This window comes from Streptomyces sp. NPDC002276, from assembly GCF_053891435.1.
Map to the genome: position 1 here is coordinate 359765 of NZ_JBSFCQ010000002.1, position 112343 is coordinate 472107.

General features: G+C 68.9%; 109 protein-coding genes (1 of these 109 cut by a window edge). 64 read left to right on the plus strand and 45 right to left on the minus strand.

Going from position 1 to position 112343, the window contains the following annotated elements:
* Positions 1–236 precede the first annotated feature (236 nt).
* The 4 genes from ACWIHT_RS06740 to ACWIHT_RS06755 form a co-directional block, all read right to left on the minus strand.
* Positions 237–1283, minus strand: a complete 1047-nt coding sequence (locus tag ACWIHT_RS06740) for a FecCD family ABC transporter permease (RefSeq protein WP_456165124.1) — start codon at positions 1281–1283, stop codon at positions 237–239.
* Complete coding sequence (locus ACWIHT_RS06745) at positions 1280–2269, minus strand: FecCD family ABC transporter permease (protein WP_456165126.1); 990 nt, start codon at positions 2267–2269, stop codon at positions 1280–1282. The genes ACWIHT_RS06740 and ACWIHT_RS06745 overlap by 4 nt, the downstream gene beginning before the upstream one ends.
* Before the next feature lie 19 nt (positions 2270–2288).
* Positions 2289–3356 carry an ABC transporter substrate-binding protein gene (locus ACWIHT_RS06750; protein WP_456165128.1) on the minus strand — a complete coding sequence of 356 codons (1068 nt, stop codon included), beginning with the start codon at positions 3354–3356 and terminating at the stop codon, positions 2289–2291.
* 92 nt (positions 3357–3448) lie between these two features.
* Positions 3449–4222 (minus strand): hypothetical protein, encoded by a 774-nt coding sequence (locus tag ACWIHT_RS06755; protein WP_456165130.1) that lies wholly within the window; start codon positions 4220–4222, stop codon positions 3449–3451.
* A 68-nt stretch (positions 4223–4290) separates the two neighbouring features.
* Between ACWIHT_RS06755 and ACWIHT_RS06760 the strand changes: the two genes are divergently transcribed.
* A complete protein-coding gene (locus ACWIHT_RS06760; RefSeq protein WP_456165132.1) occupies positions 4291–5067 on the plus strand; it encodes a hypothetical protein in 777 nt (258 codons plus the stop codon).
* 60 nt (positions 5068–5127) lie between these two features.
* The gene (gene msrA, locus ACWIHT_RS06765; RefSeq protein WP_456165134.1) at positions 5128–5640 is read left to right on the plus strand and encodes a peptide-methionine (S)-S-oxide reductase MsrA; all 513 of its coding nucleotides are present in this window, start codon (positions 5128–5130) and stop codon (positions 5638–5640) included.
* A 66-nt stretch (positions 5641–5706) separates the two neighbouring features.
* Here the strand turns inward: msrA (ACWIHT_RS06765) and ACWIHT_RS06770 are convergent, their stop codons facing one another.
* The 4 genes from ACWIHT_RS06770 to ACWIHT_RS06785 all read right to left on the minus strand — a co-directional run bounded on the left by ACWIHT_RS06770 (position 5707) and on the right by ACWIHT_RS06785 (position 7995).
* A complete protein-coding gene (locus tag ACWIHT_RS06770) occupies positions 5707–6231 on the minus strand; it encodes a cupin domain-containing protein (RefSeq protein ID WP_456165136.1) in 525 nt (174 codons plus the stop codon).
* The gene (locus tag ACWIHT_RS06775) at positions 6224–6967 is read right to left on the minus strand and encodes an NAD(P)-dependent oxidoreductase (RefSeq protein ID WP_456165138.1); all 744 of its coding nucleotides are present in this window, start codon (positions 6965–6967) and stop codon (positions 6224–6226) included. The genes ACWIHT_RS06770 and ACWIHT_RS06775 overlap by 8 nt, the downstream gene beginning before the upstream one ends.
* 177 nt (positions 6968–7144) lie before the next feature.
* Positions 7145–7483 (minus strand): hypothetical protein, encoded by a 339-nt coding sequence (locus tag ACWIHT_RS06780; RefSeq protein WP_456165140.1) that lies wholly within the window; start codon positions 7481–7483, stop codon positions 7145–7147.
* Entirely contained in the window at positions 7480–7995 is a 516-nt protein-coding gene (locus ACWIHT_RS06785) for a DUF6232 family protein (RefSeq protein ID WP_456165142.1), read from the minus strand. The genes ACWIHT_RS06780 and ACWIHT_RS06785 overlap by 4 nt, the downstream gene beginning before the upstream one ends.
* 275 nt (positions 7996–8270) lie before the next feature.
* Here ACWIHT_RS06785 and ACWIHT_RS06790 point away from each other — a divergent pair, with 275 nt between their 5' ends.
* Positions 8271–10733, plus strand: a complete 2463-nt coding sequence (locus ACWIHT_RS06790) for a PA14 domain-containing protein (RefSeq protein ID WP_456165144.1) — start codon at positions 8271–8273, stop codon at positions 10731–10733.
* 16 nt (positions 10734–10749) lie between these two features.
* Here the strand turns inward: ACWIHT_RS06790 and ACWIHT_RS06795 are convergent, their stop codons facing one another.
* A complete protein-coding gene (locus tag ACWIHT_RS06795) occupies positions 10750–11343 on the minus strand; it encodes a DUF4291 domain-containing protein (protein ID WP_456165146.1) in 594 nt (197 codons plus the stop codon).
* A 138-nt stretch (positions 11344–11481) separates the two neighbouring features.
* Here ACWIHT_RS06795 and ACWIHT_RS06800 point away from each other — a divergent pair, with 138 nt between their 5' ends.
* Entirely contained in the window at positions 11482–11877 is a 396-nt protein-coding gene (locus tag ACWIHT_RS06800) for a DUF6234 family protein (RefSeq protein ID WP_456165148.1), read from the plus strand.
* 25 nt (positions 11878–11902) lie between these two features.
* Here the strand turns inward: ACWIHT_RS06800 and ACWIHT_RS06805 are convergent, their stop codons facing one another.
* The 3 genes from ACWIHT_RS06805 to ACWIHT_RS06815 all read right to left on the minus strand — a co-directional run bounded on the left by ACWIHT_RS06805 (position 11903) and on the right by ACWIHT_RS06815 (position 15304).
* On the minus strand, positions 11903–13048 hold the full coding sequence (locus tag ACWIHT_RS06805; RefSeq protein ID WP_456165150.1) for a hypothetical protein: 1146 nt from the start codon (positions 13046–13048) through the stop codon (positions 11903–11905).
* Between the two features lie 351 nt (positions 13049–13399).
* Entirely contained in the window at positions 13400–14104 is a 705-nt protein-coding gene (msrA, locus tag ACWIHT_RS06810) for a peptide-methionine (S)-S-oxide reductase MsrA (RefSeq protein WP_456165151.1), read from the minus strand.
* A gap of 81 nt (positions 14105–14185) precedes the next feature.
* Complete coding sequence (locus ACWIHT_RS06815; protein ID WP_456165153.1) at positions 14186–15304, minus strand: hypothetical protein; 1119 nt, start codon at positions 15302–15304, stop codon at positions 14186–14188.
* A 140-nt stretch (positions 15305–15444) separates the two neighbouring features.
* Here ACWIHT_RS06815 and ACWIHT_RS06820 point away from each other — a divergent pair, with 140 nt between their 5' ends.
* Positions 15445–16599 (plus strand): cystathionine gamma-synthase, encoded by a 1155-nt coding sequence (locus tag ACWIHT_RS06820; protein WP_456165155.1) that lies wholly within the window; start codon positions 15445–15447, stop codon positions 16597–16599.
* A 9-nt stretch (positions 16600–16608) separates the two neighbouring features.
* On the opposite strand, the gene ACWIHT_RS06825 is transcribed toward ACWIHT_RS06820, so the two are convergent.
* From ACWIHT_RS06825 to ACWIHT_RS06835, 3 genes are all read right to left on the minus strand, one after another.
* A complete protein-coding gene (locus ACWIHT_RS06825) occupies positions 16609–16857 on the minus strand; it encodes a hypothetical protein (protein WP_456165157.1) in 249 nt (82 codons plus the stop codon).
* 25 nt (positions 16858–16882) lie between these two features.
* Positions 16883–17386 carry a sigma factor-like helix-turn-helix DNA-binding protein gene (locus ACWIHT_RS06830; protein WP_456166001.1) on the minus strand — a complete coding sequence of 168 codons (504 nt, stop codon included), beginning with the start codon at positions 17384–17386 and terminating at the stop codon, positions 16883–16885.
* A 120-nt stretch (positions 17387–17506) separates the two neighbouring features.
* Positions 17507–18004 carry a MarR family winged helix-turn-helix transcriptional regulator gene (locus ACWIHT_RS06835; RefSeq protein WP_201049884.1) on the minus strand — a complete coding sequence of 166 codons (498 nt, stop codon included), beginning with the start codon at positions 18002–18004 and terminating at the stop codon, positions 17507–17509.
* Positions 18005–18167: 163 nt separating this feature from the next.
* On the opposite strand from ACWIHT_RS06835, the gene ilvA reads away from it, so the two are divergent.
* From ilvA to ACWIHT_RS06855, 4 genes are all read left to right on the plus strand, one after another.
* Positions 18168–19397 carry a threonine ammonia-lyase gene (gene ilvA, locus ACWIHT_RS06840; RefSeq protein WP_456165159.1) on the plus strand — a complete coding sequence of 410 codons (1230 nt, stop codon included), beginning with the start codon at positions 18168–18170 and terminating at the stop codon, positions 19395–19397.
* Between the two features lie 201 nt (positions 19398–19598).
* Positions 19599–20630, plus strand: a complete 1032-nt coding sequence (locus ACWIHT_RS06845; protein WP_456165161.1) for an ATP-binding cassette domain-containing protein — start codon at positions 19599–19601, stop codon at positions 20628–20630.
* A complete protein-coding gene (locus ACWIHT_RS06850; RefSeq protein WP_456165163.1) occupies positions 20627–20830 on the plus strand; it encodes an integral membrane transport protein in 204 nt (67 codons plus the stop codon). Before ACWIHT_RS06845 ends, ACWIHT_RS06850 begins: the two co-directional genes overlap by 4 nt.
* Positions 20831–20853: 23 nt before the next feature.
* Complete coding sequence (locus ACWIHT_RS06855; RefSeq protein ID WP_456166003.1) at positions 20854–21633, plus strand: ABC transporter permease; 780 nt, start codon at positions 20854–20856, stop codon at positions 21631–21633.
* Between the two features lie 188 nt (positions 21634–21821).
* Here the strand turns inward: ACWIHT_RS06855 and ACWIHT_RS06860 are convergent, their stop codons facing one another.
* A complete protein-coding gene (locus ACWIHT_RS06860; RefSeq protein WP_456165165.1) occupies positions 21822–25715 on the minus strand; it encodes an NACHT domain-containing protein in 3894 nt (1297 codons plus the stop codon).
* A gap of 346 nt (positions 25716–26061) precedes the next feature.
* Here ACWIHT_RS06860 and ACWIHT_RS06865 point away from each other — a divergent pair, with 346 nt between their 5' ends.
* Positions 26062–26976, plus strand: a complete 915-nt coding sequence (locus tag ACWIHT_RS06865) for an aminoglycoside phosphotransferase family protein (protein ID WP_456165167.1) — start codon at positions 26062–26064, stop codon at positions 26974–26976.
* A gap of 3 nt (positions 26977–26979) precedes the next feature.
* Here ACWIHT_RS06865 and ACWIHT_RS06870 read toward each other — a convergent pair whose 3' ends face one another.
* Positions 26980–28356 carry a sporulation protein gene (locus ACWIHT_RS06870; protein ID WP_456165169.1) on the minus strand — a complete coding sequence of 459 codons (1377 nt, stop codon included), beginning with the start codon at positions 28354–28356 and terminating at the stop codon, positions 26980–26982.
* 267 nt (positions 28357–28623) lie between these two features.
* Between ACWIHT_RS06870 and ACWIHT_RS06875 the strand changes: the two genes are divergently transcribed.
* Together ACWIHT_RS06875 and ACWIHT_RS06880 are read left to right on the plus strand one after the other, a co-directional pair.
* Positions 28624–29115, plus strand: a complete 492-nt coding sequence (locus ACWIHT_RS06875; RefSeq protein ID WP_431251562.1) for an ATP-binding protein — start codon at positions 28624–28626, stop codon at positions 29113–29115.
* 327 nt (positions 29116–29442) lie between these two features.
* The gene (locus ACWIHT_RS06880; RefSeq protein ID WP_456165171.1) at positions 29443–29742 is read left to right on the plus strand and encodes a hypothetical protein; all 300 of its coding nucleotides are present in this window, start codon (positions 29443–29445) and stop codon (positions 29740–29742) included.
* Between the two features lie 410 nt (positions 29743–30152).
* Here the strand turns inward: ACWIHT_RS06880 and ACWIHT_RS06885 are convergent, their stop codons facing one another.
* On the minus strand, positions 30153–30932 hold the full coding sequence (locus ACWIHT_RS06885; protein WP_456165173.1) for a GntR family transcriptional regulator: 780 nt from the start codon (positions 30930–30932) through the stop codon (positions 30153–30155).
* 163 nt (positions 30933–31095) lie between these two features.
* Here ACWIHT_RS06885 and ACWIHT_RS06890 point away from each other — a divergent pair, with 163 nt between their 5' ends.
* The 6 genes from ACWIHT_RS06890 (at position 31096) to ACWIHT_RS06915 (ending at position 37635) form a co-directional block, all read left to right on the plus strand.
* On the plus strand, positions 31096–31446 hold the full coding sequence (locus tag ACWIHT_RS06890) for an SCO3933 family regulatory protein (protein ID WP_456165175.1): 351 nt from the start codon (positions 31096–31098) through the stop codon (positions 31444–31446).
* Positions 31446–32747 (plus strand): FtsK/SpoIIIE domain-containing protein, encoded by a 1302-nt coding sequence (locus tag ACWIHT_RS06895; protein WP_456165177.1) that lies wholly within the window; start codon positions 31446–31448, stop codon positions 32745–32747. Before ACWIHT_RS06890 ends, ACWIHT_RS06895 begins: the two co-directional genes overlap by 1 nt.
* 11 nt (positions 32748–32758) lie before the next feature.
* Positions 32759–32956: a hypothetical protein gene (locus ACWIHT_RS06900; protein ID WP_456166005.1), complete on the plus strand. Its 198-nt coding sequence runs from the start codon at positions 32759–32761 to the stop codon at positions 32954–32956.
* Between the two features lie 299 nt (positions 32957–33255).
* On the plus strand, positions 33256–34656 hold the full coding sequence (locus ACWIHT_RS06905) for a replication initiator (RefSeq protein ID WP_456166007.1): 1401 nt from the start codon (positions 33256–33258) through the stop codon (positions 34654–34656).
* A 238-nt stretch (positions 34657–34894) separates the two neighbouring features.
* Entirely contained in the window at positions 34895–36904 is a 2010-nt protein-coding gene (locus tag ACWIHT_RS06910; protein WP_456165179.1) for a recombinase family protein, read from the plus strand.
* On the plus strand, positions 36841–37635 hold the full coding sequence (locus tag ACWIHT_RS06915; RefSeq protein WP_456165181.1) for an ABC transporter permease: 795 nt from the start codon (positions 36841–36843) through the stop codon (positions 37633–37635). Before ACWIHT_RS06910 ends, ACWIHT_RS06915 begins: the two co-directional genes overlap by 64 nt.
* Before the next feature lie 128 nt (positions 37636–37763).
* Here ACWIHT_RS06915 and greA read toward each other — a convergent pair whose 3' ends face one another.
* Together greA and ACWIHT_RS06925 are read right to left on the minus strand one after the other, a co-directional pair.
* Entirely contained in the window at positions 37764–38264 is a 501-nt protein-coding gene (greA, locus tag ACWIHT_RS06920; RefSeq protein WP_200712181.1) for a transcription elongation factor GreA, read from the minus strand.
* 168 nt (positions 38265–38432) lie between these two features.
* Positions 38433–38831 (minus strand): DUF4307 domain-containing protein, encoded by a 399-nt coding sequence (locus ACWIHT_RS06925; RefSeq protein WP_456165183.1) that lies wholly within the window; start codon positions 38829–38831, stop codon positions 38433–38435.
* 228 nt (positions 38832–39059) lie between these two features.
* On the opposite strand from ACWIHT_RS06925, the gene mca reads away from it, so the two are divergent.
* Both mca and ACWIHT_RS06935 read left to right on the plus strand, forming a co-directional pair.
* Entirely contained in the window at positions 39060–39923 is an 864-nt protein-coding gene (mca, locus tag ACWIHT_RS06930) for a mycothiol conjugate amidase Mca (protein ID WP_456166009.1), read from the plus strand.
* Complete coding sequence (locus tag ACWIHT_RS06935; protein ID WP_456165185.1) at positions 39916–40161, plus strand: hypothetical protein; 246 nt, start codon at positions 39916–39918, stop codon at positions 40159–40161. Before mca ends, ACWIHT_RS06935 begins: the two co-directional genes overlap by 8 nt.
* Positions 40162–40185: 24 nt before the next feature.
* On the opposite strand, the gene ACWIHT_RS06940 is transcribed toward ACWIHT_RS06935, so the two are convergent.
* Complete coding sequence (locus ACWIHT_RS06940) at positions 40186–43389, minus strand: tetratricopeptide repeat protein (RefSeq protein ID WP_456165187.1); 3204 nt, start codon at positions 43387–43389, stop codon at positions 40186–40188.
* 463 nt (positions 43390–43852) lie between these two features.
* Here ACWIHT_RS06940 and ACWIHT_RS06945 point away from each other — a divergent pair, with 463 nt between their 5' ends.
* The 16 genes from ACWIHT_RS06945 (at position 43853) to ACWIHT_RS07020 (ending at position 63556) form a co-directional block, all read left to right on the plus strand.
* Positions 43853–45169: a TrpB-like pyridoxal phosphate-dependent enzyme gene (locus ACWIHT_RS06945; protein WP_456165189.1), complete on the plus strand. Its 1317-nt coding sequence runs from the start codon at positions 43853–43855 to the stop codon at positions 45167–45169.
* Positions 45150–46211, plus strand: a complete 1062-nt coding sequence (locus ACWIHT_RS06950; RefSeq protein WP_456165191.1) for a beta-ribofuranosylaminobenzene 5'-phosphate synthase family protein — start codon at positions 45150–45152, stop codon at positions 46209–46211. Before ACWIHT_RS06945 ends, ACWIHT_RS06950 begins: the two co-directional genes overlap by 20 nt.
* Positions 46208–47515 (plus strand): radical SAM family heme chaperone HemW, encoded by a 1308-nt coding sequence (gene hemW / locus ACWIHT_RS06955; protein ID WP_456165193.1) that lies wholly within the window; start codon positions 46208–46210, stop codon positions 47513–47515. Before ACWIHT_RS06950 ends, hemW begins: the two co-directional genes overlap by 4 nt.
* Entirely contained in the window at positions 47512–48441 is a 930-nt protein-coding gene (locus tag ACWIHT_RS06960) for a carbohydrate kinase family protein (RefSeq protein WP_456165195.1), read from the plus strand. The genes hemW and ACWIHT_RS06960 overlap by 4 nt, the downstream gene beginning before the upstream one ends.
* Positions 48438–49280: a TauD/TfdA dioxygenase family protein gene (locus ACWIHT_RS06965; protein ID WP_456165197.1), complete on the plus strand. Its 843-nt coding sequence runs from the start codon at positions 48438–48440 to the stop codon at positions 49278–49280. Before ACWIHT_RS06960 ends, ACWIHT_RS06965 begins: the two co-directional genes overlap by 4 nt.
* Complete coding sequence (locus ACWIHT_RS06970) at positions 49277–49942, plus strand: dTMP kinase (RefSeq protein ID WP_456165199.1); 666 nt, start codon at positions 49277–49279, stop codon at positions 49940–49942. The genes ACWIHT_RS06965 and ACWIHT_RS06970 overlap by 4 nt, the downstream gene beginning before the upstream one ends.
* A 230-nt stretch (positions 49943–50172) precedes the next feature.
* Entirely contained in the window at positions 50173–51258 is a 1086-nt protein-coding gene (locus ACWIHT_RS06975) for a hypothetical protein (protein ID WP_456165201.1), read from the plus strand.
* A 72-nt stretch (positions 51259–51330) separates the two neighbouring features.
* Positions 51331–52278: an ABC transporter ATP-binding protein gene (locus tag ACWIHT_RS06980; RefSeq protein ID WP_456165203.1), complete on the plus strand. Its 948-nt coding sequence runs from the start codon at positions 51331–51333 to the stop codon at positions 52276–52278.
* Positions 52275–53051 carry an ABC transporter permease gene (locus tag ACWIHT_RS06985; protein ID WP_456165205.1) on the plus strand — a complete coding sequence of 259 codons (777 nt, stop codon included), beginning with the start codon at positions 52275–52277 and terminating at the stop codon, positions 53049–53051. Before ACWIHT_RS06980 ends, ACWIHT_RS06985 begins: the two co-directional genes overlap by 4 nt.
* The gene (locus ACWIHT_RS06990) at positions 53017–53817 is read left to right on the plus strand and encodes an ABC transporter permease (protein ID WP_456165207.1); all 801 of its coding nucleotides are present in this window, start codon (positions 53017–53019) and stop codon (positions 53815–53817) included. Before ACWIHT_RS06985 ends, ACWIHT_RS06990 begins: the two co-directional genes overlap by 35 nt.
* 84 nt (positions 53818–53901) lie before the next feature.
* Positions 53902–54768: a carboxylating nicotinate-nucleotide diphosphorylase gene (nadC, locus tag ACWIHT_RS06995; RefSeq protein WP_456165209.1), complete on the plus strand. Its 867-nt coding sequence runs from the start codon at positions 53902–53904 to the stop codon at positions 54766–54768.
* Between the two features lie 46 nt (positions 54769–54814).
* Positions 54815–56848, plus strand: coding sequence for a thioredoxin domain-containing protein (locus ACWIHT_RS07000; RefSeq protein WP_456165211.1), 2034 nt, complete (start codon positions 54815–54817; stop codon positions 56846–56848).
* A 192-nt stretch (positions 56849–57040) separates the two neighbouring features.
* Positions 57041–58309 carry a glycosyltransferase gene (locus ACWIHT_RS07005; protein WP_456165213.1) on the plus strand — a complete coding sequence of 423 codons (1269 nt, stop codon included), beginning with the start codon at positions 57041–57043 and terminating at the stop codon, positions 58307–58309.
* Positions 58306–59955: an ArnT family glycosyltransferase gene (locus tag ACWIHT_RS07010; RefSeq protein WP_456165215.1), complete on the plus strand. Its 1650-nt coding sequence runs from the start codon at positions 58306–58308 to the stop codon at positions 59953–59955. The genes ACWIHT_RS07005 and ACWIHT_RS07010 overlap by 4 nt, the downstream gene beginning before the upstream one ends.
* The gene (locus tag ACWIHT_RS07015; RefSeq protein ID WP_456165217.1) at positions 59952–61142 is read left to right on the plus strand and encodes a glycosyltransferase; all 1191 of its coding nucleotides are present in this window, start codon (positions 59952–59954) and stop codon (positions 61140–61142) included. Before ACWIHT_RS07010 ends, ACWIHT_RS07015 begins: the two co-directional genes overlap by 4 nt.
* Positions 61139–63556: a galactose oxidase-like domain-containing protein gene (locus tag ACWIHT_RS07020; protein ID WP_456165219.1), complete on the plus strand. Its 2418-nt coding sequence runs from the start codon at positions 61139–61141 to the stop codon at positions 63554–63556. Before ACWIHT_RS07015 ends, ACWIHT_RS07020 begins: the two co-directional genes overlap by 4 nt.
* Positions 63557–63613: 57 nt before the next feature.
* Here ACWIHT_RS07020 and ACWIHT_RS07025 read toward each other — a convergent pair whose 3' ends face one another.
* The 4 genes from ACWIHT_RS07025 to trhA form a co-directional block, all read right to left on the minus strand.
* Positions 63614–63814, minus strand: a complete 201-nt coding sequence (locus ACWIHT_RS07025) for a type II toxin-antitoxin system RelE family toxin (protein WP_456165221.1) — start codon at positions 63812–63814, stop codon at positions 63614–63616.
* A 6-nt stretch (positions 63815–63820) separates the two neighbouring features.
* Positions 63821–64453 carry a TetR/AcrR family transcriptional regulator gene (locus ACWIHT_RS07030; RefSeq protein WP_456165223.1) on the minus strand — a complete coding sequence of 211 codons (633 nt, stop codon included), beginning with the start codon at positions 64451–64453 and terminating at the stop codon, positions 63821–63823.
* Positions 64450–66030, minus strand: a complete 1581-nt coding sequence (locus tag ACWIHT_RS07035; protein ID WP_456165225.1) for a DHA2 family efflux MFS transporter permease subunit — start codon at positions 66028–66030, stop codon at positions 64450–64452. Before ACWIHT_RS07035 ends, ACWIHT_RS07030 begins: the two co-directional genes overlap by 4 nt.
* A 113-nt stretch (positions 66031–66143) precedes the next feature.
* Positions 66144–66857: a PAQR family membrane homeostasis protein TrhA gene (gene trhA, locus ACWIHT_RS07040; RefSeq protein WP_456165227.1), complete on the minus strand. Its 714-nt coding sequence runs from the start codon at positions 66855–66857 to the stop codon at positions 66144–66146.
* Positions 66858–67174: 317 nt separating this feature from the next.
* Here trhA and ACWIHT_RS07045 point away from each other — a divergent pair, with 317 nt between their 5' ends.
* From ACWIHT_RS07045 to ACWIHT_RS07075, 7 genes are all read left to right on the plus strand, one after another.
* Positions 67175–68998: a phosphoenolpyruvate carboxykinase (GTP) gene (locus tag ACWIHT_RS07045; protein ID WP_456165229.1), complete on the plus strand. Its 1824-nt coding sequence runs from the start codon at positions 67175–67177 to the stop codon at positions 68996–68998.
* A 154-nt stretch (positions 68999–69152) separates the two neighbouring features.
* Positions 69153–70136: a serine/threonine-protein kinase gene (locus tag ACWIHT_RS07050; protein ID WP_456165231.1), complete on the plus strand. Its 984-nt coding sequence runs from the start codon at positions 69153–69155 to the stop codon at positions 70134–70136.
* The gene (locus ACWIHT_RS07055) at positions 70123–70584 is read left to right on the plus strand and encodes a hypothetical protein (RefSeq protein WP_456165233.1); all 462 of its coding nucleotides are present in this window, start codon (positions 70123–70125) and stop codon (positions 70582–70584) included. The genes ACWIHT_RS07050 and ACWIHT_RS07055 overlap by 14 nt, the downstream gene beginning before the upstream one ends.
* An 80-nt stretch (positions 70585–70664) precedes the next feature.
* Complete coding sequence (locus tag ACWIHT_RS07060) at positions 70665–71588, plus strand: hypothetical protein (protein ID WP_456165235.1); 924 nt, start codon at positions 70665–70667, stop codon at positions 71586–71588.
* Positions 71589–71614: 26 nt separating this feature from the next.
* Entirely contained in the window at positions 71615–72376 is a 762-nt protein-coding gene (locus ACWIHT_RS07065) for a vWA domain-containing protein (RefSeq protein ID WP_456165237.1), read from the plus strand.
* A gap of 3 nt (positions 72377–72379) precedes the next feature.
* The gene (locus ACWIHT_RS07070) at positions 72380–73171 is read left to right on the plus strand and encodes a PP2C family serine/threonine-protein phosphatase (protein WP_456165239.1); all 792 of its coding nucleotides are present in this window, start codon (positions 72380–72382) and stop codon (positions 73169–73171) included.
* The gene (locus ACWIHT_RS07075; protein WP_456165241.1) at positions 73168–74322 is read left to right on the plus strand and encodes a hypothetical protein; all 1155 of its coding nucleotides are present in this window, start codon (positions 73168–73170) and stop codon (positions 74320–74322) included. The genes ACWIHT_RS07070 and ACWIHT_RS07075 overlap by 4 nt, the downstream gene beginning before the upstream one ends.
* On the opposite strand, the gene ACWIHT_RS07080 is transcribed toward ACWIHT_RS07075, so the two are convergent.
* The 6 genes from ACWIHT_RS07080 to ACWIHT_RS07105 all read right to left on the minus strand — a co-directional run bounded on the left by ACWIHT_RS07080 (position 74310) and on the right by ACWIHT_RS07105 (position 80578).
* Positions 74310–74921: a hypothetical protein gene (locus ACWIHT_RS07080; protein WP_456165243.1), complete on the minus strand. Its 612-nt coding sequence runs from the start codon at positions 74919–74921 to the stop codon at positions 74310–74312. The two genes, ACWIHT_RS07075 and ACWIHT_RS07080, sit on opposite strands and share 13 nt — an antisense overlap.
* Entirely contained in the window at positions 74908–76443 is a 1536-nt protein-coding gene (locus ACWIHT_RS07085) for a substrate-binding domain-containing protein (protein WP_456165245.1), read from the minus strand. Before ACWIHT_RS07085 ends, ACWIHT_RS07080 begins: the two co-directional genes overlap by 14 nt.
* Positions 76440–77657 (minus strand): toxic anion resistance protein, encoded by a 1218-nt coding sequence (locus ACWIHT_RS07090; protein WP_456165247.1) that lies wholly within the window; start codon positions 77655–77657, stop codon positions 76440–76442. The genes ACWIHT_RS07085 and ACWIHT_RS07090 overlap by 4 nt, the downstream gene beginning before the upstream one ends.
* Positions 77658–77671: 14 nt before the next feature.
* Positions 77672–78751 (minus strand): substrate-binding domain-containing protein, encoded by a 1080-nt coding sequence (locus ACWIHT_RS07095; protein ID WP_456165249.1) that lies wholly within the window; start codon positions 78749–78751, stop codon positions 77672–77674.
* A 105-nt stretch (positions 78752–78856) separates the two neighbouring features.
* Entirely contained in the window at positions 78857–79255 is a 399-nt protein-coding gene (locus ACWIHT_RS07100; RefSeq protein ID WP_456165251.1) for an SCO4983 family protein, read from the minus strand.
* Between the two features lie 111 nt (positions 79256–79366).
* Entirely contained in the window at positions 79367–80578 is a 1212-nt protein-coding gene (locus ACWIHT_RS07105; RefSeq protein ID WP_456165253.1) for a pyridoxal phosphate-dependent aminotransferase, read from the minus strand.
* A gap of 159 nt (positions 80579–80737) precedes the next feature.
* Between ACWIHT_RS07105 and ACWIHT_RS07110 the strand changes: the two genes are divergently transcribed.
* Positions 80738–81574 (plus strand): S1 family peptidase, encoded by an 837-nt coding sequence (locus ACWIHT_RS07110; RefSeq protein WP_456165255.1) that lies wholly within the window; start codon positions 80738–80740, stop codon positions 81572–81574.
* 1 nt (position 81575) lies between these two features.
* Here the strand turns inward: ACWIHT_RS07110 and ACWIHT_RS07115 are convergent, their stop codons facing one another.
* Positions 81576–83183, minus strand: a complete 1608-nt coding sequence (locus tag ACWIHT_RS07115) for an N-acyl-D-amino-acid deacylase family protein (RefSeq protein ID WP_456165257.1) — start codon at positions 83181–83183, stop codon at positions 81576–81578.
* A gap of 10 nt (positions 83184–83193) precedes the next feature.
* Positions 83194–84471 carry an amino acid deaminase gene (locus tag ACWIHT_RS07120; protein ID WP_456165259.1) on the minus strand — a complete coding sequence of 426 codons (1278 nt, stop codon included), beginning with the start codon at positions 84469–84471 and terminating at the stop codon, positions 83194–83196.
* A gap of 138 nt (positions 84472–84609) precedes the next feature.
* Between ACWIHT_RS07120 and ACWIHT_RS07125 the strand changes: the two genes are divergently transcribed.
* The 5 genes from ACWIHT_RS07125 to ACWIHT_RS07145 all read left to right on the plus strand — a co-directional run bounded on the left by ACWIHT_RS07125 (position 84610) and on the right by ACWIHT_RS07145 (position 89145).
* Positions 84610–85656: a sugar kinase gene (locus ACWIHT_RS07125; RefSeq protein ID WP_456165261.1), complete on the plus strand. Its 1047-nt coding sequence runs from the start codon at positions 84610–84612 to the stop codon at positions 85654–85656.
* Positions 85653–86426, plus strand: coding sequence for an IclR family transcriptional regulator (locus ACWIHT_RS07130; RefSeq protein ID WP_456165263.1), 774 nt, complete (start codon positions 85653–85655; stop codon positions 86424–86426). Before ACWIHT_RS07125 ends, ACWIHT_RS07130 begins: the two co-directional genes overlap by 4 nt.
* Complete coding sequence (locus ACWIHT_RS07135) at positions 86419–86823, plus strand: RidA family protein (RefSeq protein WP_456165265.1); 405 nt, start codon at positions 86419–86421, stop codon at positions 86821–86823. Before ACWIHT_RS07130 ends, ACWIHT_RS07135 begins: the two co-directional genes overlap by 8 nt.
* 122 nt (positions 86824–86945) lie before the next feature.
* Entirely contained in the window at positions 86946–88424 is a 1479-nt protein-coding gene (locus ACWIHT_RS07140; protein WP_456165267.1) for a GntP family permease, read from the plus strand.
* A gap of 76 nt (positions 88425–88500) precedes the next feature.
* Positions 88501–89145 carry a hypothetical protein gene (locus tag ACWIHT_RS07145; RefSeq protein ID WP_456165269.1) on the plus strand — a complete coding sequence of 215 codons (645 nt, stop codon included), beginning with the start codon at positions 88501–88503 and terminating at the stop codon, positions 89143–89145.
* Positions 89146–89161: 16 nt separating this feature from the next.
* On the opposite strand, the gene ACWIHT_RS07150 is transcribed toward ACWIHT_RS07145, so the two are convergent.
* The 4 genes from ACWIHT_RS07150 to ACWIHT_RS07165 all read right to left on the minus strand — a co-directional run bounded on the left by ACWIHT_RS07150 (position 89162) and on the right by ACWIHT_RS07165 (position 92923).
* Positions 89162–90514 carry a M14 family metallopeptidase gene (locus tag ACWIHT_RS07150; protein ID WP_456165271.1) on the minus strand — a complete coding sequence of 451 codons (1353 nt, stop codon included), beginning with the start codon at positions 90512–90514 and terminating at the stop codon, positions 89162–89164.
* A 124-nt stretch (positions 90515–90638) separates the two neighbouring features.
* Complete coding sequence (locus tag ACWIHT_RS07155) at positions 90639–91883, minus strand: hypothetical protein (protein WP_456165273.1); 1245 nt, start codon at positions 91881–91883, stop codon at positions 90639–90641.
* Between the two features lie 52 nt (positions 91884–91935).
* Positions 91936–92454, minus strand: a complete 519-nt coding sequence (locus ACWIHT_RS07160; RefSeq protein ID WP_456165275.1) for a SigE family RNA polymerase sigma factor — start codon at positions 92452–92454, stop codon at positions 91936–91938.
* 91 nt (positions 92455–92545) lie between these two features.
* Positions 92546–92923: a hypothetical protein gene (locus ACWIHT_RS07165; RefSeq protein WP_456165277.1), complete on the minus strand. Its 378-nt coding sequence runs from the start codon at positions 92921–92923 to the stop codon at positions 92546–92548.
* Positions 92924–93129: 206 nt separating this feature from the next.
* Between ACWIHT_RS07165 and ACWIHT_RS07170 the strand changes: the two genes are divergently transcribed.
* Positions 93130–93366 carry an antitoxin gene (locus ACWIHT_RS07170; protein WP_456165279.1) on the plus strand — a complete coding sequence of 79 codons (237 nt, stop codon included), beginning with the start codon at positions 93130–93132 and terminating at the stop codon, positions 93364–93366.
* 59 nt (positions 93367–93425) lie between these two features.
* Here the strand turns inward: ACWIHT_RS07170 and ACWIHT_RS07175 are convergent, their stop codons facing one another.
* Complete coding sequence (locus ACWIHT_RS07175) at positions 93426–95114, minus strand: chitinase (RefSeq protein WP_456165281.1); 1689 nt, start codon at positions 95112–95114, stop codon at positions 93426–93428.
* A gap of 379 nt (positions 95115–95493) precedes the next feature.
* Here ACWIHT_RS07175 and ACWIHT_RS07180 point away from each other — a divergent pair, with 379 nt between their 5' ends.
* The 14 genes from ACWIHT_RS07180 (at position 95494) to ACWIHT_RS07245 (ending at position 107243) form a co-directional block, all read left to right on the plus strand.
* Positions 95494–96303, plus strand: coding sequence for a hypothetical protein (locus ACWIHT_RS07180; protein WP_456166011.1), 810 nt, complete (start codon positions 95494–95496; stop codon positions 96301–96303).
* A gap of 145 nt (positions 96304–96448) precedes the next feature.
* Positions 96449–97162 (plus strand): Flp pilus assembly protein CpaB, encoded by a 714-nt coding sequence (cpaB, locus tag ACWIHT_RS07185; RefSeq protein ID WP_456165283.1) that lies wholly within the window; start codon positions 96449–96451, stop codon positions 97160–97162.
* A gap of 9 nt (positions 97163–97171) precedes the next feature.
* Complete coding sequence (locus ACWIHT_RS07190; RefSeq protein WP_456165285.1) at positions 97172–98422, plus strand: AAA family ATPase; 1251 nt, start codon at positions 97172–97174, stop codon at positions 98420–98422.
* Positions 98423–98427: 5 nt separating this feature from the next.
* On the plus strand, positions 98428–98814 hold the full coding sequence (locus tag ACWIHT_RS07195) for a TadE family protein (RefSeq protein WP_456165287.1): 387 nt from the start codon (positions 98428–98430) through the stop codon (positions 98812–98814).
* Position 98815: 1 nt separating this feature from the next.
* Positions 98816–99193 carry a TadE/TadG family type IV pilus assembly protein gene (locus ACWIHT_RS07200; protein ID WP_456165289.1) on the plus strand — a complete coding sequence of 126 codons (378 nt, stop codon included), beginning with the start codon at positions 98816–98818 and terminating at the stop codon, positions 99191–99193.
* A 49-nt stretch (positions 99194–99242) separates the two neighbouring features.
* Positions 99243–100583 (plus strand): CpaF family protein, encoded by a 1341-nt coding sequence (locus tag ACWIHT_RS07205; protein ID WP_317884153.1) that lies wholly within the window; start codon positions 99243–99245, stop codon positions 100581–100583.
* A gap of 11 nt (positions 100584–100594) precedes the next feature.
* Positions 100595–101536, plus strand: a complete 942-nt coding sequence (locus ACWIHT_RS07210) for a type II secretion system F family protein (protein ID WP_456165292.1) — start codon at positions 100595–100597, stop codon at positions 101534–101536.
* A gap of 13 nt (positions 101537–101549) precedes the next feature.
* Positions 101550–102440, plus strand: a complete 891-nt coding sequence (locus tag ACWIHT_RS07215; protein ID WP_456165294.1) for a DUF5936 domain-containing protein — start codon at positions 101550–101552, stop codon at positions 102438–102440.
* A gap of 20 nt (positions 102441–102460) precedes the next feature.
* Positions 102461–104104: a histidine kinase gene (locus ACWIHT_RS07220; protein WP_456165296.1), complete on the plus strand. Its 1644-nt coding sequence runs from the start codon at positions 102461–102463 to the stop codon at positions 104102–104104.
* A 68-nt stretch (positions 104105–104172) separates the two neighbouring features.
* Positions 104173–105042: a response regulator gene (locus ACWIHT_RS07225; protein ID WP_456165298.1), complete on the plus strand. Its 870-nt coding sequence runs from the start codon at positions 104173–104175 to the stop codon at positions 105040–105042.
* Between the two features lie 148 nt (positions 105043–105190).
* Positions 105191–105391, plus strand: coding sequence for a Flp family type IVb pilin (locus ACWIHT_RS07230; protein WP_456165300.1), 201 nt, complete (start codon positions 105191–105193; stop codon positions 105389–105391).
* A complete protein-coding gene (locus ACWIHT_RS07235; RefSeq protein ID WP_456165302.1) occupies positions 105388–105990 on the plus strand; it encodes a pilus assembly protein TadG-related protein in 603 nt (200 codons plus the stop codon). Before ACWIHT_RS07230 ends, ACWIHT_RS07235 begins: the two co-directional genes overlap by 4 nt.
* 34 nt (positions 105991–106024) lie before the next feature.
* Positions 106025–106600, plus strand: a complete 576-nt coding sequence (locus ACWIHT_RS07240; protein WP_456165304.1) for a hypothetical protein — start codon at positions 106025–106027, stop codon at positions 106598–106600.
* 55 nt (positions 106601–106655) lie between these two features.
* Positions 106656–107243, plus strand: coding sequence for an OmpA family protein (locus ACWIHT_RS07245; RefSeq protein ID WP_456166013.1), 588 nt, complete (start codon positions 106656–106658; stop codon positions 107241–107243).
* Positions 107244–107527: 284 nt separating this feature from the next.
* Here ACWIHT_RS07245 and ACWIHT_RS07250 read toward each other — a convergent pair whose 3' ends face one another.
* The 7 genes from ACWIHT_RS07250 to ACWIHT_RS07280 all read right to left on the minus strand — a co-directional run.
* Complete coding sequence (locus tag ACWIHT_RS07250) at positions 107528–108115, minus strand: hypothetical protein (protein WP_456165306.1); 588 nt, start codon at positions 108113–108115, stop codon at positions 107528–107530.
* Positions 108112–108738, minus strand: a complete 627-nt coding sequence (locus ACWIHT_RS07255) for an alpha/beta hydrolase (protein WP_456166015.1) — start codon at positions 108736–108738, stop codon at positions 108112–108114. The genes ACWIHT_RS07250 and ACWIHT_RS07255 overlap by 4 nt, the downstream gene beginning before the upstream one ends.
* Positions 108636–109784, minus strand: coding sequence for a hypothetical protein (locus ACWIHT_RS07260; RefSeq protein WP_456165308.1), 1149 nt, complete (start codon positions 109782–109784; stop codon positions 108636–108638). The genes ACWIHT_RS07255 and ACWIHT_RS07260 overlap by 103 nt, the downstream gene beginning before the upstream one ends.
* Positions 109781–110140 (minus strand): hypothetical protein, encoded by a 360-nt coding sequence (locus ACWIHT_RS07265; RefSeq protein WP_456165310.1) that lies wholly within the window; start codon positions 110138–110140, stop codon positions 109781–109783. The genes ACWIHT_RS07260 and ACWIHT_RS07265 overlap by 4 nt, the downstream gene beginning before the upstream one ends.
* A 368-nt stretch (positions 110141–110508) precedes the next feature.
* Positions 110509–111021, minus strand: a complete 513-nt coding sequence (locus ACWIHT_RS07270) for a hypothetical protein (protein WP_456165312.1) — start codon at positions 111019–111021, stop codon at positions 110509–110511.
* A 74-nt stretch (positions 111022–111095) separates the two neighbouring features.
* Positions 111096–111593: a hypothetical protein gene (locus tag ACWIHT_RS07275; RefSeq protein WP_456165314.1), complete on the minus strand. Its 498-nt coding sequence runs from the start codon at positions 111591–111593 to the stop codon at positions 111096–111098.
* Positions 111594–111673: 80 nt separating this feature from the next.
* A protein-coding gene (locus ACWIHT_RS07280; protein WP_456165316.1) for a hypothetical protein crosses the window boundary here: on the minus strand, positions 111674–112343 show its 3' portion. It continues 656 nt past the right edge of the window; 670 of the gene's 1326 nt are visible here — the last part of the coding sequence; its start codon lies off the right edge, out of view; its stop codon occupies positions 111674–111676.

Below are 112343 nucleotides of genomic sequence, written 5' to 3' on the forward strand. Positions count from 1 at the left end.
GCAGTTCCCCGCGCCCCTAAAGGTCGGATCAGCACAGGCGCTTTGAGGGGTGTGGTGCGTTGTGGTTGGCCGCGCAGTTCCCCGCGCCCCTGAAGGTCGGACTAGCGGAGGCGTTTTTAGGGGTGTGGTGCGTTGTGGTTCCCCGCGCCCCTGAAAGACGCAGGGCGACCGGTGTTTTTTAGGGGCGCGGGGAACTGCGCGACCAGCCCCCACCGGCCCGCACTCGCCGACGAACCTCAGCTTCCCACCCTGTTTCGCCCCAACAGCCACAACAGGTACGGTCCCCCGACCAGCGACGTCAGTGCCCCTACCGGAACCTCCAGTGGGGGCAACACCGTCCGCGCAGCGAGATCCGCCGTCACAAGAATCACCGCCCCCGTCAACGCCGAGCACAGCAACGGCAGTTGAGGCGTACGGGTGAGCCGCCGGGCCAACTGCGGCGCGGTCAGCGCGACGAACCCGATCGGCCCGGCCGCCCCCGTCGCCGTCGCGGCCAGCACCACCCCGAGGACCGTCAGCGCGAGCCGCGTCCGGTCCACCCGCACCCCGAGCGACGCCGCCGTATCCGCGTCGAGCCCGAGCGGCCGTACCGCCCGGCTCGCCCACACCAGCGCGGGCAGACACACCAGCAGTACGACGGCCAGCGGCCCCGCCTGCTCCCAGCCGCGCCCGTTGAGCGAACCGGTCAGCCACAGCTTCACCTGCTCGGCCGCCTCCAGCTCGCTGTCCGCGAGATACAGCTGCACTACGGCCGACAGCGCGACCCCGATACCGACTCCGGTCAGAACGAACCGACTTGGCTGCATGCCGTGCCGCCACGCCAGCACGTACACGAGCGCGGCGGCGGCGAGGCCGCCCACCACCGAGACGACGGGCATCGCACCCGGCGAGGCGACAAGACCGGTGGACAGCGCGAGCACGGTCGCGGCGGCGGCACCGTGCCCGACCCCGATCACGTCCGGGCTGGCCAGCGGATTCCGCGTGACGGTCTGCACCAGCGCCCCCGCGAGCCCCAACGCCACCCCGACCAGCGCCCCGAGTGCGATCCGGGGAACCCTCAACTCGTTGACGACAAGGTCGTATTGCCCCGAACCCGTACGCAGCGTGTGCCACACCTCGGTGGGCGGGATGTAGGTCTGCCCGAGACAGGCCGCCGCGCCCATCGCAACGGCCAGCAGCAGTACGAGAGTTACGGCCACCCATGCCGAACGGCGGTGCAGGAGCAGGGAGATGGTGGGGCGGGGGCGCAGGACCGTGACTCCGGTGACTCCGGTGGTGCTCATAGCGCGGTTCCCCGGCGCCGTACCAGCACCACCAGCACCGGTACCCCCACCAGCGCCGTCATCACTCCGGCCGGTACCTCCGCCGGTGCCCGTACCACCCGGCCCGCCGCGTCCGCCGCGACCAGCAGCGCCGCGCCGAGCAGCGCCGACAGGGGCAGCAGGGAGCGGTGTCCGCCCGAGGTGAGGCGCCGGGCCAGGTGCGGGACGGCCAGGCCGACGAACGCGATCGGACCGGCCGCGGCCACCGCCGACGCCACCAGCAGAGTCGCCCCGAGCGCCGCACACACCCGCACCACCCCCACCCGATGCCCCAGCGCCCGCGCCGTCTCGTCCCCGAGCGCCAGCGCGTCCAGCCCACGCGCACAGGCCAGCACCAGCACCGCGCCCGCCACCAGGAACGGCAGCATCTCCACGACGGTGTCGGCGTCCCGCCCGCTCAGCGAGCCGACCTGCCAGAACCGGAACTGGTCGAGCGTGGCCGAGCTGGAGGTCAGGAGGACGGTCGTACCACCGGCCGTCATCGCGGACAACGCCGTTCCGGCCAGGGCGAGTTTGACCGGGGACGCGCCGCCCCGGCCGCGCGCGGCGATGCCGTAGACCAGGCAGGCGGCGAGGACGGCACCGGCGAAGGCGTACCAGACATAGCCCTCGAAGCCGCTCGCGAGGCCGGTCGCGATGGCGAGGACGACACCGGCCGCCGCGCCCTGGCTGAGGCCGAGGATGCCGGGGTCGGCGAGCGGGTTGCGGGTGACGGCCTGGAGTGCGGCGCCCGCCACGCCGAGCGCAGCGCCCGCCGTCAGCCCGATCTCGGTGCGGGGCAGCCGCAGCGACCGTACGACGAGCGCGTCCGGTGAACTCCCGCCGTGCAGAAGGGCGTTGAGCACGGCGGACGGGGGGATCTGGCGAGTGCCGACGGCGAGGCTGAGCAGCACGGCGGCGGCCACCGCGAGGGTGGCCGCCGGCCAGGCGAGGCGTTTGAGGGTCATGACCTTGTGTAAGAACTCGCTACTTGCTGATGTCCTCGGCGAGTTGGAGGACGACGAGGCGGGCGGCGGTGGGGCCCGCGTTGAGGTACCAGGGGTCGTCGTCGACCTTCACCGCGTGCCCGGCCTCGACCGCCCTCATCGACTTCCACAGCGGTCCGGCAAGGACGCTCGCCGCGTCGGTCTTGCCCGCGTCGCCCTGCACCGAGTAGAAGATCCAGTCACCGTCGGCCGAGTCGATGCTCTCCGCGCCGATGTCCTGCGAAATCGCCTTGAACTGCTGCGACTTGGGCCGGTCGAGCCCCATGTCGACGGCGATGGAACCGGTGAAGGAGGAGACGCCGAACATCCGGGTCCGGCCGGGCGTGAACCGCAGCATCGACACCGAGGTCTTCGACAGCGCCTCGCCCTTCTCGTGCGCGTCCTCGACGATCCCGTCGAGCAGCTCCTGCGCCTGCTCGCCCTTGCCGATCGCGTCGCCGACGAGCAGCAGGTCGCGCTTCCAGTTGATGCCGTTGCCGGCCGTGATGACGGTCGGCGCGATCTTCGAGAGCTTGGGGTAGAGGTCGCCGAGCGAGTCGTTGGCGAGGATCAGGTCGGGCTTCGCGGCGGCCAGCGTCTCCAGGTTGGGCGCGGTGCGCGTGCCCGCGTCCGTCATCGCGGCGAGCTTCGACTTGTCGGAGGGGAAGGCCTTCGCGAGGTAGTCCGGGACGAGCCCGGCGTTCTCGGCGCGGGTGGTGACCGCCGGGACGGTGCCCAGGGAGAGCAGGTCGTCGAGCTGCCCGGTGCTCAGCACGGCGATCTTCGTGGGCTTCGCCTTGATCGTCGTCTTGCCCTCGAAGTGGGTGACGGTCCGGGGGAAGGTCCCGTCCGTGTCGGTGTCCGCGCCCATGCCGGTCGCGAGGGTGCTCGGTGCGGCGGACGGGCCCTCGGAGGCGCCGATCACCTTGTTCTGCGAGCCCTCGCTCGTCTTCTCGGCATCGTTGTCGGCGGAGGAGGACGAGCACCCGGCCAGCAACCCTCCGACGACGGTCACGGCGGCCACCGCCGTGACAGCCTTCCTGTTGAACGCGCGCACTGTCACTGTCACTCCGACTCTCCGCTGAAAACTGGCCAGGTAAGGCTTACCTTAGCTTGCCGTCGGGGGTGGGTCGGACAGGGGGTTCGGCGGGGTCGATGGGTTCAGCGGGCGGGAAACGACTCGCCGGCTCCGAACGACCGTACGAGCACACCGCCGCCGTCCGGGGCGGGCCGCACCGAGTGCGCGCGCCCCAGCCCGGAGACCTGCGCACGGCCGTCCGCCGCCACCTCGACCAGCGTGTTCTCGTCGACGGCGACGCCGTGCGGGAGCCGATGACGGGCGACGGCGGCGATCAGCCGGGGCAGCGTCCCCCACTGCGCCGCGTGCACGTCCACGGCGAAGGGCACGAGCCCCAACCCCGGTCGTACGGCGATCTCTTCGAGGTCCTCCGCCGTGTCCTCCGGGCACACCGCGACACCGTCGAGCCACCAGCCCCCGACGACGGCCGACCGCGCGGCGAGGGCCGCCCCGGCGGAGAACCCGGCGTACGGGACGCGCCGTTCGGCGAGGAGGCCGGGCAGCGCGTCGAGACAGTCGGCGAAGGCGTCCTGATAGGCGGGGGTCAGCCCGCCGCACACCAGCAGCCCGTCGGCGTCCGGGACCGCGCCGAGGTCGAAGCGCCCGCCGATCGGCACCAGCGACGGTACGGGTGCGCAGTCGGCGGCGGCCCTCAACGTGGCGTCGTAGCGCGCGAATTGACGGTCCCCGTCGCCCTCGCCCTCGTCGACGATCACGCACGCGATGCGGGGCGCGGAGCGCGCGGAGCCGCCCGCTGCGCGCAGGAAGGGTTCGTAGACGACGGGGGTGCCCCATCCTCCGCCGATCAGGAACGTACTGGGGACAGGGGGCCTGCTCGGCTTGCTCGGCTCGCTCACGCACGCATCAAAGCCCGTCGCCGAGGCCCTGTCACACTCTTTTGCGGCCGACTGGAATCATGGCGCGCATGGACATGGACTGGTCACGTCTGACCCACGCCTACGGTTCCGCGGCCGATCTTCCGGAACTCTTCGAGTCGGTGGGCGATCCGGAGGCGGCCGACTGGGCATGGGAGGAGCTGTGGTCCAGCCTCTACCACCAGGGCACGGTGTACCCGGCCAGCTTCGCCGCCCTGCCCGCTCTGACGGACATCGCCGTGGGGCGCGGGCCAGGTGATCACCGGCACGCGATCGCGCTGGCCGGCGCCATCGTCGCCAAGGAGGAGCAGCTGCACGAGCCGGGGTACGTCCGGGCGCACTACTCCGCCGAACTGGACGAGCTGCACCGGGCGACCCTCCACCGGCTGACGGCCGACGCCTTCGAGGCCGACGACCACACCTGCCTCTATCCGCTGGAGTGCCTGCTCGCCTTCGAGGGGGAGCGGGTGTGGAGCGACCGCCTGCTGCCCGCCTCCCACGACGTGGAGTGTCCGTCCTGCTCGCGGAGCCTGGAGATCGACGTGTACGGCGACGACTCGGGCACGCGCCGCCGCGACCCCGAGCGGCGGATCATCCGCGTCAACCGCAGGGGCCCGACCCTGACCGGGCTCACTCCGGCGGCACCGGCCGAGCTGCCCCCGCTCGCGTCCCGCCTCCACGGCATGGCCGTCGCGGCGGGCCAGCCCGAGGCCGCCGACCATCTGACCCGCCTCTTCGGCCGTACGACCTGTCCGGACTGTGCGGAGGACTTCTCGGTCGCCGAGCAGATCGAGAGGTACTTCCTGCGGTCGGGTACGGAATCGTAGGGCGTCCCCGAACGTTGTGGACTGTGGGTGACCGAGCCGACAGAAAGTGGAGGGATCGCGATGGCTGCGCAGACGCAGAGGGCCGTACTGGCGGGCGGATGTTTCTGGGGTATGGAGGAGCTGGTCCGCCGGCTCCCGGGCGTGACGGCGACCCGCGTCGGATACACCGGCGGTGACGTGCCGAACGCGACCTACCGCAACCACGGCACGCACGCGGAGGCCATAGAGATCCGCTACGACCCCGAGCAGACCGACTACCGGGCGCTCCTGGAGTTCTTCTTCCAGATCCACGACCCGAGCACCAAGAACCGCCAGGGCAACGACATCGGCCTCAGCTACCGCTCGGCGATCTACTACGTGGACGACGAGCAGAAGCGGATCGCCGAGGACACGATCGCCGACGTGGACGCCTCCGGCCTGTGGCCCGGCAAGGTCGTCACCGAGGTGGAGCCGGTCGGCCCCTTCTGGGAGGCCGAGCCCGAGCACCAGGACTACCTCCAGCGTTACCCGGACGGCTACACCTGCCACTTCCCCCGCCCGGGCTGGCGCCTCCCGGCCCGCACGGAGGGCTGACGCCGAGCAGGCCCGGCGGGAGCCACGGCCGACCGGCCGGGGCTTCGCGGCCGGGCCGTGCCCGCGTTATCCGTGGTCCTGTGGTGTCTCCTCGTAGGCGATTTCGTGCGAGATGTCGTACGAGGTGTCGTTCGAGATGTCGTAGGCGATGTTGTAGGGGGCCGCGATCGGGTTGATCTTCGCGGGATCCAGCCGTCCGTCGGTGAGCACGGTGGGCCCGGCCTCGAACAGGTCCTCCAGATACAGCTCCCAGCCACCGGGTGAGGAGATCTGTAGGACCCTCGGCGGTGGGTCGGAGGCGCGGCGGAGCGCGTGCGGGACGCCGTGGGGGAGCAGCACGAACGATCCCCTCGGTGCCAGGTGGACGGTGTCGTCGAACTCGATCTCCAGGACCCCGTCGAGGACGTAGACACCCTCGTCCGCACGGTGATGGGTGTGGCGCGGGATGTCCCTGTCCAGGACCACCTCCAGCAGCGAGAACCGTCCGCCGGTGTCGTCGGTCGTCGCCTTGACGCGGAACGCGGGCGGCAGCGGGATCCGCCCCGGCCGGGCGGCACCGGGCGCCAGCAGGACGAACCGTTCGTCAGCCATGGACGCGCTCCTTCGTGTCCCCGCTCTTCTCGCCCTTGCCGCCGAACGCCTCGTTGCGGATGAGGTCCAGGAAGCTCGGGGTGTTCTGCGTGGTGCGTACGTCGATGAAGGCGCGCAAGGCAGCCACATGCCGGTCGTCCACGGCCTGCCGCAACAACTCGTGCGCGAGGTCGGCCCGTGCGGTGTACCGGCCGGGCAGGCGCTCCCTGCCCACCTGGTAGTCGCTCACCGCGTCGTTGTCGAACAGGCCGCCGGGGCGGATGACCGTCCAGTCGAGATCGGTCTCGCGGAGGATCTCCTCCATGCGCCGCATGTCGTCGTACACCGTGCGCCCCATGAAACGTACGACGGACGGTTCCAGCACCTTGCGGAACAGCACGCCCTCGCCGGGCGCCGCCGTCCCGAAGAGCACGGTCGAGGTCACGCCGACGACGCGTCGGACGCCGTGCCTGGCCATGGCTCGGGTGATGTGACGGATGCCGACGGAGTACACGGTGACCGGCTTTCGGCCGTAGGGCACGCCGAGCGTCGAGATCACGGCGTCCTGCCCGGCCACGGCGCGTTCGACCGCGGCGGGGTCGAGCACGTCCGCCTCCAGCACCCGCAGCCGTGGACCGCTTACCGGAAAGTTCTCGGGACGGCGCGTGACGGCGGTGACGGTGTGCCCCGCGGCCCCGGCCTGCTCGGCGGCCAGCCGCCCTGTTGTTCCGTTCGCCCCGAAGATGACGATGTTCACGGGGTCTCCCCTCTTCAAGTCGGTTCTGCCGACAAGAGGGCCGGGACGGAGCCGAGTGTGACGTCCGGTCCGCTTCATGGGCGGGCCGGCCGTAGCGGTGAACTGGCCGTAGCACCATGCGAGTTGCCGGTGCCACGGCCGTCCTCCTCCTCACTCACCGGGGATCGCCCCTCCGCGCTACGACGAGCCGAGCAGCGCCTTGATGGTGGCGATCACCGGGACTCCCGCCTCCCCGATGACGGCGGCGATGCCGGCGATCCTCCGCAGCAGCCTGCCGAATCGTTCCTCGGAAGGATTCGAACGGATCTCCTCGACCGTCGCGTCGACCTCCGCCCGATCGCTCGCATCCAGGTGCCGCCTCAACTCCTCGATCTCCTTGAGCAGTTCGGCGAGTGCCGACGGCCCCGCCTCCGGTCCCGGCCCGTGCTTTCCGCCGGTCACGATGTCGCCGGAGCCGCTGTGGGTGGCTTTGCCGATGCTTCCGGCGCCGTACTGGTGGAAGCTGTCGCCGCTCATGAGGCCGCGATGTTGCCGGAGCCGCTGTGGGTGGCTTTGCCGATACTCCCGGCGCCGTACTGGTTGATGAGGTCGCCCTGGACGGCGTGCTGCACGTTGTAGATCACCTGGGCGATGTCCGGGTGGCCGATCGCCTTGGTGATCTCGCCCACGAGATAGTGGATCTCGCCGTTGTCCGTGGACCACACGGCGTCGCGCTGAGTGCCGGAGGTGTTGAGGACCAGGCCGAACAGGTCCGGTTTGCCGAGCGCGGTGACGAGCCGCCAGATCAGCAGGGCCTCCAGGGCGAACAGGATCAGCACGCCGATGCTTCCTGCGCCGGCCGCCAGGAAACTGCCGAAGAACAGGCAGATGAGCGTGCGTACGATGAACTGCTTCCAGGCCGCCCTTCTGTCGACGGTCAGCTTGCGTTGTCCCACGTGGGAGATGTTGCGCAAGGGGTAGGCCTCGCCCGCCACCCATAAAACGCCTTCGTTCACCCGGACCTGAACCGCTGAGTGAGTGGGTGCCACCGCTGCCTCCTCTATCGCTTATCGGCAGAAACATGCCGAGATATCGGGACCGTAAGGTGATCGGCATCTCGGTGGTGGGCTTTGGCGTCTTTTCATCCTGATCGGTCAAATTACGTTCTCTTGAATGACGGTTGGCGCTGGCCGCGGTCATGCGATGCCCCGCCGTCGAAAGCGACAGAAAACCGTTCGGCCGTACAACCACCGGCCGCTCTCATGAATCCCCTATCCGGTAGGACTGCCTGCGGGGGCGGTCACGTGTCCAAAAGGGGACGTCAGTGAGCAGTGTCGGAAGATCCCGTCTGGCCGCCGCGACCGCGGTGGTGACCGTGCTGACGGGCGGTCTTGCCGCGGTGGTCACCTCGCCGGCGTCGGCGGCGGCCTGCGCGACGAACACGTACACCCGGCAGTTCTTCGCGAACACCGGTTTCTCGGGTGCGCCGAAGCGCACGGACTGCGACACGGCGATCAGTGAGAACTGGGGCGGCAACTCGCCGGGGGTCGCGGGCGTCGGCAAGGACAACTTCGGCGTCCGCTGGACCGTGACCCGTGACTTCGGTTCCGGGGGGCCTTTCGCGTTCGTCGCGTCAGGCCAGGACGGCATCCGCGTGTACCTCGACGGCACCCGCGAGATCGACCTGTGGAAGAACGGGACCAACACGGTCTCCAAGACCGTCAACCTGACCATCCCTCAGGGCGCACACACGCTCCGCGTCGACTACGTCAACTGGAACGGTGCCGCCGCCGTCAAGTTCGCCTACACCCCGCGCACCGGAACCGCCGTGGACCGCGTCGCCCCGCTCGCGCCCACCGGGCTGTCGATCGCGCGCGACGCCGCGACCGGACGGAACTTCCTGCGCTGGGCGGCGAACAAGGAGATGGACGTGGCCGGTTACCGCGTCTACCGCCGAACCCCCGACCAGACCACCTTCGGCAGCCCCGTCGCCACCGTCACCGGCACGACCTTCACCGACACCACCGCCGGCACGAGCACCCACCTCTACGAGGTCCGCGCGGTCGACACATCGGGCAACACCTCCGCGGGAACGGCCGACGTCTCGGTCACCGGCAACCCGACCTTCCTGCGCCAGTACTTCGCCGACACCGCCTTCACCGGCACCCCGAAGCGCACCGACACCGACGCCGCGATCAGTGAGAACTGGGGCGCGAACTCGCCGGGGGTCGCGGGCGTCGGCAAGGACAACTTCGGCGTCCGCTGGCAGATCACCCGCGACTTCGGCTCCGGCGGCCCCTTCACGTTCACCGCGTCAGGCCAGGACGGCATCCGTGTCTACCTCGACGGCACCCGCGAGATCGACCTCTGGAAGAACGGCACCACCACCGTCTCCAAGACGGTCACCCTGACCATCCCTCAGGGCACACACACGCTCCGCGTCGACTACGTCAACTGGAACGGTGCCGCCGCCGTCAAGTTCGCCTACGCGCCCGGCGCACCGGGCCCGGACAACGTCGCCCCGCTCGCGCCCACCGGGGCGAAGGTGACGTACGACCAGGCCGCCGGATCCGCCACCGTCACCTGGGCGCCCAACAAGGAGATGGACCTCGCCGCCTATCCCTACCAGGTGTACCGGCAGATCGGGGACGGCGGCTGGATCTCCATGGGGCCGACCGCCAAGACCACCTGGACCGACCCGGACGTGGCATCCGACGGCAGGCCCCGCCAGTACGCCGTCCAGGCCGCCGACCGCGGCGGGAACGCGTCCGCGCGGACCCCCGTCCTGACGGTCACCCCGCCCGACACCATCATTCCGGCGGCACCCGTCCTCGCCGTGTCCCACAAGTCCGGGACGGCCGCCTCCCTCGACATCAGCTGGTACCAGCCCAGCGAAAGCACCCTGGACGAACTGCGCACCGGCGGCACCCTCACCCTCTACCGCGCCACCGGCGCCACCCTCGGCGACGACCCCGGACTCCTCGCCACGGTCACGGCGGCCTCACCGTCGATCGACAGCTACACGGACGCACTGCCGGCGTTCGACGGCACCACCTACACCTACGCCGCCGTGGTCACCGACGCCGCCGGCAACGTGTCCCCGATGTCGGAGCCGGTCACGGTGACCCCCGACAGCGTCCCCCCGCCCGCACTCACCGGCCTGACCGCGACCTCGCGTGCCGACGGCACCGTGCTGAGCTGGGACGCCCCCGCCGAGAGCGGCCTGCGCTACGTCGCCGCCCGCGTCGTCCGGCGGCCCGACGGCAGCATCCACTACGACTCCACCGGGTGCGTCGACGCCGGAACGACGTTCCCGGAACGGGACGTACCGAACGCGCTGCTGTGCGAAGGACCCCCGGACGGCGAAACGGTGACCTACTTCGTCGCGGCGCTCGACCGGTGGGACAACCACATCGCCTGGGCCGACGCCCCGACGGTCACCGTCACCGAACCCGACAACAGGCCCGACGACGCCCGCGGCGAGAACACCGGCCCGCTCACCGTCGTCAACCCCGCCAAGGTGGGCGACCTCGGATACGTCCAGTGGACCTGCGACGACGCGACCCTCTGCGCCGGCATCACCGAATACCACCTCGACAAGTGGAACCCGTCCACCCGCGCCTACGAACGAGTCAAGACGGTCGCTAGCTCCCAAGGCCCCCTCTACAAGGCCTACGTCCCGTTGGTCCGCGGCGATACGACGTACTTCCGGATCACCGGAGTCCTCGCCGACGGCACCACCGCCGCGGTGACCTACGCCGCCGGGGCCTACGGCATCAGTCTGTGAGGCGCAGGGGTCGCCGTCATTCCAGGAGGTGGGCGAGCGACTCCTCGCCGACGGGATAAGGGAGTTCCTGGGGCAACAGCCGCGCGGCGGAGTCCAACTCGCCACGGCTGACGAGCGCGTGGACCTCGTGGGCGAGCGGGGTCACGTCACGGATGGCGACCGTCCACTCGTCCGCGTAGCGCCGTATGGCCTCACCGGAGAGACCCAACTGAAGGGATCGGTACGGCAGGGGCTGGAGGCGCGCGTCCCGCTCGGGGTCCCACTGAACGCGGGTGGGCGCGCGCCTCAACTGACGCTGCCAGGCGGCTCGGTCGGGGTGCACCCCGCGGACGTAGCTCGACAGACAGGCGTGACGCAGCGCCCACTCGAAGCCGTCCCGGCCGATCTCGACGGCGAGGACGGTCTCCTGCCCCGCCTTCGTGCCCCAGCCGCAGCGGTACATCATCCACAGGAACGATGGCTTGATCCATGTCATCCTGTCCCGCTTCCACCCGGCGGGGAAACGGCCGTCGCGGACGGCGGGCAGGCCGATCTCGGGGGAGTACGCCTGGTAGACGGTGATTGTGGTTTCCGAGTAGGCGGCGCGGATCGTGTGTCGCGGTTGTTCCATGGCGTACAGGGTGGGGTCGGCCGGTTTCGGGCGGCCACCGATTTTCTCCCGCCGTTCGCCGCGACGGGGAGCGCCGGCCTGTCATCGGGCAGGCGGATGCCTTGAGTACGGGTACTCATGACTCCGTGTGCCTGCCGGATGGAGTCTGGCCGGGTGAGTACAGATCCTGAACGTACTGGTCGGGCCGTGGCCGTGTCCGTGGGCCTGGCTGTTTTCGAGCTGTTGGCTCTGGGCCTGATCTGGTTGTCCTGGATGTCGTCCTACTGGTCGGCCTTCGACGCGCAGGACTACGGCGCCCGGCCGGGTCCCTACCTACAGAAGGCCGTGTTCGTGGCGGCAGCCGCCCTGATCGCAGCTGTTGTGGCCGGAGTCCGCCGGGTACCTGTGGTCGCCGTCACCCAACTTGCCGTGGTCCTCGCCATATGCGCGGCCCTGACCGGGGCGAAGGCCGCAGGTGAACGCGTTTACGAGTCCTCCTACCGGGATGCCTGTCTCTCAGGTCTGGCCTGTGACACACCTTCGCCCCCGCGATGAGCTGTTCCTCCGGTCACCTGACTCGTCAGCCCAGCAGGTCGACGACCTCAAGGTAGTCGGCATGGGCCTCGCCGTACTGTTCGGCGGCGACCAGGAACATGGAACGGTCGGTCAAGGCCCGTCCCAGTGCCTCCCGGCTTTGATCCGCGCCCACCACGTCGGCCAACTGGCGTGCGAGCAGCACCCCTTCGTCGAAGATCGGGCGGAGCGGCTTCAGGACGGGGTTGCCGCGCTTCGTCCAGTTCAGGGCTGAACGGATCGTCAGCCTTCGGTGCTGAGCCACCAGCGCCGGAAGGTGTTCGCGGGGGTCGCTCCCGGCCGCCTCTCTCAGAGCGGCGACCTGTTCTTCGAGGATGGGCAGGCTGTCGAGGTACGTCTGCTTGATGTCGGGTGACCAGTCGAGGAACGGCGTGCCGAACGGGGGCGCCGGGGCACTCGGACGGCCCACGGGTTCCGCCGACCGACCCGACAGGGCGTACAGAGTGGTCCACCACGACTGGAGGTTGCCCCCGTTCCCGCGTTCCCCGGTCTTGTCCAGCTCGGAGAGGAAGGCCAGGGCGTCCTGTCGGGCCTCGTGGGCCTCGCCGTGGCGCCCGGCGGTGTCCAGCATCCCGGCCTGGTGGACCAGTTGCCATGACAGGATGGCCAGCGGGGAGCTTCGCTCGTAATCGACTTCGGTACGGCTGACGTCAACGATCTCCGCGAACGCCTCCAGGGCCGCGTCGTGACGTCCGGCGGCATCCAGTTCGGCCGCCCATGCGACCGAGGTCCAGAAAGAGACCTTCGCCGGGCCCTCCGAGCGAGCGGCGTGGACCAACTTCCCGCACAGCTCCGCGGCCTCCTGATGACGCCCGTCCTCGGCCAGTACGACGGCCAGCGGCCCGTGCCCGTACACGGAACTGGGCACCTGCCCATGGGCGAAACCCCACCGCCCGGCCTCGGCCATCTCCTCGCATACGGCCAAGCCTTCTGCCCGTCGTCCGACGGCGTACAGCTCGTACCGGTACGAGGACAGAGCACGTACCAGCAGTGTGGTCCTCTTCGGATCGCCGGCGTCGACGCGCCGTGCCGCGGCAACAGCCTCGGCACGGCGAGCCAACCAGACCTCTGGCAGGTTCCGGGCCTCCGGCTCGTATCCGTACGAGAGCAGTGCCTCTGCCAGCTTCGGCATATAGGTCAGGGGACTGACCACCGCAAGCACTCGGTACGCCTCGACCTGTTGGCCGACGCTCAGTCGTCCCGATCCGAGCAAGATCGTCCGCGCCCGCATTACTTCGTCATGATCGACCTTTTCCGCGTGATCCATGACAGCGATTCTGAGAGCCGGGGCAGGGGCCGGACAAGGCTGCTGACCTGTGCGATCGGTCCTACGAAAACGGCCTCCGAGCTGTCATGATGGAGACGACATCAACACTCGGCCGCCCAACGGACGCAGACGAACGACGACACCTCCCCGTGACGGGGAGCGCCGACTGCGGCGCCGTGCGGCCGGCCGGTCCCACGGCTCATCAGCACCTCGGGCCTACATCTCCGTGTTCGTGTTCGTGGCCGTGTCCGTGGCCTTCGGCGTCGGAGCGACACCCGTCGGGCAGGACACCCCGGTCCCGCCGATCCCGCAGTACCCCGCCGGATTCTTCGCCAGGTACTGCTGGTGATGTCCCTCGGCCGGATAGAACGCCCGCCCCTCCGCCGGCAGTATCTCCGTGGTGATCGTCCCGAAGCCTGAGCGGGTGAGGACCTGTTGGTAGGCCTTGCGGGAGGCTTCCGCCGCGGCTGACTGCGCGGGGGTGTGAGGGTGGATCGCGGAGCGGTACTGGGTGCCCACGTCGTTGGCCTGGCGGAAACCCTGGGTCGGGTTGTGGGACTCCCAGAACGTCTTCAGCAGCTTCTCGTAGGAGATCAGCGCCGGGTCGTAGACCACCCGGACCGCCTCCGTGTGGCCGGTCAGGCCAGAGCAGACCTCCTCGTAGTGCGGGTTCTCCGTGTAGCCGCCCTGATAGCCGACCAACGTCGTCCACACACCCACCGGGAGCTGCCAGAACTTGCGCTCGGCACCCCAGAAGCAGCCCAGCCCGAAGTCCGCGATCTCCAGATGCTCGGGGTAGGGGCCGAGCAGCGGGGTGCCGAGGACGACATGGCGGTCGGGGACCGCGAACACCCGCTCCGGCCGGCCCCGCAGAGCCTGCTCGGGGGTCGGCAGCTGAGGTGTACGGCTGTGCAGGAACATGCGCTCTCCCAACGGGCCTCGGGGTGGGTCCGGGGCCGAAGTGTCAACGGGCGGGGCGCATCGAGAATTCCGGCACCGCCGTCAGTGCGGCAGGCTCGCCGGACTCCCGCCGTTCGCCTCGTAGCCCGCCACCGCCAGCGCCCGGTAGACCGCGAACTCCGCCGCCGGATCGGGCGACAGCGTCCAGGGAAGGGCCCCGACATGGCCGTCGATGTGTATGAGCTGGTTCATCGCCTCGAACCAGCGCTCCGCGCGGACCAGGAAGAACACCAGCAGATGGCGGACGTGCGCCAGCATCGGGTCGTCGGGGCGGGCCGCGTGCACGGCGAACAGCGCGCCGTGGATCGCCTTCTCCACGACCTCGCTCTGGTAGAAGCTGCTGACCAGATTCACCTCGGGGAGGTGCTCGAAGACCGCGAAGAGCGGCATCGCGGCGAGCAGCGACCCCTGCGGGGCCCGCGCGGCGGCCGCCTCCGCGAACGAGTTCGCCAGCGCGCGCGAACCGTGCCACTTCTCGCACCAGTACTGCAGGGCCGCCAGATGCGCCCCCATGTGGGCCGGCGCACGGTCCAGGACCTTCAGCCACAGCTGCTCGAACTCCGGCTGCGGATACGCCAGTCCACGAGCCACCGACAACTCGACGATGTACGGGACCGGGTCACCGGGGGAGAGCAGCGCCGCCTGCCCGCAGGCGTCCCTCGCCTCCTCCATGATGATCCGGAACTCGTCCGTCCCCCGCGTCGACGTACGCCACGCCTGCTGCACCAGGAACTCCGCGTGCACGGCCGCGCCGCCCGCGTCCTTCAGATGCTCGGCCCGCCACACCCGCAGCCACTGCCCGCCCGGCGTCTCGCTGACCCCGCCGGGCCGCTGCCGCAGCTCCAGCGAGGCGGCGCCCGCGAAGGCCTGCACCCGCTGCCAGCGCAGCTCGCCCGTGATCTCGGTGCCGGCTAGCAACTGCATCGCCGCGCGGTAGTCCTGCGTGCGCTGCACCAGGTCGAGGACGTCCAGCAGGTCCTGGTCGGGGCCGGGCATACGGACGTCCAGCTCCTCCTCGCGCACGAAGCCGTAGGTCGCCGGGTCCGCGGCGTCCGGATGGCCCGGCGAGACCTGCTCGATCGCCCCGCGCCTGCGCCGCAGGAACGGGATCAGCACGAAGCCCATCATGAGCAGCGCCATCAGGACCCAGAGAATCTCCATGCCTCAAGCGAACCAGACGCGTCCGACAATTGGCCAACCCGGCCCACCGCCCTGTGGAAAACCACCACCGCTCCGCCCCACCGCCCTGTGGAAAACCTCCGGATCGTCGTACACCCCGCGAGCGCATTACGCTCGGCCCCATGAGCGACAGGCACATCAGTCAGCACTTCGAGACCCTCGCGATCCACGCGGGCAACACCGCCGATCCCCTCACCGGCGCGGTCGTCCCCCCGATCTACCAGGTCTCGACCTACAAGCAGGACGGCGTCGGTGGTCTGCGCGGCGGCTACGAGTACAGCCGCAGCGCCAACCCCACCAGGACCGCCCTGGAAGAGAACCTCGCCGCCCTGGAGGGCGGTCGCCGAGGTCTCGCGTTCGCGTCCGGACTGGCGGCCGAGGACTGCCTGTTGCGTACGCTGCTCAGCCCCGGCGACCACGTCGTCATCCCGAACGACGCGTACGGCGGCACGTTCCGGCTGTTCGCGAAGGTCGTCTCCCGGTGGGGCGTCGAATGGTCGGTCGCCGACACCAGCGACCCGGCCTCCGTACGGGCCGCCATCACCCCGAAGACCAAGGTCGTCTGGGTGGAGACCCCCTCCAACCCGCTGCTCGGCATCACCGACATCGCGGTCGTCGCGCAGATCGCCCGGGACGCGGGCGCGCGGCTCGTCGTCGACAACACCTTCGCCACGCCCTACCTCCAGCAGCCGCTGGCCCTCGGCGCGGACGTCGTCGTGCACTCCCTGACCAAGTACATGGGCGGCCACTCGGACGTGGTCGGCGGTGCGCTGATCGCGGCCGACGAGGCGCTCGGCGAGGAACTGGCGTACCACCAGAACGCGATGGGCGCGGTCGCCGGGCCCTTCGACTCCTGGCTGGTGCTGCGCGGCGCCAAGACGCTGTCGGTCCGCATGGACCGGCACAGCGAGAACGCCACCAAGGTCGCCGACATGCTCACCCGGCACGCGCGCGTGACGCGCGTTCTCTACCCGGGCCTCCCGGAGCACCCCGGTCACGAGGTCGCGGCCAAGCAGATGCGGTCCTTCGGCGGCATGATCTCCTTCCAGGTCGAGGGCGGCGAGGAGGCGGCCGTCGAGGTCTGCAACCGCGCCAAGGTGTTCACGCTCGGCGAGTCCCTGGGCGGCGTCGAGTCGCTGATCGAGCACCCGGGACGCATGACGCACGCGTCCGTCGCCGGTTCGGCCCTGGAGGTCCCCGGCGACCTCGTACGCCTCTCCGTGGGCATCGAGAACGTGCAGGACCTCCTGGAGGACCTGCGGCAGGCGCTCGGCTAGAACCCGCTCTCACCAGCCCGTCAGCGGTGGAGTCGTCTCCGACGGCGGCTCCACCCAGGGATGCGCCATCAGCGCCCACACGGTGAACGCCACCACCGCCGCGCACATCAGCATCCACATCAGCCGCCGGGCGGCCATCCGCCGACGCAGCATCCGGCCGCCGCGGCGCACCACGTCCGCGTACAGCTCAGGCGGCACCTGCGGCGGAGTCCGATCCATGATCCGCCGTACGGCCGCCTCCCGCTCGGGCCTGTTCACGCGCGCGTACCCCCGTCCAGCGACCTCATGACGGAGCCACCTCGGCCTTCGCCACCTTCGGCACCGGAGGGCGCGGCGGATGCAGCAGCCGCGCCGTCGCCCGCTCGCAGATCGTCCGGACCCGTTCCGTGGGCAGCCCGAGCAGTGCGGCGGCCTGTTCCTCCGCGACCCCCTCGTACAACCTGAGGACCACGATCAGCCGCTCCTGGGGCGCCAGAGCGCCCAACGGGCTGTCGGGGTGCGCGCGGCCCCGGCCGAGACCGCCGTACTGGTGCCAGGCCGCACGCGCGAAGCGGCTGGCCAGATACTGCCGGGCACGGTCGTACGGGTCCTCGCCGCGCAGCCGGTCCCAGCACGCGTACGTGTGGGCCAGCGACAGCGCCAGCAGGCGTTGCGCGCGCGGGTTGTCGTCCGCGGCCTCCGCGGTGAGCAGGGTGGCGGCGTGCAGGAGCCGCCCTGCCGCGCCCGCGACGAACGCCTCGAACTCACGGGCCCGGCGGGCGCCTTGGGACACCTGCCGTTCACGCACCATGCCCTCCCACCTGATGGACCCGGTTTCATATGAGGCCAGGGCCGTCGTGAGGTCAAGAGTTCGGTACGAAGGGGCGGGAGGCGGGCACCACGCGCGTGTGCCCGACGCGCCGAGGGATCAGGAAGCGGACGACGGCTCGTTGCCCGGCATCGCCATCCGCGCGGAGAGGGCGCTGTTGAAGCGTGTGAGGAGCGTGCAGAACGCCTCGCGCTCCTCCGGCGCCCAGTCGTGTGTCAACTCGTCCATCAACTGACGCCTGGACGACCGGACTTCCTCCAGCCGCGACTGCCCGCGCGGGGACAGCTGCAACACCACCGCGCGGCCGTCCTCGGGGTGCGAGGTGCGCTTGACGAGCCCGGTGTCGACGAGCGGAGCCACCTGCCGGGTGACCGTCGAGGAGTCGATCCCCATACTCGCGGCGAGCGCCTTGACGCCCATCGGACCTTCCTTGTCCAGGCGGTTGAGCAGCAGATACGCGGCGCGGTCCATGGAGTTGCGCACCTGTCCGACTCCGCCGAGCCGGGTCTGTTCGGCACGGCGCGCGAAGACCGCCACCTCGTGCTGCAGCGTGTCGAGGAGACCGGGTTCACCGACGGTCGTCATGTCCATCGACATTTCAGGTGTTGTGGGCATGGCCGGGGGCTCGCTTCATGAAGGGGGTGCTGGGTTGGGGGACAGGGTACGCGGATGGAACGCGGCCCGTACCGGCGCTGCGCAAACCAGTCTCGGAGCTTGGTCACAACAGTGGCGGGCGCCTGTGAACTGCGATGCTTGAGTCATGAGCTACAGCACGGCTGACTCCTTGCGACCCGTCACCCTCGACGATGTACGCGGCGCCCAGAAGATGCTCACGGGCGTGGCGCGGGTGACCGCGATGGAAGGCAGCAGGCACCTCACCCAGCTCGTCGGCTCACCGGTGCACTTCAAGTGCGAGAACCTCCAGCGCACGGGCTCCTTCAAACTGCGCGGCGCCTATGTCCGTATCGCCGGACTGCTCCCCGAGGAGCGCGCCGCCGGAGTCGTCGCCGCGAGCGCCGGCAACCACGCCCAGGGCGTCGCCCTCGCCTCCGCACTCCTCGGCGTGCGCTCCACGGTGTTCATGCCCAAGGGCGCGCCCCTCCCGAAGATCAGCGCCACCAAGGAGTACGGCGCCGAGGTGCGCCTGCACGGCCACGTGGTCGACGAGACGCTGGCCGCCGCGCAGGAGTACGCCCACGAGACGGGCGCGGTGTTCATCCACCCCTTCGACCACCCGGACGTCATCGCGGGCCAGGGCACGGTCGGCCTGGAGATCCTCGACCAGTGCCCCGAGGTGCGCACGATCGTCGTCGGGATCGGCGGCGGGGGACTCGCGGCCGGTGTCGCGGTCGCCGTGAAGGCGCTGCGGCCCGACGTGCGGATCGTGGGCGTGCAGGCGGCGGGCGCCGCCGCGTTTCCGCCCTCGCTGGCGGCCGGACGCCCGGTGTCGATCCAGCACCCGGCGACGATGGCCGACGGCATCAAGGTCGGCAGGCCCGGCGACGTGCCGTTCGCGATCGTCGCCGATCTGGTGGACGAGGTCCGCACCGTCACCGAGAACGAACTGTCCACCGCGCTGCTGCTGTGCCTTGAGCGGGCCAAGCTGGTCGTCGAACCGGCCGGTGCCAGCCCGGTCGCGGCGCTACTGAGCGATCCGCGGAGCTTCGAGGGACCGGTCGTCGCGCTGCTGTCCGGCGGGAACGTCGACCCGCTGCTGCTCCAGCGCATCCTGCGCCACGGCATGTCCGCGCAGGGCCGCTACCTGGCCGTGACGCTGCGTCTGACGGACCGGCCGGGGGCCCTCGCGACGCTTCTGGGGGTGTTGTCAGTGGCGGACGCTAACGTCCTCGATGTGAGCCACGTCCGGACCGACCCACGGCTCGGGCTCACCGAGGTGGAGGTCGAGCTGCACCTGGAGACGAAGGGGCCGGTGCACTGCGCCGAGGTCGGTCAGGCCCTGCGCGACGCGGGGTACACGGTCATCGACTGAGGTCTGTCGCCTGAGGCCCATTGACCGAGGTCAGGGCCTGTTCGTCACCTGTTCCGTCACTCGTTCGAGAAAATCCATTGAGAGACGCGATACATCGCGTTATGGTGTGTCTCGCTGTGCCGTTCCTGTGAAAAACGGGAGGCGGAGCATCCTGCGCAAACCTAGGCTTTTCGAAGAATCCCCGACGACGTGGAGACTGATATGCCAGGCGCCATCTATGCCGAAGGCCTGGTGAAAACCTTCGGCGATGTGAAAGCTCTGGACGGCGTCGACCTCGATGTCCCCGAGGGCACCGTGCTGGGCCTGCTCGGGCCCAACGGCGCGGGCAAGACGACCGCCGTCCGCTGTCTGACCACCCTGCTGCGCCCCGACAGCGGCAAGCTGACCGTGGCCGGCCTCGACGTGCTCAAGCAGCCCAACGAGGTACGGCGTTCCATCGGCCTCTCCGGCCAGTTCGCCGCGGTCGACGAGTACCTGACCGGCAGGGAGAACCTGCAAATGGTCGGCCAGCTCTACCAGATGAAGGCCAAGGCCGCGAAGGCCCGGGCCGACGAACTGCTCGACCAGTTCAACCTCGCGGACGCCGCCGACCGTACGGCCAAGACCTACTCCGGAGGCATGCGCCGTCGGCTCGACCTCGCGGCGGCCCTGGTCGTCTCCCCGCCCGTGATGTTCATGGACGAGCCGACCACCGGCCTCGACCCGCGCAACCGCCAGATGCTGTGGGAGGTCATCAAGCAGCTGGTCTCCGGCGGCACGACCCTTCTCCTGACCACGCAGTACCTGGAAGAGGCCGACCATCTCGCGCACGACATCGCGGTCGTCGACCACGGCAAGGTCATCGCCCGCGGTACCTCCGACCAGCTCAAGGCCCGCACCGGCGGCGAGCGCGTCGAGGTCGTCGTGCACGAGCGCGACCACATCGAGATCGCCTCCGCCCTCCTGGACAAATACAGTCTGCGCGGCTTCGGCAAGGGCGACACCGCCGTCGAGGAGCACACCCGCAAGATCACCACGCCCGTTTCCGGCGGAGCCAAGCTACTCGCCGAAATCATCCGCGAGCTGGACACCGAGGGCATCGAGATCGACGACATCGGCCTGCGCCGCCCCACCCTCGACGACGTGTTCCTCTCCCTGACCGGCCACCTGGCCGAGGAGAAGACCGAGGACAACGGCGCGGACACCGCCCCGGACACCAAGGACCGCAAGCACAAGAAGGAGGCCGCGAAGTGAGTGCCGTCACCGACGCCGTGCCGATCGCGGCACCGAGCAGCGCGCTGGGCCAGTCCGTCCACGACTCCCTGGTCGTCGCCAAGCGCAACCTGATCAGAATGTCCCGGATTCCGAATCCTGTTCGCGCGCATCGATCAGATTGCACCTCGCCGAGCATCCGAGACCGGCGGCCCAACTCCTTGAAGGAGCAGGTCAAGTGAGCGCTGTGAACGACTCCCTGGTCATGGCTCGCCGGAACTTGATTCGGATGAGCAGGATTCCCGAGATGATCCTGTTTGGCCTGATCCAGCCAATCATGTTCGTGGTGCTGTTCACCTACGTGTTCGGCGGCTCGATGCAGATCGGCAACAGCACGAACCTGGACGTCTACAAGAACTTCCTGATGGCCGGCATCTTCGCCCAGACCGTCACGTTCGCCACCGCCAGTTCCGGGGCCGGCATAGCCGACGACATGCACAAGGGCCTCATCGACCGCTTCCGTTCCCTGCCCATGGCGCGTGGTGCGGTACTGACTGGACGGACCGTCGCGGATCTCGCGCAGACGGCCTTGACGCTACTCGTCCTCGCGATCGTCGCGTTGATCGTAGGTTGGCGCCCCGGCTCCGTGGACCCGACCAACTTCGGGAAGATCCTGGGCGGCTTCGGCCTGCTGCTCCTTCTGGGATACGCGTTCACGTGGATCGGCGCGCTGATCGGTCTGTCGGTGCGCACGCCGGAAGCGGCCACGTCCGGTGGGCTGATCTGGCTCTTCCCGGTGACGTTCATCTCGAACGCCTTCGTGGACTCCAGCAAGATGACGCCTTGGCTGCGGCACATCGCGGAGTGGAACCCGTTCAGTGCGACTGTGCAGGCGTGCCGGAAGCTCTTCGGCGACCCTGGGCTGTCCCCGTCCGACGCGTGGCCGATGCAGCATCCGGTGTGGGCGTCGCTGATCTACTCGGTCCTGATCATCGTTCTTTTCCGTACGCTCGCGGTTCGCAAGTACCGAAGGACGGCTAGTTGATGGCTTTGCCTACCGAGAATTGCCATCACACGCCACGAGCGCATACGACAGGTTGAGTACGCTGGGATAGATGAGCTAAAGGGACCCTGGGCAGTGCGGTGAGACGTCGACCACCTCGATCAACAGCCCGGGGCCTCGCCGGTTGCGCTTCGGAACCGTCACCTGATGGGTAAGCAACTCGAAGGAGCTCAGTCAATCTCACTCATGTTGCTCGGATCTTTACCGAAAGACTCCACCAGACGCTCGATTAGCAATTGACGCAGATCGTACTCATCCGAGATTCCTTCGGCGAGCATCAAGCATAGCACTCGGCTTAGATGCGACTTATCTGGATGAACACTGCGGATGCCCTCTATCGCGAACTCGCGATGAGGGGATTGCAGAAGATGCAATACCTCATCGCTGAGAGAACGTACGTCTTCCCTAGAATTGAGGCAGCCGAAGACGGCTGCCATAAGAGTACTGGTGCGTTGGGCTTCAGAGGAGAGGGATGCATTCGATTGCTGAAGATCCAAGCGCTCTGTTCTCCGGGTAAGTGACGCCTCCTGAGAGTTTGCCTTAATAGCAAGGCGCCCCAATCCCCAACTCTCAGGGTTTTGCTGCCACAAGGAAATAATCGAGTCGGATTTTTCGCGAGAGAGGGCTACGTGGGTTTCGCCTGTGAGGCGGCCAGCAGCATCTAGACATCCGCGCCATTGATGAATCAAGTTGGGGGAAATCGATTCAATCCACCCCAAATTCGCGTACCTCTCTTGGCGTGCATCCTTAGTCACCAGCTGAATCGCACTGGGGCCAATCTCCTCCACGAGCCCTCGCTGTGAATGCACAGCGACGTAAAGCAAGATGAGAAGCCATGACGCGAAGGATTGCTGAATGCCAGTTACCCGTGGACGGAGTCTCGCGTAGTCACCGAAGATTTCCCTAAGTGTATCAACTACCTCAGGTTGGTCATGAGGGATTCTGAACGAGCCAACTGCCGACCCTAGGGGATAAAATTTCGTTCCATTCTCAAAATATCCCTTCATGTCGTTCAGCATAATTCGCCAGTCGATGTGCCCAACCCATGAATCCTCTAGGAGCTCCCAATCCTGGAGATCGCCGTACTTTCCCATTCCAGCAGCCTGAGATGCTTCTGCGATGTTCGGCTCTTCGCGGAGCACTTGAGTTACAACCCATGGAAGTGTGCTCTCGATTGCCCGAAGATCTTGCGGTCGATGGGCGGCTGACCTCAGGAACTCACTGAGGGAAGTTGCTCCGGGATCCAAAAGAAACTTTCCGAGGTCATGAACCAGTGTGGTTTTAGGTGGATTTGAACGAGAAAGGCGCAACCATGGTTCCTGCGGCTCTCTGATTGAAACTAGCCGCCCAGAGAACCCGAGGGAATCTGCCTCTGCCGATGAAGGAATCGAATTTTTGGGGCGCCTACGTACTGCTGCCTGGAACGCCCTTACCCACTCCGGCTCGCCAAGCGAACGACGCTCCCGCAGAAGGGAACGGGTCCTGCGGACTCTGTTTTCTGCAATGGCCTCCACTACACGAGGCAACGGTGCGTCCACTAGGCAATTCTGGGTCAGAATTCGAAGCCTCGAATTCTCTGTCGCATAGGCAAGTGCCATGAGTTGGCACTTGGAATTCTCTGTCAGAGCCGAGTAGAGAGGCGCGATGAAACTTTCCAATGTATTCCGTGTCTCATCGGTTAGGTCATCGCGGCACGCTAGGACACTCAGGCAATATAGCAAACTGGAATCGTCAGATTTGACTGACCTGTACAGCCTATTCTCGGCTAGCCGGGCCACTACGCCTGTCATATCTGCAGGAATGCAATGTGGTACGCGGCGAACATCGGTATCTGGCGGAAGCTGCAAAAGCTCTGCTGCTTGATCCGTTAGCGACTGTAGGTAGATGGGTGAGCGAACCATTCCATCCGAGAGTATCGCGACGGCAAGGCGTGACCCTGCAAGAGTCGCCTTTTTTACTTCCTCGTGCTCGACTGAATGACTATTCAATTCTGCCACGAGAGAGATAACTGTTTCTCGGAGGTTTTCTCGCCTGGAAAAGATATGCCCCAAAGCGAAGAGAACTGTGTTCCGCCAGTGCGAGCTGGAAGCGATGAGTCGCAGAGTGTCAGGAATCCTATTCTCGGGCCGTTGCATAATTCCCTGCGCTGCCCAAAACTCTTGAAGAGATCTGATCTCGAAACCAATTTCATCGGATCTGCTCGAAACCAGGAAGACTAGTCTGTCTGTAGCGGCCTGAATTATTTGATCGCATAGAGAAAGTAGCGATTCACCTTTGTGGCCTTCTGCCCTCAGTCGACCCTGCACAATCTGTCTAAGTTCATCTGCTGAAAGTGTTGAATGAGTTTCTCCAGAATTCTCGCTTCGAGTTTGCAATACAAGGCCTACTTGAGCATGGATTGCATCAACGTCGGAACGGTGATCTCTTAGCAGTGAGCTGGCTTGGCTAGGCTTTTCAAGTTCCCTTTCGTAGATGACTCGATAGTAGTCAGCGAATAGGTTATATCTGTCCTTTGGGGCTTGCCCGACCCTCTCCAGCAAGACCGCTAGAATGGTGACTTGAAGTGGTGTAGTCATCAAGCGCGAAGTGGCAGACTCGTCGGATGCCCGGTCGAGTCTCTCGATTAGCTGATCTGTCCTGTCGCTATCCATTCCATGTCGGGCGATAGCTAACTTTCTTCCATAGCTCATCGCAATTTCTTTACTCAGGGCAGTGAGCTGAAGATGTTTATAGTATTGAGGCGAGAATTCATCGGTGTAGCCTTGTGGCCGAGTTGTGGCGACGATGAAGACATCACCGCTCACGGACGCTGCATCGATAAGGAAGTCGTCAATTAGAGAGAGGATCTCACCCCGATTGCTGGCGGCCGGCACCTCGTCCAGACCGTCGAGCGCCACGAACCATGGGTAGGTAGCTAGCCAACTTCGGAGTTGATGGGCGCTAATGGGGATGGTGGTCTTTTCAGTGATCGTATTGGCAAGGTATCCCAGGACGGATTGAGCTTCTCCCCTTGCTACAGAATCCGCTAGTCGAGTTAGCTGAATATTTACTGGCCAGCGCCGATTCTTGGGTCGAGGCAAACCTTCCTGCTTCATCAAGCCGAAGATTTTTTCACATGCGACTTTGACCTTTCCGAACTTCGCTGCTGGGGTATCGGTTACGAGGGCCGCACGATACATTTGGCAGGCGAACTGTGTGAGGGTCGTTTTTCCCTGTCCTGGACCTGCAACCAGAACCAGCCTTTGACTGTTATTGGTACCCCTCACGGTTCCGCGCTCCTCCTTCAGTGCGTCACTCTCATCGGCAGCACTGATGATCGAGCTTAGAGCTTTGAGGGATCCTTTGGATCCTGCTTCTTCGATGCCGGACCATGGCTGATATGGCAGATCGATGAAGATTTCAGCTAGAGCTACACTTCGATCATCAGCAGATCCGGCTTGGTCAAGGTTAACGTATCGGCCCCGAATTAATTCCTTCGCAGTAAATGATTTTAGGGCTTCAGGGATTTCGCTCGCGGAGTCATTTTGGTCTGACAGTACCTGGGCAAGGACATCGCCTGGCGTCACCCAAGAGGAGTAGGAAATGCGAATGTCTCTGTTGTTCACCAAGAAGGTCGAAATGGTGTCGCAATGCCAAATGAGCCACCCATCGAACCCGACCCTCCTCGCGTGTCCCTTTAGGCATTCGTCAACTCTATCGATCCCGCCGTCGTCTCGCGGAGAGAGCCTGACGTTTGTGGAAACGATGTAATACTTAGGAATTTTCCTCCCGGCCTCTTTCCTCTTACTCCATCCTTTCATCTCCTCATTAATTTCCTCGATGAGCCATGTTGCATTATCTTTGGGAAGAGTAGGGAATTCTTTGTATTTCGCTTGAATTATTCCGTACCCATTCCAGTGATGCCCGTTCGTGTTGATGGGTACAGGTCCGTCGAACGTTGCTTCTCGCCCGCCATCGGCACCAGACCCAAAGACTCCTACCCCGGGGCCAAGCTCGGCGACGGCGATGGATTGGGTTAGATGTTCGAATTCTCGGTTGCCGAGCCTGTTCAGATCGAATCGCATGTAGTCATGGTGCCGTCTTCACGTCGTACTGTCATGAGTTTGTCGTTGTTGGTGCTTCGGAGTCGGGATGCTCTCCCGAAGCGGAAGAAACACCTCAGCCTTGGTCTTCGGCCAACGGCGAAGATTGACAGCGTCACAGCGCTTACATGCTCCAAAGGCCCCATGACCGGCCGCAGAGTGCTGGCCGTTCTGTAGATGCTTGGGGCTAGCACTCGGGGACTGTGTCCCCAGTCGCTTCCGTCGTCCGCGGGTGGGTACGGTCATGGTCGTGTCCGGCGTGCGTCGGGTTGGTCACCCGTGGGCGTGCGCTGGTTGATCGCGCGCGACTAGGGGAGCTGGTACGGGCATGGCGGTTGACGCTGCTCGCACGGAAGAGGGGTTCACGTCGGCGAGGGCTACGCGGGTGATGGTCGCCGCGTGCCGGGCCGCAGGGCTCGACGACAGAGGTGCAGAACTGATCCGCCTCGGGGAGAACGCGTTGTTTCGGCTGGCCTTCGTGCCGGTGATCGTGCGCGTTGCACGGGGTGAAGAGTGGCTGCCCAAAGCCCGTACCGAGGTGGCCGTGTCGCAGTGGCTGGCTGAGGAAGGGTTCCCGGCGGCGCGGATCGTTGGGGACCTGGAACAGCCTCTTCTGATCGCCGGCCATCCGGTGACCTTCTGGCACCTGATCGTCGAAGGGGACCGCAAGGCGGAGTACGGGGAACTGGGCGGGATCCTGCGGGATCTGCACACGCTGACTGTGCCCGAGGGGCTCGTGCTGCCGCCGTACGATCCCTTCGACAAGCAAGCACTGCGGCTTGACCGGGCGGTGATCCCCGACGACGACAAGTCCTTCTTGCGGAAGCGCTGGCGCGAACTGCAAGACAAGTACGCCGAGTTGCGGTTCGAGACGCCGAAGGGGCCGGTACACGGGGACGCTCACGTGCAGAACCTCATGGTGGACGACCAGGGCCGCGTGCTTCTGATCGACTTCGAGATGTTTTGCTACGACCATCCTGAGTGGGATCTCATGGTTACGGCTGTGGAGCACTACAGCCTTGGGTGGCAGACCGACGAGCAGTACGCCGACTTCGTGAGCGCGTATGGGCGGGACCTGCACGACTGGGACGGGTACAAGATCCTGCGGGGGATTCAAGAGTTCGGTATGACGACGTGGCTGATGCAGAACGTGCAGGAGGACGAGAGGACGGCGGCCGAGTACCGCCGGCGTATCGCAGGTCTGCGCGATGACGACGGGCCTCGGGACTGGCGGCCCTGGTAGGGGCTACTCGTCGTCCTCGTCCAAGCGGTCGAGCGCGTCGCGCACCTTCTCGTTGAAGGCGGCCACCGTGGGGTTCGCCGCGTGCAAGCCTACTTCGTTCTGAAAGTCGGTCACGTAGCGCTGGAAGCGGTTGGACTGGAGGGAGTCGCCGCCGTCGACTGCGAGGCTCGCGGTGGTGACGGCGGCTTCCAGCTCGCCGTTGAGTAGCTGGCTTTGGGCGAGCACCATGCGGCAGAAGCCCAGGGTTCGGGCGTACTTGGGGTCGGTGCTGTCCACGGCGCGCTGGGCCTGGGCGACGGCGTCTCGGCGCATCTTGAGGTCGCGGAAGCAATGGCAGAGTTCGCCCATGAGCTCTGCTTCGTCGAAGTAGCCGAGCCATGCCGGGTCTTCGGCGGTGTCGGCGCGCTCGAAGTGGCGTTCGGCCTCGTTCATGGCGCGCCCTGCCGCGATGGGGTCGCCTGCGTTGGAGAGGGAACGGGCCTCCATCGCCGAACTTAGCGCCATGACACGCGGGGTTGCTCGGCCTTTGGCACCCTCGACGGCGGCGCGGGCCAGCTGGATGGCTTGGGCGTGGTTGCCTAGGTAGTTGGCCTGGTGGCTGAGGTTGCCGAGGATGCGGGCGCCGAACATGCGGTCGTCGATGACCTGGGACAGGCGCAGCGTTGAGGTCAGGTAGCGGTGGGCGAGTCGGTGGTTTCCGACGTCGTACGCGGTCCACGCGAGTAACTGGGAGATCTCGGCTGCTGCGCCGAATAACGAGGTGCCGACTTTCTCGCTGTAGCTGGCGTTCAGCAGCGGCAATACGTCTTCGCGGAAGTAGTGGCGTAGTGCCTTGTGGCCGTGGCCTCCGCCGTACTTGAAGTCGAGTTGCATGAACAGGCTGGCAGCTTCTCTGATCGCGCGGACGTCGCGCATGCCGACGCGTCGGTGATCGGGTCTGTCGGCCTGGATGCCGTCGGGACGCGCGATCATCCATGACAGGACGGCGGAGTTGAGGTCGGCGTCCGCGACGGCCAGTGGGCTCGAAGCGGGAGCGTCGGCGTGCTCGTGGGTGAGTCCGTCGAGAACGGACAGGACGTCGGGAACGGTGCTCGGGTAGCCAACGGGCTCCGGGGGCGTCGACTTGGTGTGGTCGAAGAAGCCGAGATCGCCTGGGGTGATGCGGCGGCGGAGCTTGTTCGAGAGAACGTCTGCCAGGAGTGCCGCTGTCTGCGGCCTGATGCCTGCGCCTTCTCGCCAGCGCTTCACGGCGACGTGCGTTGTTCCCAGGGTCATGCCGCGCTGGGCGCCCTCGTCTGTCATGCGCTTCGCAAGGCCTTTGTTCGAGACCTTCGCTTCGTCCATGACCGCGATCAACTGCGCGTTTGGTTCTCGGTTCATGCTCTGCCAACCCGAGAATGACGGCGAGTATTCATCGTGTCACAGGAGTAACGCCCTGGGGGGTTCATTGCTGAACCCCCTTTGCGTTTGCCGGTGTTCACATGAACCCCCAGGTGGACACTGCCGATTGAGCCTCCCGAGCCGTTCACTGGTCGACACAGATCAGCGGGTCACAGGGCCCGTCGGCGCGCGGGAGGGAACGCGGTGGAAGTGCGACACGGCAAACACCCGGCGAACACCTCGGCGGAGGGTGCTCCGCGCCGGTCAGTGCACGACCCGTCCAACGGTCACTTCCGGGCGCTCACTCTCTACGCCGAGGACTCCGGCTGCGCCAAGGCTGCGCGCGACACGGTGGGCTCCTACCTCCGAACCTGGGGGTTGGAGCACGCGGTTGTCGACGCTCAGCTCATCGTGTCGGAGCTGGTCGGCAACGTTGTGCATCACGCGGTGCCGGATGACGCCCTGGCCACGCCCGGTGCCTCGCGGAGGATCGACGTGTCGCTCATGACGGTGCCTGAGGTGTTGGTCATCGGCGTCTCGGATGAGGACTCGGACCCGCCTGAGTTGGCGGCTGGCGAGTGGATCTCACCGGAGCTGGCGGGTGACTTCTCAGAGGCGCTGTTGCCGGAGCGAGGACGCGGGCTGTTGATCGTTCAGCGGCTGGCTGACGCGGTGTGGTGGTCGCCCGGTGTGAAGGGAGGCAAGACCGTGTGGTGTCGCCTCGACCTCGACCGGCTGTGGGCTGAGAACTCGGCCTGACAAGCGCCGGGTCACCGCCCCTGTTTGCTCCCTCGCGATCGGGAGCGGGCGGCGATCCGGTTACCGGCCGGAGTTTGACCACTCCGGCCAATCAAAGGGGCGCGGTCTCCCGGACATTCGGGAGGCTCCCCTCCCGTATGAGGGGCCGCGCTTCACATCCCCCATATAGGCCGGGCCACCCACTGCCCTGGTAAGCGAACGGGTGGCCCGGCTGGGAACACGGCGGTTCCCGGTGCCTGATGGTACCGGGGCCGCCGTGCTGCGTTCTGGCCCTGGCTGAAAAGAAGTTGACGATCCGTTACCTAGATCAGGGCAGAGGTGGGCAAGGTGTCTGGCGCGGGTGAGAACTGGCTGAGCGATGGACTCGGCGACGTTGTGGGGGCGGGCTTCGGGCTGTGGGTGTCGGGTGTCGACTACATCGCGGGTTGGCGTGAAGCGCGGGAGTCTGCTGATCAGGTGAACCGGGTGTTCCTCGGTGTGGGGTTCGAGCTGTCCGAGTTACGGGCCGTCGCCTCGACCAATGAGGAGGGGCGCGGTGTCGTGCGGGTGGCGGGCTGGCCCGGTGCCGTGGACCGGCTGGCGGGTCTCCTGGAGGCGCTCGTGGACGGCGACGGCGGTGCGCGGTGAGCGGTCTTTCCGCTGGTGAGCGCGGTACGTGGGCACGTCGCTGGGTGTCGAGACTTTGGGCGGTAGCTGCCATGGGGCGAGTGAACAGGGGGCCTTACGCTCGCCGGCGGATCGGGCAGTCTCTTGGAGCCGGCCCGCGTTCAGCCCGATCGGCCCCCTGTTCTTCGAGGCTCGCCCCATGGGAGCTGCCTAAAGTCTCGGCACCCGGCGATCCCCAGCCCCCAACACCCCTGCCCACGAAGGCCGTTCGACGCGTCAACTCCTCTGGCGTGCTGCCGTGCGGGGCGCTTGCCGTCCGGACGGGACCGGCGGCCACGCCGCACGCCCGGCCGGGGCGGCCGGGCGCCCCGGCGCGCCGCAGGCGCGCCCTTGAGGAAGCGAAGACTGTTTCGACCGATCGCCGTTGCTGCTCAGGTGCGGGTGCGTCGGGTGGGCTGTTTGTCGGCGGTGATCCGGTAGGCGAGTTCGGCGCGGTCCGCCCCGACGCGCAGCTCTTCGAGGATCAGGCGGCGGTCATCGGTGCCGTGCGCGGTGCGGGTCACGTGCAGGACCGGGGTCGCGTCGGGGAGTTGGAGGGCGGTGCGCTCGTCGGGCAGCGGCATGTGGGCGCGTACGGTCTCGGTCCACGTCAGCTTGTGGCCGGCCTGGGTGAGGACCCAGTAGATCGCTGCCGGAGGCTTGCACGGCTCCTGTCCGAGCAGCGGGACGGCTTCGGCCACTTCGAACGGGATCAGCGTGCGGTGCATGACACGTGTTCCGGTGGCGGGGTCGGTGAGCAGCCGATCGCAGCCGAACAGGGCTTCCTCCTGGTCGAGTTGGAGGAGGCGGCCGGTCTCCTTGGTGGTGTGAGTCCGGTACGTACTCGGCTGTTCGGTCTCCTGCCAGATGTCGCCGTTGGGCATCACGAACTTGCCCTCGCTGCTGTGGGTGATGCGGCGTTCGAGGGTGAGCGCGGGCTGTCCGTCCGTCCGCACGAAGCTGCCCTTGCCGTGCCGAACATCGATCAGACCTTCCGCGCGCAGGGCGGCAATCGCGTTGCGGACGGTGGGGCGGGAGACCCCGTAACGGGCCATGAGCTGGGCCTCGGACGGCAGCATCGAATCCGGAGTGAACTCGCCGGACAGGATCGCTTCTCGCATCACGGCGGCGACTTGCTGGTAGAGGGCTCCGGGGCGCTGGATCTCCGACATGGCGGCATCTCCGGGTCGAGGTCATAGTCACGTCGCACGCGCGACATCACTCGTCAGCATAAGCACTTGCACTCTCGCCGTACAGGGCTCCATAGTCGTAACTCATAAGGACAAGTGACGTCTGAATATGTCAGGCGTACCGACTGGCCAAGGAGGCCAAGCAATGCAGTCCATTCCCGTGGACACGGCGCGACTGGGCGTACTGCGGTGCGCCATCGCGCCCGAAACGAAGATCAGCAACTTCGAGACACAGGAGGTCAAGAAGGACCGGGACGGCAACCCCGTCTACACCATCGCCGTCACCGTCCGCCAGGACGGACGCCGCATCTCCGTCATCGAGATCGCCATCAGCGGCGAACCGAAAGGCATCCAGGAAGGACAGATCGTCAAGGTCACTGGGCTGACCGCGTTCATGTGGTCGATGGGCGACCGGCACGGCGTCAGCTTCCGCGCAGACGCCATCACACCCGTCCACGGCACCCCGGCGGCGCAGGCCAAGGGCGGTGACGCGTGATGGGACCGATCCTGCTCGCCTTCGCCCTGGCCGTGCTGGCCTGGCTGCTGGTCGTCGGTGACCTGGTGCGCCGGCACCGCCCGGCCTGGCACTGGTACCTCGTCGGCTATCCGGTGAGCGCGTGGCGGGTGCTGTTCACCTGGCGCCGGGTCGCCCTGCTCAACGACCTCTCCGTGTCCAAGCTCCCGGGCCGCACCCTGGTCGGACACCTGATCGTCAAGGGCGACCCGGTACGGCCAGTGGCACCCCGCACCTCGTTCCCCCGGGCCACCCGCATGGGGCTGACCGTGACCGTGCGGCTGCACGCGGGACAGACCCCGATGACCTACATGAAGGCGGCCGAAGCACTCGTCCACGCGTGGAGAGTCCACGCCGTCCGGGTCACCTCGCCCGAACGCGGCCTCGTACTGCTGACCGCCATGGCCACAGATCCGCTGCAACGGCCCGGCTTAGCCACCGCACCGGCCGAATTACTGTCCGCGCTCATCGGTGCCCTGGAATCCGGCGGCGCCTGGGTGATGAACCTGCGCCTCGTGCCGCACTGGCTGATCACCGGGGCTACCCGCTCCGGCAAGTCCACCCTGCTGGCCCGGCTCATCACCCAACTCGCCCCGCAACCGGTCGCGCTGGTCGGCATCGACTGCAAGGGCGGCATGGAACTCGGCCTGTTCGCCCAGCGGTTGACGGCGCTGGCGACCTGTCGACGCGAAGCGGTCGCCATCCTGTCCGCGCTCGTCGTCGACATGCACGACCGCATGAGCGCCTGCCGGACGGCCGGTGTCCGCTCGATCTGGGAACTGCCCGACAAGCTCCGCCCGATACCCGTGGTCGTGATCGTCGACGAGATCGCAGAGCTGTACCTGTCTGACGGGACGCGGGAGAGCAAGGTGGAAGCCGAACAGTGCTCCACGCTCCTGCTGCGGATGGGACAACTCGGGGCCGCGCTCGGCCTGCACCTGGTCGTCGCCGGCCAACGTGTCGGCTCCGACCTCGGCCCCGGCGTCACCGCTCTGCGCGCCCAACTCGGCGGCCGGATCTGCCACCGCGTCAACGACCCCGGCACCGCCGAAATGACCCTCGGCGACCTCAACAAAGACGCTGTGGCCGTTGCGCAGACGATCACGGTGGAGGAACGGGGCGTGGCCGTGTGCACGGGCCCGGACGGCGGCTGGAGCCGCGCCCGCTCCCACCTGACAACGACGCAAGAGGCCATGTCGACGGCCCGCAAGTACTCCGGCATGACCCCGCACCTGCCCGCCCTGGACCGCGCCCTCACGTCGCTGGAAGGAGAGGACAAGTGACCGGTGCAGATGTGATCAGCGAGGGTACGGCGTTCACGTTCGCGGTGATCTTCGGGATCATCACCGTCCTGCTCGTCCGCTCCCGCGACATACGGGTCTGGGAAGCGATCTGCGTCGGCCTCTTCGGCGTCTACCTCGGCCAGACCCCCGTGGTCTTCACCATCCACGGACTCGTCGTCTGGTTCATCGGCGGCTTCTCCCACACCTGAGCAGAGGGGACCCACCACCATGCCCATGTCTCGCGTGAGGTGCCCGTTCTGTAAGGGCGACGGAGCCCGCAGGACCTGGACCGGACGACTGCGGCGCTGCCGCGTCTGCCGGGGCACCGGAACCATCCGCTGAACCCACCGCACCACGCCCAACCAGCCAAGGGAGCGATCCCCATGACCGACCACGCGCCACCAACCACCCACCGTGCCGCCTCGGCGGCCCACCCCGGAAGGTCACCACCATCACCCCGGACTTCACTCCGGCTGGCAGGCGCGCTGTCCTCGACCGCGCAGCGCGTCTGCGTCAGCTCTCCGAAGCAGACCGCGACGCCATCCGCATCGCCCAAGACCCCAAGTTCCCTCGCCGGATAGAGCAGATCATCGCAACCGGCGGCTGCACCCACCCCGTCCATCTCTCCGGCTCGACCACCACCGTGGACGGCACGACCGGCGAGATCCTCCACCACTACGACACCCGCACCGAACCCGGCGAACGCCTCCTCGTCCGATGCCGCAACAGACGCGCAACCGTCTGCGCCCCCTGCTCCCACCTGCACGCCGGAGACACCTTCCACCTGGTCCGCGCGGGCCTGCTCGGCGGCAAGAACATCCCCGCCACCGTCCGCAACCGCCCTCGCCTCTTCGTCACCCTCACCGCCCCGTCCTTTGGCTCGGTCCACCGTGCTGGCGAACAGTGCCGACCCCGCCGCGACGGCGGCACCTGCGAACACGGGCGTCTTCTCGGCTGCACCACCGTCCACGCCCCGGACGCGCCAGTCGTCGGCCAACCGCTGTGCGCTGACTGCTACGACTACCCGGCCCACGTGCTCTGGCACGCGCACGCCTCCAAGCTGTGGGACCGCTTCGTCATCGACGTACGGCGGCGCTTGGCCTCCGCGGCCGGCATCGTTCAGTCCTGCTTCGCGGCGCATGCCCGCCTGTCCTTCGCCCGCATCGCCGAGTACCAGAAACGGGCGGCCGTTCACGTTCACGCTGTTGTCCGCCTCGACGGCCCGAACGGGTCGGACGACGAACCCCCGGCCTGGGGCACTGCGGAACTGCTCACCGACGCCGTGCGCGTCTCAGCCCGGCGGGTTCTGGTCCGCACCGTCTACAGCCCGGCCGTGGGCGAATTCTCCCTGCGCTGGGGCGCCCAGGTCGACGCTCGACCGCTGCGCGCTGATGGCGACGGACCCGACGATGACGCAGTGGCCGCCTACGTGGCCAAGTACGTCACCAAAGGCGCGAGCGAGACAGGCGCCGGCCTCGACCACAAGGTCACCATCGGGTCCGACATCGGTACTGCACCCGTGACCCCTCATGTCCGCAGCCTCATGCGTGCCTGCTGGAGTCTCGGCGGCCTGACCGAGTACGAGCCGCTCAACCTGCGCGCCTGGACCCACACCCTCGGCTACCGAGGCCACATCCTCACCAAATCCCGCGCCTACTCCACCACCTACGCAGCACTGCGTGCCGACCGTGCCGCGCACCGAGGTAATGACACGTACTTGGGAGAGAGCACAGTCACGGAAGCCAACTGGCGCTATATCGGCTCCGGCCACACCCCTGGCGCGGCCCAACTCGCCGCCGGAATCGCAGAGGACTTGGCCCAAAACCGCGAGTTCGTCCGCGAAGAGTTGGCCGAGCGGGGGTGGAGAAATGAGCTGCGCGAAGAAGAGAACGCAACCGCCGACCGGTGAAGTCGTATCTCGCTGGCGCGCTGTTGAGTGGGGCGAATCCGAAGAGCGGCGCTTAGCGGAGATCTTGTTCGGTCGGCTGTCCAACAGATCTAAGAACAACGGAAGTTGCCGGAAAACGCCTGCCGAGTAAGAAACAGGGCGGTATCCTGACGGGACATCACATGTAGGTCCCAGAGGGTTGCCGCCCTCTGGGACCAGGCCAGTCAAGGACCGGCCTGCCAGTCGCGAAGGGACTGACATGGGGAAGAGTACCGTCATGCGCGGGCGTCGGAGTGCGGGCGTTATCCGTGTAGCTATCTACCTGCGTGTTTCCACAGCGCAACAGTTGGAAGGCTACGGCCTGAAGGTCCAGGAAGATCAATGCCGGGCCTGGCTTGCGTACGCCTTACGTGGACAGAAGCACGTGGTCGTCGATGTGTACGTGGATGGCGGCGTATCCGGAAAGCTGGCCAAGCGTGACGATCTGGACCGTCTGACCGCCGACATCATGGGCGGGAAGGTCGACCTGGTTGTCTTCGGCAAGCTCGACAGGATCGGCCGCACCATGAAGAACATCCACCGTTGGGTCTACGACGTCACTGACTACGGCGTCCGCGTCGCCACTGGTGACGGCCGCATCGACTCCGACGACGACATGTTCGGCATCCAACTCTCTCTTCTCGCCTACATGGCCGAGGTTGAGCACGCCCTGATTCTTGAACGCACTCTGGGCGGTCGGATGCAGAAGGCTGCCGCTGGGGGCTGGCCACTGGGTGAGCCGCCCTTCGGCGTCATGCTCGACGCGGACGGAAACCCCGTGCTCAACCCCGATGAGGTCAAGCAGATCGAGGCGTATGCAGCCTTCATGATCGACTCGCCTGAACCTGTGACGCAGGAGGATGCAGCCCGGCACCTCAACGCTCTCGGTTACACCCAGCGCAACGGAAAGCCGTGGGCCGGAGGAAATCTCGGCCGGCGCATTGAGGCCAGCCTTCGTGGCTACGTGGAGTTCGTCTTCGCGGGCGAGAACGAGGACGGCGACCCGATCACCACGACCTTCCGAATCGACGTTCCGAAACCACTGCCTGAGGAACGCATTGAGTCACTGCGTGTTGTCATCAACCGGGGCAAGCGCGCTAAGGGCAAGCACTCTCGATACCTGTTGTCCAACCGCATCATCAGTGTCTGCGGGGCGCACCGGACCGGCAGCAGTATTGCCACCGGACGTTACTACCGCTGTATGGGGAACCGCGTCGAAGGGGGAGCGTCCCCGAGGCATGAGGATTGCTGGGAGCTTCCGGTTGAGGATGTCGAATCGGCTGTCTGGGCCGAAATTGAAGGTTTGTTGGAAGACAGGACGAAGCTGCACGCACCGATTGCCAAGTGGCTGGGAAGTGTTCCTGAGCGCGCTGCTTCCTATCGTCGCCGACTGGCCGAGCTGGACGAGCAGCTTGAGAAGAAGCGGTCGAGCCGTAAGCGCAAGATCGCTTTGCTTCTGGTTTCCGCCGAGGACGATGCCGATGACACCGCCCTGATTGATGAGCTGAAGTCGGAACTCAGGCAGCAAGAAGAGGAACTGCTTCAGGAGCGCGAACGTGTGGCGGACTGGTTGGGCGATGCGGAGGCTCAGGAAGAGCGGGCCAGGGAACTGCTCCACGCGGTCGACAGCATCGACATGTCGCCGGAGAACTTCACCCTGGACCTGAAGTTGGATCTTCTGGAGCTGCTTGACATCCAGGTTCAGATCTTGGACAAGGGGGTTCCTCGACACAAGGGTCTCGTCGACCCCATCACGGAGTGGCACCGAGAGAACGACGTCCCGGTCCCGGTGCAGCTGACAGACGAGATGTGGGACAAGGCCAAGAAGATCCTGTCGGGTACCCGGCAGTGGAAGGACGTACGTGGTGCGTTCGACGTGATGTTGGAGAAGCTGCGCACGGGGAAACCGTGGAACGAGTTCAGCGGGTGCGAGCGAATCGGCGGACGGGCCTACGTGTCGCTGTACAGGCGCGTCCATCACTGGTTCGACTCTGGGGAGTATCAAGCCGCCCTGGAGGCTCTGAAGCCCTATCCGGCGGTTCCTGTGCCGCCTTCGTACGTGCTGCCTCGGATGCTGGTCACGGGTGCCGTTGATCCGAAGTTCACCGCTGCGCAGGTGACGATGGAGCCCGAACGAGTCTGCGATTGCGGCGCGGTCGGTGAAGCATGTGGCACCACCCCGAGTTGCAACCTGGCCTGGACGGGCGGACAAGCTTGCCAGAGATGGTGATCTTCGGGCTCATCCAGCCCATCATGTTCGTGGTGCTGTTCACCTACGTCTTCGGCGGTTCCATGCAGATCGGTGGCAGCACCAGCGCCACCGACTACAAGAACTTCCTGATGGCGGGCATTTTCGCGCAGACTGTCACGTTCGCCACCGCCAGTTCCGGCGCGGGCATCGCCGACGACATGCACAAGGGCCTCATCGACCGGTTCCGCTCGCTGCCGATGGCGCGCGGCGCGGTGCTGACCGGGCGGACGCTCGCCGATCTCGTGCAGACCGCGCTGACTCTCCTGGTCCTCGCGATAGTCGCCCTGCTGGTCGGCTGGCGGGTCGGCTCGGACGGGGGCACCAACGCTGGCAAGGTCCTCGGTGCCTTTGGGCTGCTGCTCCTGCTCGGGTACGCGTTCACCTGGATCGGCGCCCTGATCGGGCTCAGCGTCCGTACACCCGAGGCGGCCACCTCCGGCGGACTGATCTGGCTCTTCCCGGTGACGTTCATCTCGAACGCGTTCGTGGACACGAGCAACATGACCCCGTGGCTGCGCCACATCGCCGAGTGGAACCCGTTCAGCGCCACCGTGCAGGCCTGCCGGGTGCTCTTCGCCAACCCGGGACAGTCGCCCTCGGACGCCTGGCCCATGGTGCACCCGGTGTGGGCCTCACTGATCTACTCGCTCCTGATCATCCTCATATTCCGGACGCTGGCGGTGCGGAAGTACCGCTCGGCGACTGCCTGAGGGGAGACCCGAGGAGATACCGAGACGACACCGGGACGACAGAACCCCCGGCGCCGCAAGGCGGCCGGGGGCCCGTCGAAGGCTAAGGCGAAGGCCAGGAATCCCTCAGGTCAGGTCCCGCAGGTCGGTCAGCCGTTGTACGGCTCGGCCTTGAGGATCGTCACCGAGGCCTTCTTGCCGTTGGGCAGCTCGTACCGCGCTTCCTGGCCGACCTTGTGGCCGAGCACGCCGGAGCCCAGCGGGGACTGCGGCGAGTAGGTCTCGATGTCCGCGCTCGCGTACTCGCGCGAGGCGAGCAGGAAGGTCATCGTGTCGTCCTCGTCGCCGTCGAACGCGATCGTGACGACCATGCCGGGCGCGACCGCGCCGTCCGCCGACGCCGGAGCCTCGCCGACCTTGGCCTTCTCCAGGAGCTGGACCAGCTGGCGGATGCGGAGCTCCTGCTTGCCCTGCTCCTCCTTGGCCGCGTGGTACCCGCCGTTCTCGCGCAGGTCGCCCTCCTCGCGAGCAGCCGCGATCTTCGCGGTGACTTCCTCGCGCGCGGGACCAGACAGGTACGCCAGCTCTTCCTTGAGCTTGGTGTACGCCTCCTGCGTAAGCCAGGTGACGTCTTCGCTGGTCTGGGTCACAGGTGCTCCTCGTAGGTACTGGGAATACAAAGCATCGCCCTACCCAGAAGAATGTTCCTTCATGGAAGGGCGAAACCACGAGCCTAACAATTCAACGGCGCCAAGGGGAGGACATAAGCCGTCAGAAATACGTCAACGCAGGTCAACGCCTACACAACGAGGGTGACGTCAGTCGGAGTGGCAGCCGAGCAGCTCGGCCGTGGTGCCCCGGGCCGTCGTACGCAGGGTGACGACCTTGTCGATGCGGGTCGCGGAGCCGCCGAAGTGGAAGTCGGCGCGGCCCACCTCGGACTGGTCGGCGGCCTGTGAGCGCAGGGTGCAGTAGCCGGTGGTGCCCGAGTCCTTGTGGACCTCCAGATGCACCTCGACCTCGTTGTCCGAGGCCTGGAAGGTGATCACTTCGGCGCTGATCTTGGCCTCTACGACGTAGTGGTAGGCGAAGTACCCGACGAGGGCGAGCAGCAGCGCGGCGAGGACGGCACCGGCGATCTTGAGCTTGTGGTCGGCACGCTCGTCCGACGAGTTGCCGTAGCGGCCCTCGGGCAGTCGCGTACTCGCCGTACTCATGATCGTCCTCCCGGCAAGGGGCTCAAGGGCTCAATGGCTCAAGGGCCCCCGAAACCGGCCCCCGGAATTATTCGCCCCCGGATTCGGTCACTATAGAAGCCTCCCACCCGCCGCCCGACCACCGCCCCTCAACGACGTCCCTGCGGGACGGCACATGTTGAATTGCACCCCAGCACACCGGGGCGCCGACCTACTGAGGATTGAGTCTTGACTGACCAGCTGCGACTGATGGCCGTCCACGCGCACCCCGACGACGAGTCGAGCAAGGGCGCGGCCACCATGGCGAAGTACGTGTCCGAGGGGGTGGACGTGCTGGTCGTGACCTGCACGGGCGGGGAGCGCGGCTCCATCCTCAACCCGAAGCTCCAGGGCGACCAGTACATCGAGGAGCACATCCACGAGGTACGCAAGAAGGAGATGGACGAGGCCCGCGACATCCTCGGCATCAAGCAGGAGTGGCTCGGCTTCGTCGACTCGGGGCTGCCCGAGGGCGACCCGCTGCCCCCGCTGCCCGAGGGCTGCTTCGCACTGGAGGACGTCGACAAGGCGGCCGGCGAGCTGGTGAAGCAGATCCGTACCTTCCGTCCGCAGGTGATCACCACCTACGACGAGAACGGCGGCTATCCGCACCCCGACCACATCATGACCCACAAGATCTCGATGGTGGCGTTCGAGGGTGCGACGGACACCGAGAAGTACCCGGAGTCGGAGTACGGCCCGGCGTACCAGCCGCGGAAGCTGTACTACAACCAGGGCTTCAACCGGCAGCGCACCGAGGCCCTGCACAAGGCGCTCCTCGACCGGGGCCTGGAGTCGCCGTACGGGGACTGGCTCAAGCGCTGGGACGAGTCCGGGCAGATGCGGGACCGCACGCTGACCACGCACATCCCGTGCGCCGAGTTCTTCGAGATCCGCGACAAGGCGCTGCTCGCGCACGCCACGCAGATCGACCCCGACGGCGGCTGGTTCCGGGTCCCGATGGAGATCCAGAAGGAGGTCTGGCCGACCGAGGAGTACGAGCTCGCGAAGTCTCTGGTCGATACCTCCCTCCCCGAGGACGACCTCTTTGCGGGCATCCGCGACAATGCCTGATATGAGCTCAAGCGCAGCCCTGGCAATGACGCACCTGGTCCCCCTCGCCGAGGTCGACGAGAACAAGGTCACCCCCGGCGTCCTCGGTTTCATCGTCTTCGCGGTGATGGCCCTGGCCGTATGGGGACTGATGAAGTCCATGAGCAAGCAGATGAACAAGGTCGACTTCAAGGAGGCCCCGGACCCGAAGGCGGAGTCCGAGGCCGCCCCGGCGGAGACCAAGGCCAAGCAGGGCTGACCGGGCGGGCCCGCGCGGGGGTGCTCAGGGCCGGTCCGGCACCGCCACCCCCATCACCTCACGGGCGTGCCGGCTCGGCACCATGCCCAGCCGCCACGCCTGCCAGCCCGCCTCCAGGTTCACGCCCCGCTCCAGCAGCAGCTGGTACGCCTCCACGTAGTCGTCGAGTTTCGCGTCGCGGTAGGGGTGGCGGGTGCGGGCGAGCTGCGCCAGTTCCTCCTGGGCGACCGCGGTGCCGACGTCGACGCCGCCGGGGGCCGCGTACGGCAGGAGCGTGGAGCGCAGGAAGCGGGCCCAGTCCTCGCCGCGGTGGTCGCCGTACGAGGTGAACAGGCCGAGTGCCTCGTCGCACAGGACCAGGGCCTGGGGTGTACGGGCGTTGCCCGCGTCGACCACCGCGAGTTCCAGGCAGGTCCACGCCTCGCCGTGGGCGACGCCGATGCGCTGGAAGTCGGCGCGGGCGTCGACGAGGAGCTGGCGGGCGAAGCCGGAGTTGCGCAGCGAACCGGTCTGGGCGGCGCGCTGGTCCCGGGTGACGCGCGCCGAGTGGTGCCGGGCGCAGGCCAGGCCATAGACGTCCCGCATGCGGGAGAACATGGTGCGGGAGCGTTCCAGCTCGCGTACCGCCAGGTCCAGGTTCCCGGTCTCCTCCAGGGCCTGGCCGAGGTAGTAGACCGTCCAGGCCTCGCCGCGGGCGTCCTCGTTGTCGCGGTGCCGGGAGGCCGCCGTGCGCAGGCCGTCGACCGCCGGGGACGGGTCGCCTGCGACCAGCCGGGCGCGGGCCAGCTGGGTCAGCGCCCAGGCCTCGCCGCGGGCGTCGCGGGTACGGCCGTAGAGGCCGAGGGCGGTGGTCAGTTCGGACTCGGCGCGGGGGATGTCGCCCATGCGCAGGCCGAGTTGGCCGAGCTGGAAGTGGGCCCAGGCCTCGCCGTGCACGGACTCGCCCGCGCGGTGCAGGACCAGGGACTCGGTCAACAGCCGCATGGCTTCGGGGAGTCGGGCCCGGTCGCGTTCGACGGCGGCCAGGGCGTGCATGGTCCAGGCGCGGTCCGTGGCCAGTTGCGGGGCGGCCTGGAGGTCGAGGGCCTCGCGGAGTCTCGCCGCCGCCTCGGTGAGGTTGCCCTGGTGGTGCAGGGTGATGCCGAGGGAGCAGAGGGCGCGCGCGGCGCCCGCGTCGTGGTGGGCCTCCATGTAGAGGTCGACGACGGAGGTGAGCGTGGTGCGCGCCTTGTCGAGTTCGCCGAGCTGCCGGGCCGCGATACCCGTGCGCCACTGCACCGAGCGGACGAGCAGCCCCTGGTCGACGGCCTGTGCCAACTCGCTGATCTCGCCCAGCCGGTAGAGGTCGCCGCGCAGCAGGCAGTAGTCGCACAGCGCGCCGAGGAGATTGAGTACGGCGCCCTGGTCGACGCCCTCCGCGTGCCGCAGCGTCGAGGTGATGAAGCTCGACTCGTCGTCCAGCCAGCGCAGCGCCTCGTCGAGCGAGGTGAAGCCGTGCGGGCCGAAGCGGTCCGAGCGCGTCGACATGTTGCCGTCGACCAACCGCAGTACGGAGTCGGCGAGTTCGGCGTAGTTCACGATCAGCCGTTCCTGCGCCGCCGTACGGTCCGAGGACTCCTCCTCGTCGAGGAGGCGGGCCTGCGCGAAGGCGCGGACCAGGTCGTGCAGGCGGTAACGGGTGCCGCGGACATGGTCGATGAGGCCCGCGCGGGAGAGGGCGACCAGGTGGCGGGTGGCCTCCGTCTCGTCCGTGGCCAGCAGGGCGGCCGCCGCCGCGGCGCCGAGCGAGGCACGGCCGGCCAGCGCCAGCCGGCGGAGAAGGGTGCGGGCCGGGTCGGACTGGTCGGTGTAGCGCAGCCACAGCGACCGTTCGACGGGTTCGACCGGGCCGTACGCGCCGAGGTCCGTGGCGAGTTGGCGGGGTGAGCGCGGGCCGAGGGACGAGCCCGCGATCCGCAGCGCCAGCGGCAGCCCGCCGCACAACTCCCTGATCCGCTCGTCGGATTCGGCGTCGTACGGCCCCGAACCGTCCTGGGCCACGGCGCCGAGCAGTTCCTCCGCGCCCGCCGCGTCGAGCGCGTCCACCGGCAACTGGTGCACCCAGGCGGCCAGTTCGGCCGGAAGATCGAGCGGCTTGCGGGCGGTGACGACGACCAGACTGTCGGAGCGTTCCGGGACCAGGGTGGCCACCTGCCCGGGGTCGGAGGCGTCGTCCAGCACGATCGTGACCGGGAGGCCGGTCAGGTGCTGGTGGTACAACTCGCCCAGCCGCTTCACCTGTTGGTCGGGGGAGGAGCGTTCACGGAAGAGCAGTTGCTCGCGGGGCGCGCCGAGCCGGTTCAGCAGATGCAGCAGCGCGTCACGGGTGGGCAGCGGGGACTCGCCCGGGCTATCACCGCGCAGATCCACCACGCACGCACCGCGGAACTGGTCGCGCAGATCGTGCGCGGCACGCACCGCGAGGGTGGTGCGGCCCGAGCCGGGCGCGCCGTGCAGGACGACCACCGTGGGCCGGGTCTCCGTGCTCGCCCGGGCCGCCTGCACGAGTTGCCGGATCCGGGCCAGTTCGGTCCGCCGACCGGCGAACGCCCCCACCGGTTCCGGGAGTTGGCCGAAAGACTGCTCCAGCACACTCCGCCTGCGGGCCGCCGCGCTCTTGTCCGTACCGCGCAGCTGCGGCCCCGGCTTCTTCGTCGGCCCGGTGGAGGCGGCGAGCACCCGCTGCTGGTCCAGGAACGGCCGGATGCCCCGCACCTCCAGCGCGGTCAGCCACTGCAACCTCAACTGCTCCGGCCCGCCGGGCTGGTTGGCGGCACCCGCGCGGTGATGCGCGGCCGGCAGATGGGAGGCGGTCACCTTCACGACGGTCGCCGCCGCGCCGACGACACCGACCGTCACACCCGCGCCGAGCGCGGTACCGGCGCCCGTACCGAGGGCCAGGTCGGCCACGACAGCCGCGACGGCGGCAACACCCGCCACCAGCAAGGGAGTTCCGCCACCCTCCCTGGCGTACCGCTGCCCGAAGGTGAGCTGTCCGGCCGCCGCCTCGTCGAGCGCGCCCGTGTAGGCCGCGTACTCCTCGGCCGCCGTCTCGGCCATGGCGTCCAGCGCGGCCCGGGACCGCGCCAGCAGCACCTGCCCCTCGACGCGCCCGCCGGAACGCCGCACCTCCTCCTCCACGGCCCGAGCCAACAGCCGCTCGGCATCGCTCCGATGGCTGTCCCGCATGTCGCGTCCCCCTCCGACGGCAACTCCCTGGCCTATGAGTGTCCTTCGGAGGAGGCGAGAGCGCGAGAGGGCGACGATCACCTCTCGACGGGATCACCCGTCGACGGCCGCAAGGCAGCCGAAGCCGCCCTCAAGGCCCTCCGGCCCGTCCCGGTTCTAGTAGGACTTAGGTCCTATTGTTGGCCGGTCGGTGCGGGTGAAAGGCTCCTCGACCATGAGCTCAGCGGAGATCAGTACGCGGCCCAGTCACAGAACCCCGGCCGACCGGCGCACGCCATCGGGCTCGAACCACGCCGACCGCCGGGGCCGTTGGGCTCGTCCGCTCCGCATGACTGCACCGTTGCCGCAGCATCTCGCTCTCCGGCAGTGACCCGGTGCGATGTCCGCACGTGCCCTGCCGTGATCCGAGCTTCGCGTCGACCTCGCGCACTGGCGCCGGTCGGAGAACTTGAGGGGAACACCGGTGACAACCACCACCAACAAGCTGTCGCAGCACCGTTTCTACCTCTCGGAGGAGGAGTTACCGAAGCGCTGGTACAACCTCGCCGTCGATCTGCCCTACGACATCGAGCCGCACCTCCACCCGAAGGAGGACCGGGTCGCCGAGGAGGAGGACTTCGACTGGCTGTGGCCCACCGAGTGCCTGAAGATCGAACTCCTCAAGGGGCACTACGCCACCGACTCGTGGATCGACGTACCGGCCCCCGTGCTCGCGGCCTACGAGCGGTTCCGTCCCTCACCGCTGGTCCGCGCCCGGGGCCTTGAGGAGTACCTCGACACCCCGCACCGGATCTTCTACAAGCGTGAGGACCTCAACCCGGGCGGCAGCCACAAGTTCAACACCGCGCTCGCGCAGGCCTATTACGCGGCCCAGGACGGTGTCGAGACGCTGGTCACCGACACCGGGGCCGGACAGTGGGGCACCGCGCTGGCCCTCGCCTGCGCCACCTTCGGGCTCAAGCTGAAGGTCTTCATGGTCCGCAAGAGCTTCGAGGAGAAGCCCTACCGGCGGAACCTGATGCGGATGCTGGGCGCCGAGGTGATCTCCTCGCCGAGCCCGCTGACGGCCACCGGACGCGGCGTCCTCGACGGCGACCCGGACAGCCCCGGCAGCCTGGGCATCGGCATGGCCGAGGCGGTCGAGCTGGTCCGCGGCGAGCCCACCCACCGGCTGGCGCTCGGCTGCATGTCGTACTACGCGGCGCTGCACCAGACCGTCATCGGCCTGGAGACCCGGGCCCAGCTGGAGCAGGCGGGCGTCTCCGCGGACGTGCTGGTCGGCTGCGTGGGCGGCGGCAGCAACTTCACCGGCTTCGTGGCACCGTTCGTCACCGGCGACGACGTCCCGCTCTGCATCGCCGCCGAGCCGTCGTCCGTGCCCACCCTCACCAAGGGCGAGTTCCGGTACGACTGGGCCGACTACGAGCGCCAGACCCCGCGCATCCCGATGTACACCCTGGGCAGCGACTTCGTGCCGCCGCCGATCCACTCGGGCGGCCTGCGCTACCACGGCAAGACACCGATCCTGTCGAGCCTGGTCAAGCACGGACTCGTCACGCCCCGCTCGTTCGACCAGCAGGACGTCTTCGAGGCCGGCCGGCTCTTCCTGCGGACGGAGGGCGTGCTGCCCGCTCCCGAGAGTTCGCACGCGATCCTCGCCACGATCGAGGAGGTGCGCAGCACCCCGGCCGGCGACCGCCCGAAGAACTTCGCCATCTGCCTGAGCGGGCACGGCTACCTGGACCTCCAGGGGTACGCGGATGTCCTCGACCTGGGCTGAGGACGCGCATCCGGCCGCGGTCGAGATCTCGGCCCCGGCCCGGGTGCACGTCACCCTGATCGAGATGAACGGCTCCGGTGAACGCCTCGACGGGAGCGTGGGATTCGCGCTGGACGAGCCGCGGCTGCGGCTGCGGCTCGTCCGGGCCGACCGGCTCGACTGCACCGGCGGCACCGCCGCCGAGCACGCCGCGCTGGCCGCCGAGGTCACCCGGTCGGCAGCCGCGCTGGGGGTGAAGGACACGGTGCGCGTGCACCTGCTCTCCGGCATCCCGGCGCACCAGGGCTTCGGCTCGGGCACGCAGTTGAGGCTGGCCGTGCTGGAGGGCCTGGCCGGCTTGAACGGACGCGCGCTCACGCACCCCGAGCTGGTGGCACTGTCCGGGCGCGGCGGCACCTCGGGCATCGGGGTGCACGCGTTCCGGCACGGCGGCCTGCTCGTCGACGGCGGGCACCTGCGCCGGCACAAGGCGGCCTTCGCACCCAGCCGGTTCGCCGAGGCGACGGCCGCCACCGGGGCGTCGCTCCCCCCGGTGCTGTACGCCGGCCAGCCGCCGGAGCACTGGGGTGTCGTGCTGGCCGTACCGAAGGGGCTGTCGGGGCTGGAGGGCGCGGCGGAGCGGGAGTTCATGGCCGCGAACACCCCCGTGCCGCTCCCCGAGGTGCACGAGGTCAGCCACACCGTGCTGATGGGGCTGCTCCCCGCGCTGGTGGAGCAGGACCTCCCCGCGTTCGGACGCGCCCTGACCGCCCTCCAGGACGTCGGCTGGAAGCGGCGGCACTGGGACCGGCCCGAACTGCGGCCCTGGCGGCGGCTGGTGGACATCCTCACCGCCGCCGGGGCGGCCGGCGGCGGCCTGAGCTCGACCGGCTCCCTGGTCTACGGGCTGTACGACCGGACCCGGCACGACGACCGGACCCTGCGGGAGCGGATCGCCACCGCCGCGGGCCGGGCGGGACTCCCGCTGGAGTCGGTCCGCACCACCGGGTTCGGCACACCGGCGACCGTCGAAACTCTTGGAGGAACAGGCGTGGCACGATGAACGAGACCGAACTGGAAGAGATCGAGCGCGACTACGTCCGCTGGTACCCGGCCCGGATCGGCTCCCTGGGAGCCGAACAGGCCTGGTCACGCCCGACCATGGGGCTGTACGCGCACATCCCGTACTGCGCCCATCGCTGCCACTTCTGCAAGTACAAGGTGCGGGTCGGCGACGACCTGCGCGACGAGATGGACGACTTCCTCGACGCCATGGAGCGCGAGATCAAGACCGTCCGGGAGCGGCCGCTGGTCGCCGAACGGCCGCTGAACGTCGTGTTCATCGGCGGCGGCACCCCGTCGCTGCTGGAACCCCGTCAACTCCAGCGCCTGCTCGACCTGATCAACGAATCCTTCGAGCTGACCCCGGACCGCGAGTTCAGCATGGAGTGGAGCCCGGCCTCGCTCAGCGCCGAGAAGCTGGCGATGTTCCGGGCCGCCGGCGGCAACCGGCTGAGCATCGGCGTCCAGTCCTTCAACGACGCCGTCCTCAAGGAGATCGGCCGCGACCACACCGCCGCCGAGGCACGGGAGGCCCTGCGCCTGGCGCGGGAGGCGGGCTTCGAGAACATCAACCTCGACCTGATCTACCGCCTCCCGGGGCAGACGGTGGAGGACGTCCGGGAATCCGTCCGGCAGGCGCTGGCCTGCGGCCCGGCCCACGTCAGCTTCTACCCGCTGTGGATCCGCGAGGCCACCGTGCTCTGGTCGCGGCTACAGGCGGGCGAACTGGAGCTGCCGTCCGAGGCCGTCGAGGAGGAGATGTTCGCCGCCGCGTGCGAGATCTTCGAGGAGAACGGCTTCGACCACTACAACGTCTTCGACTTCGTCCGGCGCGGCACACCGCGCTGCCGCTACACCGAACTCCAGTGGGAGGACGGCGAGTGGGTCGGGCTCGGGCCGAGCGCGGTGACCTATGTGGACGGCCGGCACACCATCAACTCGTACTCCATCGGTGACTACGTCAAGCAGGCGAACGCCACCGGGGCGGCCACCACGGCCGGCGCCATGCTCGACATCGCCGCCCGGATGCGCCGCACCATGATGTTCGGCCTGCGGATGGACCCGTTCGACACCGAGCGGTTCCGCCGCCAGTACGGCGTCGGCGTCGACACCGTCTTCGGCCCCGAGCTGGCGCAGCTCGTGGAGCAGGACCTGATCCGGCGCGAAGGCACGCTGCTGCGCCTCACCGCCGCGGGCGTCCGGCGGATCAACAACATCGGCAAGCTCTTCTACGAGGCCCCCGAGGACCGGCAGTCCCTCGGTCTGTCCCGCCGGGGCCTGCCGATCGTGGAGGTGGACAAGTGACCTCCCGCCGGGTCGTGGGTCTGGGACTGGTGATGGCCGACCTGCTGGTCCGCTGCTCCGAGCTGCCCGGCCCCGAGACCGACCCCCGGGTCGGCTCGGTGGATCTACGGGTCGGCGGGGCCACCGCGAACGTGCTCACCGCCCTGCGATGCCTCGGTTTCGAGGCCTCGCTGGCCGGTGTGGTGGGCGACGACCAGCTGGGCCGCTTCCTGCTCGACGGGCTCGCCGCGGCCGGCGTGGACGCCCGGTACGTCACGGTGGCCGCCACCGGCAGCGCGACCTGCATGGTCCTGGAGACACCGATGGCCACGGACCGGTCGCCCGCCCGCACCCTGCTCTGGCACCTGCCCGCAGGCCTGGAGGACGCCCTGGTCCTGGACCGGCGCGCCGTGGACGAGCTGGTCGCGGGGGCCTGCGCCGTCCACGTCAACGGGCGCTTCCCGGAGGCCGCGGCGCGCCTGTGCGAGGCGGCCCGCGCCGCCGGCCGGACGGTGTCGCTGAACATCGGGCGCGGCGACGTGGCCCAGGGCGCGGAGCACCTCGTGCCCTACGCCGAGGTGCTGGTCGTCTCCGACGAATGGGCCCGCACCCGCACCGGGCTGCCGGACCCCGCCGAGGCCTGCCGCGCCCTGGCGGCCACCACCTCGGCCCGGCTGGTGTCGGTGACCGCCGGAGCCGGCGGGAGCTGGACGGCGGCGGGCCGCGGACTGCCCGTGCACACCCCCGCGGCCGTCCCGGCGGGCGGGGTGGTCACCACGGTCGGCGCCGGGGACGCCTACCACGCCGGCCTCCTCGCCGCCCACCTGTCGGGTCTCGACCCGGTGGCCGCCGCCCGGCGCGGCGCGGCCGAGGCGGCCCGGCACTGCGCGGCCGGCCTCTCCTCCGGGTCACCGGCCGGGTCGGAACCGAAGGAGTGGGTGGCTTGATCGAGACGAAACCGTTGGCCGACACCTTCGGCGCCGAGGTCCTGGACGTCGACCTGGGCACGGCCGCCGTCGCCGGACAGGCCGCCGAACTGCGCGCCGCGCTCCACCGGCACCAGGTGCTGGTCTTCCGCGGCGGATGTGCGGGACCGGCCGACCAGCTGCGGATCACCGAGCTGTTCGGCCGGGTGGCCGAGTCCTGGACCAGCAGCCACGCCCACCCGGACGACCCGCGCCTTGAGGTCTTCCGGGAGTCGCCGCCGCGCGCCCACCGACGGCCCTCCGAGCACTGGCACTCCGACGCGTCGTTCCTCGAACTGCCCACCGACGTCACGGTGTTGCACGCCCTCACCGCGCCCGAGCGGGGCGGGCAGACCGCGTTCACCGACACCCGGGCGGCGCTCGCGGGACTGCCGGCCGCCCTGCGGGACCGGGTCCAACAGCTCACGGCGGTGCACGACTTCGGCAGCCGGTTCTCCGCGCTGCGCGAGAAGGCGGCCCGGGTGAGTGCCGAGACGGCCGTCCGGGAACGCGCCGAATTCCCGCCCGTACGCCATCCGTTGGTGCGGGAGCACCCGGTGACCGGGGTCCCGGCGCTGTACCTCAACGAACTGTGCCTGGACCACGTCGAGGGCCTGACGCCGGCCGAGAGCGAGCGGCTCCTCGCCGAACTGTACGAGCGGACCCTGCGCCCGCAGTGGCAGTACGAGCACCACTGGCAGGTCGGCGACGTCCTGGTGTGGGACAACCCCTCGCTGCTGCACCGCGGTTACCCGGTGCCGGTCGGGCAGCGCCGGCTGCTGCACCGCAGCACGGCGGCCTACCGGGAACGGCGGCCGTGAGCGGGCCGGAGTGGCGGCTGCCGCTGACCCCGCACGGGCTGCCGGGGCGGCTGATCGCCTTCGACGGGGTGGACGGCAGCGGCAAGACCACCACGACCAGGCTGACCAGGTCGTTCCTGCGCTCCCGTGGAGCGGTGGTGCGCGGGTTCAAGCTGCCCTCGCGGGAGCTCAAGCGGACCGCGTGGTTCGGGCGTTACAACGCGGACCCGCTGGGGGCCGGCCGCAGCGGGGACGTGGACCCGGTGGCGATGTGCAGCATGGTGCTGGGCGACCGGCTGCTGACGATCCGCCGGACCATCCTGCCGCTGCTGCGGGCCGGGCACACGGTGGTGGCCGACCGGTACCTGTTCACCCCGCTGGGCGAGCTGCTGGTGCACGAACTCACCCCGCAGGCGCGCTCGGTGGTGGAGCCACTGGTCAGCTGCTTCCCGCGGCCGGACCTGGCGGTGTTCACCGACGTGCCGGCGGATCAGGCGATGGCCCGGGTGCGCAGCCGGCCGGCCGAGGCGGACGACGCGCTGCCCTCGGAGGTGTACGTGCGCCGGGTGGCCGCCTTCCGCGCGCTCGCGCAGGACAACGCCGGTGTCCTGCTCGACACCTCGCTCGGGATCCGGGAGACCTTCCGGCTCCTCACGCCCCGGCTCACCGGCCAACTGCCGTGACGGCACACAGATTTGGGGGCGGAAATCCCGTCCTCGCCGACCCGTTCCGGGAGGTGATTCCAGATGAAGTTCGACATCAAGAAGTCCGAGAAGGCGAACAACTCGAAGGCCCTCTGACCCCGGCCTGACCGAGGGCCAGTAGGTCCGCATGCACGACGCGGCGGATGTCCGGGGCACCGGATGGGAGTTCCGGACATCCGCCGCGCCCTTCCTCCCGGGAGCATTCGTCGATGGCTGACAATCTCGAACACAGGATTCCGGACCGCCACGCCTCCGCCGCCGAGCGGGCCGAGGCGGTCCGGGTCGTGACGGGCGCGCTGGGGGACGACTGCGAGGCCGCGTTCATCGTGGGCAGCCTCTCCGTCGGGCTCGGCCACGCGGAGTCCGACGTGGACATCGTCGCGGTCCGCGACGACGCCGGCGCGGACCGGACCCGGCAGCACGTGATCGACGGGCGGCGGTTCGACCTGCTGACCGTCACCACGGCCGAGTGGAACCGGTACACGGAGCTCATGAGCTCCTACGCGGTCTCGGCCACCGACCGGACCCAGGCCGATCTGGACCACAAGGCAATGATCAGGGTGGTGCGGTACGCCGTCGCCACCCGGCTCGGCATCGGCCGCACTCCCGCACTCACCGGCCCCGACCTCGACACGGTGGCCCGGGTGATGGTCTACCACCACTCCCAGCAGGCCTCCTCGTTCGCCGAGGACGTGTCCGGCGCGCTGGCGGTGGACGACCACTACACCGCCCTGGCCGCGGCGGACGAGGCCGTGAAGTCCGGGATCGAGGCCGTGCTGGCCGCGGAACGGGCCCTGTACATCGGCCCCAAGTTCCTGCTGCGCCGCGCCGCCAGGTCCCCGCTGCTGGCCCCCGTGTTCGAGTCCCTCTGGGGGCTGCGGTACGGGCCGGTGCCGCTGGACGGACTGGCGGCCTCGGCCGCCGAACTCGCCCGGGAGCGGCTCTCGCTGGCCGCCGGCCTGGTCGCGTTCGCGTCCACCACCGGCTGGGACGGCACCACGGACGTCCCGGCCCTGCCGGACTTCTTCTCCCCCGCCCGGCCGGGCGCGCCGCTGCGGGATCCCTTCCACGGGCTGGTCCGGTTCACCGACGGCTTCATCCTGGCGGGCCCCAGCAGCGCCTACGAGCTGACCGACGGAATGGCCCTGCTCTGGTCCAGGTGCAACGGCGCCGACCTCACCCGGCTGCACGCGGACTTCGTCCGGGACATCGACCCGGACGTGACCGTCGAGGACCTGGAGGGCGCCCTCGCGGCTCTCCACGACATGGGAGTCATCGGTTTCCATGGCGACTAGCGCAACTGGCACAACTAGCAGGCCCAGCACGACTATCAGGCCCGGCACGACCGGCACGACCGGGCGGAAGCGGTGACGCCCGCCATCGAGGTCTCCGGGCTGAGTCGCGAGTTCGACCGGTCCGGGCAGCGGACCACGGCCCTGTCCGACGTCGGGTTCAGCGTGGCCGAGGGCGAGATCGTCGCGCTGCTCGGCGAGAACGGGGCCGGCAAGACCACCCTGACGAAGGTCCTGGCGACCCTGCTGCTGCCCACCTCCGGAACCGCCCGGGTGATGGGCCACGACGTGGCCGGGGAGCCCCAACTGGTCCGCCGTGTGCAGTCGGTGGTCTTCGGCGGCGACAAGGGCTTCTACAGCCGGCTGAGCGCCCGGGACAACCTCCGGTTCTTCGCCATGCTCAACGGCGCGGACCCCAGGCGCCTGGACGCGACCGTCCGGTCCGCGCTGGAGAGCGTCGGTCTCGGCGAGGTGGCCGACCGGCGGCTGGAGACCTTCTCCAAGGGCATGCGGCAGCGCCTCCACCTCGCCGTCGGGTTCTCCACCTCCCCCCGGGTGATGCTGCTGGACGAGCCGACCGTCGGCCTCGACCCCATCGAGGCGGCCCGGCTGCGGTCCGACATCTCGGCGATGCGCGAGCGGGGCATCTCGATCCTGCTCACCAGCCACTACCTGCTCGACGTGGAGGAACTCGCGGACCGCGTGGTGGTGCTCGACAAGGGGCGCCTGGTCGAGGACATGCCGCTGGCCGACTTCGCCCGGCGCGCCGGGTTCGCGGCCACCATCACCGTCACCGGCCGGGGAGAGCCGCCGACCGCGGTGAGCAGCCCGACGGTCTCCGCCACCCCGGGCGAACCGGAGGCGGGGCGCTGGCGGCTGACGCTCAGCGTCAAGGAGTGGAGCGCGGACGCGCTGCGGGAGATCGGCGCCCTGCTGGACGGCCGGGCCGTGGAGTCCTTCGACGTCACACCGGCCCGCCTGGAGGACTCCTTCCGTCGGCTCTACGCGGGGAAGCGGCCGTGACCGGCCGGTTCGCCACGGGCCTGGCCGTGTTCTACGAGTCCGCGCGCATCCAGATGGTGGTGGTCCGCAGCGGCCCGATGGTGATCCTGCTCGGCGGGGTCCAGCCCGCCGTGCTGCTGGTGATCGCGCTGCCGTCCGGCGGCTCGCGGCCGGAGGCCACCCGGATCCTCATCTCCGTCCTGGCCACCAGCCTGTGGGCGTCCCTGGTCTGGATGGCGGGCGGGATCATCCGGCGGGACATCGTCCAGGGCACGATGTCCCGCAACGTGGTGAGCGTGTGGGATCCGTGGGTCGTCCTGATCGGCAAGTGCGCCGGCTCGGTGCTGTTCACCTCGGGGGCCATGCTGGTCTCCGGTCTGGCGGCCGCGCTGCTGCGGGGGGTCCGCCCGCACCTCGTCCAACCCGGCTGGTTCCTGCTCGGGGTGCTGGTGACGATGGCCTCGGCGGTGGCCCTCGGCTCCCTGCTGAGCTGCGTGTTCGTACTGTCCAGACACGGGGTGCACATCGGGAACGCCCTGCTGTACCCGGTGTTCATCCTCGGCGGGCTGCTCATCCCCGACCGGATGCTGCCGGTGGCCCTGCGCTGGATCTCCCGGCTGATCCCGCTGCGCTGGGCCAAGGAGTACCTGGTCTCCGCGGCGGCCGGGAGCCAGGACTGGCGGGCGTTGCTGGCCGCCTGCGGGCTGACGCTGGTCTACCTCCTCGCCGGGCGCGCCCTGTTCCGGAAGGTGGTGAACCGTGCCCGTACGCTCGGCACCCTGGAGTTCTCCTGACGCGGCGGCCCGGGCGGCCGAGCAACTGCGCCTCGGCTGGCGGCTCTACCTGGTGGAGGACCCACCGCGGGTCCTGCTCTTCTCCAAGGTGCCGCGCGCGGTGCTCCAGGCCGTCTTCTACGTCCTGCTCGCCAGGCTGACCGGCGGGGAGCAGGACGGCGGCCGGGCGGCGTTCGTCGGGATCTCGGCGTACCTGATGTGCCTGTCGTCCATCGTGGCGGCGAGCGGCTCGCCCGCCCTCGACCGCGACGAGGGAACGCTGTACCGGGTGCTCACCGGGGCCGTGCCGCCGTTCCGGTTCTTCGTCCTCAAGTACCTGCCCTACACCGCCGAGGCCCTGCTGGTCTCGCTGACCGTACTGGCGGTCGCGGGGCCGGTCCTGGGGCTCGGCGGCACCAGCGCGGACCTGCTTCCGGACCTGGGCCTGTACGTGCTGATGGCGGTGACCAGCACCTGCCTGGGGATCGCCGTCGGCGTCCTGGCGATCATGGGCAGGTCGGAGTTCCTGCTCGGCAACGCCTGCTCCTACCTGGTCCTGGTGCTGAGCGGCGCCGTCGTGCCCGCCGACCGGCTCGGCGTCCTGGGGCACCTCGGCACGGTGCTGCCGCTCACCCACGGCATCGAGGCCGTCCGGCGCTCCCTCGCCGGGCAGCCGTACGCCGGCGCGGTGGCCGCCGAGATCGCGGTGGGGCTCGGCTGGCTGGGGCTGGCCCGGGTACTGGCCGTCCGCTGGGGCCGGCGCGCCCGGGTCCACGGTCTGACCTGATTCGGGGGAGAATGCCAAAGTCCCTTCGTGTCAAAGTCCATTCGCGTCAAAGTCCCTTCGCATACGAGGAGTTGACGAATCGTCATGACTTTCCCCAGCGGGGCCGCCCGCAGGACCGTCGAGCTGGCCCTGGCCGAGGACGCGGCCGGGGACGACATCACCACCCGGTGGAGCGTCCCGGCCGAACTGCGGACCGAGGCCGTGATCATCACCCGGCAGCCCGGGGTGGCGGCCGGCCTGCCGATCGTGGCCGAGGTCTTCGCCCGGGTCGACCCGGAGGTGAAGGTCGTGACCGTGGTCGAGGACGGCGCCCGGCTCGCGCCGGACGACGTCCTGGTGAGGCTCTCCGGTCCCGCCCGGAGCCTGATCACCGGCGAGCGCACGGTGCTCAACCTGCTCCAGCGGATGTCCGGCATCGCGACCTTGACCAGGCGCTTCGCCGACGTCGTCGAGGACCTGCCGGTCCGGGTGCTCGACACCCGCAAGACCGCCCCCGGTCTGCGCGCACTCGACAAGTACGCGGTCACCGCAGGCGGCGGCACCAACCACCGGCTCGACCTGGCGGCCATGGTCCTGCTCAAGGAGAACCACGTCGCGGCGGCCGGCGGTGTCACCGCGGCGGTCCGCGCCGTCCAGGCCGGTCGCGCGGCCGAAGGGCGCGAGGTGCTGATCGACGTCGAGGTCCAGTCGGTGGCCGAGGCCGAGGAGGCGCTGCGCGCGGGGGCGTCCTGGATCATGCTCGACAACATGACCAACGACGAGATCCGCGGCGTGGTCCGGCTCCGCGCCGAACTCGCCGTCGGCCAGGACATCACCCTTGAGGCCTCTGGCACCATCACCCTCGACCGCGTCCGCGCCATCGCCGAGACCGGCATCGACGCCGTCTCGATCGGCGCCCTCACCCACAGTGCCCCGGCCCTCGACCTGAGCATGCTCATCTCGGGCGCCTGACCGGGTTCCGCCGTCGGGGCCGGGGTGCCGTGAGAGGCTGGGGCGCATGAACCGGCTCGCTGGTGTGACCTCGCCTTATCTGCTTCAGCACGCGGACAATCCGGTCCACTGGTGGCCCTGGGGACCGGAGGCCTTCGAGGAGGCGCGGCAGCGCGACGTCCCCGTTCTGCTGTCGGTCGGCTACGCGGCATGCCACTGGTGCCACGTCATGGCCCACGAGTCCTTCGAGGACCACGCCACCGCCGACTACCTCAACGCCCACTTCGTCAGCGTCAAGGTCGACCGCGAAGAGCGCCCCGACATCGACGCCGTCTACATGGAAGCCGTGCAGGCGGCCACCGGCCAGGGCGGCTGGCCCATGACGGTGTTCCTCACCCCGGACGCCGAACCCTTCTACTTCGGCACCTACTTCCCGCCCGCGCCGCGCCACGGCATGCCCTCCTTCCGGCAGGTCCTCGAAGGGGTGCGCGGTGCCTGGACCGACCGGCGGGACGAGGTCGCCGAGGTCGCCGGGAAGATCACGCGGGATCTGTCCCAGCGGCAGATCGACTACGGCGGCACCGAGGCCCCCGGCAAGGAGGAGCTGTCCCAGGCACTGCTGGGGCTCACCCGTGAGTACGACCCGCAGCGCGGCGGATTCGGCGGCGCGCCCAAGTTCCCGCCGTCCATGGTGATCGAGTTCCTGCTACGGCACCACGCCCGCACCGGATCCGAAGGCGCCCTGGAGATGGCGCGGGACACCTGCGAGCGGATGGCGCGCGGCGGTATCTACGACCAGCTCGGGGGCGGATTCGCCCGGTACTCCGTCGACCGCGACTGGGTGGTGCCGCACTTCGAGAAGATGCTCTACGACAACGCCCTGCTCTGCCGTGTCTACGCCCACCTGTGGCGCAGCACCGGGTCCGCGCTCGCGCGCCGTGTCGCCGTCGAGACCGCCGACTTCCTGGTGCGCGAACTCCGCACCGACGAGGGCGGGTTCGCCTCCGCGCTCGACGCCGACAGCGACGACGGGACCGGGACCGGCAAGCACGTCGAGGGCGCCTACTACGTCTGGACGCCCGAGCAGCTCACCGAAGTCCTCGGCGAGGCGGACGCCGAACTCGCCGCCCAGTACTTCGGAGTGACGGACGAAGGCACCTTCGAGGAGGGGCAGTCCGTCCTCCAACTCCCGCAGAGCGAAGGGGTCTTCGACGCCGAGCGGATCGAGTCGGTCAAGAGCCGTCTCCTCGCGGCCCGTTCACGCCGTCCCGCCCCCGGCCGTGACGACAAGGTCGTCGCCGCCTGGAACGGCCTCGCGATCGCCGCGCTCGCCGAGACCGGCGCCTACTTCGACCGCCCCGACCTCATCGAGGCCGCCGTCTCCGCCGCCGACCTCCTCGTACGGCTGCATCTGGACGACCACGCCAAGCTGGCCCGCACCAGCAAGGACGGCCAAGTCGGGGCGAACGCGGGGGTGTTGGAGGACTACGCCGATGTCGCCGAGGGCTTCCTCGCGCTGGCGTCGGTCACGGGGGAGGGGGTCTGGCTGGAGTTCGCCGGGTTCCTGCTCGACCATGTGCTCGCCGGGTTCGTCGACGAGTCGGGGGCGCTCTACGACACCGCCGCCGACGCCGAGCGGCTCATCCGCCGGCCGCAGGATCCGACCGACAACGCCACCCCGTCCGGCTGGACCGCCGCGGCGGGCGCCCTGCTGAGCTACGCGGCCCAGACCGGTGCCGAGCCGCATCGCAGCGCCGCCGAGCGGGCGTTGGGGGTCGTGAAGGCGCTCGGGCCGCGCGTTCCCCGCTTCATCGGGTGGGGGCTCGCGGTGGCCGAGGCGTATCTCGACGGGCCGCGCGAGGTCGCCGTCGTAGGACCTTCGCTCTCCGACGAAGGGGCAAAGGCCCTGCACCGTACGGCGCTTCTGAGCACCGCGCCCGGTGCGGTGGTCGCCTTCGGGGTCGCGGAGAGTGACGAGCTGCCGTTGCTCGCGAACCGGCCACTGGTGGGTGGTGAACCGGCCGCGTATGTCTGCCGTAACTTCACCTGTGACGCGCCGACGACCGATCTCGAACAGTTGCGCACCGCGCTGAGCAGGTGAAACGACAGAGCCGTAACCGTGCGAAACGTGACCAGTGCGGGAAATGCTCACGTGTGAGCCCCATTGTGAGGAAACACGCTCTTCACTGAAATCACCTGTCCGCTTCACAGACCGCCCATAGTCTCGGCCCCGTGACGCGACGGATGTAACTCACCGTCGCGCCGGGGGGATTGGGATCTGGGGGGATCTGCTGTGTTGACGTCCGTATTCGTCGCTGCTGTTTCGCTTGCCCTGTTCTGGATGGCCGCCTTCACCCTGTGGTGGCAGATGCACGCGTGGCGTACGCCCGAAGTGCTGGCCTCCACCCGTTTCAGCAGCCCGGACGGGGACGAGCACGTCTCGTTCTCGTTGTTGCTGCCGGCCCGGCACGAACAGGCCGTGCTCGACCACACCATCCAGCGCCTGCTGGAGTCCACGCACACCGACTTCGAGATCATCGTGATCGTGGGGCACGACGACCCCGAGACCGCGGCGGTGGCCCACAGTGCCGCCGAACGCGACTCGCGCGTCCGGGTCGTCGTCGACACGCACGAGAAGAAGAACAAACCGAAGGCCATGAACACGGCGCTGCCGCACTGCCGCGGCGATGTCGTCGGGGTCTTCGACGCCGAGGACCAGGTCCATCCGGAGCTGCTCGCCCACGTCGACCACGCGTTCCGCACCACCGGCGCGGACGTCGTCCAAGGAGGCGTCCAGCTCATCAACTTCCACTCCAGCTGGTACAGCCTGCGCAACTGCCTGGAGTACTTCTTCTGGTTCCGCTCCCGGCTGCATCTGCACGCGCAGAAGGGATTCATCCCGCTGGGCGGCAACACCGTCTTCGTACGGACCAGCACGCTGCGGGAAGCCGACGGCTGGGACCCCAACTGCCTCGCCGAGGACTGCGACTTGGGCGTGCGGCTGTCCAGTGTCGGCAAGAAGGTCGTCGTCGCCTACGACTCCGACATGGTGACCCGGGAGGAGACCCCCGGCTCGCTGATGTCGTTGCTGAAGCAGCGAACTCGCTGGAACCAGGGCTTCCTTCAGGTCTACCGGAAGAAGGACTGGAAGCAACTCCCGGGATTCGGGCAGCGGTTGCTCGCCCGCTACACCCTGATGACGCCGTTCCTCCAGGCCTTCTCCGGGGTGATCATCCCGCTCAACGCGGCGGTCGCGCTCTTCCTTGACGTGCCGGTCGGCATCGCCTTTCTCACCTTCCTGCCGCTGGTCACCGCCGCCGTCACCTTCGTCTTCGAGGTCGTCGGACTGCACGACTTCGGCAAGCAGTACGGACTCCGCGTCCGCGCCGTCCACTATCTGAAGCTCGTCGTGGGCGGCCCCTTCTACCAGGTCCTCCTGGCCGGAGCCGCGATCCGCGCAGTGTGGCGTGAGCAACGTGGCCGAAACGACTGGGAGTTGACCTCCCATGTCGGCGCGCACCTCACCGAACCCGCAGTGATCCGAGAGGACGTTCCTGCGTGACCTCCACCCTTCCCGCGGCGACCACCACGGTCCCCGCGCAGCGGCAGCCTGCGCCTGAAACCGGTTCGGCCGGTCGGACAACGCCACCTTCGAGGCTGCGTTCCTCCCGCCCCGACCTCCTCCTCTGCGGTCTGCTCCTCACCGCGATCCTCGTCGTGCAGGGCTGGAACATCGCCGACTACCCGACCCTCAGCGACGACGAGGGCACCTACCTCGCCCAGGCCTGGGCCGTCCAACAGGGCACCGGGCTGGCCCACTACACCTACTGGTACGACCATCCGCCGCTCGGCTGGATCCAGATCGCGCTGCTCACCTGGATCCCCGCGCACTTCAGCCCCGACTCGATGACCGTCGGCACCATGCGCCTCGCGATGCTGGTGATCAGCGCGATCAGCGCGGCCCTCGTCTACGTCCTCGCGCGTCGGCTGTCCCTGCCCCGCTGGGCGGCGGGACTCGCGATGCTGCTCTTCGGTCTCTCGCCGCTGTCCGTCATCCTCCAGCGGGAGATCTTCCTCGACAACATCGCCGTGATGTGGATGCTGCTCGCGTTCTGCCTGGCCGCGTCACCGAGTCGCCATCTCTGGCACCACTTCGGGGCCGGACTGGCCGCCGCCGCCTCGGTCCTCACCAAGGAGACGATGGTCGTCGTCCTGCCCGCGCTGGTGGTCACCATGTGGCGGCACGGACACCGCGACACCAGGAAGTTCGCGCTCACCGGCGCCATCACCGCCTGCGTCCTGATCGGCTGCGCGTACCCCCTGTTCGCTCTGCTCAAGGGCGAGTTGCTGCCCGGCAGCGGCCATGTCTCCCTCTGGGACGGCCTCAAGTACCAGATGACCAGGCCGGGTTCGGGCTTCATCCTCGACCGGGGCACCGGCTCCTACGGCGTCCTCCACTCCTGGCTCTACTACGACCGTGTCCTGCCACTGGGCGGACTCGCCGGGGCGCTCCTGCTCCTGGTCACCTGGCGCTGGTCGGTCACCGCCCGCTCGCTCGCCGGACCGGCGCTGACCGTGGCGATCCTCGCCGCCGTAGCCCTGCGCCCGGGCGGCTATCTGCCCGCGATGTACGTCATCGGGGCGCTGCCCTTCCTCGCCCTGGTCCTCGCCGGAGGCACCGCCTCGGTCGCCCACGCGGTGCTGCGCAGACGGCGGCACGAGGGGGAGAAACGATACGTCACCGGGGGCCGGTACGCGCTCGCGGCGGTCCTCGCCCTCGCCGCCGGCGCCTATGTCGTACCGCGGTGGTACGACGGCGACCGCACCGCCGTGACCGCGGATGCCAACGCCCCCTACCGGGCAGCCTCCAAGTGGCTGTCCACCGAGGTGCGGGACCCGAAGGACACCCGGGTCCTCGTCGACGACGCGCTCTGGCTGGACCTGGTGCACGCCGGGTACCGGCCCGGGCTCGGCGTCATCTGGTTCTACAAGGCAGACCTCGACCCCGCCGTCACCAAGACGCTCCCGCACGGCTGGCGGGACATCGACTACGTGGTGGCCTCCCCGACGGTACGGCGCGACGCGGTCGACCTGCCCAACGTCAAGGCGGCGATCGAGCACTCCACACCCGTCGCCACCTTCGGCACCGGCGACGACCGCATCGAGATCCGGCAGGTCCGGTCCGAGACCGTGGGAGCCCAGCGATGAGCCAAGAGTCCACCGTCCCCGGGGAGTTGGGTGAACCCGCCCTACAGGCAGCGGAGTTGGCCGAGCCCGGTGCCGTCACCATCGTCGTACCGACCTTCAACGAGTCCGCGAACGTACGGGAGTTGCTGCACCGGATCACCGAGTCCGTGCCGACCCGGCTGCCCTGCGAGGTCGTCTTCGTCGACGACTCCACCGACGACACCCCCGAGGTGATCTCCGAGGCCGCGCGGGACTGCCCGTTCCCGGTGACCGTGCTGCACCGGGAGGAGCCGGCCGGCGGGCTCGGCGGCGCGGTCGTCGAGGGGATCAGGGCGGCGACGTCCGACTGGATCGTCGTCATGGACGGTGACCTTCAGCATCCGCCGTCCCTGGTACCGGAGTTGGTGGGCACGGGGGAGCGGGCGCACGCCGGGCTCGTCGTCGCCTCCCGGTACATCAAGGGCGGCAGCCGCGAGGGACTGGCGGGCGGCTATCGCATCGCCGTTTCCCGTGGGGCGACCTGGCTGACCAAGGGGCTCTTCCCGCGCAGACTGCGGGGCATCAGCGACCCGATGAGCGGCTTCTTCGCGATCCGCCGCAGCGCGGTGACGGCGGAGGCGCTCAAGCCGCTCGGCTACAAGATCCTGCTCGAACTCGCCGTCCGCAGCCGCCCGCACACGGTCACCGAGGTGCCGTTCGTCTTCCAGGACCGCTTCGCCGGCGAGTCCAAGTCGACGGCGAGGGAAGGGTTTCGCTTCCTGCGCCATCTGCTCGGGCTGCGCACCGCCTCGCCGGTCGCGCGCATGTTGGTCTTCGGCCTGATCGGCGCCACCGGCTTCCTGCCGAACCTGGCCGGCCTGTGGGCGCTCACCAAGGCGGGCATGCACTACGTCCCCGCCGAGATCCTCGCCAACCAGCTCGGCGTGGCCTGGAACTTCCTGCTCATCGAGCACCTCCTGTTCCGCGACCGCCGGATGCACCGCAACTGGTGGGACCGGGCGGGCCGGTTCGCGCTGCTCGCCAACGCCGACCTGGTGCTGCGGATCCCGCTGATCGCCCTGTTCGTCCACCGGTTCGGCATGAGCGCCGTGTCGGCGACCGCGCTCGCGCTGGTCACGACCTTCGTCCTGCGCTTCGCCGGCACCGAGGCACTGGTCTATCTCCCTCGCAGTAAAGGGAGTTGTACGGAACCGAGGAGAGGCGCGTGAACAAGTACCGCAGAAGAACCGCGTTCGCCGGGGTGGGGACGCTGACCGCCGGACTGCTGCTGACCTCGCCGCAGTCCGCCGAGGCCGCGAACCTCGTCCTCAACCCGGGCTTCGAGACGGCGGGCGGCGACGGGATGCCGTACTGCTGGGAGAAGTCCGGCTGGGGCGACAACGACTTCGACTTCACGACGACTTCGGACGCGCACTCGGGTTCGAAGGCCATGAAGGTCACCGTCACGCGGCGCGTCGACGGTGACCGCAAGGCGCTCATCACCGAGTCCACGAGCTGCGCGCCGGTGGTGACGGCGGGCAAGCAGTACGACCTCGGGCTCTGGTACAAGACGACCACGCCGGACGCGAACGTCACCCTCTTCCGGCACGACACCACCGCCGGCTGGCAGTACTGGACCGACCTCAAGACCCTGGAGATGCAGGGCAGTTGGACCCAGGCGAGCGTCCGTACACCCGAGGTCCCGGCCGGTACCGACCGGATCACCTGGGGTGTCTCGGTCTACGGCACCGGGTCCGCGACCACCGACGACTACACGATGGACCAGGTCCCCGACACGCTCCCGCCCGCGACCTGCACGGCGACGGCCGAGCAGTGCGCGAACGGGCGTTGGGACGTGCTCCCGACGCAGAACCCGGTCCGCTCGATGCACTCCGTCGTGCTCAACAACGGCAAGGTGCTGCTGATCGCGGGCTCCGGGAACAGCCAGGAGCAGTTCGACGCGGGGACGTTCACGAGCGCGGTGTACGACCCGGTGGCGGGGACGTACAAGGTGATCCCGACGCCGAAGGACATGTTCTGCTCGGGCCACATCCAACTCCAGGACGGCCGGGTGCTGGTGCTGAGCGGCAACAAGGCGTTCCCGGCGGCGGACGGTTCGCACGGGTACGAGGGGTACAAGGACTCGTACATCTTCGACCCGGTGACCGAGACGTACAGCAAGACGAACGACCTCAACGACGGCCACTGGTACCCGTCGGCGACCGAGCTGGGCAACGGTGACGTCGTCTCCTTCGGCGGGCTGCGCGAGGACTCGACGGGGTCGGTGACGGCCGAGTACTGGTCGGACGCCCAGCAGAAGTGGCTGCCGTTGTCGCAGGTCAACCAGACCTGGTCGTACTGGGGGCTGTATCCGTCGATGGTCCTGATGCAGGACGGCCGGCTCTTCTACACGGGCAGCCATGTCTTCGGGAACAACATCCCGGGCACGGGCAGCGCGATCTACGACTACTCCGCGAACACGATCACGTCGGTCCCGGGGCTCCAGAACAAGGACCAACGCGACCAGTCCGCAAGCGTGTTGCTGCCTCCGGCGCAGGACCAGAAGGTCCTCACCATCGGCGGCGGCAACATCGACTCCAACCCGGACGCGAACCGGCTGACCGACATCATCGACCTCAAGGCGGCGAATCCCACGTACACCGTGGGCCCCCAAATCCCCCAGGGGACCGTCGACTTGGGGAACGGTCCGGTGGCCGAGACCGGTGCGCAGGGCAAGATGTACGTGTCGGCGGTCATCCTCCCGGACGGCACGGTGCTGGAGACGGGCGGCGCGCTGCACAACCGGGCGAACCCGGTGTACGAGGCCTCGATCTTCGACCCGGCGACGACGACGTTCGACCCGGTGGCGGCGGACCCCGAAGCCCGCGGGTACCACTCGTCCTCGTTCCTGCTGCCGGACGGCCGGGTGATGTCGACCGGCGACAACCCGGGCAACGGCACCTGGAACCACAACGTGTCGATCTACACCCCGCCGTATCTCCTCAAGGGGACGCGGCCGACGATCACTTCGGTGATCGACAACGAGTGGGAGTACGGCGAGACCCAGACGATCACCGTCGACCGGCCCATCGCCAAGGCGGAGTTGATCCGCCCGGCGGCGGTCACCCACTCCTCGGACCCGAACCAGCGTTTCGTGGACCTGCCGCTGTCGGTGAACGGCGACACGGTCGACCTGAACGTGACGAGCAACCCCAACCTGGCGCCGCCCGGCTGGTACATGCTCTTCGCGGTCGACGCCAACGGAGTCCCCTCGGTCGCCAAGTGGGTCCACCTGCAAGGCCCTTCGGCCCTCGCTTCGGACACGGCCTCGGCCCACGTCCACTCCTTCGCCGACTCCCTGACCGGCAAGGTCACCGAGCCCGGCAAGAAGCGCACCTCGCAGAAGGTCAGCCCAACCATCTCCGGCTGCGACCGCCACTACGGCACGATCAACGTCTGCGTCCCCACGGTCTTCCCGACCGAGGTCAAGTCCACTACTGCGGCCCGCTGTTCATGGCTCCGGGAGAACGACTACGGCCGCCTCAAGGTCAACGGCAAGGACGACCCGCTCCACCTCGACCCGAACAGGGACGGGGTGGCTTGCGGGAAGGGGGACGTGAAGACCGTAGGGAAGAAGGGGTAGTAGTCGCCACGAACTCGGCGAGGGCGCACCCTTGTTGGGGGTGCGCCCTCGCCGAGCTCACAGGTTTCGGTAGACGTCGCGGCGATTGCCGGCAGCCAGCACCCATACGATCCGTTGGCCGTCCTCGACGGTGTACACGACGCGGAAGTCTCCGACGCGCAGTCGCCAGCGGGCGTTGTGCCCCTGGAGGGCCTCGATGTCGACGACCTCCTTCTCGATCGGCGGCTCGCTCAGGTCACGAACGTGCTGGACACTCACCGTGGTTCACTCCGAAAGCCCGTGCTCCAGTACATCCATCGTGCGGTCCACCAGGCCCGCGAAGTCGTCCTTGTGGCCGTTCTCCGCCCAGTACAGGGACGTTTCCATCAGGCCGCCGACGAGGGACATGGCGTAGACGCGGACCTCCAGGCTCTCGGGGTCGCGGCCGGTGCGGGTGGCGATGGCCTCGCAGAGCATGTTGCCGGTGAGCGACATGCTCTCCATCATGCGGGAGCGCACCGCCGGGACCTGGACCATGAGGTGGGTGCGGAGGCGGGAGGTCTCCTCGTCCTCCTTCAGGCCGTACTTGATGGCCCGCTGGATCACGTACCGGAGGGTGACCATCCAGGGCTCGTCGGCCGGGCGGGCCCGGAGTTCGTCCATGATGATCGGGTCGAACTCGTCCGTGATGACGATGTCTTCCTTGGTCGGGAAGTAGCGGAAGACGGTCGACGGCGACACCTCGGCGCGCTCGGCGATCTGCTCGATCGTGGTCGCGTCGTACCCCTGCTCCTTGACCAGTGCGTACGTCGCGGTGCGGATCGCCTCGCGGGTCTTGATCTTCTTGCGCTCGCGGAGGCCCAGTTGGGGGCGGTCGGCGGGGCTGAAGGGGGAGGGTGCGGCCGTCATGGTGTTCATTGTCCGGCATCCGCCAGGGTGACGGCCACGGCTGTGGCGGGGTCTTCCTCCTCCTGCTCCCGCACCGCGGCCGTGGTCGGAGTGTTCGGCAGGAACGCCGCCGCCAGCAGCGCGGTGACGAGCGCCGCCGCGCCGCACACCAGCAGGACCAGGCCCATGCCGTGGACGTACGCGCTGTTCGCGGAGGCGATGAGGTCCGCCGAGCCGGTGCGTTGGCCGACGATGTGGGCCGCGACCACCGACTCCCCGGCGGTGTCGGCCGCCTTCGCGGGCAGGCCGGTGACATCCAGGCGGTCCCGGAACGTGCTCGCGAGCAGGCTGCCGAGCAGGGCGATGCCGATCGCGGCGCCGACCTGGCGCATGGTCATCAGGAGCCCGGAGCCGCTGCCGGCCCGGTCGCGGGGCAGCGCGCCGAGGGCGCCGTCCATCGCGGGGACGATCGAGAAGCCGAAACCGAAGCCGGTGACGGACAGCCACAGCGCGGTGAAGCCGTAGCCGGAGTCGACCGTCGTACGGCTGCCGAGCAGCGCGGCGAAGGCGAGGACCACCAGCCCCGCGGTGACCACGGCCCGGGAGCCGAACTTGGCGACCAGCGGCTGCCCGGCCCGGGCCGCGATGATCAGGCCGCCCATCATGGGCAGCAGGCGGACGCCGGTGCCGAGCGCGTCGTTGCCGAGGACCGCCTGGAGGTACTGCGGCAGCACGAACAGCAGGCCGGACAGGACGAACATCACGAGGGTCGCGGCGAGTGTGTTGAAGAGGAAGCCGCGGTGGGTGAGCAGGGTCATGTCGAGCATGGGGCGTTCCATGCGCCGCTCGCGCAGCACCAGGGCGGCGATGAGGACCGCGGCGCCGATGAGCATGCCCACGATCAGTGGGTCGCCCCAACCGCGGCTGGGCGCCTCGATGATGGCGTAGATGAGGGAGCCGAGGCCGGCCGCGGTGAGCGCGGTGGAGAGGGCGTCGACCTTGGGGGAGGCGGGGTCGCGGGTCTCGGGGAGCAGGAAGACGCAGGCGGCGATGCCGATCGCGGCCATCGGGACGTTGACCAGGAAGACCGAGCCCCACCAGAAGTGGTTGAGCAGCCAGCCGCCGATGATCGGGCCGAGCGGCAGGCCGAGCGAGGAGGCCGCGGAGATGATGCCGACGGCCTTGGTGCGCTCGTCGGGTCCGAAGAGCGAGGGCAGCACGGACAGGGCGAGCGGCATGACCAGTGCGGCGCCGAGGCCCATCAGTGTGCGGGCCGCGATGACCCAGTTGACGTCGTCGGCCAGGGCGCCGGCCACGGAGCCGGCGAGGAAGACGCCGAGCCCCACGACGAGCATGCGCCGCCGCCCGTACCGGTCGCCGAGCAGTCCCGCCGGGAGCATCAGGGCCGCGAAGACGATGACGTAGGAGTCCGCCATCCACTGCTGCTGGCCGGTGCTGGCGCCGAGGTCGCCGGCCATCGTGGGCAGGGCGACGTTGAGGATCGTCGTGTCGAAGCCGAGCGTGAGCATGCTCGCGACCAGGGCCCCGAGGGCCCACCAGCGGCGCGGATCGCGTCGCACCTCTTGGGATTGAGTGACAGTAGCCATGAAATGAGAGTAGCTGTCAAAAAGTGGTTGATGTCAATGGGTATCGACTTTCAGTGCATGAAAAATGGCCACGGCTTGAGCGCCGTGGCCATGAACAGGAGGTGTCTCAGGTGCTACCCGTGCTGGTAGGCCACCAGGGAGATCCCCACGTAGTGCACGAGGAAGGCCGCCACCGTCAGGGAGTGGAAGACCTCGTGGAAACCGAACCAGCGAGGTGACGGATTCGGCCGCTTGATGCCGTAGATCACGCCACCCGCGCTGTAGAGCAGTCCGCCGACGATCACCAGGACCAGGACGGCGATGCCGCCCGTGCGCATGAAGTCCGGCAGGAAGAAGACGGCCGCCCAGCCCATCGCGATGTAGCAGGGCGTGTAGAGCCAGCGCGGGGCGCCGACCCAGAAGACCCGGAAGGCGATGCCGGCCAGCGCCGCGCCCCAGATGCCCCACAGCAGCCACTGACCCTTGGCGCCGGGGAGCAGCAGCATCGTCAGCGGTGTGTAGGTGCCCGCGATGATCAGGAAGATGTTGGCGTGGTCGAGTCTGCGCAGGATGCCGTCCATGCGCGGGCTCCAATTGCCCCGGTGGTACAGCGCGCTGACCCCGAAGAGCAGGCAGGCCGTCAGGGCGAAGATCCCGCAGGCGATACGGCCCCGGGCCGAGTCGGCGAGAGCGGTGAGCACCAGGCCGGAGACGAGAACGGCCGGGAACATGCCGAGGTGCAGCCAGCCGCGCAGCTTCGGCTTCACATGGTCGGGGAGGGAGAGCGCGGAGGGACCATGGCCGGCGATCGGCGTGTCCGTGTGCGCGTCGGGGACGGACGCAGTCATGCGCGCAAGCGTACCTACGGAACCGTAAGTTACGTGTCAGTGCGGCGAGATGGGGGTCCAGAAGTGGCCACTCTCTCATGCCTAGCCGACGTGCGGGTACCCGGGGTGAAGCGACGGTGACGCACGGAAAACATCTCGATACGTGGCGATCCTCACGTCGCTCGTCTGTGAGGCCCTCTGGACATATGGGCGGGCGAGTCGGATGATCAAATGAGTGCGGTCGGCACCGGATGAGCGCCAAGATCGACCATCTGGAGCATCCGGGTCGCGGCCCCCACGGGGCAACAAGGACAAAATCCCTCACCATAGGAGCAATCGTGGCGCGCGACATCGCGGCTCCCCCCGTCATCCCCACCGAACACAAGGAACTGGTCTCGTGGGTGAACGAGATCGCAGAACTGACCCAACCGGACAGCGTGGTCTGGTGTGACGGATCAGAAGCCGAGTACGAGCGGCTGAGCGAGGAGCTCGTCCGAAAGGGCACCTTCCAGAAGCTCGACCCGATCAAGCGCCCCAACTCCTACTACGCCGCCTCCGACCCGACCGATGTCGCCCGGGTCGAGGACAGGACGTTCATCTGCTCCGAGCAGGAGCAGGACGCGGGACCCACCAACCACTGGAAGGCCCCCGCCGAGATGCGGGAGATCTTCGCGGGAGAACAGGGCATCTTCCGCGGCTCCATGAAGGGCCGGACGATGTACGTCGTCCCGTTCTGCATGGGCCCCCTCGGTTCGGACCTCTCCGCGATCGGCGTAGAGATCACCGACTCCGCCTACGTCGCCGTCTCCATGCGCACCATGACGCGTATGGGACAGCCCGTCCTCGACGAACTCGGTACCGACGGCTTCTTCGTGCGTGCTGTGCACACGCTCGGAGCGCCGCTGGCCGAGGGCGAGCAGGATGTGCCGTGGCCGTGCAACTCCACCAAGTACATCTCGCACTTCCCCGAAAGCCGCGAGATCTGGTCCTACGGCTCCGGCTACGGCGGCAACGCGCTGCTCGGCAAGAAGTGCTACGCCCTGCGCATCGCCTCCGTGATGGCGCGGGACGAGGGCTGGCTCGCCGAGCACATGCTGATCCTCAAACTGACGCCCCCGCAGGGCGAGTCGAAGTACGTGGCCGCCGCCTTCCCGAGCGCCTGCGGCAAGACCAACCTCGCCATGCTGGAGCCCACCGTCTCCGGCTGGACCGTCGAGACCATCGGTGACGACATCGCCTGGATGCGGTTCGGCGAGGACGGCCGCCTCTACGCGATCAACCCCGAGGCCGGTTTCTTCGGCGTCGCGCCCGGCACCGGCGAGCACACCAACGCCAACGCGATGAAGACGCTGTGGGGCAACTCCGTCTTCACCAACGTGGCGTTGACCGACGACAACGACATCTGGTGGGAGGGCATGACGGAGGAGACTCCGGCCCACCTCACGGACTGGAAGGGCAACTCCTGGACGCCGGAGTCCACTTCGCCCGCCGCGCACCCCAACGCCCGCTTCACCGTGCCCGCTTCGCAGTGCCCGATCATCGCGCCCGAGTGGGAGGACCCCAAGGGCGTGCCGATCTCGGCGATCCTGTTCGGCGGCCGGCGCGCCTCGGCCGTACCGCTGGTGACGGAGTCCTTCGACTGGAACCACGGTGTCTTCCTCGGCGCCAACGTGGCCTCCGAGAAGACCGCCGCCGCCGAGGGCAAGGTCGGCGAGCTGCGCCGCGACCCCTTCGCCATGCTGCCGTTCTGCGGCTACAACATGGGTGACTACATGGGCCACTGGGTCGATGTGGCCAAGGGCCGGGACCAGTCCAAACTCCCGAAGATCTACTACGTGAACTGGTTCCGCAAGAACGACGCGGGCAAGTTCGTGTGGCCCGGCTTCGGCGAGAACAGCCGGGTCCTGAAATGGATCGTGGACCGCCTCGACGGCCGCGCCGAGGGCGTCGAGACCCCGATCGGCGTGCTGCCGGCCAAGGGCGCCCTCGACACCAAGGGCCTCGACCTGTCCGAGGCCGACCTCGACTTCCTGCTCACCGTCGACAAGGACGTGTGGCGCGAGGAGGCGGCCCTGGTCCCCGACCACCTCAACACCTTCGGCGACCACACCCCGAAGGAACTGTGGGACGAGTACCGGGCGCTGGTGCAGCGCCTCGGCTGACATCCCGTAGCGAAACCGTAGGGGCCCGCACAACGGCGTGCGGGCCCTTGCCCATTGGCCGCTATTTCTCCCATCACCTCTGCCCGGACCGGCATTTCGGGGGACACTCGGGACAACTCGCAACGAACCCGAACCCCGAAGTGAGGTGAGCGGGGTGCGCACTCCGGTCAGCGATCCGCTGAGCGTGGGGCCGTACCGGATCGCCGGGCGGCTCGGCTCCGGCGGCATGGGATGGGTGTATCTCGGCCGTTCCCCGGCCGGCCGCGAGGTGGCGGTGAAGGTCGTACGGCCCGAACTCGCCGCCGAGCAGGAGTTCCGCGACCGCTTCGCCCGCGAGGTCGCCGCCGCCCGCCTGGTCAGCGGCGCCTACACGGCCGCCGTCGTCGACGCCGACACCGAGGCCGAACTCCCTTGGCTGGCAACGATGTACGTGCCAGGCCCCTCCCTCGCCGAGGCCATCCGCGCCGACGGACCGCTGCCCGAACCGCAGGTCCGCAGGCTCGGCGCGTTCCTCGTTGAGGCCTTGCAGGCGATCCACGCGGCCAACCTGGTCCACCGCGACCTCAAACCGGCCAACGTGCTGCTCGCCTCCGACGGCCCCCGCGTCATCGACTTCGGCATCTCCCGCGTCGAGGGCGCCCCGAGCCTCACCCGGGCCGGAATCGTCGTCGGCACCCCGCCGTTCATGTCGCCGGAACAGATGACGGCCGCGCCGCTCGGCCCGCCCACCGACGTGTTCTCCCTCGGCGGTGTCCTGGTGTACGCGCTGACCGGCCGCCCGCCGTTCGGCACGGGCGAGGCGGTGAGCCTGCGGGTCGTGCACCACGCACCCGACCTGGACGACGTACCGGCGGGGCTACGGCCGCTGCTCGCGCGGTGTCTCGCCAAGCGCCCCGCGGACCGGCCCCGACTGGACGTCCTGCTGGGCGAGTTGCTGGCACCGCCGCGCACCGCGGTCTGGCCGCCGCCCGCCGTGGCCCGCACCATCGAGGTCCGGCGCGGCGAGCTGGCGGCCCGGCGCGGCGGCGGTACGAGCCTGCCGGTGCCGTCCTGTCTGCTGCTGCACGCGCAGGCCCTGCTGGACGCGGGCCTCACCGACGACATGGTCACGCGGGCGGTGGCGCGTGGCGACGCCTGACTCCTCCCTCCCGCCCGGCCGGGACTACGACATCGGCTCCTCCTGGCGGCAGTTGACGCACACCTGGGGCGCCCGCCGGAATTACCACGTCGAGAGCGATGTCGATTCCCTCTCCCTGCAATTCGATCTAGAGGAGTCGGGGCGCACGCTCACCGTACGTTTCATGACCACGAAAAGACTTCTCGTCGCCTTTGTCACCGACGGTCATTCTCTGCGCAAGGATCAATTGGCGATCGCCGCCGCCGCGTCCAACGCGTGGAACACCGAACAGCTGAATCCCATGCTGTCGGTGTGGGACGTACGCGGCCCCGGACCGTGCCTCGCCGGAGTCTGCGACCTCCCGCTGACCTGCCGGATCTCGCAGGACGACTTCGATGTTCTGGCCAGTGATTGGGTGGAACGGGCGCGACAGATGTTCACCCGTTGCCATCAGGTTTTCCAGCTGTAGAAATGAATTGAGCATTCTCAGTCAACCCCTTTCGGCCACGGCCCTGTTTCCTCCACTATGGGCGCCAACGGGGGGTCGTCATGAGACGTACGTTGTGCACTGCCTTGCTGTTCGGTTTGTTGATCGCGGTGATTCCGTCGGGGTCGGCGGCTGCCGCCGATGATCCCTGCGGCAAGGATTTTCCGGCGCGGCTGGAGTGCTGGAAGGGCGCGCTCGACGACGGGGTCGTGGTCACGGTCACGTTGAACGAGCCCCTGGGCCTCGACGGCGGCCGACAGGTCCGTCCGAACCTCGGGAACCTCCAGGTGCAGGTTCCGGCCGGTGTCCACACCGGCCAGGGCGGCAGCGCGCTGCTCGTCCTGGCCGGCCACGCGCTCGTCGACCGGGACGCCAGGATCGACCGATTGGACAAGGAGACGCTGAAGGACCTCGGCGCCTGCAACCGGGTGTGCCAGGAGCTCAGCAAATCCCCGCTCACCGGCGGTCAGCTGATCGACAAGAAGGTGGGCGTCGCCGACCTCGGCACCCACACCTTCACCGTCGGCGCGCACAAGTCCACGGACTACCTGCGCCTCCTCTTCATCACCCTGACGGCCGTACTCCTCCTCCTGCTCCTCGCCCTCCTCCTCGCCGTCCGCCGCTCCCGCGCCCCGGCCACAGCGACCGCCACCGCCACGGCCACGGCGGACGCCGCCCCGGAACCCGCCGAGACCACCGCCAGACTCCGCCCCGTCCCGCCCGCCCCCGCACCGCCCCCGTCCCCCGGCCGCCGGGTCGGCCCCCGCACCGGCCCGTCCCGAACAGCCGTCGTCCGTACGGCGCTTCACCCGCAGGGCTACGTCGAACTCGACCACGTCCTCTACCGCGCGGTGTGGGCCGAACCCGACCGCACCCCGCCCGAGCCCGGCGCGCAGGTCGAGGTCACCGACGCCCGCGAACCCGACTCCGACGTCCTGTACGCCTTCCCGCCCGCCGCCCGGCATCACGCCCGCGGCAGCCAGTGACCCCCGTACTACCGCCAGGAGACACCATGCACAGCGAATACCCGCCCACGCTGCCGGCGGAGTACGCCGACATCGAGTTCGAGAACAACGCGCAACGGCTGCCGCTGGTGCTGTGCCTGGACACGTCGAGTTCCATGGCGGGGGCGCCGATCCAGTCCCTCAACGACGCGCTCGCCGAGTGGACCCGCGAACTCCACGACGACGTCTCCCTCAGCTACAGCGTCGAGGTCGCCGTCATCACCTTCGGCGGCCGGGGCGTCGGTGCCTGGCGCGGACCCCAACTCCTCGACCCGCGCGCCCCGGTGAGCCCCTTCGTGCCCGCGCACGCCTTCCAGGCACCCCGCTTCACCGCGTCCGGCGTGACCCTGATGACCGAGGCGCTGGAACTGGCCATGCATGTCGTCGCGGCCCGCAAGGCGGAGCTGCGCGCCTCCGGACTCCAGTACTACCGCCCGCAGATCTGCCTGGTCACCGACGGCCTCCCCACCGACGGCACCGGCCATATGACCGACTCCTGGCACCGGCTGCTGCCCGTCCTCGCCGAGGAGCAACAGGCCCGCCGCTTCCGGCTGTACGCGATCGGCGTCGGCGGCATCACGGATCGAGGCGAGCAGGTCCTCCAGGCCTTCGCGCCGAAGTTCAACGCCCGCATCCAGGGCTTCCCGTTCCGCGAACTGCTCCAGATGATGTCGGCCAGCGCCAACGCCGAACAGAAGGGCGCGGGCGACGAGGTCTTCGAGAAGATCTTCAGCCAGTTCAAGACCCAGCGCCCGGCCTGGGAGAGCTGAGCGGTGGCCGCGTCGCCCTGGCGCATCCACGGCCTCAGCGTCGAGGGCTACCGCCACCGCCGCACCGGCACCCCCTGCCAGGACGCGTGCACCTATGTGGCGTCCGCTCCGGTGACCGTACTCGCCGTCGCGGACGGCGCGGGCAGCCGCCCGCACTCCGACCAAGGGGCCCTGCACGCCGTCGAGTTGGCGGCCGAACACTTCCGCCGCCGGGCCGCCGCCGCGTCCGGCTGCCCGCCCGGCACCGAGGTCCACGACCTGCTCGCCGACGCCTTCCACGACGTGGCGAAGATCTTCCTGGACACCTACGGCGCCGCCGCCCCCGACTACGCCACCACCCTCACCGTCGTCGTCCTCACCCCCGGCTGGCTCGGCCATCTCAGCGTCGGCGACGGCTTCGTCGTCGTACGCGCCGGAACCGAGGAAGGACAACGGCAGTTCCACCTGCTGCCGCAGCCGCTCGCCGTCAGCGAGTACAGCAACGAGACCGTCTTCCTCACCTCACCGGACGCGCCCCGCCGACTGCGCACCGACTGCGTGGCGGACCCGCGCGTCGACGGCGTGCTGCTGTCCACCGACGGCCTCGCCCAGGCCGCGCTCTCCACCCCCGGCGGCGGCCCGCCGCAGCCCAACACCTCTTTCGTGGAAGCCGTGTTGCGCTCCCTGGACACCCCGGGACCGGTGACCGACAGCGCGAGCGAGAACATCGCCGCGCTGCTCCGCTCCGACCGGCTGACCAGTCTCAACGGCGACGACAAGACCCTGCTGCGGGCCGTGCGCGCGGTGACCCCGTGACCGGCCGCACCGTCCACCTGGACGGCAAGCCCGTCACCCTCGCCGAACTCCCCCTCAAGGGCGGCGGCCAGGCGGCCGTCTTCCCCGTCGAGGGCGACGACACGATCGTCGTCAAGCTCTACCGCGACCGCCCGGGACCGGACCTGGAGCGCCGCCTCGCCCGCATGCTGACCATGTCACCGCTCGCGGCCCGCCCCACCGACGCCAACCAGCCCCCCGAACTCGCCTGGCCCACCGCCATCGCCCGCGGCCCCGACGACACCTTCCTCGGCTACGCCATGCGCCGCTTCGGCGAACCCCAACACGTCCAGCTGGTCGGCCTGTTCACCCGCGCCCAGCGCCTGCGCCTGTTCGGCGACCGCGCGGACTGGCGCTTCCTGCTCGGCGTCGCCTGGAACCTTGCCTTCATGACGGCCCGCATGCACTACGACAACCTCGTCATCGGCGACTTCTCGTCGAGCAACGTCGTCGTCGACGCCAACGGCTTCGTCACGTTCCTCGACTGCGACTCCATCGCCTTCACCGACCCGGGCACCGGCGAGCACTTCCCGTGCCTGATGCACACCACCGACTACTCATCGCCGGAACGCCAGTCGGGCGCCGCGGCCACCCCGGAGAGCGACAACTTCGCGCTGGCGGTGCTCATTTACCAACTCCTCACGGCGGGCAACCACCCCTTCGGCGGCGTCCCGCACGACAGCACCTCCGAGTCGACCGTCAAGGACAACATCGCCGCGAGCGTCTCCTACGTCGTCCGCCCCGAGGCGGTCGTCATCCCGCGCGGCACAGTCGACCCCTCCGTCCTCCCGCCCGGCCTCCTCACCCTGGCCCACACGGCTTTCGGCCCGGGCGTCCACGCCCCCGCCGCCCGCCCCACCCCGGAGGTCTGGCTCCGCGCCCTCGACCAGGAACGCTCCCGCGTCCAGGCCTGCCCGACCCGCCCCCTGCACACCTACGGCTCCCACCTCCCGACCTGCCCGTGGTGCACCCGCGCCGCGGTGACGGGACACGACGTGTTCAACCCACCGGTGCGACAACCCGTACCGGTGCCTCCCCCTGTCCAACCGGCTGCCGGGCTGGGCCCGTTGAAGGTCGTGGGCGCCGTGCTCCTCGCGCTCGTCCTGCTGATCGTCGTGATTCAACTGCTCTGAGAACGCCCCCGGTCCTCCAGATACCGCGTGTGCGACTCCTGCCGCCGCGCCTCCGCCTCACGCAGACTCGCCGCCAGCTGCTGCGCCTCCTCCTGAAGCACCGTCAACTGTCGTTCCAGATGCCGTTCCGGCGGTTCGGTGCCCGGCGCGAGCCGCGTCCACCACCGTGTCCTTACGAACGTGTCGACGGCCTCCGGTACGTCCTGCCGGATCGCCCGCGACAGGATGTGCACGCCCTCCGGATCCTGCGCGAGATCCTGGGTGACCCGCGGATCGAGCAGCCCGGCGAGGAGCTGGTTCAGCTCGGTGAGCCGGCCGTCGGCGGCGGGCGGCAGCTCGATCGCGGTGAGATAGCCGCCCAGCTTCTCGAAGTCGTCGCGCAGTTCCGCCAGTTGGGCCGACGGATCCGGGAAGTCGGGCAGCGGCGGCCGTTCCGGCGGCGCGATCAGCGCACCCGCGCCGTACAGCCCGACGACCACGACCGGCCAGTACGGCCCCGCCACCCCCACGAACGTCAGCACCAGCCCGAGCAGCCCGCAGGCGCTGCCGGTGAGGTTCTTGCGGGACTCCAAGTAGCCGAGGAACTTACTGGTAGCCACGGATCTCCTCGAAGGCGCCGTCCAGCGAGCCCTTCTGGGCGTCGAAGAGACGGCCGCCGGTCAGGTCGGCGATGTGCTGCAACTCCGCCTTGTCCGAGTCGCCGAAGAGAATGGGAAAGACGGGTATCTCCCGCTGGGCGGAGGGAAGTTGACGATAGAAGCCGTCGAACTCCCGCGCCTTCGCGCCGGTCGTGTTCTCGCCGTCGGTCATCAACACGATCGACGTGAACGTGTCGCCGCCGGTACCGAGATGCTCGTAGGCCTTCTCCAGCGAGGTGTAGATCGCGGTGCTCCCTTCGGCGCTGAGCGACTTGGTGTCCGCGCGGATCGCGTCGAGCCCGGCCTTCGGGTCGCTCGGACTCACCACATGCGTCCTGACACTCTTCACGCCCGACCCGAACGGCATCAGCGTGACCTCTTCCCGCTGCCGGAAGTCACCGGTCAGATCGGTGAGCGCCTTCTTCAGCCGCGACAGCCGGTCGCCCGCCATCGAGCCCGAGGTGTCCAGGACGTACACGGTCCGCGAGGGCCGGCGCAGCTTGTTCTCGTACGAGTCGAGGAGCCCGTCGGCGACGGACTGGCTCCCGGGGAAGGGGAGTTCACGCCGTCGGCTCGTGTCGAGGCCCGTCGCGGGCGGCACCGAAGTGACGACCGGGCGACGGTGTGTGCGGGTGGTGATCAGCTTCTGGAGGGCGGCCGTGCGCAGGTCCGTCGTCACCCGGCGGACGTTGTCGCGGGTCGTGGCGTCCGTCGAGGCGAGGGAGGTCAGCGGGTAGTCGGCGGTGACGACCCCGTCGCTCGGGCGGATCACGGTCAGACCCGGGATGCCCTTGAGGACGGACTCGTAGTTGAGCAACGCGTCGACGTTCCCCCGGCGTTGGTACGCCTCCGCCAGCCAGCCCGACGAACCCGACGTCAGCTTCTGCCCCTTGAAGAACTCCTTCAGCCGGGGAGTCGCCTTGGTGACGTCCGCGTCGGTGAGCGCCGACTGGGCGCCGGAGAGCGCGGAGGCCACCGAGATGAGGGTGGAGAAACCGGAGTTGGAGCGAGCGGGGTCCGTCATGCCGTAGGTCAACTTGCCGTCCTGGACGGCCTGTTCGATCCCCGACCAGGTCACCTTGTCCGGCTGCCAGCCCAGTGCCGTGACGGTGGCCGTCTTCACCCCGATCGCGACCGGGCTCGACATGATCGACGTCTCCGAGACGACCTTCTTCGCCGCGTCGGGCCGTAGCCGCAGATAGTCGTTGGACGACAGCCACAGCGCGTCGTACTGCCCGTCGACCTTGCCCTTCGCCAGCAGGTCCACCGCGTCCAGGGTGCCCATGTAGGTGGGGCGGATCGTGACGCCGGTGTCCTTGCGGACCTGGTCGAACACCGGGGTCATGTCGCTGAGTTCGCTGGAGGCGAGGACGCGGAGGGTGCCGGGTTCGGGCGCGTTGCCCTGGGATTTCGTGTCCTTCTGCGCCGTGCAGGCGGTCAGCAGGGCGACCGTGCCGAGCGCGAGGGCGATCAGGCGTCTCATCCGAGACCACCCTCCAGCGCGCTCTGCGAGCGGCTGCGCTCCAAGTACGTGCTGGCGTTCTGGAGTTCGGAGGTCAGGGACTCCACGGTCGCCGCCATCACCTCGGTCGCCTGGACCTTGTAGGTGTCGATGGCGTCGAGGGTGCGGTAGATCTGCTGGAAGGCGGTGCGCAGGGTCTCCGCGCCCACCGCCGGGTCGGCCGCGATGCGCTGGATCTCGCCGCTCTGCGTGGAGAGCATCTCCGCGTTGCCCCGGATGAGGTCTTCGGTTGTGCCGCGCAGGGCGTTGACCTGGTCGACGACCTTGCGCTGGTTTTCGAGGGCGGAGGCGAGCATGACCGAGATCCGGAGCGCCGAGACGGTCGTGGTCGCTGCCCGGTCCACGCCCTTGATGAGTTCGTCGTTGTTGCGCCGTACGACGTCCATCGCCAAGTAGCCCTGCGCGCACACCGCGAGCTGGGTCAGCAGGTCCTGGTGCTTCTGCCGGACCGGGAAGAGGACGTCCGCGCGGAGGGTGTCGGCCTGGCTGGGGTCGGTGGACTCGACGCCGGTGATGTGGTGCTCGACGGCCGAGTCGAGGGCCTGGGTGAGGACCACGTACTCCTGCAACTTGCCCATGGTCTCCCAGAGGCGGACCCGCTCGGTCTGCAACGCCGCGTTGTCGCGCCGGAGTTCGTCCTGCCCGCCGCGCAGCGAGCCCACGATCTTGTTCAACGTGCCCTGCGCGGAGGCGTACTTGGCGACATGGTCACGGAGCTTGTTGCCGCCGGGCAGCCGGGACAGGAACTTCCGCCCCTTGGAGGCGGGCAGGTCACGCGGGTCCAAGTCCTCGACCACGCGCCGCAGTTCGACGAGCGAGCCCGCCACCTGCGACTGGGCGTCCCCGCCCTTCGAGGGCAGACTACGCACCGTCCGTTCCAGCATCCGGTTGGACTGCGCGGTCGCGCTGCGCATCTCCCCGGCGCCGAGCGCGGTGATCTCGCCGACCTTGCCCGCGAACTCGGGCGACCGGGCGTCGAGTGCGGCGAGCCCCTCCACGTAGGCGGAGGCCTTGCGCTCCATGTCCGTACGGACGGAGTCGTCGACCGGGACGAGCCCGCCCGCCTTCTCTCTCGGCACGGGCTTCACGGCCTCCGGCGGAGTGAGCGTGAAGACGTCATCGCCGCTTTGGGTGTGCTCACTGCTGTTCTGGCTGGTGTTGAAACTGCTGCTCATGTGGTTCCCCCCGGTCAACCGTGCGCCCGGCGCGCCATGTCGTGCAGCACCGTGGAGGTGGGCACGGGCGCCTGCCGGACACCGGTCAGCGTCTGGTTGAGATAGCTGGAGTGGGCGGCGGTGGCCGCGACGAACTCGGCGGTGTCACCCTGCGGCCGGAACCCGTACCGCACGGCGAGCTTCCGCAACGTCTGGTCGGAGCTGAGGAGTTCACCCAGCGCCCGGCCCTCGGGAGTGAGCGGTACGACGGTGTGGTCGCTGTTGGCCGTGGTGTCCGGGTAGAGGACGACGAGGTCGCCGACCGGCTGCTTGCCGAGGAGCAGCGAGGCCACCTGCGACTCGTACACCAGGACCAGCGGATTGCCCGCGCCGCTGATGAAGTCCCTGAACGGCCCGTCCGAGCTGGACTGTTGGGCACCCTGCACGCTGATCAGCTTGCGCATCAGGGGCGCGGTGCGACCGACATCGGCGCTACTGGCCGCGACGCGCCCGCCGTCGGCGACGTAGGAGGCCGCGGCGAGATAGAGAGCACCCGAGTTGGAGGTCTCCGGATCGGTGGTCGCGATGTAGAGGGTGCCGGTCAACTCCCCGTGCTTTTCCGCCCCCTTGAGCTGCTGCCAGGTCCGATCCCCCTTGGCCGCGTCCAGATAGGCGGCCATTTTCAACGTGCCGCGATCCTGCCCCTTGTCCAGGGTGGCGAGCCCGTTGGCCGCTAGGACCTGGGCGGCGCTGCGATGGGCCACGACGACGAGCGGCGAGTAGAAGGGCCGCGGCAGGGGCTGTTGCACCTTGTACTTGGCGGCGAGCGCGTCGGCCGGCGCCTGGCTGGAGGGGAAGGCGAAGTCGTACCCCTTGAGGTCGCGCCCCTCCATGGCCCAGGAGCCGGAGGTCTCCGTCCTCACGGTGAAGCCCTTGGCGGCGAGGGCCTTCACCACATCGGGATCGGCGAAGAAGTCCGCCTTCTCCGAACCGATCACTCCACGCACGGTCTTCGTTGCCGTGCCCTTGTCCCCGTTGTCCCGGCCCGCTACGACGGCTGCCACCACTCCGCCGATCAGCAACACCGCGAGGACGATTCCCGCGATACGTCTCACGAGGGGCAGCGTGCTCGCGGAACCCAACATTCCCCGAGGAAAGGGATGAACGGGAGGTGTCGTCCGGGTCCCGGATCAACACGGCTGTTTTTTCAGGGGGTTGGCTCAGGCCACCGCGGTGCCCGCGTGGGCGTCCATCCGCTCGGCCGACAGAATCGCCGCAGCCGTGTCCGCCCGGGATGCCGCGACGACGAGTGCGCGTCCCGCGAGAGCGTGCGCTCGCTGGTGCAGGGTGTCCACACGGGACGTAGGAGTGGACGCAACCGCACGAACCGGCGAGGCACTCCCACGCAACCGTGTGAGCTGGCCGGCAAGCCGCTCGGCAGCCGCGTCCAGTTCGTCGGACGGCGTGAGTGCCCGCAGCTCGTCAGTCACCGCAAGCAGCGCAGCCAGATGCCCCGCCAGCTGAATGTCCAGTTCTTCCTCGCGCGACCGGTGGGGAAAGTCGGAGGGCGTGCGGGCCAGCGTGCTGTGGACCGACTTGGTGCGGATCGGTTCGTACATGGCTTGGTCTCCTGTGCTCAGACAGGAAACCATCCTAGCTTAGATCTCGTCTAAAGTTGTCTTGGCCGAAAAATTGGCCGGAAGAAGGTCAAGAAAAACGGCCCACGAGGTTTACGGCTGGCTGTACCCGTCCAGGAAGTTCCCGATCCGCGTCACCGCGTCCCGCAGATCCCCGACCGAGGGCAGCGTCACGACCCGGAAGTGGTCGGGCTCGGACCAGTTGAAGCCCGTGCCGTGGACGACCATGATCTTCTCGCGGCGCAGCAGGTCGAGCACCATCTGCCGGTCGTCCTTGACCTTGAAGACCTGCGGATCGAGCCGCGGGAACAGATACAGCGCCCCCTTCGGCTTCACACAGGTCACCCCCGGGATCTGGGTCAGCAACTCGTACGCGACGTCCCGCTGTTCCTTCAGGCGGCCGCCCGGTAGGACCAGGTCGTTGATGGTCTGCCGCCCGCTGAGCGCGGCGACGACCCCGTGCTGGCCGGGCATGTTGGCGCAGAGCCGCATGTTGGCCAGGATCGTCAGACCCTCGATGTACGACTCGGCGTGCGCGCGCGGCCCGGAGATCGAGACCCAGCCGACGCGGTAACCGGCCACCCGGTACGCCTTCGACATCCCGTTGAACGTGAGCGTCAGCAGGTCCGGGGCGACCTTCGCGGTCGGGGTGTGCGTGGCGCCGTCGTAGAGGATCTTGTCGTAGATCTCGTCGGAGCAGACGAGGAGGTTGTGGCGGCGGGCGATGTCGGTCAGGCCCCGCAGCATCTCCTCGTCGTAGACGGCGCCGGTCGGGTTGTTCGGGTTGATGATGACGATCGCCTTGGTGCGGTCGGTGACCTTCCGCTCCACGTCGGCGAGGTCGGGCATCCAGTCGGCCTGCTCGTCGCAGCGGTAGTGGACGGCGGTCCCGCCGGAGAGCGAGACGGCGGCGGTCCACAGCGGGTAGTCCGGGGACGGCACGAGGACCTCGTCGCCGTCGTCGAGGAGGCCCTGCATCGCCATGACGATCAGCTCGGAGACGCCGTTGCCGATGAAGACGTGCTCGACGTCCGTCTCGATGCCGAGGGTCTGGTTGTGCATGACGACCGCGCGGCGGGCGGCCAACAGGCCCTTCGCGTCGCCGTACCCGTGGGCCGACGACACGTTCCGGAGGATGTCCTCCAGGATCTCGGGCGGGCACTCGAACCCGAAGGCCGCCGGGTTGCCCGTGTTCAGCTTCAGGATGCGGTGGCCGGCCGCCTCCAGACGCATCGCCTCTTCGAGAACCGGGCCCCGGATCTCGTAACAGACATTGGAGAGCTTGGTCGACTGGATCACCTGCATGTCGGTGAGCTTACGGCCCGGTAACGCCTCTCGCGCCGTGTTTTGCACCACGTGGGCTTCTTGCGGCGGCCCCTTCTTGTCGTGAGAATGTCCATGACAATGACGTGAGGGCGGCCGGAAGATCTCCGGTCGCTCGCGTCTGTAAGAGGGGACCCCCACATGAACAAGCCTCTCCTTGCCGCACTCTCGGGCCTGGCCATCGCCGGGGCGGGCGTGGCACCCGCCGTCGCCGCACCGCAGGCGGCGCCGAAGGCGGCGGCCGTGACCGTCGACTTCGCCGGCACCGTCTCGCTCAGCAACTGCTCCGGCTCGGTCATCCGCTTCCCGAACTCGACCGACACCTCCCCGGCGCTCGTGCTGACCAACGGCCACTGCCTGGAGACCGGCTTCCCGGCGGCCGGCCAGGTCATCACCGGCCAGTCCTCCAGCCGTACCTTCGGGCTGCTGAACTCGGCCGGAACCAAGGTCGCCACACTCCGTGCCAACCAGGTCGTCTACTCGACGATGACCGACACGGACGTGACGATCTACCGCACCACCACCACGTACGCGGCGATCAAGAGCGCGTACAACATCAGCCCGCTCACCGTGAGCGCCACGCACCCGACCGTCGGCACCGCCATCAAGGTCGTCTCCGGCTACTGGAAGACGATCTACAGTTGCAGCATCGACGGGTTCGTGTACCGGCTGAAGGAGGGCTCCTGGACCTGGAAGGACTCGGTCCGCTACACCTCCGCCTGCAACACGATCGGCGGGACCTCCGGCTCCCCGGTCATCGACACCAGCACCGGCCAGGTCGTCGCCGTCAACAACACGGGCAACGAGGACGGGGAGACCTGCACCCTCGACAACCCGTGCGAGGTCGACGAGAACGGCACGGTCACTGTTCGCGAGGGCATCAACTACGCCGAGGAGACGTACAACATCCCGGCGTGCTTCACGTCGGCGAACGTGCTTGCGCTGAGTGCGAGTGGTTGCACCCTGCCCAAGCCGTAAGTCAGGTACGGGGGTTGGCGTTCCGTCGCACGGGACTGCGACGGATCGACCGGCCCGCCAGTACGTCCGTCCGCCGGCCGTCCTCGATCACGAAGCGGCCGTCGATCAGGACGTGGGGGATGCCCTGCGGCAGCTTGCGCGGCTCCTCGAACGTCGAACCCGCCGCCACCGTCTCCGGGTCGAACAGGACCAGGTCCGCCCGGTAGCCCTCCTTGACCAGGCCCCGGTCCGGCAGGCGCAGGCGGGCCGCCGGGCGGGAGGTCAGATGGGCCACGCACTCCTCCAGGGACAGCACGCCCAACTCCCTTGTATACCGGCCCAGATACCGCGGGAACGTGCCGTACGCCCGCGGATGCGGCTTCGCGCCCTGGAGGATGCCGTCCGAGCCGCCCGTGTGGACGCGGTGCCGCATGATCTGCCGGACGTTCTCCTCGTGGCCCACGTGCTGGAGGATCGACGGGGCCAGCCCGTCGGCAAGGAGCAGGTGCCGGGCCGTGGCCCAGCCGTCGAGGCGGCGGCCGACGTACTCCGCCAGCGCGGGATCCGTGACCCCCGAGATCTCGATCGTGTCCCACTCCATCGGCACCCCGTGGCAGCCGTCCGAGCCGATCACCTCAAGGTGGTGGCGGATACGGTCGGACGTGGCGTCGTCCGCGAGCCGCTCCAGGATCGCCTCCGGGCCGCCCTCGCTCGCCCAACTCGGCAGCATCGCCACGAGAGTTGTGCAGCCGGGGGTGTAGGAGTAGGTGTCCAGGCTGATGTCCGCGCCGGTGGCCAGGGCCTCGTCCAGGAGGGTCAGCAGCTCCGGTGCCCGGCCCTCGTTCACGCCGAAGTTCATGGTGGCGTGGGCCAGATGGAGCGAGCAGTCGGCCTCCCTCGCCAGGTCCACCATCTCCGCGTAGGCCTCCAGCGCGCCGGCTCCGTACGAGCGGTGGTGCGGGCAGTAGTAGCCGTCGTACGACGCCACCACCCGGCAGAGTTCGGTGAGTTCGGCGTCCTTGGCGTACATGCCGGGGGTGTAGGTGAGCCCGGACGACATGCCGACCGCGCCCTGCTCCATGCCCTCGGCGACCAACTGCCGCATCCGGTCCAGCTCTTGAGGCGTCGCCTCCCGGTCCTCCCAGCCGACCGCGAGCATCCGGACCGTGCCCTGCGGGATCAAGTAGGCCGCGTTGACCGCGATTCCACGATCCAGTCGGTCCAAGTACTCGCCCACCGACCGCCAGTCGAAGTCGATGTCGTCGCCGTAGCCGTTCCAGCCGGTGATCGCCCGGCGCACCTCCGCGAGCGTGCGGTCGTCGACGGGGGCGTACGACAGCCCGTCCTGGCCGATGACTTCGAGGGTCACCCCCTGCGCGGCCTTGGCGCTGTGGTCCGGGTCGCGGAGCAGGGCGAGGTCGCTGTGCGCGTGCATGTCGATGAAGCCGGGGGAGAGGGCCAGCCCCTCCGCGTCCAACTCCCGCCGCGCCTTGGGCCGTTGACAGCCCGCCTGCGCCGCCTCCCGCACGATCGAGACGATCCGGCCGCCGTCCACGACCACATCGGCGCGGTACGACGGTCCACCGCTGCCGTCGACGACGTCCGCGTCCCGGATCACCAGCTCTTCCATGGCGGGCCTCCTAGAAGAACGTACGGATGTAGTCGACGACCGTCCCGTCCGCCTCCGCCACCGGGATCAACTGCCACTTGTCGAAGGACGTGCAGGGGTGGGACAGACCCATCCCGATCCAGTCGCCCACCTCCAGGTCCGCCTCGGCCGTCGTCCGCAGCCACGCGTGCTGGTCGGACAGGCCGGTGACCTCGACGCCGGTCGCCGGGCGCTCGGCGCCGTCCCGGCGGACGACCTGGGCGACGGGGAGGTCGAGATCGTAGGCCGCGTCCCGCTTGCCCGCGTTGGCGAAGGCCTGCTCGGGGGAGGGACGGGAGACGATCTGCGCCCAGAGCCTGAACGCCGGTTCCAGGGCGCCCTCTTCGGGGATGCGGGTGAAGGGGGTCAGCTCGCGGTAGTGGCCGTCGTCGTGTGAGACGTAGGCGCCCGAGCGCAGCAACTTCAGCGCGGGGAGCGAGAGTTCGGGCAGTTCGGCGAAGACGTCGGCCACCGCGTCGAACCAGGCGCTGCCGCCCGCGCTCACCACGATCTCCTCGACTCCCTGGAAACGCCCGCCCTTGTCGAACTCCACGGCGAGCGCGGTCAGTCGGCGCAGCCACGCGTGCACCCGCTCCGGGTCCGCCTGCGGCACCTCGCCCTCGTAACCCGCCACGCCCACGAGCCGCAGTGTCACTGCCCCGCCCACCGCGTCCGCGACCGCCGCGCACTCCGCCTCCGTGCGCACGCCGGTGCGGGCGCCCTCGCCGGCGGCCAGTTCGACGACGACGTCCAGCGGGCGGGCGGCACCGCGCAGGGCCGCGTCCATCAACTCGACCCCGCGCACGGAGTCGACGTAGCAGACGAAACGGAAGGCGTCGTCGGCGTCCAGCTCCGACGAGATCCACTTCAGGGCCGCCGCGTCGACCAGTTCGTTCGCGAGGAAGACGCGGTCGATGCCGAACTCCCTTGCCACGCGTACCTGGTGGGGGACCGCGAGGGTGATGCCCCAGGCGCCGTGGGCGAGTTGGCGGTGGAAGAGCTGGGGGGCCATGGAGGTCTTGCCGTGCGGCGCGAAGGCGAGGCCGTGGCGGGTCGCGTAGGTCTCCATCAGGCGGAGGTTGTGCTCCAGGCGCTCGGCGGAGAGGGCGAGGACGGGGGTGGTGAAGCCGCCGGTGAAGAGGTTGCGGCGCTGGGCGGACAGTTCGGCGACCGTGAGACCGTCCGCGTCCGGGGGGAGGCCCTTGAAACGGTGGTCGACGCGTTCCCCGGTGAGCCGGGCGAGCGCTTCGGTACCGGTGTCGCGGACCATGAGGCCTCCCTGAGCTGGAGTGTTGCAATCTATGCAACCTTCATTGCGTATATCGCTTACCGCTGTCTAACATCTCGCCCAACACCGGGTCAACGGAGCCGCCGCGAACCGGTGCACCGACGAGGAGCCATCACCATCGTGACCGCCGACGGACAGTCCACCGCCGCCCGTGACGTCGTCGACGTCGTAGCGCTGGGCGAGTCCATGGTCACCTTCCTACCCAGCCGCCCCGGCCGCCTCGCCGACGTACCGTCCTTCGACCGCGCCATCGGCGGCGCCGAGTCGAACGTCGCCTGCGTACTGGCCGCCGCCGGGCACAGCGTCCGGTGGGTCAGCCGGGTCGGGGCCGACGGCTTCGGCGACCATCTCGTCGAGACCATCGGCGGGTACGGGGTGGACGTGTCCGCCGTGGAGCGTGACCCCGCGCGCCCCACCGGCATCTACTTCCGCACCGCCGGGGACCGGGCCACCGAAGCGCACGAGGTGGCCTACTACCGGGCCGGATCCGCTGCCTCCGCGATGGCCGCGACCAACGTGGACCTGGCTGCCGTACGGGCCGGGCGGGTGCTGCACCTGTCAGGGATCACCCCGATGCTCTCCGCCGACTGCCTCGGCCTGGTCCGTGAGCTGACCGCGCTCCGCGCGCACCGCCCGCTGATCTCCTTCGACGTCAACCACCGCCCCGCGCTGGGCCGTTCGGCCGACGGGCCGGGCGTGCTGCTGGAGCTGGCGCGCGGCGCCGACCTCGTCTTCGTCGGCGAGGACGAGGCCGCCGAGGTCTGGGGGCTCGTCGGGGCCGATGCCGTACGGGCCGCGTTCCCCGACCCCGAGACGCTCGTCGTCAAGCAGGGCGGGCGCGGGGCCACCGTCTTCCATCGCAAGCAGGCCACCTTCGTGCCCGCGCCGCACGTCGACGTCGTCGCCGAGGTCGGTGCCGGGGACGCCTTCGCCGCCGGGTTCCTCTCCGCGACCCTGAGGGGACTGCCCGTACGGGACCGGCTGCGGCACGGGCATCTCACGGCCGCCGCCGCCCTCACCGTCCCCGGCGACCTCGCCGCGCCCCCGGCCCGCGACCACGCCGACCGCCTGGTCGCCCTTGATGGCGAGGCGTGGGGGAGACTTCGACTCGGCCCCGGCTGGACCGACGCCGCCGACTGGGCCGACGAGGAGGTACGTACGCCATGAGTCAGACCGTCGACCGTGCGCTCAGCATCCTGCCGCTGCTCGCCGAGGGCCCCGCCGACCTCGGCCAGGTCGCCGAGCGCCTCGACGTCCACAAGTCGACGGCCCTGCGCCTCCTGCGCACCCTGCACGAACACGGCCTGGTCTACCGCCAGTCCGACCAGCGCTACCGCCTCGGCGCCCGCCTCATCGCCCTCGCCCAGGAGGCGATGGAGAACCTCGACATCCGCGAGATCGCCCACCCCCACCTCGTACGACTCAACGAACAGTGCGGTCATACCGTCCACCTCGCGGTGTACGAGGAGAACGAGGTCCTCTACATCGACAAGGTGGAGAGCCGCTACCCGGTGCGCATGTACTCGCGGATCGGGAAGCCCGTCGCCATCACCGTCGCGGGCGTGGCGAAGCTGCTCCTCGCCGACCTCCCGGAGGCCGAGCGGCGGGTCCTCGCCGACAAGCTCGAATACCCCATGTACACCGCGCGCTCCACCCCCAACGCCCCCGCTTTCCTGCGGGAGTTGGAGAAGGTGCGGGAGCAGGGCTGGGCCACCGACCTCGGTGGCCACGAAGAGTCCATCAACTGCGTCGCCGCGCCGATCCGGGGCGCCGACGGACGCGTGGTCGCCGCGATGTCGGTCTCCGCGCCCAACGTCGTCGTCACCGCCGACGAACTCCTCACCCTGCTCCCGCTGGTCCGTCGTACGGCGGACGCCATCAGTGGGGAGTACTCCGGCAGGACTCCAGTGCCTTCAGCAAAGGACCCGCATGACTGACAAGATCGCGCTCACGCCCAAGACCCACACCGCCCCGCCCGCGAAGTTCTCGCACGGCGTCCGCAAGGGGAACATCCTCCAGGTCGCCGGGCAGGTCGGCTTCCTCCCCGCCGAGGAGGGCAGGCCGCCGACACCGGCCGGTCCGACCCTGCGCGAGCAGACCCTCCAGACCCTCGCCAACGTCCGGGCGATCCTGGAGGAGGGCGGCGCGAGCTGGGAGGACGTGATGATGATCCGCGTCTATCTGACGGACGTGGACCACTTCGCCGAGATGAACGCGATCTACAACGACTACTTCGAGGGCCTCGTCGAGGTCCCCGCCGCGCGCACGACGGTCTACGTCGGTCTCCCCGCCGGCCTGCTCATCGAGATCGACGCGCTGGCCGTTCTGGGCTAACACCGAGCTGATACCGCTTCAACTCCCGCACACCGTACGACGGTTCGGCGCCCCTCGGGGCGCCGCGCCGCGATCCCCCCTGCCCGAAAGTCCGATGCTTCTACGACCCCGAGGACCCCCACATGTCCCTACCGCTCGCCGCCACCGCCCCCGTGACCCCACCACCCCACACCGGAGGCCTGCTCCTCCTCTTCGACGGCACGGCAGGCCTGCTCACGGTCGCCGCCATCGGCATCGCGCTCCTCCTCTTCCTGATCATCAAGGTCAGACTCCAGCCCTTCGTGGCCCTCCTCGCCGTCTCCATAACCGTCGGCCTGCTGGCCGGCCTGTCCGTCACCGAACTCTTCGGCACGGTCCAGCGCTCCGACGCCGTCTCCACCATCGAGTCCGGCATGGGCGGCATCCTCGGCCATGTCGCGATCATCATCGGCCTCGGCACGATGCTCGGCGCGATCCTCGAAGTCAGCGGCGGGGCCGAGGTGTTGGCGTCCCGGCTGTTGAATCTCTTCGGCGAGAAACGAGCCCCCCTCGCCATGGGCCTCACCGGGCTGATCTTCGGCATCCCGGTCTTCTTCGACGTCGGCATCTTCGTGCTCGCGCCGATCGTGTACGCGGCCGCCAAGCGCGGCGGCAAGTCGATCCTGCTCTACTGCCTGCCGCTGCTCGCGGGTCTGTCGATGACCCACGCGTTCCTCCCGCCGCACCCCGGCCCGGTGGCGGCGGCCGGTCTACTGCACGTCCAGCTCGGCTGGGTCATCCTCATGGGCATCGTCGTCGGCATCCCCGCCGTGCTCGCCGCGTGGGCCTACGCGGCCTGGATCGGCAAGCGGATCTTCGTCGCCGTACCGCAGGACATGGTCGAGGCGGCGGCCGAGGCGAAGCAGGCGGTCATCGACGAGCAGCGCGAGTCCGGTGTCGTACCGCAGGAGCAGCCGGTGGCGCTGGGTACGGTCCTCGCGATCATCGGTACGCCCCTGGTCCTGATCCTCGCGGCCACGTTCTCGTCGATCGCCTTCGACCCGTCCACGGGCCGCTCGGTGGTGGAGTTCTTCGGCAGCCCCTTCGTGGCCCTGACCATCGCGCTCCTCCTCGCGTACTACCTCCTGGGTCTAAGGCGGGGCTGGTCCCGCAAGTCCCTGGAAACCGTCTCCACCGCGTCCCTCAAGCCGGTCGGCAACATCATCCTGGTCGTCGGCGCGGGCGGGGTCTTCGGCGCCGTCCTCAAGGCGAGCGGCGTCGCCCAGGCCCTGTCGGACACCTTCCACGACGTAGGCCTGCCGGTACTGGTCCTCGCGTACCTGATCTCGCTGGTACTACGGGTCGCACAGGGCTCGGCGACGGTCGCCATCGTGACCACGGCAGGCATTGTGGCCCCGCTCCTGTCCGAGGGCGACCACTCCCAGGCCTTCGTCGCCCTCGTCATCATGGCGATCTCAGCGGGCTCCATCTTCGCCTCGCACGTCAACGACGGGGGCTTCTGGATGGTGGCGAAGTACTTCGGCATCAGTGAGCGGGACACGTTGAGGACGTGGACGGTGCTGGAGTCGGTGCTGTCGGTCGCCGGGTTCGCGGTGGCGGCCGTATTGAGCGTCTTCGTCTAGAAGTTCGTGTAGGCGTCTGATAACGAAGTAGGGGCTGGCTGTGTCCGACACAGGATCGTCGACCATACTTCGCGCTGTGGAGCAGCGCATAGGTTCGAGCAGCCAGCCCCTGGAGGGCGCCGGATTCGACCCGGCCTTCGTCCCCGGGCTCACCGCACCCGCCGTGTCCTCCGACGCACCGGAGGATACGAAGTCGCGGGACGCGGAGCCCGAGGACGCGACGGCCGAGGCGGCGGATTCGGAGGAGTCGTCGGCCGAGAAGGTGGACGTCGAGAAGACGGATGCCGGGGAGGCGGAGGCCGGGCAGGCCGTCGCCGAGGACGACGACGTCGACGCCGAGGAAGACGGTGACGACGAGTCCGACGGTCCCGTCTTCGAGGCCTCCGACCGGCGGGCCGAGATCGTCGCGGACGCGAAGGGCGTACGACTGCGCCTGGACGACCAGAACTGCGAGTTCCGCTGGGACGAGATCGGGGCCGTCGAGACCGAGACCCCGCGCTTCGGCAAGCGGTTCACCATCACGGTGCACACTCCTGACCGCCGCTGGTACCCGATCGAGATCGAGGCGGCGGCCAGGAGCCGGTTCGCCGAGTGGGAGACGCAGCTCGACGCCGTCCTCGACGCGTACTTCGAGGACGGCGACGAGGACGAGGACGACGAGTCCGCCGAGGTCGACGAAGCGGCGCTCGCCGAGGCGGAGGCCGAGGTCCGCAAGGACTAGCCGGCCGGACGAGTGGCTAGCTGCAGTACTGGGTCGCCTTGCCTATGGACCGGTACATGCAGTCCGCGTTCTCCAGCAGTTGGAACACCGCGTCCCGGTTCCGTGAGGTCTCCCGCTCGATGACCTCGTCGGGCGGGTAGAAACCGCCCGCGGAACTGGACGTCGGGTACATCTCGAAGGTGTAGTCGAAGATCTTCTGGGTGCCCCAGAGGTAGTCGTCGATCGAACCGTCCGTGATGTACAGGTCGCTGGACTGCTCGGCCGTGTAGCCGTTGCTCGCGGCCATCTTCTGCCCGACCGCCTTGAACGCGGCGGCGTCGTCCGCGGTCATCCCGGTGGCCGTGTCGGAGTACGTGTAGCCGAAGGGCCACAGCACCAGTTCGCTGTACGTGTGGAAGTCGATGCCCGCGGTGATCTGCTGCTTCCCGCCGACGACCCGGCCGCGCACGAAGTCCGCGACGACCTTCACCTCGGGCGCCGACTCGGCGGACGCGCCCCGGTAGGTCTCGGACGAGGTCGAGCCCGAAGAGCCGCCGCAGCAGCCCCACTTGTAGTTCCAGTTCCGGTTGAGGTCCGTACCGACGTAACTGGAACCGGAGTTGGGCTGCCGGTTCTTGCGCCACGACCGGTACGCGCCGGTCGCGATGTCGTACTCGCCGCCGTCCGGGTTGAGATCCGGCACGATCCAGATCTCGCGGCTGTTGACGAGGTTCGTGACGCGGGAGTCGGTGCCGTAGCCCGCGCCCAGCTCGCGCAGCAGGTACAACGCCATCTCCACCGTGAGGTGTTCGCGCGCGTGCTGGTGGAAGGTGAGGAGGACCTCGGGCTCGCTCTCGTCGGTGGCCACGTTGTCGCTGACCTTGATGGCGACGATGTCCCGGCCCTGGTACGACTTGCCGATGACCTTCTTGCTCATGATGCCGGGGTAGGCGGCGAGCCGCTGGTCGATCTCCGTGTTCGCCTCGGCGTAGTTGTGGTACTTCGAGTCGGCCGTGGGGAAGTCGAGGAGCCGCGGGGCGTCCGCCGCCGAGGAGCGGTCGGGTGCCGCGCCCAACAGCGAGACGTCGTAGCCCAGTTGTCGTAGCTGCTTGATCTGGGCGGCGCGGCCGGAGACGACCACGGTCTCCTCGTCGGACTCGTCCACGGTGACGCCGGCCGCCGCGATGGCCGTACGCGTGACCGGGGTGTTGTGGTCGACGTGGATCTCGTACTGGCGGATGTCGTCCGCGGTCGGGGCGGCGGCCTGTCGCGCGCCGCCGCCGGTGGCGTTCGCCGAGATGGGGGCGGCGAGGGCGAGGGCCATCAGGGCGGCGAGCGCGGCGGTACGTCTGCCACTTCGGGCGCCTGAGCCGCGGATACGGAGTCGCATGAAATCTCCTTGCTGGAGTTGGGGGGTGTTTCAGTGCGACGTGCGGGTGTGGCTTTCCTGTGTGGCGCCTATGGTGAAGCGATTGGCATGGTCAGGTCAATGGGGCGCAAAGCGGCTGGCCGGATTACCGCCACTTCGAGCTGAGGGCGATCGCCCGGAGCTGCTTCATCGTCAGGGCCGGGGTCTCGCGGGTCGAAGGGGTGTCCTGGGCACCGGAGTTGAAGGCGCTGATGACCACGCGCGTGCCGTCGGTGCGGATGGTGTCGACGGTCCACATGACGACACCCGAGCCGCCCTTCTCGCCGGGCCCCTGGTGTGTGGCGACCTTCGTGCCGTCGGACAGAACCTCGGCGTCCGAGCCGAAGAGCTCACCCTCGACGTCCGACATGTCCGCCTGGACGTTGACCTGGACGAGGCTCTTGCCCTTGCCGTCGTCGACGACGAGATAGCCGAAGTCGGCGTCGTCGCCACTGCTCTCGGACACCGTGAACCCCTTCGGCAGCAGGGACTTGAGGGTCGGGGCGATCGGAGTGCCGAGGGCCGTGTCGCTCGGTTCCGCGGTCGCTGTCGGCGTCTGCTCGGGCATTGCGTCGATGGCCTGCCGCCATTCCTTCGAAGCCACGAATTTCGTCAACCGGGCCGGAGACAGCGGCGGTTGGGGCCTGGTGATCGGTGAGTCCTTCTCGGCGGCGGCGTTCCACTCGCTCACGCTCACGTGCTGCCCCTGCGGGGTGACGAGTTCGGCGCTCCACAACTTGGTGTCCACCCGGCGGTCCGGATACTCGTACCCCTGAAGGACCATGACCGTCGAACCGTCCGCCAGTCGGTTCGTGTCGCACGCGTCGTAGTGCGTGAACACCTTCGCCGGGCACGTGGTGGCCTGCCGGGCGTCGTCGCTGCCCGGCTCCACCCGGCCCAGGCTCAGCTCGATGGCCGACTTGCCCTTCCCGTCGTCGTAGACGGCATGGACGTACGGCGCCGGTCCCTCGTCCGTGCCACGGGCCTCGACCTTGGCGTACCAGCCGCTGCCCATCAGGCGTCCGAGCGTCAGGAACAGGGCCTGGCCGGATACGGGAGCGGGGGCGGCGGAGGCGGAGGCACGGGTGGCGTCGGCGGCCGGGGAGCCCTGTGTGTCGGGGGAGCCGCTCGGGAGGAGTACCGCCGTGCCGACGCCGACGAGGGCGATACCGGCCGCGCCGCTCATCACGGCCGCGTTCCGGCGTCGTAGCAGCCGTCGTCGGCCCTTGAGGGCACCCGCGGTGACGAGCGCGGCCCGGTCGGTCTCGAAGGCGTCGCCCGCGTCCCGGAGACCGGCGGCGAGCCGGGTCTCGAAGGGGTCGGCGCTGTCGCTGGGGTGTGCGTCGGGCATGGCGAACCACCGTTTCGCATAGGGGAGTTGGCGGGAGGGATGAAGGAGGTGATCAGGGGCGGGCGTATTCGTCGAGGCTCTCGCCGAGGAGTTCCCGCAGCCGGCCCAGCGCGCGGACGCAGCGGGTGCGCACGGCGGCCGAGCTGACGTGCATGACGTCGGCGGTCTCCTCGATCGACCGGTCCTCCCAGTAGCGCAGGACGACCACGGCCCGGTCCTTCGCGGGCAGCCGGGACAGGGCCTGGAGCAGGGTCAGCCGCAGCGGGGTGTCACCGGCGGAGCCGCCGGGATCGGGCCGGTCGGGCAGTACGTCGGTGGCGCGCTCGGTGCTGCTGCGGCGCCGCTGATGGGCGAGGAACGTACGGGTGAGCACGGTCTGCGCGTACCCGGCGGGGTTGCCGATCCGGGACATCCGCCCCCAGCCGACGTACAGCTTGCCGAGGGTCTCCTGCACCAGGTCCTCGGCGAGATGCGTGTCCCCGGCGGTCAGCAGACAGGCGGACCGATAGAGATGCCCGGCGCGTGCGGCGGCGAACTCCGCGTACTCGTCGGCGCGTCCCTGTCGTCTCATACCGTTTCCCCCTGCCCCCGCGGGCTGTTGCCCGCACCGCCCTCACTTCATTGATGCGGTGGACCCACAGGAATGTTTCAGACGGGGCGGGTCAGCGCGCGGAGAGCCGTACGGCATCGGCGGCCGGCAGCGCGGTCGGCATCTCGTCGGTGACCCAGGCGTACTCCAGAGCCGCCAGGGTGGCGCCGTCGTCGGTCCACACCAGCAACTCGCCCACGTACTCGCCCGACGGGCCGTGGACGTGCGCGTCGACGGGGACGAGGTCGGACGCCATCGCCGCGTGCCGCACGGGTTCACGGACCCGCAGGTCGACGCTCACCGACCCGGACCCCCAGACGGCCACCACCTCCGTCCGCTCCAACTGGCCCCGCAGCGCGGCGGCACCGGCGAAGTCGGCCGAGAGGATCCACTCCAGCACGGCTCGCTCGGAGCCGTTGAGCGGACGGGATTCGACGGGCACGGTCGGCATGGGCCCATCATCCCTGGTCCGGGCCGGTGCCGGACGAGCCGGAGCCCCGCGCGAAGGGCCCGTGCGATACGACCGCGCCCCGAACACGCCCGCCCCGAGCCTCCGTCCGCCGGGGCGGTTGCGCCGGGGCCACCTTGTCCTGCGCGGCCTGTCGTGAGGACCATGTCCCTGACCGGGCAAGGCCGTTGCAGCGAGGGGGATCTGCCGTGTTCGACAACCTGGGAGACCTGGGGAAGCTCAAGGACAAGGCCGAGGAGATCGCCGAGGAACACGGGGACAAGATCTCCGACGGGCTGGAGAAGGCCGGTGACCTCGTCGACGAGAAGACGGACGGCAAGCACACCGAGCAGATCGACGGCGCGGTCGACAAGGCGCAGGGGCTGCTGGACAGGCTCGCCGAGAGCGCGCGCGACGCCGACGGCAAGGACCGGCCGGCGGGGTAGGGCAAAGGGGGGAGTGCGACCGGGCAGCCCGGTCGCACTCCCCCGTTCAACACGATCCGCTACGGCAGCGCGTGCACATGCGCTCCCACCGAGTTCGACCATGAACTGCCCGCCGCGGCGTCCCAGTTGGTCGACCAGGTCATCGCGCCCCGGAGGTCGGGGTAGGTCTTCGACGGCTTGAAGGTGCCGCAGTTGGTGCCGGCCGTCAGGCAGTCGAGGGCGTTGTTCACGATGGTGGGGGAGACATAGCCGCTGCCCGCCGCGCTGGTGGAGGCCGGGAGGCCCAGGCCCACCTGGGACGGGGCGAGGCCGCCCTGGAGCTGGATGCAGGCCAGCGCCGTCAGGAAGTCGACCGTGCCCTGGCCGTAGACCTTGCCGTCGCAGCCCAGCATCGTGCCGCTGTTGTAGTACTGCATGTTGACGACCGTGAGGATGTCCTTCACGTTCAGGGCGGTCTGGAAGTACGAGTTCGACGTCGACTGCATGTCGATCGTCTGCGGGGCCATCGTCAGAATCAGCGACGAGCCCGCCTTGGACGACAGCGACCTCAACGCCTGTGTCATGTAGGTCGCGTTGAGGCCGTTCTCCAGGTCGATGTCGACGCCGTCGAAGCCGTACGTCTGCATCAGGGAGTAGACCGAGTTGGCGAAGTTCGTCGCCGACGTCGAGTCGCTCACCGAGATCGTGCCGTTCTGGCCGCCGATCGAGATGACGACCTTCTTGCCGGCCGCGTGCTTGGCCGCGATGTCCGCCTTGAACTGGTCGACCGTGTAGCCGCCGAGGCCGGACGAGTCGAGCGTGAAGGAGACCGCGCCCGGGGTCGAGGTGGCGTCCGCGAAGGCCACCGCGATGATGTCGTACTGGGAGGAGACGGCCGAGAGCTTCTGGACGGTCGCGCCGTTGTTGAAGTTCTGCCAGTAACCGGTCACCGCGTGCTTGGGCAGCCCGGTGCCGCCGTTGCCCCCGGAGGCCGTCGTCGTGCCCGTGACCGCCGTCGACTTCCCGGACTCACCGGCCGAGTTGGTCGCCGTGACCTGGAAGGAGTACGAGGTCGAAGCCGCAAGTCCCGTGATCGTGGCGGACGTTCCCGTCACCGCCGTGACCTTGGTGCCGCTCTGGTAGATGTTGTAGCCGGTCGCTCCCGACACCGCGCTCCACGCGAGGGAGACCGAGGAGGACGTCGTGGAGGACACGGACACGCCCGTCGGTGTCGCCGGGACCGTCGGGGCCGGGTCGCTGCTGCCGCCGCCGTCGGGGCCGTAGACCGAGATGTCGTCGGCGTAGTACGGGGCCTGGCCGTACCAGCCGTGGGTGTAGACCGAGACGGACGTGGTCGAGGCGCCGGTCGTGAACGTTGTCGACAGCTGCTTCCAGGACGTGGTGTCCGGGGTCCAGGTCGAGACGTCCGTCGTGCCGGTGCCCGTCACGCCGAGGTAGGAGTAGCCGCCCTGGACCCATGCGCTCAGCGTGTACGTCGAGTTGGGCTTGACCGCGACCGACTCGCTGCACTGGGCGTTGTCCTGACCGGCGGGCGTGGCCTTCAGGGCCGCCGCGCCGCTGTGCACCGGGGAGGAGACGGTCGTGCCGCTGCCCGCCGTGCAGGTCCAGTTGGTCAGGCCCGACTCGAAGCCGGCGTTCTTGGCGTTGTTGATGTCGGCGGCGGACGCCTGGCCGGTGCCCGCGAAGGAGAGGGCGAGGGCGGCCATGGCGACCCCGGCCCACAGACGTCTGTTCCTGAGTACGGGCATGCCTGGTGCGCGGTCCACTGATGCCTCCGGTGGGGGAGTTGGAGGGGACTGTGACGAACGACGGTGGCCACCGCTGGAGTTCAAGAGTTGGTCCAGACCAATTGTGCTGTCAAGAGGTCCAGACCAACTTCCCCGGCGGCGGATTCGAGGCCCCGACCCCGATGGGCTGCTCTACCTGCCCCGTTTTGGCATGGTGTGCGCAATGACAGTTGCGGGACAGCTACCGAAACGCTGTTCTCCGGTCACAGGGGCGTGGATACAGTGCTGAGGTAGTCACGCAATGAAGTCGACTCGGCGTACCGGAGTAATGCCGGAAAGCCGACAGGCTTGAGACGGGGAGCTGCGCGTGCCAACTGCCATTGCCGTGACCAGCGCCGACATGGCGCTGCCATCACAGGACGAACGGACCCTGCCCGCCGTCGTGCTGCGGGACCTGGATCAACGGCCGCTGGACCAGGCGCTGTCGGAGATGCAGACCCTCATCGACCAGCACGGGCATGTCGTCGTCGTGTCCTCGCAGGCCGTCTCCGAGGGCGTCGACCGGCGGCTGCACACCATCCGGTCCATCCTGGAGACCGACCGGATCGCCCTGTTCCGTCCGAATCTTCCCCCACTCGGACTCGCCGTCCTGGCCCGCCAGTTGAGGCAGCTCGCGTCCTGCGACCTCAGTCCCGGGGTGCTCGCCTCGGCGGGCCGGCTGCTCACCCACTACATCCACGCCGGCGCCGTCCTCGGCTCGGTCACCAAGCTGGACCGGGTCCCCGTCGGCCTCAAGTCGCACGCCAAGTCCTGGGTGCCCGGCAGTCAGTTCGCGGTGATCGCCCACCCCGAGCCGCAGCTCATCAGGGTCGGCCCCGGAGTCGCCCTCGCCGGGCCGGAGTTCGGCACCTGGATGCTGGTCGCCAAGGGGCAGTTGCAGTCCGACTGGATCGGCACCACCCTCGCCCCGGCCTGGAACGCGATGGGGCTCCGCGAGGCCACCCTGCCCGCCGAGTCGGTGAGTTGGTGGGGTACGGGCAAGTTGATCGAGTTCTGTACCTATCTGCCCGATCTGTCGGTGCTGTATCAACTGGTCACCTCCGTACGGCAGTCCGTGTGCCATTGGTGCGGTATCGACGTCATCGGCGATCGTTGTGTCTTCTGCTCGGCAACACCGCCGGTTCATGAGAACCAAACGTCGAGCGGATAAGTCATCCCTTCACAGGACACGCTTACAGCACCTGGTCCCGCTCGACCCGATTGACTCGCTTCACCTGACTCGCTTCACCCGGCTCGATCTCGCTCGATCCGCTCGTTTCCGCTCGACCGATATCCCCAATGAGGTTGTACGGTTCATGAACTCCCGTCAGCGCCGCGGCGTGATACTCCTGCTCCTGTCGGTCCTCTGCGCCCTCGGCGCGTTCGCCGGCGTCCTCTCGGTCATCAGCGACGTGAAGTCCAAGGTCGGCCCCGAAGTCGCCGCCTACCAGGTCAAGGACGACGTGGCGCCCTACACGACGCTCACCGCCGCGCAGTTCGAGAAGATCGAGATGCCCAAGCGGTGGCTGTCGGACAACGCCGTGACCGATCTGAGCCAGATCAAGGGCAAGATCGCGGTGACCACCCTGCGCGGCGGCTCCCTGCTACAGACCGACATGATCGTCGACCAGCCGGCCCTCCAGCCAGGCCAGCAGGAGGTCGCCATCATGATCGACGCGGCCACCGGCGTCGCGGGCAAGATCTACCCGGGCTCCACGGTCAACGTGTACGCCACCTTCGCGGGCGCGAAAGAGGGCGACCCCGACCAGTCGAAGATCATCGTGACCAACGCGAAGGTCATCGACGTCGGCCACATCACCGCCCTCGACCCGGGCAGCAACAGCGACAAGAACCAGCAGCAGTCCACCAACGCCGTCCCGATCACCTTCGCGCTCTCCACGCTGGACGCCCAGCGCATCACCTACGCCGAGTCGTTCGCCGAGCGGGTGCGGCTGGCACTGGTGGCGCCCGGCACCGATACGACCGTGCCCGAGCAGGACCGGACGTACGAACTCGCGAAGGACAAGTGAGAGGCCCGCATGCCCACCAGGATTCTTCCGGCGGTCGGTGACGCGGACGCCATCCGCGCCATCACGACCCTGCTCAGCCAGCTCCCGGACGCCGACCCGGTGGCCCCGGTGGCCGACTCGACGCAGCTCATCGACACCCTCGCCCGGCTCGCCGCCGAGTCCGTCGACGAACTGCCCGAGGTCGTGGTGGTGCATGAACGCATCGGTCCCGTACCGGCGTTGGAGCTGGTCCGCGAAGTCGCCCTGCGCTTCCCGGCGGTGGGCGTCATCCTCGTCACCACGGACGCCAGCCCCGGCCTCTTCCAGGCCGCCATGGACTCCGGCGCCCGCGGCCTCATCGCCCTCCCGCTGAGCTACGAGGACTTGGCCACCCGGGTGCAGGCCGTCGCCGCCTGGTCCGTGGGCGTACGGCGCCATCTGGGCCACGGCGGCGATGTGTTCACCGGAGTCGGCGGCACCGTCGTCACGGTCAGCGGCGCCAAGGGCGGGGTCGGCGCCACCCTCGCCGCGATCCAACTCGCCCTCGCCGCCCAGACCTCGGGCCGTAGCACCGCGCTCGTCGACATGGACCTCCAGACCGGTGACATCGCCTCCTACCTGGACGTCCAGTTCCGCCGCTCGGTCGTCGACCTCGCCGCGATCACCGACATCTCACCGCGCGTGCTGGCCGACGCCGTGTTCCGGCACGACACCGGGATGGCGCTACTGCTCGCCCCCGGCGAGGGCGAACGCGGCGAGGAGGTCACCGACCGGGCCGCCCGCCAGATCGTCAGCGCCCTGCGCTCCCGCTACGAGGTCGTCGTCATCGACTGCGGGGCCCAGATGAGCGGCGCGAGCGCGGCGGCCGTCGAAATGGCCGACACGGCACTGCTGTTCACCACCCCGGACGTGGTCGCCGTACGCGCCGCGAAGCGCACCGTCCGCATGTGGGACCGGCTCCAGATCCGCAAGGCGGAGGAGACGACCATCGTCGTCAACCGGCACACGCGCGGTACCGAGATCCAGCCCGCGCTGATCCAGCGGATCACCGGCACGGCCGTCGCCGCGACCGCGATCCCCGCCAACTTCAAGGAACTCCAGGGCGCGGTGGACGCCGGCCGCCTCCACGAACTCGACAACAAGAGCGTGGTCAAACAGGCACTTTGGGGTCTCGCGGGCGAACTCGGACTGGTCAAGGTCCCCGAAGGCGCCCAGAAGGGCGGCCGGACGCGGGGCGGCGGCGATCGCGGCTCGCTGAGTTTCCGGCGCCGTAGGGAGTGAGGGGGATGCGTATGACCGCGCACGGGAGAGACCGGGGCCAGGTCACCATCGAGTTCCTCGGCATGACCCCGCTGATCATTCTGACGCTGGTGCTGATGTGGCAGTTCGTGCTGGTGGGGTACACGTACACGCTCGCGGGGAATGCTGCCGACGAGGCGGTGCGGGCGGCGACGGCGGCGGCGCCGGGCGGCGCGCGCGACGCCGCCTGCGAACAGGCGGGCCTCAGCAAGCTGTCCGCCGCATGGAGGGGGGACGCCGAGGTGACCTGCCAGGGCACGGGCTACGTCACGGCCGACGTCACCCTCAAGGTGCCCGTCCTCTTCCCCGGCTCGATCGCCTTCCCCTTCACGGTGCACGCCCACGCCGGCGCCGTAGAGGAGGCGACGAACTGACATGTCCTCCGGACGAATTGAGATGTCCTACGACCGTAAGGCGCGCGACCGCGGTCAAGTCGCCATCGAATACCTCGGGTTCATCCCGGTCCTGATCCTCGTCACCCTGGCCGCCGTGCAGTTGGGGCTGATCGCCTACACCGCGGAGCAGGCCGGGACGGCGGCCAGGGCGGGCGCGCGCAGCGCCTCGCTCCGGCAGGGCGCCCAGCCGGCGTGCAGCGACGCGGTCGGCTCCGGGCTCACGGTCGTCGGCTGCCCGGCCTCTTTCGGCAGCGACACCGTCACCGTCACCGCCTCCATCCACATCCCGTCCGTCATCCCCGGCTACGACGGCTTCGGGAACGCCAGCAAGACCGCCACCATGCCGCTCGACCACTGACACCGCACAACAGGGCTCTACCGAACAAGGAGCGAGGAGCACAGCACTCATGGGTCTGCGGGAACGCGTCAACCATCCCGAGGAGAACGGCCATCGGGGCGAGGAAGGCCACATGGTCGCCTCGTACCGCGCCAAACTCCTGGAGGAGATCGACCTCGCGGAGATGAGCGCGCTGGCCGCCGCCGAGCGACGGGCCCGCCTGGAGCGGGTGCTCGGGCACATCATCAGCCGCGAGGGACCGGTCCTCTCGACCGTCGAGCGCTCGCAGCTGATCCGCCGGGTCGTCGACGAGGCGCTCGGCCTCGGCATACTCGAACCGCTCCTCGAAGACGCGTCGATCACCGAGATCATGGTGAACGGCCCGGACGCGATCTTCGTCGAACGCGGCGGCCGGGTCGAGCAGTTGCCGCTGCGCTTCCCCTCCCACGATCAGCTGATGCAGACGATCGAGCGGATCGTGTCGACCGTCAACCGCCGTGTGGACGAGTCGAATCCGATGGTCGACGCGCGACTGCCGTCCGGCGAACGCGTCAACGTCATCATCCCGCCGCTGTCGTTGACCGGCGCCACGCTCACCATCCGCCGCTTCCCGCGCTCCTTCACGCTCCAGGAGATGGTCGGCTTCGGCTCGCTCGACGAGCACATGCTGTACCTGCTCGCGGGGTTGGTGCACGCCAAGTTCAACATCATCGTGTCGGGCGCGACGGGTACCGGGAAGACGACTCTCCTCAACGCCCTCTCCGGCCTGATCCCGGAGACCGAACGCATCATCACCATCGAGGACTCCGCCGAACTCCAGCTCCAGCAGTCCCACGTGATCCGGCTGGAGGCCCGCCCCCCGAACGTCGAGGGCAAGGGCCAGGTCACCATCCGCGACCTGGTCCGCAACTCGCTGCGCATGCGCCCCGACCGGATCGTGGTCGGTGAGGTCCGCGGCGGCGAGTCCCTCGACATGCTCCAGGCGATGTCCACCGGCCACGACGGCTCCCTCGCCACCGTCCACGCCAACAGCGCGGAGGACGCGCTGATGAGGTTGAAGACCCTGGCGTCCATGTCCGAGGTGGAGATCCCCTTCGAGGCGCTGCACGACCAGATCAACAGCGCGATCGACGTCATCATCCAGCTCACCCGCTTCGCCGACGGCGCCCGCCGGATCACCGAGATCGCCCTCCTCGACAGCCACGGCAGCGAGCCCTACCGCCTCGCCACGGTCGCCCGCTTCAGCCCGCAGCCCATCTCCGCCGACGGCCGGATCTACGGCGTCTTCGAGTACTTCCCGCTCTCGCGCCGCACCGCCGACCGCCTCTACATGGCGAGCCAGCCCCTGCCGCAGGCCTTCGGCGTCGCCCAGAGCACGGAACACCTAGCCCTCAGAGAAGCCAGTAGGTAGGGACCGACCCCATGGATCTCCAGACGATCGTCACGCTCACCACCGGCGTCACCCTGCTGACCTGCGTCCTGGGTGTCGTCGGCGTGCACGCCTACGCCACGGGCAGGGCGCAGCGCGCGGCCCTGGTCGACCGGCTGTCGTCGACCGGACAGATCCCGCTCGGCCGCCCCCGCCGCTTCCGCAACCTGGACCGCAGGCTGCGCCGTACCCGCCTCGGCCGCAAGCTCGAACTGCGCCTTTCGGCAACGGGGTTGGACATGACCCCGGGCGAGTTCTTCGTCTACATGCTGGCCACGGTGGCCGCCCTCTGGCTGATCGGCCAGGCCGCCCTGGCACCCTTCTTCGGGCCGATCGCGGGGCTGTTGGGCATCGGGGTGGCGATCCAGTTCCTCAACTGGCAGCGCCAGAAACGCATCGAGAAGTTCATCAACCAACTCCCCGAACTGGCCCGCATCATGGCCAACGCCACCCACGCGGGCCTCGCCCTGCGCACCTCGATCAGCATGGCGGCGGAGGAGCTGGAGGCCCCGGCCGGGGAGGAACTCGCCAAGGTGGCCAACCAGTTGGCGGTCGGCGCCTCGATGGACGACGCGCTCAGCGAACTGGCGGACCGCCTCCCGTCCCGCGAACTGGTCGTCCTCGTCACGACGTTGGTGCTCTCCAACCGGGCGGGCGGCCAGGTCGTCAGCGCCCTGCGCAACCTCACCGAGACCCTGGAGGAACGCAAGGAGACCCGCCGCGAGGTCCGCACCCAGCTCTCCCAGGTCAACATGACCGCGTACGCCGTTCCGGTGATGGGCGTGGGCGCCCTCTTCCTGATGGACGGCGTGAAACCCGGCGCCCTGGACCGGATGACGGGCTCCCCGATCGGCCAGGCCTGCGTGATCATCGCCTTCGGGCTGTACGCGGTCGGCTTCGTCCTCATCCGCCGCCTGTCCCGTATCGACGTCTGAGAGGAGGGACCCGATGACGGCACTCGTCCTCGGACTGGTCATGGGCCTCAGCGTGTGGGGCATCTTCGCCGGCATCCGCATGTACCGCGCGGACGCCAAACTCCCCAGCGACCTGGTCCTCGCCCTGGAGGTCGGCGCGACCCGCACCGGCGCGGTCGACTCCGTCGTGGACCGCCTCGGCATGCGCTACGCCCCCACGGTGCTGCGCCTGATGGGCCCCAAGCAGGTCGCCAAGTACCGCAGGAAGATAGACCTCGCGGGCAACCCCGGCGGCCTGACCATCGACCGCTACGCGGCCCGCCGGGCGGTCTACGGCTTCCTCGGCGGCTTCGGCGGTCTGATCTTCCTGCTGAAGGGCAACTACCTCCTCGCCCTGATCCTCTTCGCCTTCGGCGCGTTCTGGACGGAGGTCGGCATCTGGTCGGCGATCCGCATCCGCAAGGACGTGATCGAACGGACCCTGCCCGACTTCCTCGACGTGCTGGCGGTGGTGGTGAGCGCGGGGCTGGGCTTCCGCCAGGCGCTGGACCGGGTGGCGTCGAAGTACGAGGGCCCGTGGGCGGACGAACTCCGCATCACGCTCCGCCAGATGGACCTGGGCATGAGCCGCCGCGCGGCCTTCGCGGAACTGCGCCGCCGCAACGACAGCGAGCAAGTGGCCATGTTCGTCACGGCGTTGCAGCAGGGCGAGGAGTTGGGCGCGCCGATCGTCGACACGCTGGTCGCCCTGGCGAAGGACATGCGCCGCACGGACGCGCAGAACGCGCGGAGGAAGGCGGCCAGGGCGGTCCCCAAGGCCACGATGATGATCACCACGTTCATGGTCCCGGCCACGATGCTGCTCCTCGGCGCGGGCCTCCTCCTCGGCTCCGGCACGGACTTCAGCACGATCACGGGCAAGTAGGGGACGGGGGCGACGGGCGGATGGCGACGACGGGACGACTACGACGACGCTCGAAGCCGACGGAGATCACGACGCCACCGGCGGGGACGGTCCTGCCCGACCATGTCCGCTCCGGGGCGACGGACATACCGGTCACGTCGGTGACGCCGGCGCTGCCGCCGGGGTGGGCGCAGGTGGCGCCGGGGGCGCCGGGGGCGAGGCTGCTCGGGGTGCCGACGCAGCCGCGGCCGGCGGTGTCGGGCGTGTCGGCGGTGTCGGGGATGCCGGGGGTGTCGGGGATGCCGAAGGCGACCCGGCCGGGCGACGACGTACGGTTGGCCGCCGACGGCGAGGATGCCCCACAGGGGCCACCCGCACCTGACGACGAAGGCAGTACGGGTGGTACGGGTGGTGCGGGTGGTGCGGGTGGGAGCAAGATCCCGGCCGGAGGCCGGAGCGTGGCTCTCCCCATCCAGATCAGCGCCCTACAGGCAATGTGCCGGCAAGTCTTCGGCTTCCGCCTCGCGATGATCGCCCTCGCCGCCCCCTCCGCCCTCCTCAACGCCAACCCCGGCGTAGCCACCCGCCTCGTGGGCGCAGCCGTGGTCGTCACCTTCATGGCCTCCTACGTCCTGTTCAGGGACTGGGAACGCTTCGGCCCCCTCCTCCTGCGCCACCCCTCCCTCCTCGCCCTGGACACCCTCTTCGCCGCCCTGCTCCTCATCTCCGCCGGCCCCACCAGCACCCTCGCCTACGTCAGCGTCTGCACCCCCCTGCTCGCGGGCATCGTCTACGGCTGGCGCGGAGCCGGTTGCTTCGCCGGTCTCCAGGCGGTCATCCTGCTCCTGGCGCAGACCGTCGCGGCCGACGCCCACCGGGGCGTGGCACAGGCCTCGCTCCTCCCCGGCCTGTGCGTGATCGCGGGCGCGGTGGGAGTGACCCTGCGCAACCTGATGCTCCGCTTCGGCGAAGCCACGACGGCGTTGACGACGGTCCAGGCGAGGCTGGCCGTGACAGAGGCGGTGGGTGCCGAACGGGCCCGCCTGGCCCGCGAGTTGCACGACTCCGTGGCGAAGACCCTGCACGGCGTGGCCCTCGCGGCGGACGGCCTGGTCGGCTCGGCGGGCGCGGACCGCATGGACCCGACCCTGGTGAAACAGCAGGCGGAACTGGTGGCCCGCTCGGCCCGCCGGGCCGCCGCCGAATCCCGCGAACTCCTGGCGGACCTGCGGCGCGAGTCCGACCCGGACGAGGGCACGGACGTACTCGTCGAACTGGCCGTGCGCACAAGGGACTTCAGCACCCGAACCGGCCTGCCCGCCACCTACCGTCCCACCGGCGAGCACGGCGTACCGCCGGTCCCGCCCGCCGTCGCCCGCCAACTCCTCACCATCGCGACCGAGGCGATGGAGAACGCCCACCGCCACGCGACGCCCACCAAGGTCGACGTACGGGCCGGAGTCCACGACGGCCTGCTCCGCATCAGCGTCTACGACGACGGCCGCGGTCTGCCTCCCGGTACGACCCTCGAACAGCTGCGCAGGGCGGGCCACTTCGGTCTGGTCGGCATGGTGGAGCGGGCGGCTTCGGTGGGCGCCCGCATCCGTATCGGCCGGGGCGACCACCCCGAGGGCACGGAGGTCCGCCTGGAACTCCCGCTGGACGCCCTGACGGCGAAGACGTAGCGATACTCCGAACTTCCTTCCCCACCCCATCCCTCCCCCCCCCACACACGACCCGAGAGGAGGCAGCCATGCCGGACCACACGACGCCCCACCCCGGCGCGCCGCAGCCGACCCCGTTCCCCGACTTCCCGCGGCCCGCTCCGACTTCGGTGCTCCGGGTCGTGGTGGCCGACGACAACCCGGTGGTCCGGGCCGGCCTGACGGCACTGCTGTCGGGCCGCGCGGACATCACGGTCGTGGCGGAGGCGACGGACGGCCGCGAGGCCTACGAGGCGGCCCGGGCGCACCGCCCCGACGTGGTCCTCCTGGACGTCCGCATGCCGGGAGTCGACGGTATCTCCGCGCTTCCCTACCTGGTGGGGATCGCGCCGGTCGTGATGCTCACGTACAGCAGGGAGTCGGAGATAGTCCAGGAGGCGCTGCGCCGGGGGGCGGGCGGTTATCTGGTCCACGGCGAGTTCACGGCGGACGAACTGGTGGCCGCCGTAAGGGACATCAAGCAGGGCAGGGCCCACTTCACGCCGTCTGCGGCGGGGGCGCTCCTGGCCCAGCTGCGCCAGGAGCGGACGGGTCCGGCGCTGCCCGAGGGCCTGGGCTCGTATGAGCATCAACTAAGTGCGAATGCACACGGATTGCAGACCTCTACCGCCCCTGTTTCACGAAGTTCTTCAGGAAACCTTTCGCAACTGCAACCGAATGTGGGACAGTTGGCGTCGGACAGGTCACGGTTCCAACTGAGCGCGAGGGAGGCGGAGATCATGGACCACATCGCGTCCGGCATGACCAACCAGCAGATCGCCGCCACCTGTTTCATCTCCGAGAAGACCGTCAAGAACCACATCAACCGCATCTTCGCCAAGCTCCACAGCACCAGCCGCTCCGAGGCCGCCGCCAAGTGGCTCGGCACGGCACCGGGCTCGACACGAGGGCTGGGGTGAACCGCGGTGAACGGTCGGGATCCGAATTGGGCCCGGGATTGGGCCCTGGGACCCTCTGACGTACCGCAGTCGCGGGCATACCGTTCTCATGTCGAAAGCGGCACCGGCGACGAGGAAGCCGGTAACGCGTCATTCGGAGGGGAACACCATGAGCAACTGGATCAACACCACCGTGACGTACCTCCAGGCCCGAGCCGCCCGCAGCGACAGGGGTCAGACCGCGGTGGAGTACCTGGGCATCATCGCGGTGGTCGTGGCGATCGTGCTGGCGATCACGGGTACGGACATCGGGCAGTCGATCTACCAGGCGATCACGAACAAGGTCGACGAGGTCATCGGCAACGGGTGAGGCCGCTCCGTAGGCACAGCGACGCCGGGCAGGCCTTCCCCATCTACATCATGGTGGTGGCGGGTCTGCTCTTTCTCGCGTTCGCCTACGTCGCGGTCGGCCAGGCCGCGGTGAACAGGGGAGGCGCCCAGACGGCCGCTGACGCGGCGGCGCTGGCGGCGGCCCAGGACACCCGGCGCCAACTCGCGGATGTGTGGAAGCTGGACGTACTCGACCCGACCAAGTGGCAGGACATCTTCAACGGCATCGCGGAGGGCCTCACCCCCTCGTGCGGGCGCGCGGTTCAACTCGCGGGACAGAACGACGCCGAGGTGCGCAGCTGCGTCCCCGACGGTCCCCTGCGTTTCACCGTCGAGGTCAGGACCAACAAGCCGGTCGGAGACTCGATCGTCCCCGGCACGGAGAACAAGCACGCGACGGCCTCTGCCACCGCCGTGATCGAGTCGCTCTGCACGTTCCAACTCCCCGGCGCGGACGCCGGTGACGACGTGCTGCCGAAGCTCACCTGCAAGGACGGCAAGGACTGGGAGCTGGACCCGCTCCATCTCACCGACCTTCCGGGACCCGAGGACCTCTTCGACGTCCATCTGGCCGACTGACAAGCGAACGACGAGTGATGAAGGAAGCAGAGTCATGAGCATTCGGTTCACTTCGACGGCCCGCAGGGGGATGGTCGCGATGGCTGTCGCGGCCGGTCTGGCCCTCGGCGTGGCCGGTTGCGGGGGCGGCGGCGACGCCAAGAAGCCGGACGCCTCGGCGTCGTCCTCCAAGAGCGGCGGATCCGACCCGAGTGCTCAGGAGGGGACGGACGATCCCCTGGCCGAACTCAAGGGTGAGGACGGTCTGACCCTCAGCATCACCTCTGCCACCCGGGATTCAGGCGGCTTTGTCACCGTGAACGGGGAGATGAGGAACGACGGCGCCCAGTCGACGAGGGTTCCGATCCAGACCGAGGGCGACGAGACCGAGATCGTCAGACACGGCTCCTCGCTGGGCGGGGCGACCCTGGTGGACTCCGCGAGCAAGAAGCGCTACTACGTGTTGCGTGACACCGACGGCCGCCCTCTGACGACGACCAACATGCCGAGGATCAAGTCGGGCGATTCCATTCCGGTGTTCATGCAGTTTCCCGCGCCGCCGTCCACCACTACGGACGTGACCTTCCAACTGCCCACTTTCGCCGCCGGCACCATCAAGATCTCCGGTTGAGGCGACAGTGACCACCACTCCCCGTCTCCCCCTCGTAGTCGCCGCCGCCACCCTCATGGTCGCCGCGAACATCGTCGGCGCGGTCGCGGCCCACGCCGACGACACCCCGAGCCCCAGCGTCCCGCCGGGCACCGAGGCCTCCGCCTCCGCCCCGGTGCGGGTCGACCCGAACGACCCCGACCTGAAGCTCCCCGAGGGCGCCACGCTCGCCAACCCCAAGGTCCTGGACATCAAGTCCGTCGTGGAGGACCAGGGCGGCGAGGAGCGCCGCGAGGACACCAACTCGGACGTGACCTTCGCCCTCCAGGCCGAGGTCCTCTTCGGCAAGGACAGCGCGAAGCTGAGCGCCGCGGCGAAGTCCCGTATCGACGCGATCGCCGCGGAGATCAAGAAGCAGAACGCGACCACGGTCCGCGTCTTCGGCTTCACCGACAACCTCGGCACCTCCGCCCACGGCGACGTCCTGTCCAAGCAGCGCGCCGACGCCGTACAGGCCGTCCTGGACGCGGACCTGAACGACCCGAACATCACCTTCGAAGTACGCGGCTACGGCGAGCAGTACCCGATCGCCGACAACTCCACGGAGGCCGGCCGCAAGAAGAACCGCAGGGTCGAGGTGACGTTCCCACGCACGGAGAGCTGACCGACCGACCGAGATGAAACACCGGCCCGCTCCGCGCGATACCAGGCGGTGGCGGGCTCGCGGTCGTCCTCCTGCGTGGCTCAGCGGGTACGTGCCGTTCTCGATCCGAGAGATGAGGGGGGGCCGACGACGGCGGTGGGGTCGAGGATCTTTGAAGTCGAGCGGTGACCGGGGTGCCGCCGGCAGGGAGGATGGCGCGAAAGTGCGACACATTTCGCCAAAGTGGCACACTTTCACGGAGGAGGTCCCCCTGGTGGATACCGTGTCATCTGCCTGAGTGCCCGTCAGTACTCCTTGCTGAGGTCGGTGCCTTCGGGGGCGCGGTAGCAGCCGGAGACTACGTGGACCAGGATCAAGGGTTCTTTTTTCCCGGAAGTACCCGTGATGTGCAGCGAGGCGTTGACCGAAAAGGGTTCTGTCTCTGAATCAGCGGTGAGTTCAAGATTCTTGTTCGCGCTGGTGTCGGGGCCGTAGTCGACGATCTTCCAGCCGTTCTTCGGAAGTTTTTCCCGCAGGCGCTGGAACCCGGCCTTCAGCTCGTCGGGTGTCACCTTGTAGATCGACCATGGGTGACGTAGGAGGTAGAGGTGGTTGGGGTCTTTGTCGCAGGGGGAGACGCCGGCTCCGGACTGCGTCACTTGACTGTCTTCGATGCCGATCATGTCGAGAATCTGGCTTGAGATGTGGTTCGCCTTCGCCCGGGCATCGTCCACGCCGAGGGTCGTGGGTTGGGGGCTGCTGTCGCTACTGGTGTCGTTCGCGTTCTCGGTGTTCATGCCTTTTGAGCATCCCGTCATGACGAGGGGCAGGACGATGGCCGCGGCGAAAGTAGCGAGTCGATGCCGTGCCGACTGATGCCTGAGACGGTTCACTTGTCTTCCTTAACGTCACCGTAGTTGCCGACAACAACCGCCGCCTGGTTCTGCAACGACAGCGAGCCTCTGTTCCAGTACCCACTGTGTCCGCTCGTGTCCACGCCCCATTTCTCACCGCCCAGGAACGGTCGGCCGATGTAGGGCACGGGATCGTCACCGGCGGCCTCGGACCACACGTGTTCGCTGCCCACACCCAGGTCGCTCGCGTCGCCGACCAGCATGCCCGGACTGCCCGCGACCAGGATGTCGTCGGCGGCGATGTGGTGTTCCTTTGTCGCGGCGCCGACGACGGTGGTGCCGTAACTGTGCGCGATCACCGTTGTGTGGCTGGCGTCGGCGCCGCCCTGGGCGGTCTGTAGGCCGTCCAGGAAGTTGTTCAACTCGGGTGCGGAGTCGTAGGCGTAGCTCGCCCGGGGGGAGTCGGTGAGGATGTTCTGCGGGGCGTCGTAACCGATCCAGGTGATGGTGGAGGTCGACGTGCCGGGAGCCTGGGCGTCGGCCTCCCGCCAGGTTGCCGTCATCCGGTTGATGTCTCCGCTCGCGTTCTCCAGTTTCGAGCCCGTCCCGGGTACGTACACAGCGGTGTTGTCCGCCGTATCCGGGTTCCCGTTGGCGATGATCGCGTGCCCGTCGCCCTCGGTGTCGAAGCCGAGCAGGTATGCCTGCGGCAGACCGGACTCACCGTTCTCACCGGGTGCGCCGCTCGCGTCCAGTCTCGCCTGTACCGCGTCCATTCCAGGCGCTCGTACCGTTGCCACACCTGTGCCCGGGTCTCCGCCAGGACCATCCGGTTGGAGGTGTCGCGCACCTCGGACGGCAGCCCGTCGAGCGCGCCGATCTCGGCAGGATAGAGCGTCGCGTACTCGTCGCGCTGGTCCGCGGTGAGGCCGTCCCACCAGCTCCTGTTCTCGGCGGGGGAGGCGCCATCCGGAATGCTCTTCCTGTCCAGGAAGCCGCCCACGTTCTTGCGTACGGCCTCCATGTCCGCGGCGGCGTCGACCAGCATGTCGTCGGTGACGTCCAGCCCGGCCGGGGCCTTGAGTCCGCGGAGCACCGGCGCGTAGCGGGCGTCGATCTCGCCCGCCGCACGTACGGCGCTCGCGATGCGTTCGGCGATGTCCTCGGCCTTGGCCTTGTTGGGGTTGCCGTCGCCCTCGCCCTTTCCGGGCAGGTAGGGGATCGACGCGCCCGCTCGCGCGGTGCCGCCGCCCGCACCCGGGGCCAACGGGAAAAGGCTCGGCGCCGTGCCCGGGACGTACGGTCCGTAAGGGATCGTCGACGTGCCGTCCTCCGAGACGGGCGGGGGATAGGTCACCGAACCGTCCTCGTTCACCGCGAACTTGAACGTGTCGGCGTCCTCCAGGGCCTGGCTCAGCTTGCGTTGAGGACCTTCCAGGTCGGCGGCGAGGGATTCCAGAGTCGTCCGGACGAGGCCGCATTCACCGTGGATGTACTGGTAGTTGCGGCTGAGGCGGTCGAGGTCACCGGCCGCCGCGGTGGCTGTCTCGCCCTTCTGGGTGGACCTGACGGGGATGGCCATCTCCCGGTCGACTCGGAGACGGGCGGCGTCGGCGCGGCGGCTGACCTTGCGCCAGCCGTCGGCGGCGTCCCGGTACTCGGTCAGCTTCAGGTCGCGCAACTGCTGCCAGGTGGGCACGGGCGTCACTTGGCCCAGTCCGGGGTGTTGCCCGTCTGGACACCGCCTGCCCGGCTCGCGACCCGGTGGTCGACCTCGCCGAAGTGCTTCCCGGTGCCGGCCAGGGTTCCGTGCAGCCGGCCGCATTCGTCACGGACCGCCGCGAGCCGTGCCTCCCAGGTGGCGAGTGTTTCGTTCAACGCGGTCGTGCAGTCGAACCCCTGGGTGCCGCTCACCACACCGGCGTCGGCTTCCTTGAGGTCCGCGATACCGCTGTTGGCGTCGATGCGCAGTTCGTCCGCGACGCCGGATGCGCTCGTCCATGGCGTCCGGCTGATCCGAAGGTCGGCATCGCCGCCTTCGCCGTCGAGGCCGGCCAGTCGCATACGGGTGTCTCCCGGAGCACCGGCGTGGGGCGGAACGCCCGCGGCCTCCTCCCAGTCAAACGCCACGTGTCTGCCCTTTCCACGCCATGCGTGGCCCCCAAGTCCCGTTGTGCGCAGCCGAGATGCCGTGCACCTGCGACCGGGCCGCCATCTATCAGGAAGCACGGTAGCGACACCTCGTCACGGGCCCCATCCGTATCGGCCACCAGGCTTGCCGTGAGTATGTGTGAGTACCAGTACTCAGGCAGGTCTTCGGTCGAGGACCGGACTGGAGCATGGCGGGCGGCGCCGGGGCCGTGACGGGGGACGCGAAGCTGAGAGCATCGTCGCGAAGTTCCGTATCTACGCGATCTTCCCGCCCTCCGCCCTCACAGCTTGCCGAAGACGACTCCCCGCCAGGTCCAACCGGACCCGAGTACGGCGTCACGCAGGGGCTCGCGCATGTCGGCGCTGTCGAAGCGGAAGGTCTCCGTCGCCTCAAGGCCACCGTCGGCCCCACGCCCGACGGTCCAACGACGGCTGACGGTCCGGCTGGGTCCGCGCGTGTACTCCGACGTCATCTGGAGCCTCGTCGGAGTACCGACCCGACTCACCTCCCACTGTTCCTCAAGGGCGCGTACCTCGTGCTCCTTGTGGTCCAGGCGCATCCGGATCCGGACGGCGTGACTGATCTCGGAGCGGACGAAGACCTGCTGCCAGGCCGGTTCGGTCAACCGCCACTCCGCGAGCAGATCGCACCCCTCACCGCCGCCGTAGCGGACGACGTAGGGAACCTCGGGCCGGTTGAGCCCGAGCAGTGCCTCCCGCAAGGCCTGCCCCGGGACCGGCGACACTCCCTCGGGTGGGTGCTGGGTGCCGGTGAGCTTGTCGAAGAGTCCCATGGGGCCAACCTATGAAGGCCGGGACAACGGCACAAGCGCCGTTCCCACCCGCGGAATTCGCGGAATTCGCGGAACTACGGCATTTCACCCTCGCCCGGACGGATCGATCGCACCACGCTCCGGAAGTCGTCCAGCAGATCGGGATGTCGCGACACGGTGGAGGTGAGCATCAGGCGGATCACGACCCGCCTGCGGGGATCGTCGACGTCGAGCAGGGAAAGGTACACCTGCGACTGGAGGAGGTCGTGGCTTCGCCGGTCCAGGACGACGGAGAAGGCCAGGGTCTGTGTGAAGCCGGGAGCATCCGCGGAGCCGGTCTCACGGCGGTCGGTGACCCTGATCGACGTGACGGACTCGCTCAAGAGACCCACCGACTCGTCGGCGATGCGGGGCAGAGTCGTCGTGTCGGGACGGTACTCGCCGTCGACGGTGATGTTCGAGGTGAAGCCGGTGTCCGACGGCGGATGGACGGCGACGAACGCCGCGCCGGGTGCGCCGACTTCGTCCGGAGGCGCGGCTCGCCAGCCCTGAGGTACGTCGAACCGGATCGGGATCGGCAGGGTCGTCGGCATCGAGAGGTCTCCTTCCTCCGAAGTCGCACCCGTGGCGCCGGGCCACGCGAGCGACGGTTCGGAGCACGTCGGTGATGGTTTCAGAACACGCTGGTGACCGCATGCCCGAACGAACTCACACCATGGCCCACGGCGTCGGCCAGGTCGCCCGCGGTGTGGACGACCTTGTCCGGGTCGACACTGAATTCGAAGCCCACTTCCCCGCCGAGCGCGGGAGAGAGACCGACCTTGGTGCTGAACTCCCACACGTCGTCGGCGTTCTTGCCGGCGTCCAGGCTTGCCTCGGCACCGGGACCCGCCCACCCCTCGGAGGAGAAGCCCGCCGAGACTCCGCCGAGATCCGCACCGAACTCGCCGCCACCCTTGGCGCCCGCGAAAGCGTTGCCACTCACGTGCACACCCTCCTTGTCGCCCCCCGTACTGGCGCCGACCTCGGCACCCGCCGTGGCCTCGGCCTTGGCGGAGACGCCGAACGGGCCGACATTGACGTTGCCCTCGGACGAGCCCTCGGCCCCCGCGAAGGCGCTCGCGTCTCCATCCGCGCCGCTCGGGCCGAAGCTGCCGCTGGCCGAGCCCTTCGCACCCGCGTAGGCATCGGCCTTTCCGTCGAGTGTCCACGGCCCTCTGGTGAGCGAACCCTCGGCGCTCGCGCTGCCCAGGTCGGCGTGTGCCTCCGCCTCGCCGAGTTTGCCGGACGCGACGTCCGGCCCCTCCGCGCTCGCCCCGGCGCCGAGGCCGGACACCTCCGTC

What these genes read in the sequence shown, in the direction of transcription:
- ACWIHT_RS06740 (WP_456165124.1), bottom strand. Translation starts at nt 1,283, where the DNA reads ATGAGCACCACCGGAGTCACCGGAGTCACGGTCCTGCGCCCCCGCCCC.
- ACWIHT_RS06745 (WP_456165126.1), bottom strand. Translation starts at nt 2,269, where the DNA reads ATGACCCTCAAACGCCTCGCCTGGCCGGCGGCCACCCTCGCGGTGGCC.
- ACWIHT_RS06760 (WP_456165132.1), top strand. Translation starts at nt 4,291, where the DNA reads ATGGACATGGACTGGTCACGTCTGACCCACGCCTACGGTTCCGCGGCC.
- msrA (WP_456165134.1), top strand. Translation starts at nt 5,128, where the DNA reads ATGGCTGCGCAGACGCAGAGGGCCGTACTGGCGGGCGGATGTTTCTGG.
- ACWIHT_RS06770 (WP_456165136.1), bottom strand. Translation starts at nt 6,231, where the DNA reads ATGGCTGACGAACGGTTCGTCCTGCTGGCGCCCGGTGCCGCCCGGCCG.
- ACWIHT_RS06780 (WP_456165140.1), bottom strand. Translation starts at nt 7,483, where the DNA reads ATGAGCGGCGACAGCTTCCACCAGTACGGCGCCGGAAGCATCGGCAAA.
- ACWIHT_RS06795 (WP_456165146.1), bottom strand. Translation starts at nt 11,343, where the DNA reads ATGGAACAACCGCGACACACGATCCGCGCCGCCTACTCGGAAACCACA.
- ACWIHT_RS06800 (WP_456165148.1), top strand. Translation starts at nt 11,482, where the DNA reads ATGGAGTCTGGCCGGGTGAGTACAGATCCTGAACGTACTGGTCGGGCC.
- ACWIHT_RS06805 (WP_456165150.1), bottom strand. Translation starts at nt 13,048, where the DNA reads ATGCCGAAGCTGGCAGAGGCACTGCTCTCGTACGGATACGAGCCGGAG.
- msrA (WP_456165151.1), bottom strand. Translation starts at nt 14,104, where the DNA reads ATGTTCCTGCACAGCCGTACACCTCAGCTGCCGACCCCCGAGCAGGCT.
- ACWIHT_RS06815 (WP_456165153.1), bottom strand. Translation starts at nt 15,304, where the DNA reads ATGGAGATTCTCTGGGTCCTGATGGCGCTGCTCATGATGGGCTTCGTG.
- ACWIHT_RS06820 (WP_456165155.1), top strand. Translation starts at nt 15,445, where the DNA reads ATGAGCGACAGGCACATCAGTCAGCACTTCGAGACCCTCGCGATCCAC.
- ACWIHT_RS06835 (WP_201049884.1), bottom strand. Translation starts at nt 18,004, where the DNA reads ATGTCGATGGACATGACGACCGTCGGTGAACCCGGTCTCCTCGACACG.
- ilvA (WP_456165159.1), top strand. Translation starts at nt 18,168, where the DNA reads ATGAGCTACAGCACGGCTGACTCCTTGCGACCCGTCACCCTCGACGAT.
- ACWIHT_RS06845 (WP_456165161.1), top strand. Translation starts at nt 19,599, where the DNA reads ATGCCAGGCGCCATCTATGCCGAAGGCCTGGTGAAAACCTTCGGCGAT.
- ACWIHT_RS06855 (WP_456166003.1), top strand. Translation starts at nt 20,854, where the DNA reads ATGGCTCGCCGGAACTTGATTCGGATGAGCAGGATTCCCGAGATGATC.
- ACWIHT_RS06860 (WP_456165165.1), bottom strand. Translation starts at nt 25,715, where the DNA reads ATGCGATTCGATCTGAACAGGCTCGGCAACCGAGAATTCGAACATCTA.
- ACWIHT_RS06865 (WP_456165167.1), top strand. Translation starts at nt 26,062, where the DNA reads ATGGCGGTTGACGCTGCTCGCACGGAAGAGGGGTTCACGTCGGCGAGG.
- ACWIHT_RS06870 (WP_456165169.1), bottom strand. Translation starts at nt 28,356, where the DNA reads ATGAACCGAGAACCAAACGCGCAGTTGATCGCGGTCATGGACGAAGCG.
- ACWIHT_RS06885 (WP_456165173.1), bottom strand. Translation starts at nt 30,932, where the DNA reads ATGTCGGAGATCCAGCGCCCCGGAGCCCTCTACCAGCAAGTCGCCGCC.
- ACWIHT_RS06890 (WP_456165175.1), top strand. Translation starts at nt 31,096, where the DNA reads ATGCAGTCCATTCCCGTGGACACGGCGCGACTGGGCGTACTGCGGTGC.
- ACWIHT_RS06895 (WP_456165177.1), top strand. Translation starts at nt 31,446, where the DNA reads ATGGGACCGATCCTGCTCGCCTTCGCCCTGGCCGTGCTGGCCTGGCTG.
- ACWIHT_RS06910 (WP_456165179.1), top strand. Translation starts at nt 34,895, where the DNA reads ATGGGGAAGAGTACCGTCATGCGCGGGCGTCGGAGTGCGGGCGTTATC.
- ACWIHT_RS06915 (WP_456165181.1), top strand. Translation starts at nt 36,841, where the DNA reads ATGTGGCACCACCCCGAGTTGCAACCTGGCCTGGACGGGCGGACAAGC.
- ACWIHT_RS06925 (WP_456165183.1), bottom strand. Translation starts at nt 38,831, where the DNA reads ATGAGTACGGCGAGTACGCGACTGCCCGAGGGCCGCTACGGCAACTCG.
- mca (WP_456166009.1), top strand. Translation starts at nt 39,060, where the DNA reads ATGGCCGTCCACGCGCACCCCGACGACGAGTCGAGCAAGGGCGCGGCC.
- ACWIHT_RS06935 (WP_456165185.1), top strand. Translation starts at nt 39,916, where the DNA reads ATGCCTGATATGAGCTCAAGCGCAGCCCTGGCAATGACGCACCTGGTC.
- ACWIHT_RS06940 (WP_456165187.1), bottom strand. Translation starts at nt 43,389, where the DNA reads ATGCGGGACAGCCATCGGAGCGATGCCGAGCGGCTGTTGGCTCGGGCC.
- ACWIHT_RS06950 (WP_456165191.1), top strand. Translation starts at nt 45,150, where the DNA reads ATGTCCTCGACCTGGGCTGAGGACGCGCATCCGGCCGCGGTCGAGATC.
- hemW (WP_456165193.1), top strand. Translation starts at nt 46,208, where the DNA reads ATGAACGAGACCGAACTGGAAGAGATCGAGCGCGACTACGTCCGCTGG.
- ACWIHT_RS06975 (WP_456165201.1), top strand. Translation starts at nt 50,173, where the DNA reads ATGGCTGACAATCTCGAACACAGGATTCCGGACCGCCACGCCTCCGCC.
- nadC (WP_456165209.1), top strand. Translation starts at nt 53,902, where the DNA reads ATGACTTTCCCCAGCGGGGCCGCCCGCAGGACCGTCGAGCTGGCCCTG.
- ACWIHT_RS07000 (WP_456165211.1), top strand. Translation starts at nt 54,815, where the DNA reads ATGAACCGGCTCGCTGGTGTGACCTCGCCTTATCTGCTTCAGCACGCG.
- ACWIHT_RS07015 (WP_456165217.1), top strand. Translation starts at nt 59,952, where the DNA reads ATGAGCCAAGAGTCCACCGTCCCCGGGGAGTTGGGTGAACCCGCCCTA.
- ACWIHT_RS07030 (WP_456165223.1), bottom strand. Translation starts at nt 64,453, where the DNA reads ATGAACACCATGACGGCCGCACCCTCCCCCTTCAGCCCCGCCGACCGC.
- ACWIHT_RS07035 (WP_456165225.1), bottom strand. Translation starts at nt 66,030, where the DNA reads ATGGCTACTGTCACTCAATCCCAAGAGGTGCGACGCGATCCGCGCCGC.
- trhA (WP_456165227.1), bottom strand. Translation starts at nt 66,857, where the DNA reads ATGACTGCGTCCGTCCCCGACGCGCACACGGACACGCCGATCGCCGGC.
- ACWIHT_RS07060 (WP_456165235.1), top strand. Translation starts at nt 70,665, where the DNA reads ATGAGACGTACGTTGTGCACTGCCTTGCTGTTCGGTTTGTTGATCGCG.
- ACWIHT_RS07065 (WP_456165237.1), top strand. Translation starts at nt 71,615, where the DNA reads ATGCACAGCGAATACCCGCCCACGCTGCCGGCGGAGTACGCCGACATC.
- ACWIHT_RS07085 (WP_456165245.1), bottom strand. Translation starts at nt 76,443, where the DNA reads ATGAGACGCCTGATCGCCCTCGCGCTCGGCACGGTCGCCCTGCTGACC.
- ACWIHT_RS07090 (WP_456165247.1), bottom strand. Translation starts at nt 77,657, where the DNA reads ATGAGCAGCAGTTTCAACACCAGCCAGAACAGCAGTGAGCACACCCAA.
- ACWIHT_RS07100 (WP_456165251.1), bottom strand. Translation starts at nt 79,255, where the DNA reads ATGTACGAACCGATCCGCACCAAGTCGGTCCACAGCACGCTGGCCCGC.
- ACWIHT_RS07105 (WP_456165253.1), bottom strand. Translation starts at nt 80,578, where the DNA reads ATGCAGGTGATCCAGTCGACCAAGCTCTCCAATGTCTGTTACGAGATC.
- ACWIHT_RS07110 (WP_456165255.1), top strand. Translation starts at nt 80,738, where the DNA reads ATGAACAAGCCTCTCCTTGCCGCACTCTCGGGCCTGGCCATCGCCGGG.
- ACWIHT_RS07115 (WP_456165257.1), bottom strand. Translation starts at nt 83,183, where the DNA reads ATGGAAGAGCTGGTGATCCGGGACGCGGACGTCGTCGACGGCAGCGGT.
- ACWIHT_RS07120 (WP_456165259.1), bottom strand. Translation starts at nt 84,471, where the DNA reads ATGGTCCGCGACACCGGTACCGAAGCGCTCGCCCGGCTCACCGGGGAA.
- ACWIHT_RS07130 (WP_456165263.1), top strand. Translation starts at nt 85,653, where the DNA reads ATGAGTCAGACCGTCGACCGTGCGCTCAGCATCCTGCCGCTGCTCGCC.
- ACWIHT_RS07135 (WP_456165265.1), top strand. Translation starts at nt 86,419, where the DNA reads ATGACTGACAAGATCGCGCTCACGCCCAAGACCCACACCGCCCCGCCC.
- ACWIHT_RS07140 (WP_456165267.1), top strand. Translation starts at nt 86,946, where the DNA reads ATGTCCCTACCGCTCGCCGCCACCGCCCCCGTGACCCCACCACCCCAC.
- ACWIHT_RS07150 (WP_456165271.1), bottom strand. Translation starts at nt 90,514, where the DNA reads ATGCGACTCCGTATCCGCGGCTCAGGCGCCCGAAGTGGCAGACGTACC.
- ACWIHT_RS07155 (WP_456165273.1), bottom strand. Translation starts at nt 91,883, where the DNA reads ATGCCCGACGCACACCCCAGCGACAGCGCCGACCCCTTCGAGACCCGG.
- ACWIHT_RS07160 (WP_456165275.1), bottom strand. Translation starts at nt 92,454, where the DNA reads ATGAGACGACAGGGACGCGCCGACGAGTACGCGGAGTTCGCCGCCGCA.
- ACWIHT_RS07165 (WP_456165277.1), bottom strand. Translation starts at nt 92,923, where the DNA reads ATGCCGACCGTGCCCGTCGAATCCCGTCCGCTCAACGGCTCCGAGCGA.
- ACWIHT_RS07175 (WP_456165281.1), bottom strand. Translation starts at nt 95,114, where the DNA reads ATGCCCGTACTCAGGAACAGACGTCTGTGGGCCGGGGTCGCCATGGCC.
- ACWIHT_RS07180 (WP_456166011.1), top strand. Translation starts at nt 95,494, where the DNA reads ATGGCGCTGCCATCACAGGACGAACGGACCCTGCCCGCCGTCGTGCTG.
- cpaB (WP_456165283.1), top strand. Translation starts at nt 96,449, where the DNA reads ATGAACTCCCGTCAGCGCCGCGGCGTGATACTCCTGCTCCTGTCGGTC.
- ACWIHT_RS07190 (WP_456165285.1), top strand. Translation starts at nt 97,172, where the DNA reads ATGCCCACCAGGATTCTTCCGGCGGTCGGTGACGCGGACGCCATCCGC.
- ACWIHT_RS07195 (WP_456165287.1), top strand. Translation starts at nt 98,428, where the DNA reads ATGCGTATGACCGCGCACGGGAGAGACCGGGGCCAGGTCACCATCGAG.
- ACWIHT_RS07200 (WP_456165289.1), top strand. Translation starts at nt 98,816, where the DNA reads ATGTCCTCCGGACGAATTGAGATGTCCTACGACCGTAAGGCGCGCGAC.
- ACWIHT_RS07205 (WP_317884153.1), top strand. Translation starts at nt 99,243, where the DNA reads ATGGGTCTGCGGGAACGCGTCAACCATCCCGAGGAGAACGGCCATCGG.
- ACWIHT_RS07210 (WP_456165292.1), top strand. Translation starts at nt 100,595, where the DNA reads ATGGATCTCCAGACGATCGTCACGCTCACCACCGGCGTCACCCTGCTG.
- ACWIHT_RS07215 (WP_456165294.1), top strand. Translation starts at nt 101,550, where the DNA reads ATGACGGCACTCGTCCTCGGACTGGTCATGGGCCTCAGCGTGTGGGGC.
- ACWIHT_RS07220 (WP_456165296.1), top strand. Translation starts at nt 102,461, where the DNA reads ATGGCGACGACGGGACGACTACGACGACGCTCGAAGCCGACGGAGATC.
- ACWIHT_RS07225 (WP_456165298.1), top strand. Translation starts at nt 104,173, where the DNA reads ATGCCGGACCACACGACGCCCCACCCCGGCGCGCCGCAGCCGACCCCG.
- ACWIHT_RS07230 (WP_456165300.1), top strand. Translation starts at nt 105,191, where the DNA reads ATGAGCAACTGGATCAACACCACCGTGACGTACCTCCAGGCCCGAGCC.
- ACWIHT_RS07240 (WP_456165304.1), top strand. Translation starts at nt 106,025, where the DNA reads ATGAGCATTCGGTTCACTTCGACGGCCCGCAGGGGGATGGTCGCGATG.
- ACWIHT_RS07245 (WP_456166013.1), top strand. Translation starts at nt 106,656, where the DNA reads ATGGTCGCCGCGAACATCGTCGGCGCGGTCGCGGCCCACGCCGACGAC.
- ACWIHT_RS07265 (WP_456165310.1), bottom strand. Translation starts at nt 110,140, where the DNA reads ATGCGACTGGCCGGCCTCGACGGCGAAGGCGGCGATGCCGACCTTCGG.
- ACWIHT_RS07270 (WP_456165312.1), bottom strand. Translation starts at nt 111,021, where the DNA reads ATGGGACTCTTCGACAAGCTCACCGGCACCCAGCACCCACCCGAGGGA.
- ACWIHT_RS07275 (WP_456165314.1), bottom strand. Translation starts at nt 111,593, where the DNA reads ATGCCGACGACCCTGCCGATCCCGATCCGGTTCGACGTACCTCAGGGC.